This window comes from Pseudonocardia ailaonensis, assembly GCF_039531635.1.
Taxonomy (GTDB): Bacteria; Actinomycetota; Actinomycetes; order Mycobacteriales; family Pseudonocardiaceae; genus Pseudonocardia; species Pseudonocardia ailaonensis.
This window is the reverse complement of sequence record NZ_BAAAQK010000009.1, coordinates 1-114952: the sequence shown is the minus strand read 5'-3', so window position 1 is coordinate 114952 and position 114952 is coordinate 1. Positions and strand designations below refer to the sequence as shown.

104 protein-coding genes, 1 pseudogene and 1 riboswitch (1 of these 106 cut by a window edge) are annotated in these 114952 nt (G+C 73.8%); of the genes and pseudogenes, 55 read left to right on the top strand and 50 right to left on the bottom strand.

From position 1 onward, the window contains the following. Both ABD324_RS16440 and ABD324_RS16435 read left to right on the top strand, forming a co-directional pair. On the top strand, positions 1-382 hold the end of the coding sequence (locus tag ABD324_RS16440) for a 4-hydroxybenzoate 3-monooxygenase (protein WP_344417504.1). The gene continues 779 nt to the left of window position 1, outside the view; the window shows 382 of its 1161 coding nt (coding positions 780-1161); its start codon lies beyond the left edge, outside the window; it ends in the stop codon at positions 380-382. A 115-nt stretch (positions 383-497) separates the two neighbouring features. After that, complete coding sequence (locus ABD324_RS16435; RefSeq protein WP_344417502.1) at positions 498-1250, top strand: IclR family transcriptional regulator; 753 nt, start codon at positions 498-500, stop codon at positions 1248-1250. Positions 1251-1301: 51 nt separating this feature from the next. On the opposite strand, the gene ABD324_RS16430 is transcribed toward ABD324_RS16435, so the two are convergent. From ABD324_RS16430 to ABD324_RS16410, 5 genes are all read right to left on the bottom strand, one after another. Continuing rightward, a complete protein-coding gene (locus ABD324_RS16430; protein WP_344417500.1) occupies positions 1302-2060 on the bottom strand; it encodes a 2-keto-4-pentenoate hydratase in 759 nt (252 codons plus the stop codon). After that, the gene (locus ABD324_RS16425; RefSeq protein WP_344417498.1) at positions 2057-2869 is read right to left on the bottom strand and encodes a 2-keto-4-pentenoate hydratase; all 813 of its coding nucleotides are present in this window, start codon (positions 2867-2869) and stop codon (positions 2057-2059) included. The genes ABD324_RS16430 and ABD324_RS16425 overlap by 4 nt, the downstream gene beginning before the upstream one ends. Beyond that, positions 2866-3906 carry a 4-hydroxy-2-oxovalerate aldolase gene (gene dmpG / locus ABD324_RS16420; protein ID WP_344417496.1) on the bottom strand — a complete coding sequence of 347 codons (1041 nt, stop codon included), beginning with the start codon at positions 3904-3906 and terminating at the stop codon, positions 2866-2868. Before dmpG ends, ABD324_RS16425 begins: the two co-directional genes overlap by 4 nt. Then, on the bottom strand, positions 3903-4808 hold the full coding sequence (locus tag ABD324_RS16415; RefSeq protein ID WP_344417494.1) for an acetaldehyde dehydrogenase (acetylating): 906 nt from the start codon (positions 4806-4808) through the stop codon (positions 3903-3905). Before ABD324_RS16415 ends, dmpG begins: the two co-directional genes overlap by 4 nt. 98 nt (positions 4809-4906) lie before the next feature. Continuing rightward, positions 4907-6286, bottom strand: coding sequence for an amidohydrolase family protein (locus tag ABD324_RS16410; RefSeq protein WP_344417492.1), 1380 nt, complete (start codon positions 6284-6286; stop codon positions 4907-4909). A gap of 183 nt (positions 6287-6469) precedes the next feature. Between ABD324_RS16410 and ABD324_RS16405 the strand changes: the two genes are divergently transcribed. The 20 genes from ABD324_RS16405 to ABD324_RS16310 all read left to right on the top strand — a co-directional run bounded on the left by ABD324_RS16405 (position 6470) and on the right by ABD324_RS16310 (position 28858). After that, the gene (locus tag ABD324_RS16405) at positions 6470-7573 is read left to right on the top strand and encodes an ABC transporter substrate-binding protein (protein ID WP_344417490.1); all 1104 of its coding nucleotides are present in this window, start codon (positions 6470-6472) and stop codon (positions 7571-7573) included. Between the two features lie 94 nt (positions 7574-7667). Then, the gene (locus ABD324_RS16400; RefSeq protein WP_344417488.1) at positions 7668-8402 is read left to right on the top strand and encodes a FadR/GntR family transcriptional regulator; all 735 of its coding nucleotides are present in this window, start codon (positions 7668-7670) and stop codon (positions 8400-8402) included. A 120-nt stretch (positions 8403-8522) separates the two neighbouring features. Beyond that, positions 8523-9491 (top strand): cyclase family protein, encoded by a 969-nt coding sequence (locus ABD324_RS16395; protein ID WP_344417486.1) that lies wholly within the window; start codon positions 8523-8525, stop codon positions 9489-9491. Positions 9492-9526: 35 nt separating this feature from the next. Next, a complete protein-coding gene (locus tag ABD324_RS16390; protein WP_344417484.1) occupies positions 9527-10648 on the top strand; it encodes an alpha/beta hydrolase in 1122 nt (373 codons plus the stop codon). Beyond that, the gene (locus tag ABD324_RS16385) at positions 10645-11601 is read left to right on the top strand and encodes an aldo/keto reductase (RefSeq protein ID WP_344417482.1); all 957 of its coding nucleotides are present in this window, start codon (positions 10645-10647) and stop codon (positions 11599-11601) included. The genes ABD324_RS16390 and ABD324_RS16385 overlap by 4 nt, the downstream gene beginning before the upstream one ends. After that, complete coding sequence (locus ABD324_RS16380; RefSeq protein ID WP_344417480.1) at positions 11598-12032, top strand: Zn-ribbon domain-containing OB-fold protein; 435 nt, start codon at positions 11598-11600, stop codon at positions 12030-12032. The genes ABD324_RS16385 and ABD324_RS16380 overlap by 4 nt, the downstream gene beginning before the upstream one ends. Continuing rightward, entirely contained in the window at positions 12029-13174 is a 1146-nt protein-coding gene (locus ABD324_RS16375) for an acetyl-CoA acetyltransferase (RefSeq protein ID WP_344417478.1), read from the top strand. The genes ABD324_RS16380 and ABD324_RS16375 overlap by 4 nt, the downstream gene beginning before the upstream one ends. A gap of 19 nt (positions 13175-13193) precedes the next feature. Continuing rightward, entirely contained in the window at positions 13194-14543 is a 1350-nt protein-coding gene (locus ABD324_RS16370; RefSeq protein ID WP_344417476.1) for a phenylacetate--CoA ligase family protein, read from the top strand. Continuing rightward, positions 14540-15880: an MmgE/PrpD family protein gene (locus ABD324_RS16365; RefSeq protein ID WP_344417474.1), complete on the top strand. Its 1341-nt coding sequence runs from the start codon at positions 14540-14542 to the stop codon at positions 15878-15880. The genes ABD324_RS16370 and ABD324_RS16365 overlap by 4 nt, the downstream gene beginning before the upstream one ends. Next, on the top strand, positions 15880-17424 hold the full coding sequence (locus ABD324_RS16360) for a class I adenylate-forming enzyme family protein (RefSeq protein WP_344417472.1): 1545 nt from the start codon (positions 15880-15882) through the stop codon (positions 17422-17424). The genes ABD324_RS16365 and ABD324_RS16360 overlap by 1 nt, the downstream gene beginning before the upstream one ends. A gap of 73 nt (positions 17425-17497) precedes the next feature. After that, positions 17498-18685 (top strand): acyl-CoA dehydrogenase family protein, encoded by a 1188-nt coding sequence (locus ABD324_RS16355; RefSeq protein WP_344417470.1) that lies wholly within the window; start codon positions 17498-17500, stop codon positions 18683-18685. 16 nt (positions 18686-18701) lie between these two features. Further along, complete coding sequence (locus tag ABD324_RS16350; protein WP_344417468.1) at positions 18702-19847, top strand: acyl-CoA dehydrogenase family protein; 1146 nt, start codon at positions 18702-18704, stop codon at positions 19845-19847. Continuing rightward, positions 19847-21010, top strand: coding sequence for a CaiB/BaiF CoA transferase family protein (locus ABD324_RS16345; protein ID WP_344417466.1), 1164 nt, complete (start codon positions 19847-19849; stop codon positions 21008-21010). The genes ABD324_RS16350 and ABD324_RS16345 overlap by 1 nt, the downstream gene beginning before the upstream one ends. After that, positions 21007-21906, top strand: a complete 900-nt coding sequence (locus ABD324_RS16340; protein WP_344417464.1) for an SDR family NAD(P)-dependent oxidoreductase — start codon at positions 21007-21009, stop codon at positions 21904-21906. The genes ABD324_RS16345 and ABD324_RS16340 overlap by 4 nt, the downstream gene beginning before the upstream one ends. Positions 21907-21910: 4 nt before the next feature. Continuing rightward, positions 21911-23524 (top strand): class I adenylate-forming enzyme family protein, encoded by a 1614-nt coding sequence (locus tag ABD324_RS16335; protein WP_344417462.1) that lies wholly within the window; start codon positions 21911-21913, stop codon positions 23522-23524. 103 nt (positions 23525-23627) lie between these two features. Next, the gene (locus tag ABD324_RS16330; RefSeq protein WP_344417460.1) at positions 23628-24449 is read left to right on the top strand and encodes an aspartate/glutamate racemase family protein; all 822 of its coding nucleotides are present in this window, start codon (positions 23628-23630) and stop codon (positions 24447-24449) included. A gap of 230 nt (positions 24450-24679) precedes the next feature. Beyond that, positions 24680-25564 (top strand): ABC transporter permease, encoded by an 885-nt coding sequence (locus tag ABD324_RS16325; protein ID WP_344417458.1) that lies wholly within the window; start codon positions 24680-24682, stop codon positions 25562-25564. Continuing rightward, on the top strand, positions 25561-26433 hold the full coding sequence (locus ABD324_RS16320) for an ABC transporter ATP-binding protein (protein WP_344417456.1): 873 nt from the start codon (positions 25561-25563) through the stop codon (positions 26431-26433). The genes ABD324_RS16325 and ABD324_RS16320 overlap by 4 nt, the downstream gene beginning before the upstream one ends. A gap of 117 nt (positions 26434-26550) precedes the next feature. Next, positions 26551-27657, top strand: a complete 1107-nt coding sequence (locus tag ABD324_RS16315) for an ABC transporter substrate-binding protein (RefSeq protein WP_344417454.1) — start codon at positions 26551-26553, stop codon at positions 27655-27657. A gap of 10 nt (positions 27658-27667) precedes the next feature. Then, complete coding sequence (locus tag ABD324_RS16310) at positions 27668-28858, top strand: alpha-hydroxy acid oxidase (RefSeq protein ID WP_344417452.1); 1191 nt, start codon at positions 27668-27670, stop codon at positions 28856-28858. Between the two features lie 28 nt (positions 28859-28886). On the opposite strand, the gene ABD324_RS16305 is transcribed toward ABD324_RS16310, so the two are convergent. The 3 genes from ABD324_RS16305 to ABD324_RS16295 are packed head-to-tail and all read right to left on the bottom strand — an operon-like array spanning position 28887 to position 31713. Continuing rightward, positions 28887-29639: an SDR family NAD(P)-dependent oxidoreductase gene (locus ABD324_RS16305; protein WP_344417450.1), complete on the bottom strand. Its 753-nt coding sequence runs from the start codon at positions 29637-29639 to the stop codon at positions 28887-28889. Further along, entirely contained in the window at positions 29636-31102 is a 1467-nt protein-coding gene (locus tag ABD324_RS16300) for a flavin-containing monooxygenase (RefSeq protein WP_344417448.1), read from the bottom strand. Before ABD324_RS16300 ends, ABD324_RS16305 begins: the two co-directional genes overlap by 4 nt. Positions 31103-31110: 8 nt before the next feature. Next, positions 31111-31713: a carboxymuconolactone decarboxylase family protein gene (locus ABD324_RS16295; RefSeq protein ID WP_344417446.1), complete on the bottom strand. Its 603-nt coding sequence runs from the start codon at positions 31711-31713 to the stop codon at positions 31111-31113. Between the two features lie 115 nt (positions 31714-31828). Between ABD324_RS16295 and ABD324_RS16290 the strand changes: the two genes are divergently transcribed. Then, the gene (locus tag ABD324_RS16290; RefSeq protein WP_344417444.1) at positions 31829-32812 is read left to right on the top strand and encodes an aldo/keto reductase; all 984 of its coding nucleotides are present in this window, start codon (positions 31829-31831) and stop codon (positions 32810-32812) included. Here ABD324_RS16290 and ABD324_RS16285 read toward each other — a convergent pair. From ABD324_RS16285 to ABD324_RS16245, 10 genes and pseudogenes are all read right to left on the bottom strand, one after another. Next, positions 32784-33296 (bottom strand): 2-oxo-4-hydroxy-4-carboxy-5-ureidoimidazoline decarboxylase, encoded by a 513-nt coding sequence (locus ABD324_RS16285; protein WP_344417442.1) that lies wholly within the window; start codon positions 33294-33296, stop codon positions 32784-32786. The genes ABD324_RS16290 and ABD324_RS16285 overlap by 29 nt on opposite strands. Beyond that, entirely contained in the window at positions 33293-34576 is a 1284-nt protein-coding gene (locus ABD324_RS16280) for a hypothetical protein (RefSeq protein WP_344417440.1), read from the bottom strand. The genes ABD324_RS16285 and ABD324_RS16280 overlap by 4 nt, the downstream gene beginning before the upstream one ends. Positions 34577-34587: 11 nt before the next feature. Beyond that, positions 34588-35793, bottom strand: a complete 1206-nt coding sequence (locus ABD324_RS16275) for a M24 family metallopeptidase (protein ID WP_344417438.1) — start codon at positions 35791-35793, stop codon at positions 34588-34590. Then, positions 35790-36842, bottom strand: a complete 1053-nt coding sequence (locus ABD324_RS16270) for a sugar phosphate isomerase/epimerase family protein (RefSeq protein ID WP_344417436.1) — start codon at positions 36840-36842, stop codon at positions 35790-35792. Before ABD324_RS16270 ends, ABD324_RS16275 begins: the two co-directional genes overlap by 4 nt. Further along, positions 36839-37624, bottom strand: a complete 786-nt coding sequence (locus ABD324_RS16265) for an ABC transporter ATP-binding protein (protein ID WP_344417434.1) — start codon at positions 37622-37624, stop codon at positions 36839-36841. Before ABD324_RS16265 ends, ABD324_RS16270 begins: the two co-directional genes overlap by 4 nt. Beyond that, positions 37621-37911 (bottom strand): oligopeptide/dipeptide ABC transporter ATP-binding protein, encoded by a 291-nt coding sequence (locus ABD324_RS37285; protein WP_425565864.1) that lies wholly within the window; start codon positions 37909-37911, stop codon positions 37621-37623. The genes ABD324_RS16265 and ABD324_RS37285 overlap by 4 nt, the downstream gene beginning before the upstream one ends. 123 nt (positions 37912-38034) lie before the next feature. Further along, positions 38035-38514, bottom strand: a pseudogene (locus tag ABD324_RS37280) (ATP-binding cassette domain-containing protein); the annotation flags it as partial. A 53-nt stretch (positions 38515-38567) separates the two neighbouring features. Beyond that, entirely contained in the window at positions 38568-39437 is an 870-nt protein-coding gene (locus tag ABD324_RS16255; RefSeq protein ID WP_344417430.1) for an ABC transporter permease, read from the bottom strand. After that, on the bottom strand, positions 39434-40501 hold the full coding sequence (locus ABD324_RS16250; protein WP_344417428.1) for an ABC transporter permease: 1068 nt from the start codon (positions 40499-40501) through the stop codon (positions 39434-39436). Before ABD324_RS16250 ends, ABD324_RS16255 begins: the two co-directional genes overlap by 4 nt. Continuing rightward, positions 40498-42054 (bottom strand): ABC transporter substrate-binding protein, encoded by a 1557-nt coding sequence (locus ABD324_RS16245; RefSeq protein WP_344417426.1) that lies wholly within the window; start codon positions 42052-42054, stop codon positions 40498-40500. Before ABD324_RS16245 ends, ABD324_RS16250 begins: the two co-directional genes overlap by 4 nt. A gap of 216 nt (positions 42055-42270) precedes the next feature. Here ABD324_RS16245 and ABD324_RS16240 point away from each other — a divergent pair, with 216 nt between their 5' ends. The 4 genes from ABD324_RS16240 to ABD324_RS16225 all read left to right on the top strand — a co-directional run bounded on the left by ABD324_RS16240 (position 42271) and on the right by ABD324_RS16225 (position 46476). Then, positions 42271-42948, top strand: a complete 678-nt coding sequence (locus tag ABD324_RS16240) for a GntR family transcriptional regulator (RefSeq protein ID WP_344417424.1) — start codon at positions 42271-42273, stop codon at positions 42946-42948. A gap of 122 nt (positions 42949-43070) precedes the next feature. Beyond that, positions 43071-44351: an amidase gene (locus ABD324_RS16235; protein ID WP_344417422.1), complete on the top strand. Its 1281-nt coding sequence runs from the start codon at positions 43071-43073 to the stop codon at positions 44349-44351. After that, positions 44348-45727 (top strand): amidase, encoded by a 1380-nt coding sequence (locus ABD324_RS16230; protein ID WP_344417420.1) that lies wholly within the window; start codon positions 44348-44350, stop codon positions 45725-45727. The genes ABD324_RS16235 and ABD324_RS16230 overlap by 4 nt, the downstream gene beginning before the upstream one ends. A 59-nt stretch (positions 45728-45786) precedes the next feature. Continuing rightward, positions 45787-46476 (top strand): GntR family transcriptional regulator, encoded by a 690-nt coding sequence (locus ABD324_RS16225; protein ID WP_344417418.1) that lies wholly within the window; start codon positions 45787-45789, stop codon positions 46474-46476. Between the two features lie 22 nt (positions 46477-46498). Here the strand turns inward: ABD324_RS16225 and ABD324_RS16220 are convergent, their stop codons facing one another. Beyond that, on the bottom strand, positions 46499-47671 hold the full coding sequence (locus ABD324_RS16220; RefSeq protein ID WP_344417416.1) for an alpha/beta hydrolase family protein: 1173 nt from the start codon (positions 47669-47671) through the stop codon (positions 46499-46501). Between the two features lie 260 nt (positions 47672-47931). Between ABD324_RS16220 and ABD324_RS16215 the strand changes: the two genes are divergently transcribed. From ABD324_RS16215 to ABD324_RS16205, 3 genes are all read left to right on the top strand, one after another. Beyond that, a complete protein-coding gene (locus ABD324_RS16215) occupies positions 47932-48807 on the top strand; it encodes a beta-keto acid cleavage family enzyme (protein ID WP_344417414.1) in 876 nt (291 codons plus the stop codon). A 5-nt stretch (positions 48808-48812) separates the two neighbouring features. Continuing rightward, a complete protein-coding gene (locus ABD324_RS16210) occupies positions 48813-50489 on the top strand; it encodes a GMC family oxidoreductase (protein WP_344417412.1) in 1677 nt (558 codons plus the stop codon). Between the two features lie 111 nt (positions 50490-50600). Next, on the top strand, positions 50601-53609 hold the full coding sequence (locus tag ABD324_RS16205; RefSeq protein WP_344417410.1) for an AfsR/SARP family transcriptional regulator: 3009 nt from the start codon (positions 50601-50603) through the stop codon (positions 53607-53609). Here ABD324_RS16205 and ABD324_RS16200 read toward each other — a convergent pair. Further along, complete coding sequence (locus ABD324_RS16200; RefSeq protein ID WP_344417407.1) at positions 53595-54785, bottom strand: alpha/beta hydrolase family protein; 1191 nt, start codon at positions 54783-54785, stop codon at positions 53595-53597. The genes ABD324_RS16205 and ABD324_RS16200 overlap by 15 nt on opposite strands. A 137-nt stretch (positions 54786-54922) precedes the next feature. On the opposite strand from ABD324_RS16200, the gene ABD324_RS16195 reads away from it, so the two are divergent. After that, positions 54923-55777 carry a fumarylacetoacetate hydrolase family protein gene (locus ABD324_RS16195; RefSeq protein WP_344417405.1) on the top strand — a complete coding sequence of 285 codons (855 nt, stop codon included), beginning with the start codon at positions 54923-54925 and terminating at the stop codon, positions 55775-55777. Here the strand turns inward: ABD324_RS16195 and ABD324_RS16190 are convergent. Continuing rightward, positions 55774-56586 carry an alpha/beta fold hydrolase gene (locus tag ABD324_RS16190; protein WP_344417403.1) on the bottom strand — a complete coding sequence of 271 codons (813 nt, stop codon included), beginning with the start codon at positions 56584-56586 and terminating at the stop codon, positions 55774-55776. The genes ABD324_RS16195 and ABD324_RS16190 overlap by 4 nt on opposite strands. Positions 56587-56698: 112 nt before the next feature. Here ABD324_RS16190 and ABD324_RS16185 point away from each other — a divergent pair, with 112 nt between their 5' ends. From ABD324_RS16185 to ABD324_RS16165, 5 genes are all read left to right on the top strand, one after another. Further along, positions 56699-57649, top strand: coding sequence for a thiamine pyrophosphate-dependent dehydrogenase E1 component subunit alpha (locus ABD324_RS16185; RefSeq protein WP_344417401.1), 951 nt, complete (start codon positions 56699-56701; stop codon positions 57647-57649). Continuing rightward, positions 57642-58619, top strand: a complete 978-nt coding sequence (locus ABD324_RS16180) for an alpha-ketoacid dehydrogenase subunit beta (protein WP_344417399.1) — start codon at positions 57642-57644, stop codon at positions 58617-58619. The genes ABD324_RS16185 and ABD324_RS16180 overlap by 8 nt, the downstream gene beginning before the upstream one ends. Before the next feature lie 516 nt (positions 58620-59135). Then, on the top strand, positions 59136-59759 hold the full coding sequence (locus ABD324_RS16175) for a hypothetical protein (RefSeq protein ID WP_344417397.1): 624 nt from the start codon (positions 59136-59138) through the stop codon (positions 59757-59759). Continuing rightward, positions 59732-60694, top strand: a complete 963-nt coding sequence (locus ABD324_RS16170) for a hypothetical protein (RefSeq protein ID WP_344417395.1) — start codon at positions 59732-59734, stop codon at positions 60692-60694. The genes ABD324_RS16175 and ABD324_RS16170 overlap by 28 nt, the downstream gene beginning before the upstream one ends. 75 nt (positions 60695-60769) lie before the next feature. Next, positions 60770-61600 carry an SCO6745 family protein gene (locus ABD324_RS16165; RefSeq protein ID WP_344417393.1) on the top strand — a complete coding sequence of 277 codons (831 nt, stop codon included), beginning with the start codon at positions 60770-60772 and terminating at the stop codon, positions 61598-61600. A gap of 80 nt (positions 61601-61680) precedes the next feature. On the opposite strand, the gene ABD324_RS16160 is transcribed toward ABD324_RS16165, so the two are convergent. The 5 genes from ABD324_RS16160 to ABD324_RS16140 all read right to left on the bottom strand — a co-directional run bounded on the left by ABD324_RS16160 (position 61681) and on the right by ABD324_RS16140 (position 68452). Beyond that, the gene (locus ABD324_RS16160) at positions 61681-64191 is read right to left on the bottom strand and encodes a phosphoenolpyruvate synthase (protein WP_344418277.1); all 2511 of its coding nucleotides are present in this window, start codon (positions 64189-64191) and stop codon (positions 61681-61683) included. Between the two features lie 119 nt (positions 64192-64310). After that, positions 64311-65363 (bottom strand): class I SAM-dependent methyltransferase, encoded by a 1053-nt coding sequence (locus tag ABD324_RS16155; protein WP_344417391.1) that lies wholly within the window; start codon positions 65361-65363, stop codon positions 64311-64313. 1 nt (position 65364) lies between these two features. Then, positions 65365-65697 (bottom strand): YdhR family protein, encoded by a 333-nt coding sequence (locus ABD324_RS16150; RefSeq protein ID WP_344417389.1) that lies wholly within the window; start codon positions 65695-65697, stop codon positions 65365-65367. A 73-nt stretch (positions 65698-65770) separates the two neighbouring features. Further along, positions 65771-67672, bottom strand: coding sequence for a helix-turn-helix transcriptional regulator (locus ABD324_RS16145; RefSeq protein ID WP_344417387.1), 1902 nt, complete (start codon positions 67670-67672; stop codon positions 65771-65773). 192 nt (positions 67673-67864) lie between these two features. Beyond that, positions 67865-68452, bottom strand: coding sequence for a TetR/AcrR family transcriptional regulator (locus ABD324_RS16140; protein WP_344417385.1), 588 nt, complete (start codon positions 68450-68452; stop codon positions 67865-67867). A 134-nt stretch (positions 68453-68586) separates the two neighbouring features. On the opposite strand from ABD324_RS16140, the gene ABD324_RS16135 reads away from it, so the two are divergent. Genes ABD324_RS16135 through ABD324_RS16120 form a run of 4 tightly spaced genes read left to right on the top strand, consistent with a single transcriptional unit; the run spans position 68587 to position 71854 of the window. Further along, positions 68587-69783: an acyl-CoA dehydrogenase family protein gene (locus ABD324_RS16135; protein WP_344417383.1), complete on the top strand. Its 1197-nt coding sequence runs from the start codon at positions 68587-68589 to the stop codon at positions 69781-69783. Next, positions 69780-70787, top strand: coding sequence for a phosphotransferase family protein (locus ABD324_RS16130; protein ID WP_344417381.1), 1008 nt, complete (start codon positions 69780-69782; stop codon positions 70785-70787). The genes ABD324_RS16135 and ABD324_RS16130 overlap by 4 nt, the downstream gene beginning before the upstream one ends. Continuing rightward, positions 70784-71551 carry an SDR family NAD(P)-dependent oxidoreductase gene (locus tag ABD324_RS16125; protein WP_344417379.1) on the top strand — a complete coding sequence of 256 codons (768 nt, stop codon included), beginning with the start codon at positions 70784-70786 and terminating at the stop codon, positions 71549-71551. The genes ABD324_RS16130 and ABD324_RS16125 overlap by 4 nt, the downstream gene beginning before the upstream one ends. A gap of 18 nt (positions 71552-71569) precedes the next feature. Continuing rightward, positions 71570-71854 carry a DUF6899 family protein gene (locus ABD324_RS16120; protein ID WP_344417377.1) on the top strand — a complete coding sequence of 95 codons (285 nt, stop codon included), beginning with the start codon at positions 71570-71572 and terminating at the stop codon, positions 71852-71854. Here ABD324_RS16120 and ABD324_RS16115 read toward each other — a convergent pair. Then, positions 71848-72258 (bottom strand): VOC family protein, encoded by a 411-nt coding sequence (locus ABD324_RS16115; RefSeq protein ID WP_344417375.1) that lies wholly within the window; start codon positions 72256-72258, stop codon positions 71848-71850. The two genes, ABD324_RS16120 and ABD324_RS16115, sit on opposite strands and share 7 nt — an antisense overlap. Before the next feature lie 31 nt (positions 72259-72289). Then, positions 72290-72982, bottom strand: coding sequence for a siderophore-interacting protein (locus ABD324_RS16110; protein WP_344417373.1), 693 nt, complete (start codon positions 72980-72982; stop codon positions 72290-72292). 86 nt (positions 72983-73068) lie between these two features. Here ABD324_RS16110 and ABD324_RS16105 point away from each other — a divergent pair, with 86 nt between their 5' ends. The 3 genes from ABD324_RS16105 to ABD324_RS16095 all read left to right on the top strand — a co-directional run bounded on the left by ABD324_RS16105 (position 73069) and on the right by ABD324_RS16095 (position 76031). After that, positions 73069-73542 carry an acyl-CoA thioesterase gene (locus tag ABD324_RS16105; RefSeq protein WP_344417371.1) on the top strand — a complete coding sequence of 158 codons (474 nt, stop codon included), beginning with the start codon at positions 73069-73071 and terminating at the stop codon, positions 73540-73542. A 40-nt stretch (positions 73543-73582) separates the two neighbouring features. Beyond that, complete coding sequence (locus tag ABD324_RS16100) at positions 73583-75001, top strand: carboxylesterase/lipase family protein (RefSeq protein ID WP_344417369.1); 1419 nt, start codon at positions 73583-73585, stop codon at positions 74999-75001. A gap of 82 nt (positions 75002-75083) precedes the next feature. Then, on the top strand, positions 75084-76031 hold the full coding sequence (locus tag ABD324_RS16095; protein WP_344417367.1) for an aldo/keto reductase: 948 nt from the start codon (positions 75084-75086) through the stop codon (positions 76029-76031). On the opposite strand, the gene ABD324_RS16090 is transcribed toward ABD324_RS16095, so the two are convergent. The 3 genes from ABD324_RS16090 to ABD324_RS16080 form a co-directional block, all read right to left on the bottom strand. Further along, entirely contained in the window at positions 76021-77400 is a 1380-nt protein-coding gene (locus tag ABD324_RS16090; RefSeq protein ID WP_344417365.1) for an MFS transporter, read from the bottom strand. The genes ABD324_RS16095 and ABD324_RS16090 overlap by 11 nt on opposite strands. Continuing rightward, positions 77397-78524 (bottom strand): MBL fold metallo-hydrolase, encoded by a 1128-nt coding sequence (locus ABD324_RS16085; RefSeq protein WP_344417363.1) that lies wholly within the window; start codon positions 78522-78524, stop codon positions 77397-77399. Before ABD324_RS16085 ends, ABD324_RS16090 begins: the two co-directional genes overlap by 4 nt. A gap of 106 nt (positions 78525-78630) precedes the next feature. Then, the gene (locus tag ABD324_RS16080; protein ID WP_344417361.1) at positions 78631-79110 is read right to left on the bottom strand and encodes a hypothetical protein; all 480 of its coding nucleotides are present in this window, start codon (positions 79108-79110) and stop codon (positions 78631-78633) included. A gap of 76 nt (positions 79111-79186) precedes the next feature. Between ABD324_RS16080 and ABD324_RS16075 the strand changes: the two genes are divergently transcribed. Then, positions 79187-80032 (top strand): sugar phosphate isomerase/epimerase family protein, encoded by an 846-nt coding sequence (locus ABD324_RS16075; protein ID WP_344417359.1) that lies wholly within the window; start codon positions 79187-79189, stop codon positions 80030-80032. On the opposite strand, the gene ABD324_RS16070 is transcribed toward ABD324_RS16075, so the two are convergent. The 5 genes from ABD324_RS16070 to ABD324_RS16050 form a co-directional block, all read right to left on the bottom strand. After that, positions 80033-82225, bottom strand: a complete 2193-nt coding sequence (locus ABD324_RS16070) for a DEAD/DEAH box helicase (protein ID WP_344417357.1) — start codon at positions 82223-82225, stop codon at positions 80033-80035. Positions 82226-82509: 284 nt separating this feature from the next. Continuing rightward, entirely contained in the window at positions 82510-83934 is a 1425-nt protein-coding gene (locus ABD324_RS16065; RefSeq protein ID WP_344417355.1) for an ABC transporter ATP-binding protein, read from the bottom strand. Further along, entirely contained in the window at positions 83931-84806 is an 876-nt protein-coding gene (locus ABD324_RS16060) for an ABC transporter permease (RefSeq protein WP_344417353.1), read from the bottom strand. The genes ABD324_RS16065 and ABD324_RS16060 overlap by 4 nt, the downstream gene beginning before the upstream one ends. Beyond that, positions 84803-85738 carry an ABC transporter permease gene (locus tag ABD324_RS16055; RefSeq protein WP_344417351.1) on the bottom strand — a complete coding sequence of 312 codons (936 nt, stop codon included), beginning with the start codon at positions 85736-85738 and terminating at the stop codon, positions 84803-84805. The genes ABD324_RS16060 and ABD324_RS16055 overlap by 4 nt, the downstream gene beginning before the upstream one ends. A 1-nt stretch (position 85739) precedes the next feature. After that, positions 85740-87311 carry an ABC transporter substrate-binding protein gene (locus ABD324_RS16050; RefSeq protein ID WP_344417348.1) on the bottom strand — a complete coding sequence of 524 codons (1572 nt, stop codon included), beginning with the start codon at positions 87309-87311 and terminating at the stop codon, positions 85740-85742. Between the two features lie 161 nt (positions 87312-87472). On the opposite strand from ABD324_RS16050, the gene ABD324_RS16045 reads away from it, so the two are divergent. From ABD324_RS16045 to ABD324_RS16035, 3 genes are all read left to right on the top strand, one after another. Next, complete coding sequence (locus ABD324_RS16045; protein WP_344417346.1) at positions 87473-88165, top strand: (2Fe-2S) ferredoxin domain-containing protein; 693 nt, start codon at positions 87473-87475, stop codon at positions 88163-88165. 275 nt (positions 88166-88440) lie between these two features. Continuing rightward, positions 88441-88533, top strand: a riboswitch (SAM riboswitch). A gap of 218 nt (positions 88534-88751) precedes the next feature. Further along, the gene (locus ABD324_RS16040) at positions 88752-90365 is read left to right on the top strand and encodes an ABC transporter substrate-binding protein (RefSeq protein ID WP_344417344.1); all 1614 of its coding nucleotides are present in this window, start codon (positions 88752-88754) and stop codon (positions 90363-90365) included. Between the two features lie 3 nt (positions 90366-90368). Then, positions 90369-91532, top strand: a complete 1164-nt coding sequence (locus ABD324_RS16035; RefSeq protein ID WP_344417342.1) for an LLM class flavin-dependent oxidoreductase — start codon at positions 90369-90371, stop codon at positions 91530-91532. 13 nt (positions 91533-91545) lie between these two features. Here ABD324_RS16035 and ABD324_RS16030 read toward each other — a convergent pair whose 3' ends face one another. Continuing rightward, entirely contained in the window at positions 91546-92208 is a 663-nt protein-coding gene (locus tag ABD324_RS16030; protein WP_344417340.1) for a nitroreductase family protein, read from the bottom strand. Between the two features lie 110 nt (positions 92209-92318). Between ABD324_RS16030 and ABD324_RS16025 the strand changes: the two genes are divergently transcribed. The 4 genes from ABD324_RS16025 to ABD324_RS16010 all read left to right on the top strand — a co-directional run bounded on the left by ABD324_RS16025 (position 92319) and on the right by ABD324_RS16010 (position 97447). After that, positions 92319-93344: an LLM class flavin-dependent oxidoreductase gene (locus ABD324_RS16025; protein WP_344417338.1), complete on the top strand. Its 1026-nt coding sequence runs from the start codon at positions 92319-92321 to the stop codon at positions 93342-93344. Positions 93345-93353: 9 nt separating this feature from the next. After that, positions 93354-94724, top strand: coding sequence for an NtaA/DmoA family FMN-dependent monooxygenase (locus ABD324_RS16020; protein ID WP_344417336.1), 1371 nt, complete (start codon positions 93354-93356; stop codon positions 94722-94724). Between the two features lie 318 nt (positions 94725-95042). Further along, on the top strand, positions 95043-96113 hold the full coding sequence (locus ABD324_RS16015) for an LLM class flavin-dependent oxidoreductase (RefSeq protein WP_344417334.1): 1071 nt from the start codon (positions 95043-95045) through the stop codon (positions 96111-96113). Further along, positions 96110-97447, top strand: a complete 1338-nt coding sequence (locus ABD324_RS16010; protein ID WP_344417332.1) for an NtaA/DmoA family FMN-dependent monooxygenase — start codon at positions 96110-96112, stop codon at positions 97445-97447. The genes ABD324_RS16015 and ABD324_RS16010 overlap by 4 nt, the downstream gene beginning before the upstream one ends. A 70-nt stretch (positions 97448-97517) precedes the next feature. Here ABD324_RS16010 and catA read toward each other — a convergent pair whose 3' ends face one another. From catA to ABD324_RS15995, 3 genes are read right to left on the bottom strand one after another with little or no spacing between them, the layout of a single operon-like run. Next, positions 97518-98375 (bottom strand): catechol 1,2-dioxygenase, encoded by an 858-nt coding sequence (gene catA, locus ABD324_RS16005; protein ID WP_344417330.1) that lies wholly within the window; start codon positions 98373-98375, stop codon positions 97518-97520. 51 nt (positions 98376-98426) lie between these two features. Further along, positions 98427-99527: a mandelate racemase/muconate lactonizing enzyme family protein gene (locus ABD324_RS16000; protein ID WP_344417328.1), complete on the bottom strand. Its 1101-nt coding sequence runs from the start codon at positions 99525-99527 to the stop codon at positions 98427-98429. Further along, complete coding sequence (locus tag ABD324_RS15995; RefSeq protein WP_344417326.1) at positions 99524-100468, bottom strand: LysR substrate-binding domain-containing protein; 945 nt, start codon at positions 100466-100468, stop codon at positions 99524-99526. The genes ABD324_RS16000 and ABD324_RS15995 overlap by 4 nt, the downstream gene beginning before the upstream one ends. A gap of 130 nt (positions 100469-100598) precedes the next feature. Here ABD324_RS15995 and ABD324_RS15990 point away from each other — a divergent pair, with 130 nt between their 5' ends. Continuing rightward, the gene (locus ABD324_RS15990) at positions 100599-101708 is read left to right on the top strand and encodes a mandelate racemase/muconate lactonizing enzyme family protein (RefSeq protein ID WP_344417324.1); all 1110 of its coding nucleotides are present in this window, start codon (positions 100599-100601) and stop codon (positions 101706-101708) included. A gap of 65 nt (positions 101709-101773) precedes the next feature. Here the strand turns inward: ABD324_RS15990 and ABD324_RS15985 are convergent, their stop codons facing one another. Both ABD324_RS15985 and ABD324_RS15980 read right to left on the bottom strand, forming a co-directional pair. Continuing rightward, positions 101774-102412: an ATP-binding protein gene (locus tag ABD324_RS15985; protein ID WP_344417322.1), complete on the bottom strand. Its 639-nt coding sequence runs from the start codon at positions 102410-102412 to the stop codon at positions 101774-101776. Between the two features lie 147 nt (positions 102413-102559). Further along, entirely contained in the window at positions 102560-102928 is a 369-nt protein-coding gene (locus ABD324_RS15980) for a hypothetical protein (RefSeq protein ID WP_344417320.1), read from the bottom strand. Between the two features lie 247 nt (positions 102929-103175). On the opposite strand from ABD324_RS15980, the gene ABD324_RS15975 reads away from it, so the two are divergent. After that, positions 103176-103490 (top strand): Dabb family protein, encoded by a 315-nt coding sequence (locus ABD324_RS15975; protein ID WP_344417318.1) that lies wholly within the window; start codon positions 103176-103178, stop codon positions 103488-103490. Between the two features lie 168 nt (positions 103491-103658). Here ABD324_RS15975 and ABD324_RS15970 read toward each other — a convergent pair whose 3' ends face one another. Beyond that, the gene (locus tag ABD324_RS15970) at positions 103659-105248 is read right to left on the bottom strand and encodes a carboxylesterase/lipase family protein (protein ID WP_344417316.1); all 1590 of its coding nucleotides are present in this window, start codon (positions 105246-105248) and stop codon (positions 103659-103661) included. Positions 105249-105351: 103 nt separating this feature from the next. Next, a complete protein-coding gene (locus tag ABD324_RS15965) occupies positions 105352-106776 on the bottom strand; it encodes an alkaline phosphatase PhoX (protein WP_344417314.1) in 1425 nt (474 codons plus the stop codon). 243 nt (positions 106777-107019) lie between these two features. On the opposite strand from ABD324_RS15965, the gene ABD324_RS15960 reads away from it, so the two are divergent. Beyond that, entirely contained in the window at positions 107020-108312 is a 1293-nt protein-coding gene (locus ABD324_RS15960; protein WP_344417312.1) for a S1C family serine protease, read from the top strand. 64 nt (positions 108313-108376) lie between these two features. Here ABD324_RS15960 and bioD read toward each other — a convergent pair whose 3' ends face one another. Genes bioD through bioB form a run of 4 tightly spaced genes read right to left on the bottom strand, consistent with a single transcriptional unit; the run spans position 108377 to position 112663 of the window. Further along, a complete protein-coding gene (gene bioD, locus ABD324_RS15955; RefSeq protein ID WP_344417310.1) occupies positions 108377-109156 on the bottom strand; it encodes a dethiobiotin synthase in 780 nt (259 codons plus the stop codon). Next, a complete protein-coding gene (locus tag ABD324_RS15950) occupies positions 109153-110304 on the bottom strand; it encodes an 8-amino-7-oxononanoate synthase (RefSeq protein WP_344417308.1) in 1152 nt (383 codons plus the stop codon). Before ABD324_RS15950 ends, bioD begins: the two co-directional genes overlap by 4 nt. Then, entirely contained in the window at positions 110301-111608 is a 1308-nt protein-coding gene (gene bioA, locus ABD324_RS15945; protein ID WP_344417306.1) for an adenosylmethionine--8-amino-7-oxononanoate transaminase, read from the bottom strand. Before bioA ends, ABD324_RS15950 begins: the two co-directional genes overlap by 4 nt. Further along, positions 111605-112663, bottom strand: coding sequence for a biotin synthase BioB (bioB, locus tag ABD324_RS15940; protein ID WP_425565862.1), 1059 nt, complete (start codon positions 112661-112663; stop codon positions 111605-111607). Before bioB ends, bioA begins: the two co-directional genes overlap by 4 nt. Positions 112664-112723: 60 nt before the next feature. Between bioB and ABD324_RS15935 the strand changes: the two genes are divergently transcribed. Beyond that, positions 112724-113263 carry a TetR family transcriptional regulator gene (locus tag ABD324_RS15935; protein WP_344417304.1) on the top strand — a complete coding sequence of 180 codons (540 nt, stop codon included), beginning with the start codon at positions 112724-112726 and terminating at the stop codon, positions 113261-113263. A gap of 678 nt (positions 113264-113941) precedes the next feature. On the opposite strand, the gene ABD324_RS15930 is transcribed toward ABD324_RS15935, so the two are convergent. Together ABD324_RS15930 and ABD324_RS15925 are read right to left on the bottom strand one after the other, a co-directional pair. Then, positions 113942-114403 (bottom strand): VOC family protein, encoded by a 462-nt coding sequence (locus ABD324_RS15930; RefSeq protein ID WP_344417302.1) that lies wholly within the window; start codon positions 114401-114403, stop codon positions 113942-113944. A gap of 82 nt (positions 114404-114485) precedes the next feature. Continuing rightward, a partial coding sequence (locus tag ABD324_RS15925; protein WP_344417299.1) for a CoA-transferase occupies positions 114486-114952 on the bottom strand: 467 nt, incomplete at its 5' end.

Below are 114952 nucleotides of genomic sequence, written 5' to 3'. Positions count from 1 at the left end.
CGTGCTGCCCATGCGGTCCTTCGTGCAGCAGCCGATGCGCCACGGCCGGCTCTTCCTGGCCGGCGACGCCGCCCACATCGTGCCGCCCACCGGCGCGAAGGGCCTGAACCTCGCGGTCGCGGACGTCGCGCTGCTCGCCCCCGCGCTCGCGGCGCTGCTGCGCCACAAGGACTCCGGACCTGCCGACGCCTACTCCGACGTCGCGCTGCGCCGGGTCTGGCGCTGTACCCACTTCTCCTGGTGGATGACCACCATGCTGCACGCCACGGGCGACCAGTTCGACGCCCAGCTGCAGCGTTCGCAGCTGCAGTGGGTCGCGTCGAGCACCGCGGGGGCCACGGGGCTCGCCGAGAACTACGCGGGCCTGCCCATCGGCTTCTGAACGGGGGCCGGCTGCGACGCGGCGGACCGTGACCGCTCCCGCCTGCCGGAGCGGCCTGCCACAATGCCGTGTGGTGCAGGCGCGGCAGGACGTCCCGGTGTCGATGATCGGGCGCGTGTCCCGTGTGTTCGAGGCCTTCGCCCCGGAGGACTCGGAGCTGCGGATCGCCGAGATCGCGCGGCGCACCGGGCTGGCCAAGGCCACCGTCTCGCGGCTCGTGGCCGAGCTCGTCGAGCACGGGTTCCTGGAGCGGTCCGGGATGTCGGTCCGGGTGGGGCTGCGGTTCTTCGAGCTCGGCGAGCGGGCGGCCCGGCCCCGGGAGCTGCGGGACCTCGCGCTCGCGAACATGGCGGACCTGCGCAACGCGACCCGCCAGACCGTGCACCTCGCGGTGCTCGACGGGGCCGAGGTCGTCTACGTCGCCAAGCTGCGCAGCCGCACCGCACCGCCGATGGCGTCCCGGGTGGGTGGCCGGCTGCCCGCCCACGCCACCGGCGTCGGGAAGGCCATGCTGGCCTGGGCCGAACCGACGGTGGTCGACGCCGTCGTGGCGGCGGGGCTGCCCGCCGTCGGTCCGGGGACGATCACCGGCGAGGCCGCCTTCCGCCGCGAGCTGGCCGCGGTCCGGGAGCACGGCGTGGCCTACGAGCGCGAGGAGTCCGGGCCGGGGGTGTGGTGCGCGGCGGCGCCGATCCGGCGACCCGCGGGGGCCGTGATCGCGGCGCTCTCCGTGACCGCACGGGTGGGCGACGTCGATCCGGTACAGCTCGGCATGGCGGTCCAGACCTCGGCGAGCGCGTTGAGCCGCGAGGCCGGCCGCAACCCGGCCTTCGCCCGCTCCGCCTGGAGCGACCTGGGCGAGCGATAGGGAGCGTCTGACGGACCACCGCCGGCCCGACGGCGATCCGTCAGACACTCCCTAACGGCAGCCCAGCTCGACGGTCCCCAACCGGGCGATCGACGCGGTGACGACGTCACCGGGAGCGACCGGGACGGCGGCGGTCAGCCCGCCGGACAGCACGATCTGCCCGGCCGCGAGCCCCTCGCCCTCGGTGGCGAGCTGCCGCACGAGCCAGGCGACGGCCGCGGCCGGATGGCCCAGCGACGCCGCGCCGGCCGCGGTCCCGGCGACCACGCCGTTCTTCTCGAGCACCACGCCGACCAGGCGCAGGTCGATCCCCACCGGTGCCACCGGCGTGCCGACGACGTACCGGCTCGCCGAGGTGTTGTCCGCGACGACGTCCGCCGTGGTGAAGTCGTAGTCGACGAACCGGGAGTCGAGGACCTCGATGCCCACGGCGACACCGGAGGACGCGGCCACGACGTCCGCCGCCGTCACGTGGGCGCCCTCGAGGTCCCGGCCGAGGGTGAACACGATCTCCGGCTCGCAGCGCGGCTGGATCAGCGCCGACGTGTCGAGCGGCTCGCCCAGGTCCACGGCCCCGGCCGCCGCGAGGAAGCCGTGGATCGGGTTCGTGACGCCGACCTGGGCCTGCTTGGCACGGGACGTGAGTCCGAGCTTCCAGCCCGCCAGGTCGCCCGCCGCCGAGCGCAGCTCGCGCTGCACCCGGTACGCGGCCGCGAGGTCGAGCTCGGGGAACTCGTCCGTCAGCCTGGTGATCGCGGTACGGTCCGCGACCGCCTTCGACAGGCGGACCGCCAGCTCGTAGACGTTCACGAGACCTTCACGGTCACCGGGCCCAGCCGGTCGAACTCGGCCCGGAAGACGTCGCCCGGGCTCATCGGGACGGCCACGTGCAGGGCGCCCGTCATGATCAGGTGTCCGGGTTCGAGGGCGACACCGTGCTCGCCGAGGGTGTTGGCGAGCCAGGCGACGACGGCCACGGGATCGCCGAGGGCCGCCGCGCCCGCTCCGGTGTCGACCAGCTCGCCGTTGCGGGTCAGCACCATGCCGATGAGCCGGGGATCCCAGGAGTCGGCACCGTCGGCCAGCGGCACGACCCGGCTCGAGGTCGCCATGGCCCCGTTGGACGCCAGGTCGGCGACGGTGTCCGCGAGCTTGATCCGCCAGTCGGCGATGCGCGAGTCGATGATCTCCATCCCCGCGACCGCGCCGGAGATCGCCCGGCGGGCCTGGGTGACGGTGACCCCGGGGCCCTCGAGCCGCTCCCCGAGCACGAAGACGATCTCGGCCTCGATCTTGGGGGAGATGAACCGCTCCGTCGGGACGGTGTCGCCGTCCTGGTAGACGGTGGAGGCGAGCACCGGACCGTAGTCCGGGCTGTCGATGCCCAGGGCCTTCTGCATCGGCGCCGCGGTGAGCCCGACCTTGTGGCCGACGATCCGGTCCCCGTCGGCGAGCAGGAGCTGCACGAGCTCCTGCTGGATCGCGTAGCCGTCCGCCATCCCGAGGCCCGGCTCGGCGTCGGTGAACGGGGCGATCGGGACCCGGGTCCGCCGCGCCTCGTGGAGCGCGCGCGCCTTCTCCTGCACGGTGCGGATCCGCACCTCCGGCTCGGTGCTCACGCGGCCTGCTCCTCGGCCAGGGCGAGCGCGACGTCGATGATCATGTCCTCCTGGCCGCCGACGTAGCCGAGCTCGCCGCACCGCCGCAGGATCGCGTGGGCCGGGACCTTGTAGCGCTCGGCGGCCCGCTCGGCGTGGAGCAGGAAGCTCGAGTAGACCCCGGACCAGCCCTGCACGATCGCGTTGCGGTCCATCTTGGGCCAGCGCGGCAGGTACGGCCGCACGACCTCCTCGGCCGCGTCGAGCAGCAGGCCGGCGTCCAGCCCGGTGTCGATGCCGAGCCGGGAGAACACCGCGGCGAGGACCTCGGTGGGGGAGTTGCCCGCGCCGGCCCCGAGGGCGCACAGCGAGCCGTCGATGTACTTGACCCCGACCTCCTGCGCGATCACGGAGTTGGCCACGCCGAACGCCAGGTTCTGGTGGCCGTGGTAGCCGACGTACGCCTCGTCCCCGACCTCGGCCACGAGGGCCTCGAAGCGGGCCTTCGCCTCGTGCATGAGCAGCGCGCCCGCGGAGTCCGTGACGTACGGGGCGTGGCAGCCGGCGTCGACCATGATCCGGGCCTGCTTCGCCAGGTACTCCGGATCGGTCTTGTGCGCCATCATCAGGAACCCGGCGGTCTCCATGCCGAGCTCACGGGCCGCGGCGAAGTGCTGCGGGGACACGTCGGCCTCGGTGCAGTGGGTTGCCACCCGCACCATCTCCGCGCCGGCGTCGTGCGCCCGCTTGAGATCGTCGACGGTCCCGATTCCCGGCACCAGCAGGACCGCGATCCGCGCCTGCCGGGCCTCCTCACGGGCGGCGGCGACGAGGGTCGTCTCGTCGGTGCCCGAGAAGCCGTAGTTGAACGACGAGCCGCCGACGCCGTCCCCGTGGCTGACCTCGATCCACTCGATCCCGGCCGCGTCGAGCGCGCGCACGGTCTCGCGGACCTGGGTCTCGGTGAACCGGTGCGCCATGGCGTGGCTGCCGTCGCGCAGGGTGGTGTCGATGATGCGGACGTCGTGGGGCAGAACGGGTCTGGTGCTGTTGCTCATGCTGCGGCCTCCAGCTTCGCGCGCGCCATCAGCTCGCCGATCCGGGCGGCCGCTGCGGTCATGATGTCCAGGTTGCCGGCGTAGGGCGGCAGGTAGTCGCCGTTGCCCTTGACCTCGAGGAACACCGCGACGCGGGCGTTGCCGCCCCAGACGTCGGCGGGCTCGTCGAACTGCGGCTCGGCGCGCAGGGTGTAGCCGGGCACGTACTCCTGCACGGCCGCGACCATGTCGTGGACCGACGCCGTGATCGCGGCGCGGTCGGCGTCGGCGCCGATCATGCAGTACACGGTGTCGCGCATGATCATCGGCGGCTCGACCGGGTTCAGGATGATGATCGCCTTGCCGCGGGCGGCGCCGCCGACCTCGGCCACGGCCTGCCCGGTGGTGTGGGTGAACTCGTCGATGTTCGCCCGGGTGCCGGCCCCGGCCGAGCGGGACGCGATGGACGCGACGATCTCGGCGTAGGGCACCGGCGTGATCCGCGAGACGGCCTTGACGATCGGGATCGTCGCCTGGCCGCCACAGGTGATCATGGAGACGTTGGGCGAGCCGATGTGGTCGGCGCCGTTGACCGCGGGCGAGACCATCGGGCCCAGGTGCGCCGGCGTCAGGTCGACGGCCTGGATGCCGGCCTCGGCGTAGCGCGGGGCGTTGGCCGCGTGGGCCTTCGCCGAGGTCGCCTCGAACACGATCTGCGGCAGGGGATCCTGCCGCAGCAGCCAGTCCACCCCCTCGGCGCTGGCCTCGATCCCGCGGGCGCGGGCGCGGGCGAGCCCGTCCGACTCGACGACGCCGACGACCTGGCGGACGTCGAGCACCGGGCTGCCGGCGAGCTTCGCCAGCAGGTCCGTCCCGATGTTCCCGGGCCCGACGATCGCCGCCGGGATCTTCTGCTGCTGCATGGCGCCACTGTCGCACCCCCGGCCCGCGACGGGCGAGGGAGCGGCTCACTCAGTGGAACGCCGGACCGCCGAACGACCACGGCGCCGGCGGGCCCGGCTCAGGTGAAGTTCGCCTGCTCCCGGAAGGCCCAGCTCCGCCCGGCCGGGATCTCGCCCGGGTCGACGGGCTCCCGCAGGTCCTCGGGGCGCGGCCCGATCCGGTCCGCGATCGCGCGGAGCTTCGCGCGGTCGAGGTGGTACACGTCGACGGCGTTCTCCCCGAGGATCTGCCGCGTGTCGTCCTCCGGGATCGGCCCGAAGGTGTTGCGCAGCGCGACGTCCGTGTCCGGCCAGGTGCCCTCGCAGTGCGGGTAGTCCGCGCCCCACAGCAGGTTGTCCAGCCCGATGTCGTGGCGCTGCGCGACCTCGAAGGGCGCCAGGAAGCTGCCGGAGAGGTAGCAGTTCTCCCGCCAGTACTCGCCGGGGGAGCGCAGCGTGGCCAGCGGCTGCTCGTCGTCGGACAGGTCGGTGACCGACGGCCAGTCCGGGGCGATGATCCCGCCGTCGGCCGCGGGGCTCAGCTGCACCTTGCGGTTGTGGTAGAGCGAGTCCAGGTGGCGGATCATGCCCGGCGCGAAGTCCACCCGCTGCTCGGTCATCACCAGCTTCAGGCGCGGGAACCGCTCGAACACCCCGCCCAGGATCAGCTGGGTGAGCCCCCGGTTGCCGTACCAGTGGAACTCCGAGAGGTAGAGCAGGTTCATGCCGCGCGTGTCCCGCGCGTACGGGGCGCTCGCGCCGGCATGGGTGGCCAGGGTGGCGCCCACCTCCTCGCACGCCGCCCAGAAGGGGTCGTAGCAGAGGTTGGTGTAGGGCTCGTAGTCCTCGCGGGGCGCGTGCAGGTTCACCACGTGCAGCCCGCGCTCGGCGCCCCAGTGGAGCTCGCGGATCGCCGCGTCGACGTCCCAGATCGGGATCTGCATGACGCCGAGCAGCCGCTCCGGCGCCGGGCTGATGTAGTCCGAGAGCCAGTGGTTCCACATCCGGTAGGACACCTCGCGCAGGTGTCGGTTCTTCTTGGGGCCGGCGTTCCAGCCGAACCCGACCCAGGGCAGCTCGGTGTCGTTCTGGCCGCCGGCGAAGATCACCTGCGCGGTGATGCCGTCGGCGTCCATGTCCCGCAGGCGCACGTTCACGTCGTGGTGCCCGGCGCACTCGCGGGTCTTGCCGAGCTGGTCGAGCGAGAGGTCGGCGACCGTGCCCGTGCCCTCGGCGATCCGCCGGCGCGACGTGGCGACCTCGTCGTCGTGCTTGCGCGCCAACGCATCCTGCTCGAGACAGGCCGCGTCGAACACGTCGAGGTAGTCGGCGGGGCAGTACTCGCGCAGGTAGGTCGACGGCTTCGGGCCGGCATGGTCGTCCGTGGAGACGATCATGTACGGCAGACCCGCCGCGCCCCTGGCGCGCGCCGCAGGGCTGGTGTCGACGACCTCGGACATCGGCTCACTCTCCTTCGAGTCGGAGCTGTTCCGTACCGCGAATGCTTGACAACGCTAAACGTCCAAAGCAGGATACATCAGTCTTATTGATGTGACCTACGTCTCCATCTGTCGCAGCCCCCTGAAGTGCCCTTCGAGGGCCTGCTCCGCATGTGCGCAACGGTGCCCACACCTGGAGGAAGCATGAGAACCACGAGGGTCGCAGCCGGCGTCATCGCCGCTGTCCTCCTCTTCGTCGCGGCGTGCGGCGGAGGCTCGGGATCGGGCTCGACGACCCCCTCCGCGGCGAGCGGCGCGGTCGAGACCGTGAAGCTCGGCGGGGTCTCGAAGGCCAACGCGGGCAACTGGTTCTACCTCATCGCCCTCAACGAGGGGATGTTCGACAAGTACAAGATCAAGCTCGACCGGATCCTCGCGCCGACCTCGGCGGCCGCCATCACCGCGCTCCTGGCCGGCGAAGTCGACCTGACCGGTCCGACCTTCGACGCGGGGATGCAGGCGCAGGCCAACGCCCCGGCGGTGAAGTGGATCGCGATGGGCTACGACAAGCTGCCCTACACCCTGATCTCGCCGAAGAGCGTGAACAGCGTCCAGGACCTGCGCGGCAAGACCTGCGGCGCCCAGGTGCCCAACGCGGTCGACGGGCTCTACATCAAGATGATGATCACCGGCCTCTCGAACGGGACGATGAAGGCGGGCACCGACTACGAGGTGACGGCGTTCGGTTCCGCCGGTCTGGCCCCGAAGGTCGCCGCGCTCAACACGGGCCAGGTCGCCTGCGTCGCCACGGTGCCGCCGGAGGTCGGGCAGCTCGAGGCCATGGGCTACAAGGTCCTCGCCCGCTCCTCCCAGGTCCCGGGCATGACCGACTTCCCCTTCTTCGGCATCGTGTCGACGGAGAAGTTCTACGGGCAGCGCCCGGAGGTCGCCGCGCGGATGCTGGCGGCGGTCATGGAGGCCGAGGTCTTCCTCTACGACCCGGCGAACAAGGACCGGGTGATCGACATCCTCGCCAAGGAGGCCGAGGTCGACCGCTCGGCCGCCGCCCAGGCCTACGAGTACGTGACGACCGGTGGTTTCCGGCCGGACCTGAAGGTGAAGCCGAGCGACCTGCTCACCGCGTCGCGGGTGCTGCAGGCGAGCGGGCAGAACGCGCCCATCCCGGGTCTCGACGAGGCCAAGGCGGCACAGCTCATCGCCAACGGTCCGGCGGACGCGGCGTTCAAGCTCCTGGACCCGGCGATGCAGAAGAAGGTCACGGACCTCACGGCCGGTCGTGGAAAGTGAGCAAAAAGTCTGGGGTATGACGTGATGTAGTCTCCGAGCAAAGGTCGAGGGTCGGCCGGATCGTTCGTCCGGCCGGCCCGTGAGATGGGGGCCGATGGCTGCGAACGGTGTCGTCAACGGGCTGTCCATCGACCCGGTCCGCCCCGCGTACGAGCAGGTCTCGGTCAAGTTGCGGACCCTCATCGGGTCCGGTCAGCTCAAGGTCGGCGATCGGCTGCCCACCGAGGCGGACCTCGCGAAGATGCTCAAGGTCTCGCGCACCACGGTGCGCGAGGCCCTGCGGGTACTCACCTCCGAGGGCCTGGTCGAGACGTCGCGGGGCACGACCGGCGGCACGTTCGTCCGCCGGCCGGACCCGGCGCTCGTCAGCGAGGCCCTGCGCAGCCGGCTCTCGGTGCTCGTCACCTCGGACGTCCTCGAGGTCGCCGAGGTCATCGAGGCCCGGATCCTGCTGGAGGTACCCGCCGCGCGGCTCGCCGCCGAGCGGCGGACCGAGGAACAGCTGGCCCGGATCGTGCGGACGTCGAAGGCGAAGCGGACGGCCGCCGGGCCGGAGGAGCGGGTCGTCGACCACACGGACTTCCACCTCGCCGTGCTGGAGGCCTCCCAGAACCGGCTGATCTCGGCCCTGGCCAAGCCGGTGTACGACGTGCTGATGGAGACCGTGCGCAAGCACGAGCCGGGCGCGATCCACACGGACGACGACCACGCGCGGATCGTCGACGCCATCACGCGCCGGGACGGCGCGGCGGCGGCCGAGGCGATGGAGTCCCACCTCGCGGCGATCAGCGACATCTGGCGGGTCCACCTCGGCCTGCGGGTCGAGTAGGAGCCTCGGTCTCCGGGCCGAACAAGGAGCGCGCACCGGCCTGTTGACTCGACCGGTCCGCGCTGGCTATAACTCTGATGTATTCCCTAATACCTCTCGATCGGACCAATGGGGGTCAGCGTGGTCGAGCCGTGCATCGACGATGTCCGCAGGATCGGCGAGTCGTGTTCGAACTGGGGCCGCTGGGGCACCGACGACGAGCTGGGAACGCTCAACCTGATCACACCCGAGTCGGTTCGGGCCGGCGCCGCCACCGTGGAGCTCGGCGAGGTGATCTCGCTCGGGCTGCCGTACAACTCGGCCGGTCCGCAGACCGGTGGCTTCGGCCGGTTCAACCCGATCCACATGATGATCCGCGACGGCAACGACGCGCTCGCGGGCACCACGCCGCGCGACTTCTACAAGGGCCGGGACGCCTACATCCGGTCCGCCGACGACATCATCATCATGCCGTTGCAGTGTGGGACGCAGTGGGACGCGTTGAGCCACATCATGTACGACGGCACGATGTACAACGGCATCCCGGCGTCGGAGATCTCCAGCCTCGGGGCGCGCAAGAGCGACATCACCGTGGCCCAGGACAAGATGACGGGCCGCGGCGTCCTGCTCGACATCGCGCGCTGGCGCGGGGTGGACTCCCTCGAACCCGGGTTCGTGATCGGCCGGGCCGAGCTCGAGGGCTGTGCCGCCGCGCAGGGCACCGAGGTGCGGGCCGGGGACTTCGTGCTGGTCCGTACGGGGCAGGTCGGCGAGGTCCGTCGCCGGGGCGCCTGGGAGGACTACGCCGGCGGCGACGCCCCCGGCCTGGGGCTCTCCGCGCCGGAGTGGCTGCACGAGCACGACGTCGCCGGGGTGGCCACCGACACCTGGGGGATGGAGGTCCTCCCGAACGAGACGAAGGACGTCTTCCAGCCCCTGCACATCATCCTGATCGTCTACATGGGTCTGTGGGTCGGCGAGATCTTCGACCTCGAGGGTCTCGGCACCCGGTGTGCGGAGATCGGGCGCCGGGAGTTCCTGTTCAGCGCGCCGCCGCTGCCGATCACGTACGCGGTCGGCTCGCCGGTCAATCCCCAGGTCGTCCTCTGATCCGCTCGCCCTCCCAGAACCGAGGAGTGTCCATCGTGTACGAGTACTTCCCCGGCAACTACCGCTGGTCGTTCGCGGTCCACAACACGCTCCGCTGCGGCGGTCAGATGGGCGAGATCGACCGCGCCCTGCGTCCGCTCCTGGAGGCGGACTCGCCCTCGGCGGCCGACTGGGGCGAGGCCTGGGCCGGCGCCGGGGACGAGCAGTCGCGCCTGGGCGAGGCGGACCTGGCCCGCGGGTTCGAGATCAGCGCCGGCGAGCGGTTCCTGCGCTCCTCGGTCTACTACATCGCCGCCGAGCGGCAGATGCCCCACGGCGACCGCCGTTCCGAGATCTACCAGCTGTCCCTCGAGACGTTCCAGCGCGGCGTGAAGCTGGCCGGCCTGCCCTGGGAGCGGGTGGAGATCGACTCCCCGGACGGGATCCTGCCGGCGATGTTCCTGCCCGCGGACGGTCCCGGGCCGCACCCGACGATGATCTTCTTCGACGGGTTCGACATCACCAAGGAGATCATGAGCCTCACGGTTCGGGACTCCCTGAAGCGCCGCGGGATCTCCTGCCTGGTCGTGGACAGTCCCGGGGTCGGGGAGCCGCTGCGGCTGCGGAACGTGCCGTCGCGGCCGGACTACGAGGTGCCGGCCGGGGCCTTCATCGACTACCTGGAGACGCGCGACGACGTGGACCCCGACCGCATCGGCGTCATGGGCATCTCGCTGGGGGGCTACTACGCGCCGCGGGCGGCGGCGTTCGAGCCCCGCATCAAGTGCGTGGTCGCGTGGGGGGCCATCCTCGACTGGGGCGCGACCTGGCAGAAGCGCTGGGCCACCCGCTCGACCGAGGTGTCCGTGCCGCTCGACCAGCTGATGTGGGTCCTGCAGAAGGACACCATGGAGGAGGCGCTCGAGCGGGTCAAGGAGTGGACGCTGGTCGACGTGCTGCCGAGGATCACCCAGCCCGCGCTGGTGATGCACGGCGAGAACGACCGGCAGATCCCGCTCGACGACGCCTACAAGGCCTTCGAGCTGATCAGCTCCACGGACAAGGAGCTCAAGATCTTCACCTTGGCGGACGGCGGCGCCGAGCACTGCCACAGCGACGAGCCGGCCGGGGCGATCAACTACGTGTCCGACTGGGCGGCGGAGAAGCTCCGGTCATGAGCGCCTTCGGGCTGGGCTGTGCCTCCTTCGTCTCCGAGGCGCGGGGCGTGGCCGTGGAGGAAGCACGCCAGATCCTGCGGACGGCGCTGGACGAGGGCATCGACTTCCTCGACACCGCCAACATGTACGCGGGCGGGGACTCGGAGCGGCTGATCGGGGAGGTGGTCGCGGACCGCCGCTCCGAGTACACGTTGTGCACCAAGGTCGGCGTCCGCCTCTCCGATCCCACCGACACCCGCACCATGACGACGGACTCGACGACGGACGCGCTGCTGCGCCAGGTCGAGGAGTCCCTGGGGCGCCTGCGCACCGACCACGTCGACTACCTGCTGCTGCACCAGTTCGATCCGGCGCGCTCGCCGCAGGAGCAGATGGAGTCGCTCGCCGCGGTGCGGGAGCGGGGACTGACCCGCAAGGTCGGGTTCTCCAACTTCCCGGTGGACGCGGCCGAGGCGGCCCTGTCGACCGGGATCGCGGAGGCGGTGGAGTACAGCCTCAACCTGATCGACGACCGCAACGTCCCCCAGCTGCGGGCGGCGGGGGAGCACGGGTGCCTGCGGATCTCGTTCGGCACCTTCGCCCACGGGCTCCTCGCCGAGGACCTGTCCGCGACCACCGAGTTCGGGCCGCTCGACTGGCGCCGGCGCAGCCGGGAGTCCGGCGACGCGCGGACCTCGGGGAACGTGTTCTACGCGGGCGACGCCTACGCCGCGAACCTCGCCGTCGCGGACGCGCTGCGCGGCATCGGCCGGGAACACGGGTTCACCCTGGGCGAGCTCGCCGTGGCGGCGCTCGCGAATCTCGGCCTGTCGGATGTCGTGCTGCTGGGCTGCCGGTCTGTGGCCGAGCTACGGTCCAACCTGGACGGCGGGGGCAAGCCGTTGCCCGAGGAGGCGGCCAGGGCGGTCCGCGAGGTGCTGGCCGCCTGCCCCACCGCGCCGGTGGCGGCATGAGCGCGCCCGAGCTGATCGAGGTGGAGGGCCTGCTCGCGCCGGATCCCCGGGGCGAGGAGGCGGAGTGGTACGCCGCGGCGGAGCAGGGGCGGCTGGGCTACACCCGGTGTGCCGCATGCGCCACCGCGCACCTGCCGCTGCGCGCGCTCTGCCCGGCCTGCGGGTCCACGGACGTCGCCACGGCGGCCTCGGCGGGCCGGGGGTCGATCTACAGCTACACGGTGCAGCGCCGCCGGCCGGCCGCCGGGGTCCCGGTCCCCAACATCGTCGCGCTCGTCGACCTCGACGAGGGGTTCCGGATGCTGAGCAGGATCGTGGGCCGGATCGAGGGCCCGGGCGAGCCGGCGATCGGTGCGCGGGTCGAGGTCCGGTTCGCGCGCTGCCACGAGACAGTCACCCCGGTCTTCGTCCTCTCCGGGGAGGGCGCGTGAAGCCGATCCTCGCGATCGTCGGTGCGGCGGAGGCGCCGTCGGCCGACCTGGGCACCCTCACCCCGGCCGGGCTCATGGCGGAGGCGACCGGGGTCGCCCTGGGCCAGACGACCCTGGCGCGCACCGACATCGACGGCCTGTTGTCGGCCTCGGCGTACCACTACATGCCGACCATGACCCTGGGCGAGTACCTCGGGATCGTGCCGACCTACTCGGACTCCACGACCGTCGGCGGGGCCTCGTTCGTGTCCCACCTCGGGCACGCCGCGGCCGCGATCCGCGCCGGGATGTGCACCACCGCCCTGATCGGCTACGGCAGCACGCAGCGCACCGACGGCGCGCGCATGGTGCGGAGCATGAGCGAGCCGTCGGCGTACGAGGCGCCGCACGGCGGGCTCTGGCCGATCGCCGGCTACGCCCTGATGGCGCAGCGGCACATGCACGAGTACGGGACGACGTCCGAGCAGCTCGCCGAGGTCGCCGTCGCCGCACGGGAATGGGCGCTGCTCAATCCTGCCTCGCCGGCGAAGGACCCCCTCACGGTCGCCGACGTGGTCGGCTCGCCGCTGGTCAGCGACCCGCTGCACCGCCTCGACTGCTGCCTGGTCACGAACGGCGGCGGCGCGGTGATCGTCACCTCGCCCGAGCGCGCGGCGGACGTCTGCGAGAACCCGGTGTACGTGCTGAGCTGCGCCGAGTCGCACACCGCCCGGTACGTCACGGGGATGGCGGACCTCACGACCAGCCCGGCGGCGCTCACCGGGCCGCGGGCGCTGCAGCAGGCCGGCGTCGGGCTCTCCGACATCGACGTGTTCGAGGTCTACGACTCCTTCACCATCGCGGTGCTGATCACCCTGGAAGGGCTCGGGCTCTGTCCGAAGGGGACGGCCGGGGAGTTCGTGGCGGACGGCCGGCTGCGGCCCGGCGGCGCGCTGCCGCTGAACACCTGGGGCGGCGGCCTGTCGACCCGGCACCCCGGGATGCTCGGCATCTTCCTGATCATCGAGGCGGTGGCCCAGCTGCGGGGGCTGGGCGGCGCGCGGCAGGTCCCGGGGGCCGGCACCGCGCTCGTCCACGGGCTGGGCGGGGTGCACATGAGTGGCGTGACGGCCGTCCTCGCGAACGGCGCGACGATCCGATGACGAGCGCAGGAGGTACGCAGTGACCAGAACCGAGGCGGAACGCCTTCCGGGAAGGCTCGCCGGGGACCCGTGCGACACCTGGATCCTCGATCCGGACGTCGAGTGCGCCGATCCGGCCACCGTGAGGGCGCTGGCCGACGAGGCCTGGGCGGTCCAGGCCGCCGGCCTGGAGGAGCGGGCCCCGTTCTACCGGGACCGCTTCGGCGGTGGGCTCGCGAAGGTCACCCTCGACGACCTGCCCTCCCTTCCGCTGCTCGCCAAGAGCGAGCTCAAGGAGTCCCAGCTGGCGGACCTGCCGTACGGGCGGCACCTGGGCGTCCCGGCGGGCGACGTCAAGAAGGTGTTCCAGACCAGCGGCACCACGGGATCACCGAGCATCCTGGCCCTGACCACACCCGACGTCCAGGACGTGTGGCGGCGGATCGCGGCGCGCTCGTACTTCGCCACCGGGATCCACGCCCACAGCCGGGTGCTCAACACCTTCGGCGCCGGGCCGTTCGTCGCGGGGGCGACCCACGGCGTGCTCGAACACCTCGGCGCCTGCTCGATCCCGGTGGCGCCGGGCGACACCGCCCGGGTGCTGAACTCGCTGACCATCGGCCTGGCGGACACGCTGCTCGGCACCGCCACGTTCGCGACCTACCTCGCCACGATCATCGAGGACCGCGGCCTCGACGGGCACGCGTTCGGGATCCGGCACATCATCACCGGCGGCGAGCCGGGCGGCGGCATCCCCGCCGTGCGGGACCGCATCGTGGCGGCGTTCGGGGCCCGCGTCACGGAGATGATGGGGCTGGGCGACGTGTCGCCGTCGCTGTTCGGGGAGTGCCCCGAGGGCGGCGGCATGCACTTCTCGGGTCAGGGCCTGGTGTGGCCGGAGCTGATCGACCCCGACGGGAACCCGGTCGAGATCCGGCCCGGCGCGGTGGGGGAGCCGGTGTACACGAGCCTGGTGCGGTCGGCGATGCCCGTGGTCCGCTTCCGCAGCGGGGACATCGTGGAGATCCAGCCGGACGGATGTGCCTGCGGCAGAACGAGTTTCCGCATCCGCTGCATCGGGCGGGCGGACGACATGTTCATCGTCCGCGGCGTGAACGTGTACCCGTCGGCGGTGCAGGAGGTCGCGGCGGAGTTCACGCCGTGGGTGTCCGGGCGCTCGCGGGTGGTCCTGACCGGCGACGCGGTCACGGTCGAGCCGCCCGTGCTCGTCGAGGTCGGGCTGGCCGGGGAGGGTGCCCCGGAGGACCTGGCCGCCCGGATCGAGGCGGAGATCCGCAGCCGGCTCACCTTCCGGGCCCGGGTCGAGCTCGTCGACGACGCCTCCTTCGGCGAGGCCGGCTACAAGACCAGGGCCCTGATCAGGCGATGAGCACCAGTCCGACGACCACCACGGGCCTGCCCCGGTCCTCCGCGGCCAACGCGCAGGGGCGGCTGCAGGGGGCGCTCGCCTCGATCGTCGAGGACGACCGGCCGATCGGGCCGGACGTGCGCGCGGGCGTGGTCCGGCAGGTCCGGGACACCCTCGGCGTCGCGCTGGCCGCGGTCCCCGCCCCAGGTGTGCAGGCGGTGCTGCGGGCGGTGGAGCCCGAGCGCGGCGACAGCCCCGCCTGGGGACACGGGATCCGGCTGAGCCGGCCCGCGGCCGCCCTGGTCAACGGCACCGCGGTGCAGGCGCTGGAGTTCGACGACATCGTCCACGACAGCACCGCGCACCTGAGCTCGGTCCTCGTCCCGGTGGCGAGCACGTTCGGCGCCGGTGTCCCCGCCGACGAGGCGTTCGCCGGGTTCGTCGCGGGTCTGCGCGCGGCGCGTACGGTCGGGCCGCTGCTCGGCCGGCCCGCCCACAAGCGGGGCGTGCAGCCGACCCACACCATCGGTGCCGTCGCGGGCGCGGTCGCCGCGGCCCGCCTGCTCGGCATGACGGCCGAGCAGTGCTCCGACGTGCTGGCGCTCGCGGTCACCGGGGTCGTGGGCACCCGGGCGCACACCGGGACGCCGGCCAAGGCGATGCAGTCCGGGATCGCCGCGGCGGCGACGGTGCGGGCGGTCGAGCTGGTGCGGGCCGGCGTCCGGGCGGGGGGCGGCGTGGTGGACACGGTGATCTCCACGCTGGGCGAGCGGCTGCCCGACGGCGCGTTCGACACCGGGGAGATCACGTTCCCGTCGATCAAGCCGTACCCGAGCTGCGGGGTCGTGCACTCGGCCGTCGAGGCGATCCTGCGGCTGCGGGAGCAGACCGACGTGACCGAGCCGGAGCTCCTCGAGGTCCGGATGCCGCCCCGGGCGCGGCCCGCCATGCCGTTCGAGAACCCGGCGACCGGCGACGAGGCACGCTGGAGCGCCGTGTTCGTCCTCGCCCAGGCCTGGCGCCACGGCCGGCTCACGCTCGACCAGTACTCCCCGCAGGAGATCGCGACGCACGGGAGCGCGGGGCCGCCGGCCTGGCTGCGGATCGTGCCGGACGAGAGCTTCGACCCGGACGGCGAGGAGACGGTCGTGCGCGCCGTGCTCGGCGGCGGGGTGGAGGGCCGGACCCTGGAGGCCGCGATCGACCAGCGGCTGGACTACCCGGGCCGCCCGCTGGCGGAGGCGCAGCTGATGGACAAGTACCTGCACTGCGTCACCCGGGGCCTCGACGTCTCCGCGGCCCTGGCCTTGTGGACGGGCGTCGACGACCATCCGCTCGCGGTCTTCGGGAGGATCTAGTGCCGAACCTCTCCGGGATCGTCGTCGCCGACTGGGTGACGATGGGGGCGCGGCAGCACCCCGGCCGCCCGTGCATCGTGATGGGCGACGGCAGCAGCCGCTCCTACGCCGAGATCGAGGAGCGCATCACCCGGCTCGGCAGCGCCATGACCGCCCACGGCGTGACCCGCGGCGCGCGGATCGCCCTGCTGGCCACGGACTCCGCCGAGTACCTCGAGACGATGTTCGTGTGCGCCAAGCTCGGCGCCGCGGCGATCCCGCTGAACTACCGGCAGACCGTGCCGGAGCTCGCCGTGCTGCTCGACGCGGGCCGGGCCACCTGGCTGTTCGTGACGCGCCGGTACCTCGACATGGCGGTCGCGTTGCGCGACAGGGTCTCCACCCTGGAGACGATCGTCCTGATCGACGGTGAGGCCGACGGGGTGCTCGGCTACGAGGCGTTGGTTGCCGAGGGATCGCCCGAGCCCTGGCGGATCGCCGTCGACGACGAGGAGATCCTGCTCATCGCCTTCACCAGCGGGACCACGGGGAACCCCAAGGGGGTCATGCAGTCCCACCGGATGTACAAGCGCAAGTCCGTGGCCGGTGCGGTGGAGTACCGGGTGCGGCAGGGGGCCTTCCGCTACTCGGCCGCGCCGCTGCACCACGTCGGCGGCTCGGGCATGGTGTTCCAGGGTCTGTCGCGCGGCGCGAGCACGCTGATCCTGCCGCAGTTCGGGCCCGAGGACGTCGTCGAGTGGCTGGGCAAGGGCCTGAACTCGGTGTTCCTGGTCCCCACCATGATCAGCCGGATCCTGGCGCTGCCGGGTATCCGCGACGCGCGTTTCCCGGCTCTGGAGTCCATCGTGTACGGCGCGGCACCGATGCCGCCCTCGCTGCTGGCCGCGGCGATGGAGGTGTTCGACTGCGACTTCTACAACGGGTTCGGAGCGGGCACCGAGGCCGGCATGCAGGCGGTGCTGGGGCCGGAGGAGCACCGCCGCGCCCTCGCGGGCGAGACCCATCTGCTGCAGTCGATCGGCAAGCCCGGGGTCGGCGTGGACCTCCGACTGGTCGACGACGACTGGCAGGACGTGGAGCCGGGGGAGACCGGCGAGATCGCCAGCCGCAGCGAGCACGTGATGAGCGGGTACCTGGACCAGCCCGAACGCACGGCACAGGTCTTCCACGAGGGCTGGTTCCGCGGCGGCGACCTCGCCCATTTCGACGCGGAGGGCTATCTCTACTTCGACGGCCGCAAGGACGACATGATCCTGCGCGGCGGCGAGAACATCTATCCGATCGAGATCGAGGACGTCCTGTCGTCGCATCCGTCGGTGCGCGAGGTGGCCGTCGTCGGGATACCGGACGAGCACTGGGGCCAGATCGTCCGTGCCTGCCTGGTGCCCGGCGAGGGCTACGACGAGGACGCCCTCCGGAGCTACTGCCGCGAACGGCTGGCGGGCTACAAGGTCCCGGCGGAGTTCCGCGTCCACGCCGAGCTGCCCCGCAACCCCAACGGCAAGATCCTCAAGCGCCGCCTGCGGCAGGAGGTCACCTCGTGAGCGAGCGTCAGCGAGCGAACCATCGGCACAGTGCCCGCGCGAAGCGCCGCCCGAGCGTCAGCGAGGGCGAGCGTTGAGCGACCTGGACGACTTCCGGGCCCGGGTGCGGGAGTTCCTCGACGCCCACGCCGAGCGGCGCCCCCACGGCACCGCGCCGAAGTGGGGGGAGGGCGAGGACCGGCTGTCCGGCTTCACCACCCACACCGACGAGGAGGAGAAGGCCGAGACCGCCGCGGCCCGCGCGTGGCGCCGCGAGCTCTTCGACGCCGGGTTCGGCTGGCTCACCGGGCCGGTAGAGTACGGCGGCGCCGGGCTGGGGCCGGAGTACCAGGAGGCCTACGACGAGCTCGCGGCCGACTACCGGATCCCGGGCCAGCGCTGTTTCGTGGTGGGCCTCGGGATCGTCGGCCCGACCATCGCCGGGCACGCCGACCACGCGATCAAGGAGCGCTACCTCGCCCCGCTGCACCGCGCGGATCTCATGGCGTGCCAGCTGTTCTCCGAGCCCGAGGCAGGCTCGGACCTCGCGGGCGTGCGCACCCGGGCCGTGCGCGAGGAGGGCGGCTGGCGGGTCACCGGGCAGAAGGTCTGGACCTCCGGCGCGCACTACAGCGACATCGGCGAGCTGCTGGTCCGCACCGATCCGGAGGCCCCCAAGCACCGCGGCCTGACGATCATGATCGTGGACATGCACGACCCGGCGATCGAGGTCCGGCCGCTGCGCCAGATCACCGGGAACGCGGACTTCAACGAGGTCTTCATCGACGGCCTGTTCGTACCCGACTCCCACGTGGTCGGGGAGCCGGGCACCGGCTGGCGGGTAGCGACCTCGACGCTCTCCACCGAGCGGCGGACCATGTCGCGCGGCGGGAACACCCGCGACTACGACCCGCTCCCGCGGCTGCAGGCCGCGGCCCGGGCCCTGGGTCGCACGGACGCGGCCACCCGCCTCCAGCTCGCCGAGCTCACGGTGCTGAGCCGCGTCGTCGCCGCCACGACCCGGGCGCTCGCCGCCGACGAGGAGCGCGCGGCCTACGCCCCGGCACTCGGCAAGCTGCTCATGACGGACTACCTCCTGCGCCTGCGGTCCGTCGCGGACCACGTCATCGGGCCGGGGATCGTCGCGGACACCGGCGAGTGGGGGACCTGGGCCTGGCACGAGCTGACCGTGCGGGTGATGTCCCAGCGGATCGCGGGCGGGACCGACGAGATCCTCAAGAACATCGTGTCCGAGCGGATGCTCGGGCTGCCGCGCGGATGAAGGGGCGGGCCGCGACATGACCGACGAGCGGGAGCAGGACCTCGCGAACCTGCGCGAGATGGTGCGGGACTTCCTGGGCGACCGGTGGAGCGAGCAGCAGATCCGCGACGTGATGGCGGACGGCACCGGCGGCGACGCGGCGGTGTGGGGCCGGTTCGCCGGCGACCTCGGGCTGGCGAGCCTGCCGTTCCCGGAGGAGTACGGCGGGGCGGGTGCCGGCTGGACCGAGGTCGGGATCGTGCTCGAGGAGGCGGGCCGGGCGCTGTTCTGCTCGCCCTACTTCGCCTCCGTCGTCCTGGGCGGCGCGGCGCTGCTGGCATCCGGGGACGAGCGGGCGTGCGCCCGCTACCTGCCGGGGATCGCCGACGGGTCGCGGCGCGCCACGCTGGCCGCCCCGGAGGTCGCCGGCTACCGGCCGGGTGACCAGCCCCGGGTCACGGCGACCCGTATGGACGGTGCCTGGACGCTCGACGGCCACGTCGCGCAGGTCGTCGACGGGGCCACGGCGGAGCTCGTGCTCGTCGTCGCCGAGACGGGCGCCGGCACGGCGCTCTTCGCGGTCACCGGGGAACCGGCCCGGACCCCGTTGACCACCCTGGACCTCACCCGCCCACTCGCCCGTCTCGACTTCCGGGACACGCCCGCCGAGCTCGTCGGCGCCGAGGGGGCCGGGGCGGAGATCCTCGCCCGGGTCCTCGACGTCGCCGCGATCGCCCTGGCCGCCGAGCAGGCCGGCGGGGCGGCCCGCGTGGTCGAGATGGCCGTGGAGTACGCCAAGGTGCGCCGGCAGTTCGGCGCCCTGATCGGCTCCTTCCAGGCCGTGAAGCACAAGTGCGCCGAGATGCTGATGCTGGCCGAGGGCGCCCGCGCCACGGCCCGCACCGCGCTCGACGCTCTCGACCGCGACGATCCCGAGGTGCCGCTGCTCGCCCGGATCACCGGCGTGTACTGCTCCGACGCGTTCGTCCGCTGCGCCACCGAGAACATCCACGTCCACGGCGGCATCGGCTACACGTGGGAGCACCCGGCCCACCTCTGGTTCAAGCGGGCACAGGGCAGCAGGCTCCTGCTCGGGGACCCGGCGTCGCACCTGGAACGGATCGCCGAGCTGACGGAGCCCTCCGGGCTCGACGAGCTCACCACCGAGGCGGCGACCGCCTGATGGCGGCCGCCGATCCGCAGGCCCCGCCGCTGACCGGGATCACGGTCGTCGCGCTCGAACACGAGGTCGCCCTCCCGCTGGCGACCCGGCACCTCGCCGAGCAGGGCGCCCGGGTGATCAAGGTCGAGAGCCCCGGCACCGGGGACCCGGCCCGGTCCCGCGACCGCCGGGCCCGCGGGCTGTCGAGTGCCTTCGTGTGGGCGAACCGGGGCAAGGAGTCCGTCGAGCTCGACCTGGGGGCGGCCGAGGACGTCGCGCTGCTGCGGCGGATGGTCGCGCGGGCGGACGTGTTCGTGCACGACCTGGCCCCCGGAGCCGCCGAGGAGCTGGGGCTCGGCGCCGAGAAGTGCCGGGCGGACGACCCGCGACTGGTCCACTGTGGTCTCTCCGGATTCGGTGAGCGCGGCCCGTACACCGACCGCAGACCGTACGACCTGCTCGTGCAGGCCGAGGCCGGCGTGCTCGACGTGACCGGGACCGACGAGGAGCGGGCGAGGGCCGGGATCCCGGTCGCCGACATCGCCGGGGCCATGTACGTCTACTCCGGAATCCTGACTGCACTCCTGCAGCGCGGGCGGACCGGGACCGGCTCGACGCTCACGGTGAGCCTGTTCGACGCGCTCGTGGAGTGGATGGGCCAGCCGCTCGCGTCCACGCTGGAGGACGGGCTGGGGCCGGCCCGGACGGGGGCCGGGGACGCCGAGGCCTATCCGTACGGCCCGTTCGAGACCGGCGACGGCGAGCACATCTGCGTCGCCGTGCGGGACGAGGCCGAGTGGAAGGCCTTCTGCGCCTTCGTCCTCGACCGGCCCGAGCTCGCCGCCGATCCCCGGTTCGGCAGCGGGACCGAACGCCTGGCGCACCGCGAGGAGCTGGACCGGCTGATCCTCACCTCCTTCAGCCGGCTGTCGGTGGGCGAGGCGGCGGACCGGCTGGACGACGCGGAGATCGGCTTCGCGCGGGTGCGCTCGGCGGGCGAGGTCGCTCACCATCCGCTGCTCACCGTGCGCCGGCGGTGGCGCGAGGTGGGCTCGGCGGCCGGGCCGGTCCCGGTCCTGCCGCCGCCCGTCGACACCGATGCCTACGACTCGGTCGTCGGGGACGTCCCGGCGCTGGGCGACGCCAACGAGCGGCTACGCGCCGAGTTCGGAGACACGGAATGACCGATCAGCTGAGGTTCGACGGACTGGTCGCGGTGGTGACCGGGGGCGGCGGCGGCCTCGGCCGGGCGCACGCGCTGGAGCTCGGCCGCCGCGGCGCGCACGTCGTCGTCAACGACATGGGCGTGGAGCTCGCCGGCGACGGGTCCGACGTCGGGCGCGCGGCGACCGTCGCCAAGGAGATCGAGGCCGCGGGCGGGTCCGCCGCCCCGGACACGAACTCGGTGGCGACGGCGGAGGGCGGCGCGGCGATCGTCGAGACCGCGATCCGGGAGTTCGGCCGGATCGACGTCGTCGTCAACAACGCCGGCATCCTGCGGGACAGGACCTTCGTGAAGACCTCGCCGGACGACGTCGGCCCGGTGCTGGACGTGCATCTCGCGGGCGCCTTCAACGTGACCCGGCCGGCCTGGGCGCACTTCCGCGAGCAGGGCTTCGGCCGGGTGGTCATGACGTCGTCGTCCGCGGGCTTCTTCGGCAACTTCGGCCAGGCCTCCTACGCGTCGGCGAAGCTCGGGCTCGTCGGGCTGATCAAGGTGATGGCGATCGAGGGCGCGAAGTACGACATCAAGGCCAACGCGATCGGGCCCGTGGCGCGGACCCGGATGACCGAGAAGTTCGACAACCCCCTCGCGGACGTGCTGGGCGTGGAGCGGGTGTCGCCGGCGGTCGCCTTCCTGTCCCATCCGAGCTGCGCGCTGTCCGGGGAGGTCCTCAGCGTCGGCGGCGGCCGCGTGGCCCGGGTCTTCGTCGGGGTCACCCGCGGCTACCTGGGCGGGGAGCTCACCGCCGAGGACATCCGCGACAACCTGGAGACGATCTTCGACGACGAGGGCTACCAGGTGCCCGGCGACAGCAAGGCCGAGATGCGGTTGCTGGCCGAGATGCTGGGGCGGTAACGCCGTGACCGAGTCGGTGACCGACACCGCCGACACCGCCGCCGCGGACTATCCGCGCCCGGAACGGCTGACCGGGCGCCGCTGGTCCCAGACGCAGGTCAGCGGCTGGATCGACGTGGCGGCCCGCCGGTGCCCCGACCGGGCCTGCCTGGTCACCCCGGAGCGCTCGCTGACCTTCGCCGAGGTCCTCGGGCACGTGCGGGCCCTCGCCTCCGCGCTGCAGCGGCGCGGCCTGCGCGCCGGGGAGCGGGTCGCGATCCTCGACACGGACTCCCCGGAGTACATCGAGACGATCCTCGCGGTGCTCAAGCTCGGGGCGGTGATCGTCCCGCTCAACTACCGGCTCGCGCCGGGGGAGATCGAGACCCTGCTGCGGGCCGCGGAGGCGACCTGGATCGTCGTCGGCGAGCGGTACGTGCCCGCCGTCCTGGAGATGGCGCCGCGGCTCGACTACCTCCACGGGGTGGTCGGGTTCGACGGTACGCCGGGGACGCTCGCCTACACCGATCTCCTGTCCGAGGGCGCCGGCGGTGAGCTCGTCGAGGCGCGCGTCGAGGAGGAGGACATCCTCGCGCTGGCGTTCACCAGCGGCACGACGGGCCTGCCCAAGGGCGTCATGCAGTCCCAGCGGATGTGGAAGCACATCACGTCGAACTCGATGCTGGAGTACCGGTTCACGTGGGACGAGTTCCGTTACTCGGGCTCCCCGCTGTTCCACGTCGCCGGGATGAACCAGGTGCTCAAGGCGATCTGCCGCGGCTCCACGTCGCTCCTCCTCCGGCAGTGGGACCCGGCCGCCCTGCTGCCGTGGTTCCGCCGCGGGCTCACCGGGGTGTTCCTCGTCCCCACCATGCTGTCCGCGCTCCTCGACCAGCCCGGGGTCTCGAGGGAGGACTTCGCTGCGCTGCGCTCGATGTACTACGGCGCCGCGCCGATGTCGCCCGCCCTGCTGCGCCGCGCGATGGACCTCATGGACGTGGACTTCTTCAACGGCTTCGGCGCGGGGACCGAGGCCGGGATGCAGTCCGTGCTCACCCCGGAGGACCACCGCCGCGCCCTCGCCGGACAGACCCACCTCCTGGGCTCCGTGGGGCGCCCCGGGCACGACATCGACCTGCGGATCGTCGACGACGACGGCAGCGAGCTCCCACCCGGGGAGGTCGGCGAGATCGTCACCCGCTCCGACATGACGATGAGCGGCTACGCCGGTCAGCCGGAGAAGACGGCCGGCACCTTCTCCGACGGCTGGTTCTCCGGGGGCGACCTCGGACACCTCGACGAGGAGGGCTACCTGTACCTCGACGGCCGCAAGAGCGACATGATCATCCGCGGTGGGGAGAACGTGTACCCGCCGGAGATCGAGGAGGTCCTCGGGGTCCATCCCGGTGTCGCCGAGTGCGCGGTGGTGGGCCGGCCCGACGACTACTGGGGCGAGATCGTGGAGGCCCATCTCGTCCCGGCCCCGGGTGCCGTGCTCGACCCGGAGGAGCTCGCGGGGTTCTGCCGGGCCCGGCTGGCCCGCTACAAGGTGCCCGAGCGGTACCGCCTCCACGACGACCCGCTCCCGAAGAACGCGGCGGGCAAGGTGCTGCGCCGCGTCCTGCGCGAGCTCCCGTAACGGGCCTGCCAACGCCCTGTCGACGCCCGGGCCAACGCCCGGGTCAACGCCCCCCATGTTCCTGTCCCACATCCGTCCGTCCCTTCCAGACAGGTGGTCACGCATGCCGAAAGACGTCGATCAGCGCATCCTGCTCGTCCCGCCCTACCGCGGCGCGGGCTACAACTTCGAGCCGGACAAGGAGCCGTACTACCGCAAGGTCCTCGAGCGGATGCGGGAGTCCGGGCAGCTCAACGGGGTCGAGGTCACCATCGACCCGGGCGTGGAGACCAGCCACCGCCCCGCCAGCCGCGACGACGACCTGTTCGACCACATCGGCGTCGCGACGCTGGACCGCGTCAAGGAGATCGCGGCCACCGGCGAGCACGACGCGATCGTCATCCTGGGCGCCATCGACGTCGAGTTCCACGCGATGCGGGCGGTGCTGCCCGTCCCCGTGGTGCACACCGTGCACTCCTCCCTGCACCTGGCGTCGCTGATCTCCGAACGCTTCTCGGTGATCGACGTGAGCGACCCGCAGGCCGCCCGCCTGCGCCGCCTCGCCAAGGGCTACGGATTCGGCGACAAGCTCGCCGCGGTGCGGCCGATCGGGTCGAGCTCGACGGGCGCCAGCCCGCTGCTGCGCCTCGACGACCCCATGGCCGAGCCCGAGGTGCAGGCCATGGTCGACCGCGTCGTCGAGTGCTGCCGCGAGGCGATCGAGACGGACCGCGCGGACTCGATCATCATCACGTTCACCCCGCTCCAGGTGCTCGAGCCGGTCATCCGGCAACGGCTCGACGAGGCGGGCTACGAGGAGATCCCGCTGATCTGGATCCTGTCGGCCAGTGTGGCGATGGCCCGCGCCCTGGCCGACACCGGGCTCATGCCCGCCCGCCGCAGCTACCCGCTCGACACGCTGCGGGCCAAGCCGGCGTGGCGCTGACACCCGGCAGCGCCGAGGGGGACCGGGCAGCCGCCCGGTCCCCCTTGTCGTCCACCGGCTTCCCGGCCGCCGTGCAACGTTCCGGCATCGCCCGGACCGCAGTAACGGTGCGCGTAACAGGCGGCTGGGCAGCCTGTGCCCCACGTCACTGAACGAGACGCAGTACTCGACGAGACCACACCCCCCGAGCGCCGACGCCGAGGTCGGCGCCCGAAGAGAGCGAGCACGCGATGACACAGCCGAAAGGGGCCTTGGCGGACGTGCCCGACACCGACGAGGTCGCGGCGAAGAGCAGCGAGACGAGCTTCGACGACTACGACCGGTACGAGACGGCCACGTTCACCCAGCGGGTGCGCGCCGCCATCCCCAGCTCACTGGCCCGCACGCTCGTCAGCGTCCTGGTCCTGCTGATCCTCTGGGAGATCGTCGCCCGGTTCATCATCGACAACCAGCTGGTGCTGGTCGGTCCCATCGAGGTGTGGGAGTCCCTGTCGAAGAAGTGGGAGGCCGGGACCCTCCAGGTCGACATGGGCGTGAGCGCCCGCGAGTTCCTCCAGGGCTTCGTCGTCGGGGTCGGGGTCGGCATCCCGCTCGGCCTGCTCCTGGGCAGCTCCCGGCGTCTGCGGGAGTACATCGACCCGGTCATCAACGCGGCCTACGCGACGCCGATCATCGCGCTGGCCCCCCTGTTCATCCTCTGGTTCGGCATCGGCGAGCGGAAGACCGTCGTCCTGGTCTTCCTGCTCGTGGTGCTCCCCGTGATCGTCGCCACCGACCTGGGCATCCGTTCGACCGAGCCGGTGCTCATCGAGGCGGGCAAGGCGTTCGGGACCAGCAAGTGGCAGCGCTTCACGATGGTCCAGCTGCCGTGGTCGCTCAGCTTCATCGTCAGCGGCCTGCGCCTCGCGATCGGTCGCGGCCTGATCGGCGTCGTGGCGGGCGAGCTCTTCGGCTCGTCCAAGGGCCTCGGCTACATGATCTACAACGCATCGCAGGTCTTCGACACCGGAGCCGTCCTCGGCGGGGTCGCCATCTTCGCCTTCGTCGGGGTGGTTCTCGTGATGGTCATGGAATGGGTCGAGCGCCGTATCGCCCCCTGGAGGGAAGACCGATGACCCCGAACACCCGCCAGCTCTCGGCCGAGCGGCCCGCTCCGGCCACGCCGTCCGGCACCCCTGTCGAGCCACCCCGGCTGCAGCTCAAGGGCCTGCAGCTGACCTACCGGATGCCCCCGGTCAAGGGCCGGATCCGGACCATCAACGCGGTGCGCAACGTCGATCTCGAGGTCGAGCGCGGGAAGTTCGTCTGCGTCGTCGGCCCCAGCGGCTGCGGCAAGACCTCGCTGCTGCGGGCCATCGCCGGGCTGCTCAAGCCCACCGGCGGCGAGGTCCTCATCGACGGGCACCCGGTGCGGCCGGGATCCAAGGACATGGCGGTCGTCTTCCAGCAGGACTCGCTGATGCCGTGGCGGACGGTGCGCGGCAACGTGCGCTTCGGCCTCGACGTCCGCCGGCAGAAGAAGGCCGCGGTCGCGGACAACGTCCAGCGCTGCATCGACCTGGTGAACCTGCACGGGTCGGAGTCGCTCTACCCGCACCAGCTCTCGGGCGGGATGCGCCAGCGCGTCAACCTCGCGCGGGCGCTGGCCATGGACCCGCAGGTCCTGCTGATGGACGAGCCGTTCGCCGCACTCGACGCGCAGACCCGCGAGGTCATGCAGAGCGAGCTGCTGCAGGTCTGGCAGCGCGACCGCAAGACCGTGTTCTTCGTGACCCACCAGCTCGACGAGGCCGTGTTCCTCGCCGACGAGGTCGTGGTCATGGGGGCCAAGCCCGGTCGCATCCTGCGCCGCATGACCGTCCCGTTCGAGCGGCCCCGGTCGCTCTCGGTGAAGCGCACCCCGGAGTTCCTCGCGATGGTCGAGGAGATCTGGGAGCTCATCGAGGACGGCGTACGCACCGCCGCCGCGGGCGGCGAGGAGTAGGAGCCGGCCGGCGCACCCGCCGGTTCCCGCACGTCACAAGTCGTACGCAGCAGCCCGCACGGCGCCGCGTCGGTCGGGGGTCCTGCAGTCCCGCATCGCTCACGAGGGAGAACAACGATGTTCAAGAGGAAAGCGCTGGCCGCTGCCGCGGCAGCGGTGGCGCTGACGCTGCTGGCCGCCTGTGGAGGCGGCTCCGGCAGCGGGGCCGCCACCGGCTCCGGCACGGGTGCCGCGAGCGGCCCCGACACCGTCCGCCTGGGTGGTGTCGTCAAGGCGAACGCCGGGAACTGGTTCTACTCGGTCGCCATCCGCAAGGGGATCTTCGACAAGTACAACATCAAGCTGGAGCGGGTCCTCGCGCCCACCTCCGCCGCGGCGATCACCGCACTGGTGGCGGGCGACGTCGACCTCACGGGGCCGACCTTCGACGCCGGCATCCAGGCGCAGGCCAACGCACCGGTGATCAAGTGGGTCGGGATGGGGTACTCGAAGTTCCCGTACGACCTCATCGTGCAGCCGAACATCAACTCGGTCGAGGACCTCAAGGGCAAGGTCTGCGGCGGCGGCGTGGTCAAGTCGGCCGACGGCATGGGTGCCCAGGTGCTGATCGCCGCGGCGTCGAACGGCACGATGAAGCTCGACCGCGACTACCAGCTGATCTCCCTGGGTGCGAGCGACCTCGCCACCCAGACGGCGGCGCTCTCGTCGAAGCAGATCCAGTGCATCGCCCAGATCCCCCCGACCCCGAGCATCCTCTCCGCGCAGGGCTACAAGGTCCTGGTGAAGGCCGACAGCGTCGGTGACTACGGCTGGCCGCTGTACGGCCTGATCTCCAGCCCGAAGTTCTACGACCAGCGCCCCGACGTCTCCGCCCGGTTCTTCGCGGCCGTGATGGAGTCCATCGCGTGGATGTACGACCCGGCCAACAAGCAGGAGGCCATCGACATCCTCGCGGCGGAGGCCGAGATCAAGCCGGAGATCGCGGCGTTCTCGTACGACCTGATCACCCTCGGCGGGTTCGCCCCCGACCTGAAGGTGACGGCGAAGGACCTGCTCTCGGTGAAGAACGGCCTCGCCAAGCAGGGCGTCGACCTCGCCGCGATCACCGAGGCCAACGCCAACAGCCTGATCGAGCCGAAGGTCGCCCAGGCGGCGTTCCAGAAGCTCAGCCCGGAGCTGCAGGCGAAGGTCACCCAGCTGTCCGCCCAGAAGCAGGCGGGCTGACGGCAGACCGATGTCCGACCGGCTGTTGTCCCGGCGAGAGCCGGTCAACGTCGAGGACGTCCGGGGCAGGGCCCGACGGGTCCTGCCCCGGATCCTCTTCGACTTCATCGACGGCGGTGCGGGGGACGAGCTGACGCAGTCGGCCAACCGCACCGCCTTCGCCCGTGTCCCGCTGGACGTGCGCAGTGCCGTCGCGGTCGGCACCCCGGACCTGCGGACCACGGTCCTCGGTCAGGAGGTCTCGTTGCCGGTGCTGCTCGCGCCGTGCGGCGGGGTGGCGCTCTACCATCCCGACGCCGGCCGCGGCGTCACCCGCGCGGCCACCGCGGCCGGGACGATCGCCGGGATCAGCACGCTGTCCGGCGAGCTGCTCGAGGACGGGCTGGCGCCGGGCGACACCGGCCGGCACTGGTTCCAGCTCTACAAGCTCGGGGGCGCCCAGGGTGCCCGCGCGCTCGTGGACCGCGCCGCCGCAGCCGGCTACCGGGCGCTCGTCGTCACCGTCGACACCCCGCTGGTCGGGGTGAAGGAGCGGGACGTCCGCAACGGCGGGGTGACCCCGGGCGGCTCCGCGGTCAGCCGCATCGACCTCCCCACGGTGCTGCGCATGGGGCCCAAGGTGGTGGGCAGGCCGGCCTGGCTGCGCCGCTTCGTGCGAGCGGGCATGCCGCTGGGCCAGCCCAACGTCGAGGCGCTCTACCCGGGTGGCGGCCCGGCCGCGGTCGACCGGGGGATGGCCGCGTGGCGCGCCGAGCCCTTCGTGTGGGCGGACCTGGCGTGGCTGCGCGAGCGCTGGCCCGGGCCGATCGTGGTCAAGGGAGTGCTCGGGGCGCGGGACGCGCGGCGCTGCGTGGAGGAGGGGGCCGACGCGGTCCTCGTCTCCAACCACGGCGGCCGCCAGCTCGACGGCGTGCCCGCCACCCTCGACGTGCTGCCCGGGATCGTCGACGAGGTGGGCGGCGAGATCGAGGTCTACCTCGACGGCGGCGTGCGCCGCGGCGCGGACGTCGTGCGTGCGCTGGCCCTCGGTGCCCGCGCGGTGTTCGTCGGCCGGCCCTACCTCTATGGCCTGGCCTGCGAGGGGGAACGCGGGGTGGCCCGGGTGCTGGAGATGTTCCGCGCCGAGCTCACCCACGCGATGATCCTGCTGGGCTGCACGGACGTGCGGGAGCTGGACCGGACCTGGCTGGTCCGGTCCTGAGCCCGGCTACTCGGCCGCTACTCGGCCGCTACTCGTCCAAGGGGATCGGCCGCAGCCCGCCGTCCACGGCGAGCGTGCTCCCGGTGACGGAGCACGCCTCGTCGGAGGCCAGGTAGGCGAAGGCGGCCGCCACGGTCGCGGGATCCACCAACCCCAGCGGCATGTGCCGGTCGTAGACGGCGAGCTTCTCCTCCGGCACCCCCGCGGCGGCGAAGATGCCGGTCCGGGTAGGGCCGGGCCGCACCTCGTTGACGCGGATCCCCTCCGCCCCGTACCCCATCGACAGCGAGCGGGTCAGGTGCGCGACCGCCGCCTTCGCCAGCCCGTAGGCGGGGGCCTTGGGGTTCGGCATGACCGCCGCGGCGGAGCTGGTGTTGAGGATGACCCCGCTGCCCTGCGGGCGCATCCGGTGAAGGGCCGAGCGGCAGCAGTTCCACACGCCGCGGACCAGGACGTCGAGCATCCGGTCCAGGTACACGTCCGCGTCGTCCTCGTGGATCCAGCCGCCGCCCATCACGCCGGCGTTGTTCACCGCGATGTCCACCCGGCCGAACCGGGCGACCGCGGCCTCGTAGGCGGCCTCGACCTGGTCCGGGTCGACGACGTCCGCGGCCACGGCGAGGGTGCGGTCCGGCCGGCCGAGCTCCGCCGCGGCGTCCTCGGGCGCCTTCAGGTCGACCATGACGACGAGCGCGCCCTCCGCCAGGAAGCGGCGGCTCACCTCCAGGCCGATCCCGGAGCCCGCCCCGGTGACGACGGCGACCCTGTCCTGCAACCTCATCCGGACTCCTCGGGGTGGGCGGCACGGATGCCGATCTTCGGGAGCAGCCACGTGACCAGCCGGAACTGCAGGTGCGAGCCCGGCCACTGCGTCACGTTCCGCCCGGTGGCGGAGTAGTAGTAGTTGTGGCAGTGCCGCTGCACCGTCAGGCGCTTGGCGCTGAAGCGGTCGAGCCAGAGGTTGTAGAGCTCGTAGGCCTCGCGGCTGACCTCGAGCGGCCCGGAGCCGCGGGCGAGCCGGCGCACCATCCGCACGACGAGGTCCACGCCCTGCTCGATCTGGAAGATCGCCGAGCCGCCGCCGTTGGTGTTGGGGCCGTAGACGATGAAGAGGTTCGGGAAGTTCGGCACGGCCGCGCCGGCGAACGCCTTCGGCTCGTCGTCCCAGAACGCCTGCAGGTCCATCCCCCGGCGGCCGGTGACGGTGACCGTCGCGAGGTAGCGGTCGGCCTGGAAGCCGGTCCCGAGGATGACGGTGTCGACCTCGTACTTCTCGCCGTTGGCGGCGACCAGGCCGCGGGGCCCGGCGCTCTCCACGGCGTGCGGGACGAGCTCCACGTTGTCCCGGGCGAGCGCGGGGTAGAAGCCCGACGCCTGCACGGTCCGCTTGCACCCGAACGGATAGTCCGGGGTGACGGCGGCCCGCAGCACCGGATCGGGGACGGCCTCGGCGATGTAGGTCTCGGCGATCGCGCGCAGCTCCGCGTTGAGCTTCGTGTCCTCGCGCCACACGCCCGCGACGAGCCTGCCCGCGGCGCGGTAGCGGCGGAAGCGCTCGATCCTGCGGGCGACCCGTGAGCGGCGGAACCGGCCGCGCTCCGCGTCGGTGTAGTCGCGGTCGGCCTTGGGCAGGACCCAGCCGGGCTCGCGCTGGAACAGGTAGAGCTGCTCGACCTGCGGCGCGATCGCCGGGACCGCCTGTGCCGCAGTCGATCCCGTGCCGACGAACGCGACCCGGCGGCCCGTCAGGTCGAGGTCGTGGTCCCAGCGCGACGTGTGGAAGACCGCGCCCGAGAACGACTCCAGGCCGGGCCACTCCGGGTAGCGGGGATTGTTGAGGAACCCCAGGCAGGACACGACGACGTCGAAGTCGCGGGTCGTGCCGTCGGCGAGCGTCACCGTCCACCGGGAGGTCTCGTCGGACCAGGCCGCCGACTCCACCCGGGAGCGGAGCCGGATCTTCGGGAGCAGCCCGAAGGTCTCCGCGGTGTGCTGCAGGTAGGCCTGGATCTCCGGCTGCGCCGCGTGGGTGCGCGACCAGTCCCAGTCCACGAAGGAGTACGAGTAGAAGTGCGAGTGGATGTCCACCTCGCAGCCGGGATAGGTGTTGTCCCACCAGGTCCCGCCGATGCCGTCCGACTGCTCGTAGATCACGAGATCGTCGAACCCGGCCCGGACGAGCTTGGCGCCGGGCGCGATCCCGGCGGCGCCCGCCCCGATGATCGCGGCCGACGGCCCGCTCACCGCGGTGCTCACACCCCGGTCGGGCCGACGCCGTCCGGCGCCCACGCCTCGTAGCCGGGCTCGAGCGGGGTCTCGAGGGACTTCATGATGCTGGACAGGCCGTTCCAGACGGCGATCACCCAGACCAGCTCGACGAGCTCGCCGTCGGACTCGAGGTGGGAGCGCAGCTTCGTCACCGTGTCGGCCGAGACGCGGCCCTGCTTGACCATCTCGTCGACCGCGGTCATGACGGTCTTCTCGCCCTCGTCGAAGCCCGCGTAGGAGGCCCCCTCGCGCACGCCCATCACGTTGTCCGGACGGTGTCCGGGGAGCTCCTTGTCGACCGTCGGCGCGTAGTGGTGCGCCCACATGTACTCGCAGCCGCTGACCCAGCCGACCCGCATGATGGCCAGCTCGCGGTAGCGGTTCGCCTCGGGCCGCTTGGCCAGCAGCCCCTTCCAGAGGATCTCGTCGTTGATGTGGTTCTCGACGAGCCCGACGTGCGGGGAGTTGAGCAGCACGCGGTAGAAGTGGATGTTCGCCATCTCGGGGCGCATGCCGATCGCGCCGCCGACCCGGGCGCCCTCCTCGACCGAGAGCATCGGGACCAGACCGGGTGTCACCGCTGACATGAGTCCTCCTCGCGTGGGGTCCCCCCATCCCAGCGAGGACGTCGTTACGGCCGCCATTAACGCCCGGCCGGGTGGTGGGCGGCTCCGCACACTGCGCTCCATGACTCACGGCGCCATGCGGACTCGGCCCCTCGGCACCACCGGCCTGCGGGTCTCCCCGGTCGCCTTCGGCACCTTCGGGCTCGGCGGCGGCTGGGGCACCGTCTCCGACGGCGCGGTCGCGGCCCTGCGGCGGGCGTGGGAGCGCGGGATCACCCTGATCGACACCGCGCACGCCTACGGCTTCGGCGCCGCGGAGCAGGTCGTCGGCCGGGTGCTGGCGACGGAGCTGCGGACCCGGCGGGACGATGTCGTGCTCCTGACGAAGGGCGGCGTGCAGGCCGCGCCCGGCGGGGTGGTGCGCAACTCGGACCCGGGGTTCCTCGACGACGCCCTGACGGCGAGCCTGCGCGCCCTGGGCACCGACCACGTCGACATCCACCTGATCCACTGGCCCGACCCGACCGTGCCGATCGAGCGCGCCGCCGAGGCCACCGCCGGTTTCGTCGAGCGCGGGCTGACCCGCTTCACCGGCGTGTCCAACTTCTCCGTCGCGCAGATGGAGCGGTTCGCCTCGGCCGGGCGGATCGACGTCGTCCAGCTGCCGTACAACCTGCTCCGCCGGGAGATCGAGGCCGAGCAGCTGCCCTGGTGCCGGGAGCGCGGCATCCCGGTGCTGGGGTACCAGCCCTACGCGGGCGGCCTGCTCACCGGTGCGCTGACGCGGGACACCGTGTTCGCGCCGGGCGACTGGCGCAGCCGGGCGGCGGAGTTCCGGGGCGAGAGCTACGCGGCGCTCATGGACGCGGTGGACACGGTGCGCGACATCGCCTCCGAGCTCGGCTGCACGGTGCCGCAGCTCGCGCTGGCCTGGGTGGTGGCGCAGAGATCGATACTGCCGGACGGGATCCTCCCCGTGACCGGAGCGGACCGCCCCGAGCAGGTCGACTCCACCCTCGACGCCCTGGAGCTCCCGCTCGACGCCGGCCGGCTCGCCCGGATCGAGGAGGCCATGCGGGGCGCGCGGGCGGTCAGCGCGGCCGAGCCGCCCCTGCGCTAGCCGGCCCGGCGATCCCGCGCAGGCGGATCGCGCACTTGCGGAGCAGCTCGGCGCGGCCGGCCTCCAGCTCCTCCGCGGCGCCGTGCCCGAGCCGCCGGCGGAGGTCGGCCAGCAGGTCCTCGCCGCTGCGGCCGGACGCCGCGACCAGGTAGGTGTAGCCGAACCGGGCGCGGTACCGCTCCGCGAGGGCCCGCACCTGCGCCACGGTGTCCGGCCCGGACCGGTGCAGCCCCGCCTCCTCGCCCTCCGACAGGACACCCGCGGCGGGATGGTCCCCGGGCGGGCTGCCCAGCGGCGGGTAGAGCGCCAGGACGGTCCGCAGCTCGTCGTCCGCCAGGGCGGTGAGCAGGTCCGCGGCCGCGGTGACCAGCGCGTCGACGTCGGTGAAGGGGCCGAGCGCCGCGAGCCGCGTGCCGAACGCTGGCCAGCGACAGCACCGGGCGAGCGCGGCGGGATCCGGGTCGAGCAGCGCGCCGGGCCTCACGACGCGACGGTGGTGAGGACCGACCGGCAGATCGCCTCCGCCTCGTGCGGCGCCAGCCACCGCGGGTAGCGCTCGATCGCGGCCACGGCGTCGTCGAGGGCGGACCGGACCCGGGTGACCTGCAGGTCGTCCGGGGTGTGGCCGAGGTTGACGGCGAGCTGCCGGGCCATCGCGTCGGTGCTGAGGCTGTCCCACACCCACCGGACGTCCGCGCCGACCGTGTCCGCGTGCAGGCAGCCGGACACCGGCGGGAAGGAGCGCTCCCCGTCGCGCAGACAGCCCAGCACGTCCCCGGGGGTGCTCTTGAGGTAGGCGTACTCGCCGGTCACGGCCTTGAAGCGGGGCCGCGGCACACCCATCTCGCGCATCACGGTGTCCGCCAGCGACTGCAGCTGCTCGGTGCGGATCCCGGTGTCCACCCCGTACAGCACGTCGAGCGCGGTGACGACCTCCTCGAGCGCGGCGAACCCGCAGCGGTAGGACACCCCGTCGACCGAGACGTCCGGGTGCGCGCCGGCGGTGGCGGCGGCGAGCGCGTCCGCCGTGGCCAGCCCGAAGTCGTCGTGGGCGTGCATGGTCAGCGGGACGGGGCGGGGCAGCGCCGCCCGCACCCGCCGGACGAAGACCTTCATGGCCTCCGGGTGCAGGCTCGACGTCGAGTCCATGAGGTCGATCCGCACCGCACCGAGCTCCGCGGCGAGCACCGCCGCGCGCTGCAGCTGGGCGAAGTCGCGCCGCCCGCACTGCGCGAGGATCAGCGTGAACTCCATCCCGGCCGCGGCGGCCCGCTCCACCACCCGCTCGAGCCGCGAGAACTGGATCACCTCGGCCTCGGGCGTCGGCGCGGGCACGATCCCGGGCGAGATCAGGGTGGCGCCTAGCCCGGCGAGCAGGTCCACGACGCCGTCCGGGTCCACGGTGGGCTTCGACGCGCCGTTGTTCACCAGGGTGTCCGCGTACACCGAGGTCCGGAACCCGAACCCGGCTGCGAGCACCTCCCGGACGAGCTCCAGCTCGCGCGGGTTCGGCGCGGAGTCGCCCCACCAGTCCAGGTTGAGGCTCTCCTGCCGGATGCCGACCGCCTCCAGGGCCGCACCGATCCGCAGGAACCCGTCGAGCGAGGTCGTGGCCCCGGCCGTGTACCGGACCTTGCGCAGCGTGCTGTCCAGGAGCACGACCGGATCGGGGAAGTCGAGCCCCTCGGTCGCCGCGGGATCGAAGTTCGTGGGGCTGACCCAGTGGCTGCCGTCGACGAGCGCGCGCCGTTCGGAATTGATCATGATGGCGCCTCTCAGAGCTGGTACAGGCCGCGCGGGAAGGTGGTGAGCCACTCCGCCCCGGTCGCGGTGACCAGGGCCATGTCCCCGGCGCACACGTGGCCGAGCTCGGGGACGGTGAAGTTCGGGTGCACCTCGACGACCATGCCCTCGGCCATCGCGACGCCCGCCGGATCGAGCGTCCTGTCCCTGCGCGCGTTCAGGTCCCGGGCCATGCCGGGCTCCACGTAGTTCAGCCCCAGGCCGTGGCAGGACTGGAAACGGAAGGGATCGGTGTCGCGGGTGAACGGGCAGTGCGCGTCGATCGCGTTCTCGATGGCGTCGCTGACCTCGTGGAGCTTGGCGCCGGGTCGCATCACCGACAGCGCGGCGTCCTGGATGTCGATCAGGATGTCGGCGTACTCGCGCAGCCGGGCCGACGGGGTGCCGCGCACGCCGATCCGCAGGCTCTGCGCGAAGTAGCCCTGGTAGGTCAGGCTGGTCCCGAGCTGGACGCGGTCCTGCGGGCCGATCGCCGGGGCCGTCTCCATCATCTCCATGTAGGTGGTGACGGGCCGCTCGCCGATCGCGAGCCAGGTCGTCGGGGTGCCCGCGCCCCGCTCCCGGCCCGCGTGCTCGACCTCGGCCATCAGCCGGGCGCCGGTCATCCCCGTCGCGACGGACTGCTCCATCGCGGCGGCGACCATCGCGTCGGAGATCTGCGCGCCGATGCGGTGCATCGCGATCTCCGCGGGATCGCGGCGCAGCCGCAGCTCGTCGAGCGCGGGCTCGCCGTCGAGCACGGGACGGCCCTCGACGGCCTCAAGCGCGGCGGCGTACAGCGGGCCCGCCATCTCGCCCCATCCCACGGTGGCGACGGTGCCGGCGCCGGTGATCGCGGCCCGCAGCTCCTCGGGATAGCGGGCCACCTGGCCGGCCCGGACGACGTCGCCGAACCAGCCGGCGCGGGTCTCGAACGCCCGGGTGTCGTGCGGGCCCATGGTGAGCACCCGCGGCCGGCCGTCGAGCGGGACGACCACCATCGCCGGGATCCCGCTGGTCATCCAGCCGGTGAGGTAGCGGACGTACCCCGCGGTCGTGGTGCGGGAGCCGAGGTTCGCCGGGCCGCCGTAGACGGCGAGGACGTCGACGCCGGCGTCGGCCATCCAGCCGCGGACGCGGGCCAGCCGGGCCTCCAGTACGTCCCGGCCGATCTCGGTGGGCAGTTCGAGGGTGGTCATGACACTCCTGCGGGGACGAGCCCGCGCAGGTGCGCGGCGCTCTCGTGGATGTAGGCGTGCGCCTCGGGCACGCCGAAAGGTGTTGCGGCCCAGGCCTCGACGGACGGGATCTCCCCGGCCGCGATCCGCGCCTCGGCGCCGGCGACCAGTGCCGCGTGGGCCTGCCGCTCGTCGGCGGTGACGTCCGGGTGCGCGGCGACGAACGCCGGGTCCGCGGACTCGACGAGCATGTCCAGCGGGGCGCCGGTCCGCGGTTGGTCCGTCTCCATCGAGAGGTTCAGGGCGGGGTTCGCGGCGGCGAGCACCGGCAGGATCGCCGCGAAGTCCACGACCCCGGTGCCGCACGGCCGCATCTGGTACCGCAGCCCGCCCGGTGCGCTGACCAGCACGGCGTCCTTGAGATGGGTCTGCCGCACGTACGGTGCCACCCGCCGCGCCGCGGCGGCCGGGTCCTCCAGGCGCTGCAGCACGTTGGCGGTGTCGAACACGATCCCGGTGACGTCCGGCCCGGTCCCCTCCACGAGCCGCACGACCTCGAACGAGGTGATCTCCTCGTGGGTCTCCAGGTTGAGGTGGAGGCCGTGCCCGCGCGCGATCGGGGCCAGGACCTGCAGGAACGCGCCGATCGCCCGGAGCTGCTCGGCCCAGCTCACGTCCGTGCGGAAGCGGTCGTAAGCGAACCGCCCACGGAACTCGGACTTGTAGTTCGCCGTGCCGATCCACAGCTCGCGGCAGTCGATGGCCGCGGCCGCCTCCATCATCCGGCGGAAGCCCGCCACGATGTCGCCGTTCCCGATCCGGCGCAGCTCCGGGGTCTCGGGCGAGGCGTACGGGTTGACCTTGCCGAGCCCGCACTCCAGGTAGAGGCCCAGCTCGTCGGCCAGCGCGCGGGTCGCGGCCAGCACGCCGGCGTCGAGAGTGGGGCTGATGTCCAGGACGGTCCGGAAGAACACGCCGTCGAGTCCCAGCTCGTGGGCGTGGCGCAGCACCGGCAGGGGCCCGCCCGGGACGGCCCCCGGGATCTTGCGCCCGTCGATCCCCAGCTTCATGCGGCCCTCCCCGGGTCCGGAACCGGCACCGCGTCGAGCAGCGCCCGCGTGTACTCCTCCCGCGGCGCGACCAGCACCTGGTCCGCGGGGCCCTCCTCGACGATCCGGCCGCGGTGCAGGACCGCGACCCGTGCACAGATCTGCCTGACGACGGCCAGGTCGTGCGCCACGAACAGGATCGTCAGCCCGAGACTCTCCTGCATGTCCTGCAACAGGTTCAGGATCTGCGCCTGCACGGAGACGTCCAGTGAGGACACCGGCTCGTCGCACACCAGCAGCCGCGGCTCGACGGCCAGCGCCCGCGCGATCGCGATCCGCTGGCGCTGCCCGCCGGAGAAGGAACGCGGGTAGCGGTCCAGGTCGCGGGCGTCGAGCCCGACGGCCTCCAGCAGCTCGGCCACCCGGTCCCGGCGGCCGCCGCGGTACAGGCCGTGCACGGCCATCCCCTCGGACACGATCTGCTGCACCGTCATCCGGGGGTCCAGGCTCGCCGTCGGGTCCTGGTACACGAGCTGGATCTCCCGGCGCAGCCGGCGGCGGGCGGCCCCCCGGGGCCGGACGACGTCGATGCCGTCGTAGGTCACGAACCCGTCGTCGGGGCGTTGCAGGCCGACGCAGCAGCGCAGCGCGGTGGACTTCCCCGAGCCGGACTCGCCGACCAGCCCGGTGATCTCGCCCTCGGGAACCCGCAGGTACACGTCGTCGAGCGCGGTGACGGGCGGGCGCGCGAAGGACCGGAAGGTCACGTCGACGCCCTTGAGCTCCAGCAACGGATTCGTCACGCGCTCTCCCGGTAGACGTGGCAGGCGACCGAGCCGCCCGTGGCGGTGGGCCGGGGGAGCGGGATCTCCGCCTCGCACACCTCGACGCGGCGGGCGCAGCGCGGCGCGAAGGCGCAGGCCGCCGGGCGGTGCGCCGGATGCGGGGGCGCGCCCGGGACGGTGGTGAGCCGGCGCGGGTGCCGGTCGATCCGCGGCACCGCGGCGAGCAGCCCGGCGGTGTAGGGGTGCGCGGGGGACGCGTAGGTGGCGCCCACCGGGTCCTCGTGCACCTTGCGGCCCGCGTACATCACGGCGACGCGATCGGCGAAGCCCGCGACGATGCCGAGGTCGTGGGTGATCAGCAGGACGGTGAGCCCCCGCTCCCGGGACACGCCGTCGAGCAGGGCGAGGACCTGCTCCTGCACGCGGACGTCGAGGGCGGTGGTGGGCTCGTCGGCGATCAGCAGCTCCGGCTCGGCGGCCAGGGCGATGCCGATGACCACGCGCTGGCGCATGCCGCCGGAGAACTCGTGCGGGTAGGCGCGGATGCGCCTGCGGGCATCGGCGACGCCCAGATCGTCGAGCACCTCCGCGGCCCGGGCCAGCGCCGCGCGACGCGACATCCCCCTCAGGCGCAACGGTTCCGCGACCTGCTCACCGATCGTCATGAGCGGATCGAGCGAGCCCATCGGGTCCTGGAAGACCATGCCGACCAGGTCCCGGCGCACCCGGCGCATGTCCTGTTCGGACTTCTCCAGGAGCTCCTCGCCGGCGAACCGGACCGAGCCGGAGAGCCGTAGACCGGGGTCCAGCCGCAGCAGGGCCCGGGCCGTCACGGACTTGCCGGAGCCGGACTCGCCGACCAGCGCGAGCCGCTCGCCGCGGCGCACGGTCAGGTCGAGGTCCTCCACGAGCCGGGTCTCCCCGGCCGTGATCGAGAGCCGGGAGACCTCCACGAGGGGAGTCACGGGCGTCCCTCCAGATCGGGGCGGAAACGGGTGCGCAGGACGTCGCCGAGCAGGCCGAACGCGATGGCGGTGATCGCGATGGCGAGGCCGGGCGCGAGCGCGGGCCACCAGGCGGTGGAGATGTCGCCCTTGGCCGCGGTCACCGCGGCGCCCCACTCCGCGCTGGGCGGCTGGGCCGCGACGCCGACGAACGACAGCGCGCCGAGGACGAGGATGGTGTTGCCGACGTCGCCCGCCCACTTGACCACCAGCACGTCGAGCGAGTTGGGCAGCACGTGCCGGGTCATCAGCCGGATCCGGGAGACCCCGAGCAGCTCGGCGCTCTCCACGAAGGGCCGGGCGGCGGTCTCCTTCATGATCCCGCGCAGCAGCCGGGCGGTGTAGGGCCAGCCGGTGGCGATCATGGCGATGATCGCGGACGGCAGGCTGGGGCCCAGCGCCGCGGCCACCCCGAGGGCGAAGATGATCGGCGGGATGGCCAGCCCGGCGTCGACGACCCGCATGACGATCTCGTCGACCCAGCGCCCGCCGAGCGTGGCCAGGGTGGCCACCAGGGTGCCGATCACCGAGAAGCCGACGACGATCAGGACGGACGACAGCACCGAGGCCCGGGCGCCGGCGATCACCCGCCACAGCACGTCCCGGCCCTGCTGGTCGGTGCCGAGCCAGTGCGCCGCGCTCGGCGGCTGCAGCGCCGCGAGGATGGTCGAGTCGTTGATCGAGGCGGGCGCGAGCACGGGCCCGAACACGGCCACCAGCACGACCAGTGCCACCAGCGCGTACACGCACCTGTCCATGCCGGGGACCCGCGCGATCCGCCGTCGACCGCGCACGACCCGGCGGCCGAGCGTCACCACGGCGGTCATCGGGCCAGCTCCGCGCTGCGCAGCCGGGGATCTCGGGCCAGCTGGACGAGGTCGACGGCGAAGTTCACCAGGACGACCACGACACCGACCACCAGCACGCCGCTGAGCACGGCGAACGTGTCCTTCTGCTGCACCGCCGTCGTGAGGTAGGAGCCGAGGCCGTTGAGCCCGAACACACCCTCCACCAGCACGGCGGTGGCGACCATCGTGCCGAACTCGATGCCCAGCACCGTCAGCGCCGGGCCGGCCGCGTTGGGCAGGGCGTGGCGGCGCAGCAGCATCCCGGTGGGCATGCCGGTGGCCCGGGCGACGGTGATGTGGTCGCGGCCGAGCACGTCGAGCAGCTCGGCGCGCAGGGCCCGGAACAGCTGACCGGCGAACGGCAGCATGAGCACCAGGGCCGGGAGCAGCAGGTGCTGGAAGGCGTTCCAGGCCGCCGGCACGTTCCCGGCGAGCAGCGAGTCGAGGATCGTCGAGCCGGTGCGGGTGGGCACCGTGATCCCGCGGGAGAGCCGCCCGGAGATCGGCAGGATCCGCCACTGCGTGCCGAGCAGGTACTGCAGCTCCAGCGCGATCCAGAAGGTCGGCAGGGAGCCGGCGGCCAGCCACGCGAGCCGGGTGCCGACGTCGCGGGGCCGGTTCCGGTGCAGGGCCGCGGCGATCGCCGCCGGGACCACGGCGAGCACCATGAGCACCGTCGAGAGCACGACGAGCTCCAGGGTCTGCGGCAGCACGGCGAGGATGTCCGCGCCGACCGAGCGGCCGGTGGCGATGGAGGTGCCGAGATCGCCGTGCAGCAGGGTGCGCAGGTAGTGCCCGAGCTGGACCGGCAGTGGCTGGTCCAGCCCGAGCCGCTCGCGCACCGCGGCGACCTGGTCCGGGGTGGCGGACTCCCCGGCGGCGACGTGGGCCTCGTCGCCGGGGATCGCCTTCGTCATCAGGAAGACGATGACCGCCAGGAAGAACAGCGTGACGACGACGGTGCCGGTCCGGCGGAGCACGAACGTCAGGCCGCCACGGACGGACGCGGCGGACGCGGTGGCGGTCATCATCCCGGCGGTCATGCCACCCGCACCCCCTTGAGCGACAGCGGGTACACGGTCTGGCTGGCGGTGATGCCGGTCAGGCCGGTGCGGTAGCCGACGGGTGCGGTCAGCGTGTACATGCTGACCGAGGGCGCGTCGGCGTTGATCAGGTTCTGGGCCTGCTGGTACATCCCGCAGCGCGCGGCGGTGTCCGTGCTCGTCGCGGCCTGGTCCAGCAGGGCGTCGACCTGCGGGTTCTTGTAGGCCGCCCGGTTGGTCCCGGTGGACTTCGAGTCGTACGCCCTGGTCAGGTACACGCCCGGGTCCGGCAGCGCGGCGGTGTCCTGCAACAGCATCAGCTGCGGGATGGTGGCCGGGTTGCCCAGGGTGGTCAGGTAGTCCGCGAAGGCGATGGGCTGCAGGTCCAGCGTGACGCCGATCTTGCGCAGGTCGGACTGGAAGAGCGTGGCCTCGCGGGCCTGGTCGGTGATCGCCGGCTGGAACCGCATCGTCAGGTGCAGGTCGGTGAGGCCGGCCTGGGCCAGGATCTGCTTGGCCTGGTCCAGGTTCTGGCTGAACGCCGGGGCCGTGGTCAGGCAGGGCATGGTCTGGGGCAGCGGGCCGTTCTCCACGGTGCCCTTGCCGCCGCGGATCTGGTCCAGGCCGCCGGAGTAGTCGTAGGCGAGCTGCAGCGCCTTGCGCACCGCGACGTTCGCCGTCGGGCCGCTGGAGGTGTTCATGAACATGTACGCGCCGTTGGGCACCTTGAGATCCGCCACGGACACGCCGTTCACGCCGTTCAGCGCGGCGGCGTCGGGGGACTGCAGCGCCAGGGCGATGTCGAGGTTGCCGGCCTTGAGCTCGTCGCGCTTCGTGGGGCTCTCGTCGATGCGGCGGAACGTGTACTTGCTGGGGCGCTTCGCGTCGAACGCCCAGTAGCCGGCGAACCGCTGGGCGACGACGTCGCCGGTGCCGGTGGTGATCGCGTAGGGGCCGGAGCCGGCGTCGTGGCTCTGCAGCCAGGTCTGCCCGTTGTCGGTGCCGGCGTTCTTCTCGACCAGCGCCTTCTCGAGGATGTAGAGCTTCGACAGGGTCGCGGGGAACAGGCCGTCCTCGCGGGTCAGGGTGATGGTCAGGTGCGTCGGGTCGGTGACCGTGGTCGAGGCGTAGTCGCTGAGGTAGGAGGCGATCCCGACCCCGACCTTCTTGTACCGGTCGAACGTGTAGGCGACGTCGTCGGCGGTCAGCGTGGACCCGTCGTGGAACGTCACGCCGTCCCGCAGCGTGACCGCGACCGACCTCGCGTCGGGCGCGAGGGTGAACTGCGTGGCGAGGCTGCCGGTGAGCTGGTTGTTCGCGTCGTAGGTGACCAGCGTGTCGTAGGTGGCGTCGACGATCGTGTTGGTCTGGTTGTAGTCGGTGTGGATCGGGTCGAGGGTGTTGAGCGGGTTCGAGTAGGCGACGACGAGCGGGGTGTCGCTCGAGCCGGAGGGACCCGGGCCCTGGGCGTCCTGGGCGGCCGCGCAGCCGGCCAGGGCGACGGCCGCGACGGCCGCGAGGGGGACGAGCCGTGCGAGTGCACGGGTGCGCATCGGAGCTCCTTGAGGGGGCGGTGGAACGGCGACGGGACGAGCGAAGTGCCTAATGTCTACAGACGGCACCGCGTTTCGTGGGTGTCCCGGACGTAACAACCGTGCAAGCCAACCGGTCGAAACCTGCATATCAGAGGGCAAATCGGGCGTTAGTGGTATGCCACTAAGTGTGGCAGGGGCTGGCTTCGGCGAATGTGTAGACAGTAGTCTCGCGTCGTGATCGAGCAGCCGAGCCTCGTCGAGATGGCGACCGCGGAGATCAAGAAGCTCATCGTCGCGGGCAGCCTCGGCCCCGGCGAGCGCATCTACGAGCCCCGCCTCGCGGAGCAGCTGGGGATCAGCCGCCCGCCGCTGCGCGAGGCGCTGCGCGCCCTCGCGGCTCAGGACATCCTCCGCCAGACCCCGCGCCGCGGGTACCACGTCGTCGAGCTGTCCGACGTGGACGTGGACGAGATCTACTCGTTCCGGTCGGTGCTCGAACGGATGGCGCTCGACCTGCTGGTGCCGCGGCTCGCGGAGCTGTCGCTCTCGGACCTGGAGGGGACGGTCAAGGCGATGTGGGCGGCCGCCGACGTCGGCGACGAGGCCGGGGTGGTGATCGCCAACCGGGCCTTCCACGAGGAGCTGGTCGCGCTCGCCGGCCATCGCCGGCTGCTGCGCAGCTACCGCTCGCTGATGGACCAGATGCAGTTCTGCATGTCCCGCAACCTCCGCACCGAGGCGCAGACCGTCGGGGACCTCGCCGCGGGCTGCCGCCGCCACGACCTGCTGGTGGAGGCCCTGCACTCGGGCGACCGGGAGCGGATCGACGCCGCGGTGAAGGCGCACGGGGAGCGGACCTACCTGCCCGCGGACGGGGCCGCCGGATCCGCCGGGGCCGGGGAGGAGCGCTGAGCTCCCGCGCCGGGGCCGGGCTCGCCGCGCCGGCCGCGGGACCGGGGGAGCCCTCGGCCGGGCTGCCGCCCGCGCACCGGATCGCTGAGGCCGTCGCCCGCGGGGAGCTCTCCGCCCGCGCGGTGCTGGACCGCCATCGCGCCGCCGCCGAGGCGCACCCCGGACTGAACTCCCTGGTCGCCGAAGACTGGGAGGGCGCCGCCCGCACGGCGGAGGCGATCGACGCGCGCCGCGCGCGGGGTGAGCCGCTCGGTCCGCTCGCGGGGGTCCCGCTCACCGTGAAGGATGTCGTCGCGGTCGCCGGCCTGCGGCTGACCGCGGGCAGTCGGGCGTTCGCAGGGAACATCGCGACCAGCACCGCACCCGCGGTCGCGCGGCTGCTCGCGGCGGACGCGGTGCTCGTCGGCAAGACCAACTGCCCGGAGTTCGCGTTCGGCGGGACCTGCGCGAACGACCTGTTCGGCACCACCGGCAATCCCCGGTTCCCGGACCGGTCCCCGGGCGGGTCGAGCGGGGGTGAGGCCGCGGCGCTGGCGGCGGGGATCTCGTCGCTCGGGCTGGGGACGGACTTCGGCGGATCGGTGCGCTGGCCCGCCCAGTGCACGGGGATCGTCGCGCTGCGGCCGTCGGTGGGCCGGGTCCCCGCGGCCGGTCAGGTGCCGGGTCTCGGTGGGTCGGTCGCGGCCGAGGGGACCGCGTGGCCGTCCCCGACCTCGATGCAGGGCCGGTTCCAGGTCGTCGGGCCGCTGGCCCGGACGGTGGCGGATCTCGTTCTGGCACTGGACGTCCTCGCCCCCGGTCGGCCGGCCGGCGACGGGCCGCTGCGGGTCGGCTGGTCCGACGGTGCCCTGCTCGGGCCGGTCCGCGCGGAGGTGGCCGCGGCCGTGCGGGCGGCGGCCGAGCGGCTCGCCGGGGGACCCCGCGCGATGCCGGCGGCGTTCGCGGACTGCCTGGGCCCCTACAACGCCCTGCGGGACATCGACCCGATGCACGACCACCTGCTCGCGGTCGCCGGCCGGGAGGACCTCGTGTCCCCGGACTGCCTGCGCACCTTCGCCGCCTCCCTCGGTGCGGACGCCGCGACGCACACCGCCGCCTGGCGCCGCGCGCTCGAGGCGCAGGCGGCGGCCCTCGCCGTCTTCGACGAGGTAGACGTGGTGCTGCTCCCCGTGGCCGGTGGCCCCGCCTGCCTCCCGGACGGCACCGTCGACGTCGACGGCACCCCGGTCGGCGGCTGGGCGCTGATGGCGCACTGCCGGGCCGTCACCCTCCTCGGTGCCCCGGCGGTGTCGGTCCCGGTCGCGACGTCGGCGGAGGGTCTGCCGATCTCCGTCCAGGTGGTCGCGGCCCCGGGTCGTGACGAGGTGGCCCTGCGGGCGGCGGCGCTCCTGGAGCGCGCATGACCCGCTCCGCCGCGGAGATCGCGGCCTCCGTCCGCGGCGGGGCGCTGTCCGCCGTCGAGGTGCTGGCCGCGAGCCGCGCCCGGATCGAGGAGCTCGACGGTGGCCTGCACGCCTTCTGCACCACGGCGTTCGACCGGGCGGCGACGCGCGCGGCCGAGATCGACGCCGACGTGCGGGCCGGGCGCCCGGTGGGTCCGTTGGCGGGTGTCCCCGTGGCCGTCAAGGACCTGATCCCGGTCCGGGGTGTCCGGACCACGTCCGGGTCGCTCGCCTACCGGGATCTCGTGCCGGACGGCGACGACGTGGCGGTCGAGCGGCTCCGGGCGGCGGGCGCCCTCGTCGTCGGGACGACGAACGCGTCCGAGTTCGGGTACGGGCCCCGCGGGGACAATCCGGTGTTCCCGCCGACCGTCCACCCCCGCGACCCCCGCCTCACCCCGGGCGGATCGAGCGCCGGATCCGCGGTCGCCGTCGCGACCGGGATGGTGCCGGTGGCGCTCGGCAGCGACGGCGGCGGTTCGATCCGGATCCCCGCCGCGCTGTGCGGGGTCTACGGGATCAAGCCTGCGATGGGCCGGGTGCCGCTGTACCCCGGCTGCCGCGACGAACGCTTCCCCGGCATGTCGAGCTGGGAGGCCCTCGAGCACATCGGCCCGCTCACCCGCACCGTCGCGGACGCGGCCCTCGTGCTGTCGGTGATCACCGGCCCGGACCCGCGCGACCGGCACTCGATCCCGTGCGGTGACGTCGACTGGTTCGACGACACCCTGCCCGCCGGCCTGCGGATCGGGTACAGCCCCGACCTCGGGCACGCCCGGGTGGACCCGGACGTCCGGACGGTGGTGGACGCGGCGGTGGCGGGTCTCGGGCTCCCGGTCCGGCACGTGGAGCCGGCCTGGCCGGACCTGCGCGCGACGTTCGACGCCCTCGTCGCGCTGGAGACCGACCTCACCGGGATGCGGGCCCTCGGCGAGCGGGTGGCGCTGTCGGCGCCGGTCCGGGCGGTGCTCGACCGGCCGTGGACGGCGGAGGACCTCACCGACGCGGTGCGCGAGCGCAAGGCCGCGGTGAACCGGATGGCCCGGCTGATGACCGAGATCGACGTCCTGCTCACACCCGCGGCGTCGGTCACCGCGTTCGACCGGACCCTGCCCGGGCCGGCGTTGCTCGACGGCCTGCCCGCCGAGCCGGACGAGTGGACGCCGTTCTCCGCGATCGCGAACCTGACCGGGCAGCCCGCCGCGTCCGTCCCGGTGGGGGAGACGCCCGCCGGGCTGCCGGTCGGCCTGCAGGTGATCGGCCCGCATCTCGGGGACCGGGTGGTGCTCGCGCTGTCGCGGTGGATCGAGCGGGCCCGCGGGCGGGACGCCCGATGAGCCCGCCGCCCGCCGCTACCCTTCGCCGGGAGCGGTCGGCACGAGACGAGGAGGGGCCCTTGCCCGGGCACGGTTCGTTGCGCGACGCGGCCTACGCCGAGCTGCGGCGCCGGATCGTGGATCTCGACCTGCGGCCGGGACAGCGGATCGTCGAGCGGGACCTCGCCGCGGAGCTCGCGGTCTCCCGGATCCCGCTGCGCGAGGCGCTGCAGCTCCTGCAGTCCGAGGGGCTGGTCGTCCTCGTGCCCCGCCGGGGTGCGGTCGTGTCGCCCTTCACCGCCGACGACGTCCGTGACCTGTTCGACGTCCGGGAGAGCCTGGAGGTCCTGGCGGCCCGGCTCGCCGCCGAGCGGCACACCGCGGTCGGTCTGACCCGCCTGCGCCGGCACATGGCCGACGCCGAGCGGGCGCTGACCGCGGGCGACGATCCCGCGACCGCCGGGGCCAACGCCGCCTTCCACCGCACGCTGGTGGACATCGCGGCGAACCCGTTGCTCAGCAGCATGATGCGGCCGCTCGAGGCGCGCACCCAGTGGCTGTTCCACCTCACCCGCCAGCGCGACCTCGTGCAGCAGCACGACGAGCACCAGGCCCTCTACGACGCCCTCGCGGCCCGGGACGCGGACGGCGCCGCGGACATCGCCCTCGCCCACGTCGCGTCCGGTCGCGAGATCAGCATCGCGCTGGCGGGGCAGTGGTCGGAGGGGGCGGTCGACCCGGTCGCCGCGACCCGCACCCGCCGCCGGTGAAGGCGCCGCGGCGCGCGTCGTCCTAGTCAGTGGCCGGGGGGCCGTCCGCGGTGGTCCCCACCAGCTGCGCGGCCGGGGCGAGGACCCGCGCCACCCACTCGCCGATCGCCGTCCGGGCGGGCCGGGGATCGTCGGACTGGATGTGGTGCGAACCGCCCTCGTCCGCGGCGAACACGCGCAGCTGCTTGTCCGCGCTGCCGGCCGCCGCGAACGCCCGGTAGGCGTCGCGGACCGGGATCTGCCGGTCCTCCGCCCCGTGGAGCACGAGCAGTGGCTGCCGCAGCCGAGGCCACACGTCGGTCAGGCTCCAGGCGCGGATCCGCTCCAGCGCCTGGTCCACGCCCTCGACACCGAGCACCCACGGCAGCTGGAACCACGGCAGCGACAGCGAGTCGCTGCGGGTGCGCCACCGCTCGGCCCAGATCTCGCCGTAGTCCCACACCGCGCCCCAGGAGACGCAGGCACCGACCCGGGGCTCGAAGGCCGCGGCCCGCACCGCGTGGTAGCCGCCCATGCTGATCCCGAGCACGGCGACCCGGGAGGCGTCCACATCGGACCGGGTCTCGAGGTGGTCCACGATCGCGGACATCACCACCTCGGAGTCCGGCCGCGACGGCACGCCGCGCAGGCGCAGCAGCTCGCCGGTGCCGGGGGTGTCGATGACCAGGCAGGCGATGCCGCGCGCGGCGAACATGTCCCGGACGATCGCGAAGGCGAGCTCCTTGGTCATGTCGATGCCGCCGAACACCACCACGACCGGCGGCGGCTCGGCCGCCCCCGGCACCCGGATCAGGTAGCCGGGCAGCAACCCGTCCGGGGAGTCGACGTGGACGACGTCCAGGGGCAGCGCCCCGACCTCGCGGGCGTCGGCGAAGGCCTGCAGCGCCGCCGCGTAGGCCTCGGACTTGGTGGGCCCGGGAGGCTCGTTGCGCTGGCCGTTGGAGTGGTAGATCGAGGCCCGCAGGTAGCGTTCCGCGGCGCAGGCCGTCCGGCCCGCGAGCACGTCGTCCTCGGCGCGCGACTCCTGCTCGTGGGCCATCGCCGACCAGGCGCGCGCCCAGCTCGCGCGGTCGACGCGGGCCCGGCTCCCGAGCGGGCCGAGCACGCGGTGGATGTCCGCGGGCGATCCGCCGGCCATCACGGCGACGTCGACGGCGGAGGACCACGCGTACTCGCCCGGGAAGTACTCGACCACGCCGCCACCTCGTTCCGCCGCGCCTCGGACCCGTCCGGGCTCGGACCCACCCCGGCGCGCCACCTGCGCGGACGTCGGTACCGGGGCCAGTGCATCCGCCTCGTCGTTACCTTCCGCATTACCCAGGGCCGCCCGGGCGCCGGGACCGCCCGCCACCGGGCACGCGCCCCGGTAATGCAGCCGATAACGCGGGCTCGCGGACGATTTCGGCAGGCCTCGATCCCGACTGGCCTCGATCCGCCCGGCGAAGGAGCCCCTCGATGGACGACCTGGTCATCACCGTCACGTGCGACTCCTCGATGTCCTACCCGACCAACCCGAACATGCCGCCGATCGAGGACACCGAGGCGGTGGGGCAGCAGTACGTCGACGCGGTGAACGCCGGCGCGACGATCTGCCACCACCACGGCGTGCACTACCTCGAGACGGAGATGGCCGAGGACGGCAAGAAGCTCTCGAAGATCGACCTCGACGGCTGGCAGGCCGTGACGGACAAGATCCGCTCGGTCGGCACGAACCCGATCATCCAGTACGGCATCGCGAGCGCCCGGCTGCCCGAGAAGATCGCCCTGATGAAGCAGGGCCCGGACATGATGTCGTACGCGTTCAACGTGCACGACGAGTTCTTCCAGCCCGACCCCAGCGTCCCGCCCAACGAGATGTACTCGCTGCACCCGCGCGACGAGCTCGAGGAGGCCAGCACCGCGGCGCTGGAGCACGGCGTGAAGCTGGAGATCGAGTGCTTCTACTCCGGCGCCTTCTGGAACATGGAGTTCATCCGGGACAAGGCGCTGCTGGAGAACCCGGTGTGGGCCACCCTGTTCTTCGGCTGGCAGGGCGGTGCCTGGACGCCCCCGACCGCCAAGTCGATGATCTACCTGGTCGACCACCTGCCGCCGAACGTCAACTGGAACGTGTCGATCATGGACCCGAAGACCCAGTGGCAGCTGGCTGCCATGGCGATCGGGCTCGGCGGGCACGTGCGCGTGGGCTGGGAGGACAACCCCTACCTGCCCAACGGCGAGCTCTCGAAGCACAACGCCCAGCTCGTCGAGGTGATCGTGAAGATGGCCGAGACGATGGGCCGCCCGATCGCCACGCCCGAGACCGCCCGCAAGATCGTCTTCGGTTCGTAGCGGTCGTGGAGCACTGGGACGTCGTCGTCGTCGGGGCCGGGTCGGCGGGATGCGTGATGGCCAACCGGCTCTCGGCGGGCGGCGCCCGGGTGCTGCTGCTGGAGGCGGGGGAGGACACCCCGCCCGACCGGGTCCCCGCCGACATCGCGGACCTCTATCCGCGCTCGTACTACAACTCGCGGTACATGTGGTCCGGCCTGCGGGCCGACCAGGCCGGTGACGGGACGGGGGCCCGGTCGGGCTTCCCGCAGGCCAGGGTCATGGGCGGCGGCTCCAGCCTGATGGGCATGATCGCCCTGCGCGGGCTGCCCGCCGACTACGACGGCTGGGCGGCCCGCGGCCTGCCGGGCTGGGGCTGGGACGACGTGCTGCCCAGCTTCACGGCGCTGGAGCACGACCGGGACTTCGGCGGCCCGATGCACGGCGACGCGGGCCCCGTCAGCATCCGCCGGCACCTGCCGGAGGACTGGCCGCCCTTCTGCCGCGCCGTCGGGATCGCGGCCGGCACCGCCGGCTTCAAGGAGATCGACGACTTCAACGCCGACGGGGGCGACGGCTACGGCGCGCTGCCGATGAGCAGCACGCTGTCGGGCCGGGTCTCCTCGGCGAGCGCGTTCCTCGATGCCGGCGTGCGGAGCAGACCCGGTCTCGAGGTCCGCTGCCGGACCGAGGTGCTGCGCCTGCACTTCGAGGGCACCCGCTGCGCGGGCGTGGTGGTCGCCGGCGAGCACGGCGAGGAGGTGATCTCCGCGGACACCACCGTGGTGTCCGGGGGCGCGATCTTCTCGCCCACGCTGCTGCTGCGCTCCGGGCTGGGACCGGCGGACGAGCTGCGCCCCTTGGGGATCGACGTCGTCGCGGACCTGCCTGGGGTGGGCGCGAACCTGCAGAACCATCCCGTCGCGTACCTGGCCTGCTTCCTGCGGCCCGAGGGGCGGCAGTCGCCCTCGCTGCGCCCGGGGTTCAACACCGGGCTGCGGTTCACCTCCGGGAAGGTCCCCGGGGTGACGGGCGACCTGCAGATGCTGGTGCTCAACAAGTCCTCGTGGCACGGGCTCGGCAACGCGGTGGCCGGGCTCGGGGTCTGCCTGGTCGCGCCGCAGTCGCGGGGCCGGGTGCGGCTGGTGGACCGCACCGGGATGCCCGAGGTCGACTTCCGGTTCCTCACCGAGGCCGTCGACCGGGAGCGCATGGAGCACGGGTTCGGGGTCGCCGCCGAGCTGATGCGCTCGCCGGAGGTCGGCGCGGTGCGGCACGAGGTCTTCGCCGCGGGCTACTCCCGGGTGGTGCGGAAGCTCAACGAGCCCGGCCGGGCCAACGTCGCCGTCACGAAGGTGCTGGCCGGGCTGCTCGACGGCCCGCGCCCGCTGCGCCGCTCCATGCTGCGCTGGGGGATCGCGTCGGGGTCCCTGCGGGAGTCCCGGCTCACGGACGGGGCCTGGCTGACGTCCACGGCCCGCGCCCGGTCGTTCGGCACCTACCACCCGGCGGGGACGTGCGCGATGGGCCCCGAGAGCGATCCGGCCGCGGTGGTCGACGGCGACGGCCGGGTCCGCGGGGTCGAGGGGCTCCGCGTCGTCGACGCCTCGGTGATGCCCACGGTCCCGCGCGCGAACACCAACCTGCCGGTGCAGATGGTGGCCGAACACCTGGCGCGGCGGATGGTCACCGCCGGACGGTAACGACGCTCGTAACGGGCGTCCCCGACGATCTCGGGGCGATGGCGCCGTCGCCCCCGGGTGGCCGCGCAGCACCGCACTCGCCGGACACCAGGGAAGAGGAGCCGGGGCCCCGTGATTCTGCGGCACAAGGTCCGACCGCCGGGGCTGCCCCGCGGGGCGATCACGCGCAGCCGGCTCGACGACCAGCTCGAACAGCTCCTGGAGCAGCACGAGGTCGTCGCCCTGGTCGCGGCCGCCGGCTCCGGCAAGACGGCCCAGACCTCCCTGTTCGCCGCCTCGTGCGGACGGCCGGTCGCCTGGCTCACCCTCGACGCCCGCGACCGCGGCAGCCGCCGGCTGCTCACCTACCTCGCCGAGACCCTGTCCGGGGTGGCGCCGCAGGCCCGCGCGATCGGCGCCCGGCTGGACTCCGAGGACTCGGTCGAGGAGATCGCCGCCACGCTCGCCGAAGCCATCCCGGACCAGCAGCTGCTCCTCGTCCTCGACGACGGCGAGCACCTGGCCGGCGCCGACGAGGCCCTGGAGGCGCTCGGGGTGTTCCTGGACTACCTGCCCAGCAGCGTCCGGACGATCGTGATGAGCCGCCAGGACCTCGGCGGACCCCTGACCCGGATGACGCTGCACGGCCGGCTCGCCCGCATCGGCGACGACGATCTCGCCCTGCGCGAGAACGAGGCCCGCGCGCTGCTTGCCGCCCACGGCCACGAGATCGACGATCCCGCGCAGCTCGCGGAGCTGATGGCCGCCACCGGGGGCTGGATCGCCGCCGTAGCGTTCGACCTGGCGCCGGGGATGGCGCACGCCGACGCCGAGGAGTCCCTCGCGCACTACCTCAGCCGCGAGGTGCTCGCCCGGCTGCCGGAGGAGGAGCAGGAGTTCCTCATGCGGACCTCGATCGCGGCGGCGGTCGGGGCCCGGATGGCCACCGCGCTCGGCGGCGAGCGCGGCTACCAGCTCTGGCACGCCGTGACCGCCCGCCACCTGCCGGCCAGCAAGGTGGACCGGACGCTCGTGTACCACCCGCGGTTCCGGGAGTTCCTGCGCGCCGAGCTCGACGCGCGGCTGCCCGGCGAGGTCCCCGGTCTCACCGAGGCCTACGCGCGCATGCTCGACGAGCTGGGCGCGCACGAGGAGGCGGTCGACGCCTACCTCGAGGTCGGCCTGACCGATCTCGCGGCCGCGGCCGCGGAGCAGGCCATCGGCGCGGTGTACGGGCGCGCCGACTGGGCGGTGCTGGAGCGCTGGCTGGAGCGGCTAGGGCTCGAGCAGATCGCGCGCCGGCCGGCCCTGCAGGGCGCGTCCATCCGGGCCCTCTACGGCTCCCGGAAGATCCCCGAGTGCCTCGACCTGATCCGCCGGCTGCACGTCGAGGGCCGGTTGAGCGAGGTGGCGAAGGAGGACCCCGGCAGCGTCGCGTTCGTCGGGTACACCATGCAGTGGTACCCCCGGGAGGCCCTGGAGCTGATCCGGCACTACGAGGGCGACTACCGCGCCGAGACCGTCCGCTTCGAGCTGGAGGCCGCGTCCGGTCGCGATCCCGTGTCGCCGCCGCCCGGCGTCGAGTGGACCGACAGCGAGCGGATGTTCACCTGGGGCCTGCTCGTGCAGGGCCGCCTGCACCAGATGCTGCAGCTGCTGCCCGCCGCCCTCGAATGGCCGCCGCGGTCGACGCTGCGGACCCCGCACCCGTTGATGGCCCTGGTGTGGCGCGGCGAGCTGGACCGGGTCCGGCGGCTGTTCGACGAGGTGCCCGAGGCCGTGCGGCGGGGATCGCACCGCGACCTCTGGTACTTCTACGAGTCCTGGCTGCTCTGGGGCGAGGGCGATCTGGAACGCGCGCTGTGGGCCGCCGAGGCCGCCGTCGACATCAGCCGCAAGACCCGCTTCGGCTGGGAGCCCTGCTTCGAGGTGGCCGTCGGGTACATGCAGCTGGGTCTGCAGCGCCACGACGACGCCCGCGTCACCCTGGCCGACGCGCTCAGCCGCTCCGCCGCCAGCGGGAACCGGTGCTACGTCGAGTGGGCGCAGGCCTTCCAGGGCCTCGCGTTCCTGTCGATCGACCGCACCGAGGACGCCGCGCGCGTGCTGCGCAGCGCGGTGACCGGCATGAGCCGGGCGCGGCGGCTGCTCATGCTGCCCTTCGCGGCGGCCTACCTCGCCGAGGCCGAGGCGCGGCTGGGCAACATGACCGCGGCCGACGAGGCGGCGCAGGCCGCGCTCGGCAGCTCGGCCGATCTCGGCACCACCTTCGTCCTGCAGCGGGCCCTGCAGGACGTGCCCGGCGTGCTGGCCCGCCAGCTGGACACGGCCGCGGACACCACTCCCTGGCGTCGCCTGCTGGGCCACGACCGGGGCACGGAGCCGCGCGGTGCGGGTACGCGACGCCGCTCGGACTCGGCGGTGGTGCCCGTCGACGTCCAGACGTTCGGGTCCAACGGCGACATCCTGATCGACGGGGCGCCGTGCGGGGTGCGGCGCACCAAGCTGCTGGAGCTGGCGGCCTACGTGACCCTGCACCCCGAGGGTGTCGACCGGCAGCGGCTGCAGGACCGGATCTTCCCCGAGACCGACCCGCGCCGCGGCGGGAACTACTTCCGCCAGGTCGTGCACAAGCTGCGCCGGGCGACCGGGTTCAGCCTGGCGCGCACTGCCGACGGCCTGGTCCGCTGGCCCGACGAGGTCCGGGTGGACAGCACCGACCTGCGGTTCCAGCGCCTGCTCGGCGAGGCCGGCCGGCTGCCCGACGACGAGCGCCTCGACAAGCTCGAGGACCTCCTCGCCCTGGCCATCGGCCCGTACCTGGTGGACAGCGACCTGGAGTGGGCCGAGCAGCGGCGCCACGAGCTGGAGATCCGCGTGGTCGAGGCGGCGGTGGACGCGGCCGGGCTGGGCCTGCGGATCGGCCGTCCAGAGCGTGCCCGCGCGGCAGCCACCCTCGCGATCGCCCGCGATCCCTACTGCGAGGAGGCCTACCGCGTGCGCATGCAGGTGGAGGCGCAGCTGAACTCGCCCCACGCCGTGCTGGGCGAGTTCCAGCGCCTCGTCGCCGCGCTGGGGGAGATCGGGGTCGAACCGGCCCCGACCACCCGCCGGCTGCTGGCCGAGCTACGCGCGACCTGAGACGCTGCCGCCCAACTTGGACGCCAGCCAGTCCGTGATGAACGGGACCGCGATCGACAGGTTGTCGATGTGGCAGTGCTGCGCGCCGCCCTCCTCGTTCGAGAAGACCCGGATGGTCTTGTCCTCCGAGCCGCAGGCCTCGAACATCGCGTGCGCGTCCGCGACCGGGACCTGCTGGTCGTCCTCGCCGTGGACCAGGAGGAACGGGCAGCGCATCTGCTGGATCACGCCGTCGAGCCGGAAGCCCTCCAGCACGCCCAGCGCCTCGTCGGTGGACGTGGTGCCCGTGGACCACACCAGGTGCGCGCCGGGGACCGGGAGCTGCTTGGCGAAGGCCGCCTCGATCCGCTCGCGCCAGATCCGGTGGTAGTCCCAGATCGCGCCCCAGGACACGCAGGCCTTGAGCCGGTGCTCCATGCTCGCCGAGCGGGCGGCGTAGTAGCCGCCGAGGCTCAGCGCCATCACGCCGATCCGGTCGGAGTCCACATCGGACCGGCTCTCCAGCCAGTCCAGCGCGGCGGAGGCGGCGACCTCGTAGTCGTGGCGAAGGGGGATGTCCCGGAACCGGATCGCCTCACCGACGCCCGGGCTGTCGAGTGCGAGCACCGAGATCCCGCGCGCCAGCAGCTCCTCGGTCGCGAGGTACCAGTTCATCTCCTTGTTGCCGTCGAACCCGTTCATGAAGATCACGACGGGTGCGGGGTGCTCGGCCGCGCCCGGCGCGGGCACGAAGAAGGCCGGGAGGGACGAGCCCTCGTAGGCGATGTCGACGTGCTCGACCCGGACCCGCGGGTCCAGGTCGGTGGCCCGCCGGAAGCACTCGACGACCTGGCGGTAGGTCGCGCTCGACTCCTCGTCCTTCGGGAAGTAGAAGCGCTCCGCGGCGAAGTAGTAGTTGCTGGCCCGCTTGTACGCGGCGGACGCGGACAGCGCGCGCCCCTCGGACTCGGCCTTGCCGGCGATGGCGAGGACCTGGTCGCCCATCGCCTTCCACTCGGCGTACCAGCGCATGTTGTCACCGGTGTCGCCCTCCAGGGCGCGGATCACCCGGTCGACCTCGCCGGGGTCGCTGCCGCCCGCCCGCGCGAGCGACATCTCCATCGCGGCGTTGAAGGACCAGAGGTAGTTGTCGGGGAAGAACGTGAGCCAGGGGGCGTTCCTGATCGCGTCGACCATCTGCTCCTCCAAGGAGATCCGGGGGATCCAGGCTGGCCGCCGCGCAGTTACGGCGGACCCGCCCCGACCAGCGGTAATGACCCTCGTAACGAGGAGCGGGGCGAATGGGCGGGAGGTCGAAACCGAAGGAGTCCCCCATGCGCGTGGCCACTGTGGCCGGTCGGCTGTCCCTCGTCCGCGACGGCCGGGTGACCGACGTCGAGAAGGCGAGCGACGGCCTGTTCGGCCACGATCCCCAGGCGGTGTACGAGCGGTGGTCCGAGTTCCGGGCGTGGGCCGCCACCGCCACGCTCACACCCGACGCTGATCTCGACGCCCCGGTGCTCGACGTCTCCCTGCTCGGGCCGCCCACACCGGCACCGCGGCAGGTGTTCGCGGTCGGGCTGAACTACGCCGACCACGCCGCGGAGACCGGGTTCGCCCTGGCCGAGACGGAGCCGCCGATCTTCACCAAGTTCCCGTCGTGCGTCACCGGGCCGTACGGCACGGTCGCGCTCCCGCCCGGCGGGCACACGGACTGGGAGGTGGAGCTCGTCGTCGTCATCGGGAAGGCGGCGCACCACATCTCGCCCGAGGACGCGCTCGACCACGTCGCCGGCTACACCGTGGGCCAGGACCTCTCGGAACGGACGCTCCAGCTGGCGTCGGCGCCGCCGCAGTTCAGCCTCGGCAAGTCCTTCCCCGGGTTCGCCCCGATGGGGCCGTGGCTGGTCACCCTCGACGAGCTCGCCGATCCGCTCGATCTCGGCCTCGAGTGCCTGGTCAACGGCGAGACCGTCCAGAGCGCCCGCACCAGCGCGCAGATCTTCCCGGTGCGGGAGCTGCTCGCGCGGCTGTCGCGGACGGTCACCCTGCTCCCGGGCGACGTGGTGTTCACCGGGACCCCGGCCGGCGTGGCACTGGGCCGGGACCCGCAGTGCTGGCTCCGGCCGGGGGACCGGCTGACCAGCCGGATCGAGGGGATCGGGGAGATGGAGCAGGTGTTCGCCTAGGTCAGGATGGCGTGGGTCCGGAGGAACGCGAGCAGGTGCTCGGTGTACGCCTCCGGATCCCGCAGCATGAGGTGCGAGCCGCTGCCCTCGATCATGTCGAGGGTGGCGTTCTCGTTCCACTCCACTGCGTCGTAGTCGACGCCGGAGAAGCAGTCCTCGGGGGTGTTGAGCAGCAGGATCGGGTTCGGGAAGGACTCGAACACCGAGCGCAGCTCGTACCCCTCCTCCGACGGACCGGGCCAGGGCAGCCGGTTGGGCACCATCTTGTCCATCGAGGACGTCAGGTAGATGTGCTGCAGCCAGGCGTTCTTCTCGGTCGGCGGGTTCTGGCTGGGGAACAGGTGGTAGTAGCGGGCCCGCGCCTTGTCCCACTCCGAGCCGTCGGCGTCCGGTTCGAGCAGCAGGTGCGGGGCGTTGAGCGAGGTCGCGATGGCCGGCGTGACCGGACCCATCCCCGAGAGCACGAGCGCCGGGAAGGCGTCCGCGCCGCGCTGGCGGGACATCTCCAGGGCCAGCCGGGCACCGGTGTGCAGCCCGCCCAGCGTCGGCTGCGTGATGTCCAGCGCGTCGAGCGCCTCCAGCAGCCAGCCGGCCAGCTGGACGTGCGAGGGCAGCGTCGGCCCGTCGGACTGGCCGACCCCCGGCGCGTCGAACGCCCAGGCCTGCACGTGTCGCCCGAGCAGCGGCAGCGCGTCCATGTAGAGGTTGGACGAGAAGTTGGCGCAGTGCAGGAGCACCACGTGCGGCCCGGAGTCCCCCTCCCGCCGGTAGTGGACCTGGCCGATGCTCGTGTCCACGTAGCCCCTCATACCCGCTCCTTCGCGTCGCCGGACTCTCTCCCGGGACCGTCCTAGTCCTCGCCCGTTTCCCCGCCGCGCGGGTAACGCGTCGGATAACTGCGCCGTTCCTAGCGTCAGGAGCGTGTCCGAACTCGGTCTGTACCGCACCATGCTGGTGAGCCGCGCCCTGGACGACGAGTGCATGGACATGCTGGCCCGGGGGCTCCCGGTGCCGCACTTCCACTCCGGCGCGGGGCAGGAGGCGCTGTCCGTCGGCGGGGCCGCCGGGCTGCGCGACTCCGACGTCGTGATCTACAGCCATCGCGGCTACGCACAGCTGCTGGCCAAGGGCGTGCCGCTCGAGGTGATCGCCCGCGACATGTTCTACAAGGCCGGCGGCTCCAACGCCGCGCGCGGCGGCGTGATGCACGTCAGCGCGCCCGAGATCGGCGTCCCCGGCCGCGAAGGTGTGTTCGGCGCCCGGTTCGGGATGGCGGCCGGATTCGGCCTGGCCCAACGGCTCCGGGACACCGACGACGTGACGGTGTGCTTCTACGGCGAGGCGGCCGGCGCCCGCGGCCCGCTCTACGAGGCCCTGAACATGGCGGTGCTCTGGGACCTGCCCGTGGTGCTGATCGCGGAGAACAACGGCTGGTCGGTGAACTCCCGGACCGAGTGGCTCTACCCGAACGCCCGGATGAGCGCGGTCTGGCGCGGCTTCGACATCCCGGTGACGGTCGTCGACGGCAACGACCTCGGCGAGGTGCGGGCCGCGGTCGGCGAGGCGGTCCGGCGCGCGCGGGCGGGGGAGGGGCCGTCGGTGGTCGAGGGCCTGACCTACCGGCTGCACCCGCACATCTGGTGGGACGACGCCGCGTACGTGCCGGCGGAGGAGCTGGCGGAGGCGCAGGAGCGCGATCCGCTGACGCTGACGCGGGCCGCCCTCGTGGCGGCCGGGACGGCGCCCGAGCAGCTCGACGCGCTCGAGGCCGAGGTCGCGGAGGAGGTCCGGGCGGTGCTGGCCGAGGTGCTGGCCGGCCCGGACGCGCAGTGGGACGTGGAACCGCGGATCGTGGGAGTGGCCGGTGTCTAGTGTCGCGACGGAGACCAGGGTGCTGACCGGGCGCGAGGCGTTCCGGGCGGGGATCCGCGAGGAGATGCTCCGCGACGAGCGGGTGCTCGTCCTGGGCGAGACGGTGCGCTCCGGCGGGGCGGCCGGGGTGGTCGCCGGCCTGTTCGACGAGTTCGGGCCGCGGCGGGTGATCGAGTGCCCGGTCTCGGAGAACGGGATCTTCGGCGCCGCGCTGGGCCTGGCGCTGGCGGGGTTCCGGCCCGTCGTCGAGATCTACAGTGCGGACTTCCTGCTCGCCGTGGCCAACGAGGTCATGAACGACATGGCGAAGTGGCAGGTGCAGCACGGCCGGCCCGACGAGCCGCTCCCGATCGTGATCCGGGGGTGCATGGCGGCCACCGAGGGCCTCGGCCCGGAGCACTCCCAGAGCATGGAGCCGTTCTTCCTGCACGCCCCCGGCCTGGAGCTGCTCACGCCGAGCACCCCGGCGACCGCCTACGCCGCCATGCGGGCGGCGCTGGCCGCGACCGTGCCGACGCTGGTGTTCGAACACCGCAAGGTCTACGAGCTCAGCGGCCCCGTCGAGGGCGGGGTGATCGGGGAGCGGGTCACGAGCGGCGCCGACGTGACCGTCGTGGCCTGGGGCTGGATGCGCCACGAGGCCGCCCATGCCGCCGAGCGCCTCGCCGCGGACGGCGTGGGTGTGGACCTCCTCGATCCCGTCCGGATCCGCCCGCTCGACCTGGATCCGGTGATCGCGTCCGTGCAGCGCACCGGTGCGCTGATCGTCGTCGAGGAGGCGTTCGTGACCGGCAACGTCGGCGCCGAGATCCTCGCCCGGGTCGCCGAGGCCCTGCCGGGACATCCGTTGCGGCTGCGGCGGATCGCCATGCCGGACGTCATCCACCCGTACGACGCCCGGCTGGAACGGGCGATCCTGCCGACCGCCGACCACGTCGTCGCGGGGATCCGGACCCTGCTCGGGGACTGACGCCGAGGCGAGCTCCACCGCGGTACGCACAAGTGCGTACACCCGTGCGCGGCCCGATCCCGGAGCATGTGACGGGACCGGCGCGAGGGGGGCACGATGGGTGGACGTGTGCTGACGGCCGTCCTCGCGTGCGCTTGTCTGGGCCTCGGGGCCTGCGGCGGGGGATCGCCCGCGACGCCGATCGACACCACGAGCGCGGCGCGGGTGAGTACGAGCGGCGCTCCCGTGTCACCCGGTCCCGTGCCGGGCACCACCGAGAGCAGGACGGCGCGCAGCGGGTCCGACATCCCGCCCGCTCCGTCCGCGGGCCCCGGCGTCGGGAGCCCCACGGATGCCGCGTCCGCGAGTGTCGCGGCATCGGCACCCGGCGGTGGGGTGGACACCGAGAAGCCCGCTGTGAACGGCTCCGGTGGCGCCCCGGCCGGTGGCGCCACCGCGGATGGGCCCGGCGGAACGGACCAGCAGGGTGCCCGTCAGCCCGACCCGTCGACGCCGCCGCGGGAAGGTGGCGTCACCGTGCCGTCCCAGGAGGCCAGCAGGAAGCCCGACCCACCGTCGTCGAGCCCGCCGCCCGCGACGCGCACCCTCACCGTCAGCGGCCCGACCTTGGAGAGTCTCTACCAGCAGACCTGGGGAAGCTTCGTCGCGCTCGACCAGCACCAGTGCGGCTACCTGGTCAACAACGCCGACATTGCCGACATCCCGGTGACCGTCCTGTCCGTGACGATCGTCGGCCAGAAGCCGTCGGCGCCCGCCGTGTTCGACCTCTACGACGCGAACACCGACCGGTCGGCGTGCCTGCCGCGCGACTACCTGACCACCCACGGCCGGTGCGTGGCGGGATCGGTACTCCGGCAGGGTGGCAACGACGCCTGCTACGTCGGGATCAGGACGACGGCGAAGCAGGGGACGGACTGGACGGCCGGCCTCGTCTATCGGTTCGGCGCGACGTGCACGGCTCCGACCGGCAGGCTGTGCGCGGCGAAGGCCGTCGCCGACCTGGCCCCCACCACCACGAGCCCGGTCGTCCTGCGCTGGACCCAGACGACTCCCCTCCTGGCGTGCTTCACGGAGCTGGACGGCGAGGACCACGTCGATCCGACGGGTGCGGGATGCGCGCACGGTTCGGGCGCGAACTGACCCGCCGGGCCGACGGCGGGGCAGCCGGTCGGCGCGACCACGCGCCGACCGAGGGCGCCCACATCGTGACGAGGACGGACGAGACGCCTGCGCCGTCGTCGATCTCCGAGAGGATCAGGACGGCAGCGGGTCTCCTGGCCCCGACGACGGTCGTGGCCGCGCTCCTCTACTACTTCGGCTATGTCACCACGCTCGCGCGGTACTCGTACTTCGGTCTCGACCTCGCCCAGCTGCGGTTCACCACGCAAGAGCTGGCCCTGCAGAGCGTGGCGGCCGTCTACGTCCCGGTGGCGATCCTGCTCGGTGCCGGACTGCTCGCCTACCTGGCCAGACGGTGGGTGAAGGCGATGACCCTGGGCCGCCCGCGACGGTCCGTCGTCCTCGGCGCGGTCGGGCTGGTGCTCGGGACCCTCCTCGTGGCGCGTGCGATCACCGGGATCCTCGTGCCGGCGATCGCCGAGACGGAGCCGATCGCCACCACGCCGGCATGCCTCGGAGCCGGAGCCGTCCTCGCGGCCTTCGGGGCGGATCTCGTGGTCGAGCGCCGCCCGACCGGGTCGGAGGACGCGCGTCGCCGCAGGGTGGTGTGGACCTTCGTCGCCGGCGCCGTCGTGCTCAGCCTCTTCTGGGCCGCCAACTCCTTCGCGGCGGCCTACGGGGCCGGGCAGGCGGAGATCGTGGCGGAGCGGATGGGGACGCGGCCGCGGCTGGTCCTCGACACCAAGGAGCGGCTGTACCTCGACTACGGAGGGATCGAGGAGACCAGCCTCCCCGCGGGCGCCGACCAGACCTTCCGGTACCGGTACCGGGGGCTGCGGCTGCTCGTGGAGTCGGGCGAGCGGATGTTCCTCGTGCCGGCCGTCTGGGTGCCCGGCACCTCACGTGTCCTGGTCCTCCCGGACGACGGCTCGGTGCGGGTCCAGCTCGGCACCTGACCGTGGCCCGGCCACCGGCGACGCCCCCCTGGGGCCCACCGATGAGTCCGCGGCCCCCGCACGGTCGACAAGGACATGACCACCGCGAGCACCGCCCGCCGGATGTTCGAGCTCCTCGAGCCGATCTGCCTGGTGACCTTCTTCGCCGACGAGTGCAACGAGGAGCTGGCCGCCCTCGGCCACCGCACCTACTGGGACGGCTACTTCGCCAGCCGGGCGGCGCCGCTGGGCCGGGTGCCGGCCGAGGTCGTGCACGCGGCGTTCTACAACTTCGGCGAGGGCGAGGCGGCCCGGCACATCCCGAGCGCCTGGGACACCGCGCCGCCGGAGGCGTCCCTCGCCGCGCGGGAGCGGGGCAGCGCGGCGTCGGTCCGGCGGATCCTCGGCGTGCTCGCCGACTCCCCGGGCCTGGTCCGCGCCGCCGACCTGACCACGAAGGCCGCGACGAGCGCCCCGACGGTGGGACGCGTGATGTACGCCGGGATGCGCACCGTCCCGGTGCCGTCCGAGCCGGTCGCCCGGCTGTGGCACTCCGCGACCATGCTGCGCGAGCATCGCGGCGACGGGCACATCGCCGCGCTGGTCGGCGCGGGCATCGGCGGCGCGGAGGCGCACGTGCTCTCCGCGATCGAGTACGGCATCCACCCGCCGGAGTCGTTCGGGCGCATCCACCACCTCCCGAAGTCGCGGCTCGCCGCGGTCATGGCGGGCCTGCGGGAGCACGGGCTGGTCGACGCGGACGGCCGGTTCACCGACGCGGGCCGGGAGACCAAGGAGCGCATCGAGGCCCTGACCGACGAGCTCGCCGTCCCGCCGTACGACGCGCTGACGCCGGCCGAGCTCGACGAGCTGATCACGGTCCTCGAACCGCTCACGGCGAGGCTGGTGGCCGCGGGATCGCGATGAGGAACGCCCCGAGCCGTCGCTCCCCGGCGAGCGGCCCCCGGCGCCGCGCGACACTCCGCGACGCCGGGCGGCCCCCACCGTCAGGACAGGATCTCCACGTAGCCCTCGGTCCCGTGCACCCGGATCCGGGCCCCGTCCGGGATGAGGCGGGTGGCACCCTCCACCCCGACGACGGCGGGCAGGCCGTACTCGCGCGCGATCACCGCGCCGTGCGTCATGAGCCCGCCGACCTCGGTGACCAGCCCCGTGATCCCGACGAACAGCGGCGTCCAGCTGGGGTCGGTGTAGGCGGTGACCAGGATGTCGCCCGCGTCGAGGTCGGCGTCGGCCATGTCGAGGACCACGCGGGCCCGGCCCTCCACGGTCCCCACCGACACGGCGAGGCCGGCCAGGGCGCCCTCCGGGACGTCGTCGCGGCGGTAGCCGCCGCTCATGATCTCGCCGTCGGAGGTGAACACCCGGGGCGGGGTGAGCCGGCGGGCGTCCTCGAACTCCTGCCGCCGGCGCGCGATCAGCTCCGGGTCCGCGACCCCGCTCCCGACCGCCGCCCGGAACTCCTCGAACCGCAGGTAGAAGATGTCGTCGACGCGGGCCAGGACGCCGGCGTCGACCTGGCGCGCGGCCTCCCGCAGCAGCGCCTGCTTGTACACGAAGTAGCGGCGGATCATCCCGTACTTCGGGTACTCCCGGTACCCGGCGAAGACCCGGACGCGGTCGATCATCGCCTTCGTCTCGGTGGCCTTCGCCTCGCCGTCCGGCAGCGCGCGGAGCCGGCGCAGCACGTCCGCCTCCTTCTCCTGCGCCTGCCGCAGGCCGCGCTCGAAGAGCCGGGCGCCCGCCCCGGCCTCGTTCCGGATGTTGCCCAGGAGCGCCGAGACGAGCAGCGTCGGGTCCTCGCTCCACCGAGTGCGGGTGATGTCGATCTCGCCGGCGCAGCGCATGCCGTACCGGTCGAGGAACGCCCGCAGCGCGCCGGCGGACGGCGGGTGGACGGCGTCGAGCGCGGCCAGGAGGTCGTCGGACCCCTTCTGCTCCACCTCCCGCAGCACGGCCACGACGGAGGGCTCCGGCCGCATCACGTCCGCGACGTCGAGCAGCGCGATCCCCATCTCCGAGGTCACGTTGTGCGGCACGGACTGTGACAGCGTGTCGGCCACGTTGCGCTCGCCCAGCCACTCCTCGACGTGCCGGTTGAGCCACTGGGCGGCCTCCATCCCGGACATGATCGCCGGGAGGCTGCGCGGCTCGAACAGCAGGCGCCGCAGCTCCTCGATGTCGGTGAGGAGGAAGTCGAACAGCGCCGGGCCGGAGAGCGGCGCGATGTCCCGCGTGACGGCGTCGAGGGAGGCCCGGCTCTCCGCGATCAGGTCCTCGACCAGCGCCGGATCGGCCTCGATCGGCGCCACCGGGGCGGGCGCGGGCGCGGGCGCCGCGCCCGAGAGATCGCCGAGGAACCCGCTGTCGACGGCGGCGCGCAGCGCGTACCCCGTCAACGGATCGGCCATCTCGAAACCGCCCACGAGCGCCTCGCGGGAGGCGGGATCGACCAGCCTGCCGGCGACGTCGACGAACAGCCGGCAGCCCGCCTCCGCCATCGGACGCGGCGTGGTCCGCTGCCAGAACGACAGGCCCAGCGGCGTCATCGCGTCCGTCATCATCTGCTGGTGCCCGACGGACACGTAGACGTGCTTCTGCCCGTCCCCGGCCTCGGGAACCGGGAACAGCGTGGTGATCGGCCTGCTCTGCACCACCGACAGCGCGCCGCCCGCCAGGCACCACTCGATGTCCTGCGGCCGGCCGAAGTGCGCCTCGATCAGGCGGCCGAGCCGCACCAGGCGCAGGACCTCCTCGTCGGCGAGGATCGGTTGTCCCGCACCAGCCGTCCGGCTCACGACACCCTCGCGCACGGCGTATCCGTCGCCGTTCACGGTCCCCGAGACCAGCGCCTCGCCGAGCCCGCGCACGGCGTCCACAGTGGCCACCGTGCGGTTCCCGCTCACCGGGTCGGCGGTGAACAGGATCCCCGCCGCGTCCGCGGCCACCATCTCCTGCACGACGACGGCCATGTGCACCCGGCGGTGGTCGAAGCCGTTGTGGATCCGGTAGCTCACCGCCCGCTCGGTGAACAGCGACGCCCAGCACCGCCGGACGTGGTCGAGCACCGCCTCGACGCCGACCACGTCCAGGTACGAGTCCTGCTGTCCCGCGAAGGACGCGGTGGGCAGGTCCTCCGCGGTCGCGCTGGAGCGGACCGCGTAGGCGGTGCCGGGCCGGAAACGCGAGCCGACGTGCGCCGCGACCTCGGCGGCCAGGTCCGCCGGCAGCGGGATCGCCTCGATCGCCGCCCGCACCTCGGCGCTCCCCGTCGCGATCCCCGCCCGGTCCTCCGGCCGCAGACCGCTCAACCGGCCGAGCACCCCGTCGAGCACCGGCACCACGACACGCCGGAACGCGCCCGCCGTCACCACGAAGCCCGGCGGGACCCGGACCCCCTCGACCCGGGTCAGCTCGCCCAGGTTCGCCGCCTTCCCCCCGACCTCTCCCACCTGCGTGTTCCCGATCCCGGTCGTGATCTCCCCGAGCCCCACCACGTCACGCAATTCGCCCTGCTCCATCCCCGTCGGCGGTTGTGCGTCGGCGAGTATGGACCGTTTCCCGGGCCCTCATGAGAGGCCGATTTCGTGTATACAGTGAGAGTGGGAAGGGGTCCTCAGGGCCGCACGGCGTAGACGTCGTTGAACGGTGTCCCGCTCACCTTCTCGATCCGCCGGAACCCCGCCTCGGTCACCACCTTCGTGAGCGCGGCCGGGCCGGCCTGGGCCCCGAGCACCGCGGTGCCGCCCTGGGACTCGGCGTTGGGCACGCACAGCAGCGTCGAGAAGCCGTAGTACATGCGCCCCACGGGATTCAGGTTGTCCCGCGGATCGTCCGCGGCCGCGGGTTCGACGAGCATCCAGCAGCCGTCCGGGGCGATCGCCTCGCGGACGTGCCGGGCGGCGGCCACCGGATCGCCCATGTCGTGCAGGCAGTCGAAGCTGGTCACCAGGTCGTAGCCCCGGCCGGAGAACGTCGTGGCGCTCGCGGTCTCGAACGAGACGCGGTCCGAGACCGCCGCGGCCTCGGCCCGCTCGCGCGCCTGCGCGATCGACCCGTCGTGGTAGTCCGACCCGACCACGGCGGCCGCGGGGTACGCCTGCGCCATGATGATCGACGAGGCACCGAGGCCGCAGCCCACGTCGGCGATCCGCCCGCCCCCACGTAGGCGCTCCTCGACGTCGCCGAGCGCCGGGATCCACGTCGTCGTCACGTTCGCGACGTACCCGGGCCGGAAGAAGGCCTCGCAGCCGAGGAAGACGTCCTCGTCGTGCTCGTGCCAGCCCAGCCCGGTGCCGGTGCGGAAGGACTCCGTGACGCGGGGCTCGGCCCGCAGCGCGCCGAGCGCGAGCTGGAACGCGCCCGGCAGGTACACGGCGCCGTCGGGATCGGCCAGGCAGAAGGCCTGCTGCGGGTCGAGGGTGAAGCCGCCGTCCGTGGCCGTGACGTAGCCGCCCGCGGCCTGCCCGAGCAGCCACTCCCGGACCGGACGCGCGTGGGTGCCGGTCCGGTCCGCGAGCTCCTCGGGGGTGAGCGGGCCGTCGGCGAGTGCCCGGTAGAGGCCGAGCCGGTGGCCGATGACCACCGACGCCGCGGCGGTCGTCGCACCGAGGTCGGCGACGAACCGCCCGAGCAGGGCGTCGAGCGCCCCGGTGTCGAGGGTGGTCACCTCACACCTGCGCGGGGGCGCCGACGACGGTGAGCACCGGCTGGGTCCGCGCCGTCGTCTCCTCGTCGACCTCGAACCGGCGGACGGTCAGGTCGCCGAAGTGCGGGTTGGTCGCCACCCCGCGGGCCAGCGCCGAGCCGAGGAAGTCGTCCCCGGCGGCAGCGTCGCCGAAGAGGTAGATGCCGCCGCGGCGGCCGTCCGCCGGGGTCGTGAGCCAGATCTTGGTGAGCAGCCCGGGGACGGCGGCGAACGCGGGCGCGAGCTCGCTGCAGACGTCCCGGTACTGCTCGGGGGTCATGTCGACGAGCTCGAAGGTGATGACGACGGTGTGCACGGATGCCTCCTGCGGCCGGTGTTCCTGACGTCGTCGACGCTAGGAGCGCGGGCCCCTGCCCGGCATCGGGCGATCACCCCGTCCCGGTGACCCGATCGCTGTAGGGCGCCCCCGTGAGGCCCTGTTCGGCGGCGATCCGGGCCGCCTCCGCCCGGGTGTGCACCCCGAGCTTGGTGAAGATGTTCGACAGGTGCCGCCCGGCCGTCTTCTCGCTGATGAACAGCAGCTCGCCGATCTCGCGGTTGCTCCGCCCGTCGGCCACCAGCCGCACGACCTCGAGCTCGCGGCTGGACAGGCCGACCAGCGAGACGGTCACCGGGGCGGCGGTGGCCGGCGGCGGGGTCGCCTCGGTCCCGATGAGCCCGGCGAGCCAGCCGTCGACGCTGCCGGGGCCGAAGTCCAGCCAGACCGGCTGGTGCACCGCGCCGTCGAGCTCCACCGGCGGGCCGGCCGGGGCGAAGCCGAGCGGCAGGAAGATCGGCCCGAGCGACGGCAGGTCCGACACCACCGAGTAGATGCGCCGCAGCCGGGGCCGGAGCTGCATGTACACGCGCTTGACGTCGAGCCAGCACGCCGACACGGCGGGGGAGCGCAGCTCGCCGGACTCCCGACCCAGCCAGCGGCGCATCACGAGCACGCGATCGTCGGCGGCGGGCGGGTTCGCCCGCAGGTGCGCCCGCCAGACCTCCGCGACCGGGTCGCCGGCCAGGAGCGCGGGATCGAGCCGGTCGAGCTCGGCGATCTGGACGAAGGCCGCGACCTCGCCGTCCGGGCCGCGCGCGACCGAGAACGTCTCCGGATGCCGCTCCCACCAGCGGTCGACCAGCGCGGCGGCGGCCGGCGACTCGTGCCGTGCGGCGATCCGCGTGACGACGGCCCCGTCGTGCGGTGCGGCGGGCTCCACCCAGTGGGCGGGCCGGGCGCTCGGGAAGCAGGCGTCCCGCAGCACGGGGTTCTCGATGAGGAACATCAGGTCGGCGGTGTGGCCCCACGGGTCCGCCCCCGGCCGGGCGCCGAGATGGTCGACCGCGCGGCGGCGGTAGGCGCTGCGCCGCACCGGGTCCCGCATCGCCAGGTCGTGCCCGACGGTGTCGCGCACGACGTCGTGGAGCAGCAGCCCCTCGGGGCTCGGCGCGGTGATCGGCAGCTCCCGCAGCGTCTCGAACGCCTCGCGGCCCGACTCCCGGTCGAGCAGGGCGGCGAGCACCGGCTCGGTGAGGCGGCGGACGGTCGAGGCGGCCTCGACCAGGGTCACGGTCTCCGGCGGGAGCTGTCCGAGGAAGGCCTCCAGCAGCCCGGACGGGGCCACCGCCCCGATCCGCACGCAGCGGGGATCGGCCCGGACGGCCGCGGCGGCGAGCTCCAGGGCCAGCGGATGGCCGTGGGCGAACCCGGCGGCCCAGCCGGCCTGCCGCTCGTCCAGGCCCCGCAGGCGGAGCAGCTCGCCGGTCTCGTCGTCGGACAGGGGGCCGAGCGGGAACTCGGCGACGAGACCCTGCCAGCCGGCGCCGGTGTGCCAGGCCGTGGCCGGCCGGTCGCGCCCGGCCAGCACCGTGAGCGTGGTGGCCGGCAGCGTGGGCAGGAACCGGGTGCGCAGCCACGAGTCGAGCAGGCCGAGCACCTCGTAGGTGTCGATCACCAGGACGGTCGGGCGGCGGGCCAGCGCGCGCACCAGGGCGCTGGGCCCGGGGTCGTCCAGCCCGAGCGCGTGCCCGAGCGCGCGGCGCAGCCCCTCCGGGGTCGGTTCGACGTCCCGCCCGTCGAGGTGGACGGCCTGCGCGGACTCCGGCAGGCCGTCGAGGAGCCGCCGCACCAGGTGGCTCTTCCCGATCCCGCCGGGCCCGTGCACGAACCCGACCAGGAACGGTGGTTCCTCGGCGCCGGCGGCGGCGAGCAGCGTGGTGAGCTCGCGCTCGCGCCCCACGCAGCCCCGTCCGGCGGACTCCACCATCCGGTCGGCGACGGTCCGGGTCATCCGGCCACCCCTCTCGCTCGGGCTCGCGGTCGGGCTCGGAACGACGGTAGGGGTGGCGCGGGCCCGGGGGCACCGGCAGACGGTGGATTCCCGGTCCGTCGCGCCGCGGCGGGGTTCGCTCCGGCACGCGTTCGTGCCCGGTGCCGCCGCCCCGGTGGGACCTCGGGCCCGTCCGGCCGGCGGGGCCGGCCCCTACCGCCCGGCCTGCACGATCCGCAGGGCGATCTCGGTGTGGTGCCACGCGACGTCGTTCTCCGTGGGCTCGGAGTCCTCCCGGAACCACACCGCGACGCCCATGCCGAGGTCGAGGATCGAGTAGGCGGCGAGCCGGGCGGAGCGGACCTCGAACGCGCCCGCCTCGATGCCGGCGGCCACCAGGTTCTCGAAGGCGCCCGCGTACTCGGCGCGGCGGGCGAGGATCGGCGAGCGGTGCGGCTCGACGAGGCTGCGCAGCTCCCGGTTGCCCACGAAGGCCTCACGGCGGTGCCGGGCGTGGTAGCGGACGTGCGAGTCGACCGCGCGGCGGAGCTGCTCGGTGTGGTCCGCCGTGCCCGCCACCGCGGCGTGGTGCGCGGCGAGCAGGTCGTCCATGGTGTGCGCGATGATCGCCGCGAGCAGCTCCTGCTTCGAGGCCACGTGCTTGTAGAGGCTCGGGCCGCGGATGCCGACGGCCGCGGCGATGTCCGCCATCGACGTGGCCTCGTAGCCGCGCGCGGCGAACAGCTCGAGCGCTGCGGCCCAGATCTGGGCGCGGCGGTCGTGGTGCGCGGGCATCGCCATCCGCTCCTCCTGTCCGGGCGGGCTCTCTGGGCGAGGAGATGATAGCCGGATCGGCCTGTGACGAAGATGCGCTTGCATCACAGCACGTCGTCCGGTCGAATCCTGGCTACAGGTCATTAGCCGGAGGTGGGATCGTGGGCCAGGAGCTCGCAGCAGGGCCGGAGGTGGTCGCGCTCGCCGAGCGGACCGCTGCGTTCATCCGTGAGGTGGTCGTCCCGATCGAGGAGGCCAACGGCGGGGTCGTCCCGTCGGACGCGGTGTACCGCGAGCTCCAGCAGGCCGCCAAGGCCGCCGGGGTCTTCGCCCCGCACGTCTCCAAGGAGTACGGCGGCCACGGGCTCGACATGCGCGGGCGCGCGGTCGTGTTCGAGGAGGCGGGCTACTCGTTGTTCGGCCCGCTCGCGCTGAACATCGCCGCCCCGGACGAGGGCAACATGCACATGCTCGAGCTGATCGCGACGGAGGAGCAGAAGCAGCGCTACCTGGCGCCGCTCGCGGCCGGCGACATCCGTTCCTGCTTCGCCATGACCGAGCCGGCCCCGGGCGCGGGCTCGGACCCCGACGCGCTCCGCACCCGCGCGACCCGGGTCGACGGCGGCTGGCGGATCGACGGCGAGAAGTGGTTCATCACCGGCGCGGACGGCGCCGCATTCGCGATCGTCATGGCGCGCACCGCCGGTGAGCCCGGCGACCGCGGCGGCGCGACGATGTTCCTGGTCGACGCGGGCACCCCCGGCATGACGATCGGCCGCCACATCCCGACGCTCGACGAGTCGCTCTACGGCGGGCACCTCGAGGTCTCCTTCGACACCTGCGTCGTCCCGGACTCCGCGGTGCTCGGCGAGGTCGACCAGGGCTACCGCTACGCCCAGGTGCGCCTCGGGCCCGCCCGGATGACGCACTGCATGCGCTGGCTGGGCATCGCCCGCCGCGCCCAGGACATCGCCGTGGCCCGCACCGCCGAGCGGCGGCTGTTCGGCTCGCGCCTGGCGGACCTCGGCATGGCCCAGCAGATGCTGGCGGACAACGAGATCGACATCGCCGCGACCCGCGGGCTGATCCTGCAGGCCTGCTGGGAGCTCGACCAGGGCGGGCACGCCGGCCAGGCCGTCTCGATCGCCAAGGTCTTCTCCGCCGAGGCGATCTACCGGGTCGTCGACCGCTCGCTGCAGCTCTGCGGCGCGCTCGGCGTGTCCGGCGACATCCTGCTCGGCCGTTTCCTGCGCGAGGTCCGGCCGTTCCGCATCTACGACGGCTCCTCGGAGACCCACCGCTGGTCGATCGCGAAGCGGGTCGTGGGGCGTCACGTCAAGAACCAGGCGCAGTCGTGACGGTCGAGGGGCTCGATCTCGCCGCGCTCGAGAAGCACCTCGCGGACCGGCTCCAGGGCCCGCTGTCGGCCGAGCTCGTCTCGGGCGGGCGGTCGAACCTGACCTACAAGCTCACCGACGGGCACTCCACCTGGATCGCGCGCCGCCCGCCGCTGGGCACGCTCACGCCGTCGGCGCACGACATGCAGCGCGAGTACCGGGTCGTCGCGGGCCTGCACGGCAGCGCGGTGCCCGTCGCCGCCCCGGTCGCGCTGCTCGGGCCCGAGGTCCTCGGCGTGCAGTGCGCGATCGTCGAGTACGTCCCCGGCCTGGTGCTGCGCAGCGAGGCCGATCTCGCCCCGCTGTCCGACGCCGAGGTCGAGCGCTGCGCGTTCGGCCTGGTCGACACCCTCGCCGCCCTGCACTCCGTGGTGCCGGAGGAGGTCGGGCTGGGCGACCTCGGCCGGCCGCAGGGCTACCTCGCTCGGCAGATCAAGCGCTGGTACGGCCAGTGGGAGCAGGTGCAGACGCGCCCGCTGGCGGACGTCGAGACCCTGCACGAGCGGCTCGCCGCGACCTGCCCGGCCGAGAGCGGCGCGGCGATCGTCCACGGCGACTACCGGGTGGACAACGCCATCGTCGACCCCGACGACGTCGGCACGGTCCGCGCGCTCGTCGACTGGGAGATGGCCACGCTGGGCGACCCGCTGGCCGACCTGGCCCTGCACCTCGCCTACGCCGATCCGTCCTTCGCGCCCGTGCTCGGTGGTTCCGCCGCCTCGACCAGCCCGCGCATGCCCGGGCGGGACGCGCTCGTCGCGCGGTACGCCGCGGCGGTCGACCACGAGCTCGTCGACCTCGGGTTCCATCTCGGGCTGGCCTACTTCAAGATGACGGTGATCGCCGAGGGCATCCACCAGCGCCATCTCCGCGGGGACACCCGCGGGGAGGGCTTCGACTCGGTCGGGCAGGCCCCGGCCCCGCTGGCCGCCGCCGGCCTCACCGCACTCGGAGGTAGCTCGTGAACCCCGTCCTGGACCGCTTCCGTCTCGACGGCCGCGTCGCGATCGTCACCGGCGCGAGCTCCGGCCTGGGCGCCGGGTTCGCCGTGGCACTGGCCCACGCCGGTGCGGACGTCGTGCTCGGCGCGCGCCGGGTCGACCGGCTCGAGAAGACCGCCGCCGCGGTCCGCGACATCGGCCGCCGGGCGCTCTGCGTGGCCACGGACGTGGCCGACCCGGAGAGCTGCACCGCGCTCGTCACCGCGGCGGTGGAGGAGTTCGGCAGCGTCGACGTCCTCGTCAACAACGCCGGCCTCGGCACCGCCGTCCCCGCGACGCGGGAGAAGCCGGAGGAGTTCAGCGGCGTGCTCGCCGTGAACCTCGAGGGCGCGTACTGGATGGCGCAGGCCTGCGCGCGGGTGATGAAGCCCGGATCGAGCATCGTCAACATCGCCAGCACGCTGGGGCTGATCTCGTCGTACCTGCCGCAGGCGGCCTACGCGGCGTCCAAGTCCGGCCTGATCGGCCTGACCCGGGACCTGTCGCAGCAGTGGGCGGGGCGGCGCGGCATCCGCGTCAACGCCATCGCCCCCGGCTACGTGGCCACGGAGATGACCGAGGAGACCCAGGGCGACAAGCTCGACGCCTTCATCGCCTCCCGCAGCCCGCTCGCCCGCCTCGGCGAGCAGGCCGAGATGGACTCCGCGGTGATCTTCCTGGCGTCGGAGGCCTCGAGCTACATCACCGGCAGCACCCTCGCCGTCGACGGCGGGATGTCCGGGCACTAGCCCCTTAGGCTCCGGGGCATGCCCTACATCGCCCCGGAGCTCCGCACCGCTCTCGATCCCCACATCGACGCCCTCGCCGCCGCGCTCACCGCGGCGGCGGGGGACATCGAGGGGGACGCGGCCTTCGCGGGCCTGCTCAACTACGCCTGCACCCGGCTCGCGCTCGGGACCCTGCCGGACCGCCGGTACTGGGCGATCGCCACGACCTCGGGCGTGTTCGCCAACATCGCGGACGAGTTCTACCGCCGCTACGCGACCCCGTACGAGGACGAGCAGATCGCGAAGAACGGCGACGTCTACTGATCCTTCGCCACCAGGACCTCGCCCTCCAGGCCGTCCGGATCGCGGAAGAACATGCTGTGCACGGAGCCGAAGTCGTTCACGGTGCCGTCGCTCGCCCCCGCCGCGACGAGGCGCCCGCGGATCTCGGCGAAGGCCTCGGCCGAGGCGGCCTGGAGCCCGACGTGGTCGATCCGGCCGCGGCCCCACATCGGGGTCTGGCGGTCGGCCTCGGCGTTGTCCGGGATCACGAAGATGTTCAGCTCGGTGTGCGGGCCGATGCGGATCATCGTCATCGTCTCGCGGCCGTCCTCGCCGTGCGGACGCGTCGGCCCCACCTCGGCGTCGAACACGTCGGAGTAGAAGCGGCCCAGGCGGGCCACGTCCTTCGAGATCCACGCGATGTGGTTGACCCCGTCGAGCAACATCGTCGAGCTCCTCCCCGTCTCGGTCCCGGTCTCAGTCGAGACCGGTCCGCCCTTGTGCCCAGTAGGCCTTGCCGCTGATCTTCCGGGGGGCCCGCTCCCAGCCGCGGACGTCCCGGCGCAGGGCGTGCACGGTCGCGGCGTCGCCGCTCGCGACGAGGTCGAACGGCCCCTCGGGGACCGCCTTGCGCACCGACTTCAGGACCTCGGCCCCCTTCGGGACGACGTCGCCGGCCAGGCCGAGGGCGCCCAGCACGGCCTCGAGCGCGGCGGGGTCCGTCGCCTCGAACACGTGCCGCACGTCCTGGGTGACGTGTCGCAACGCGCAGGCCAGCGCCACGCTCGACTCGTCGCCGAGGAACAGCACCGGGCCGGTGAGGGCGGGGAGGTCGAGGGAGCGGCGGGGGCCGAACACCCTGGCGACGGCGCCCGGCTCGACGGCGCCGAACCAGACCGACGCCGGGCCGTCGCCGTGGGTGTAGCCGATCAGCTCGGTCTCACCGGCCTCGACGTCCCAGCGCACCGGGGTGAAGGTGCGGGGGCTGAACGCGCCCGCCTTCGGGAGCATCTGCAGCTTCGCCCCCGGGACCCATTTCGCCTTGCGGAACGCGGGCGCACGCAGCACCACCCGGACGAACCGCGGGACGGAACGGTCGACCCCCGTGACCTCCGCCGCCGTCGACAACAGGGATCCGGCGGCGTCGGCCAGCCGCTCCGTGGTGCGCACAGGAACTCCTCCCGGATGTCCGATCCCGGGCATCCCTGCCCCGTATGCTGCCCGATGATCACGGCCGGTGCGAGAGGGCGAGGGCGATGACCGAGACAACCGAGGTGGACGGCCGCCACCGGCAGTCCATGACGGTCCTGATGACGCCCGAGATGTCCAACTTCGCCGGGAACGTCCACGGTGGCACCGTGCTCAAGTTCCTCGACCAGGTCGCCTACACGTGCGCCAGCCGCTACGCGCGCGCCTATGTCGTCACCCTCTCGGTGGACCGCGTGGTGTTCCGCGAGCCGATCCACATCGGCGAGCTGGTCACCTTCGCGGCGTCGGTGAACTACACGGGCCGGACGTCCATGGAGGTCGGCATCCGCGTGACCACCGAGAACCTCATCGAGCAGACGGTGCGGCACACCAACAGCTGCTACTTCACGATGGTCGCGGTCGACGAGCACACCCGCCCCGTCCCGCTCCCACCGCTCACCCCCACCACGCCGGACGAGATCCGGCGCTGGGGCGAGGCGGAGCTGCGGCGGGCGGAGCGCAAGCGCGAGAGCACGGCGTAGCCGCCGCTGCTGTGACACGATCCGGCCGGAGGTGGTCGGCGTGGCGGAGGTCCCGACGGTCCTGACGGCGGCGGGCCGGGTGGCCGGGCTCGAGCGCGACGGGGTGGTGCGGTACCTCGGGGTTCCCTACGCCGCCCCGCCCGTGCGGTTCGCGCCGCCGCAGCCGGTGGAGCCCTGGTCGGGGGTGCGGGAGTGCACCGCGCCCGGGCCGACCGCGCCGCAGCTGCCCCGGGCCTTCGGGGCCCTGGACCTCACCCCGCTGCTGGGCGGGTACCGGCCCGGTGACGACTACCTGACGGTCGACGTGTGGGCACCCGCCGAGCGGCGGGGCGGGCCGGACCTGCCGGTGATGGTGTTCGTCCATGGTGGGGCGTTCATGTCGGGCGAGCCCGGCGCGGCCGCCTACGACGGGACGGCGCTCGCCCGGGCGGGCGTCGTGCTCGTGTCCGTGACCTACCGGCTGGGCGTCGAGGGCTTCCTGCCGCTCGAGGGCGGGGCGAGCAACACCGGCCTGCGGGACCAGCTCGCGGCCCTGAGGTGGGTGCAGGACAACGCGGCCGCGTTCGGGGGCGATCCCGGGAACGTCACGGTGTTCGGGGAGTCCGCGGGCGGGATGAGCATCGGGAGCCTGCTCGGCTCCCCGCTGTCCGCGGGGCTGTTCCGGCGGGCGATCGTGCAGAGCGGCGGCGCGGAGATGGAGCGGTCGCTGCCGGTGATGCAGGCGTTCGCCGGCCGGGTCGCCGCCGAGCTGGGCGTGCCGGCCACCGCCGACGGGTTCCGCTCGCGTTCCGTCGCCGACGCGCTCGAGGTCCAGGGCCGGCTGCTCGGCCCCGCGGCCGGGGACCTGCGGGAGCCGGACGGCGTCGATCCCGGCTTCGGCCTGGGCGTCTACTGCCCGGTGGTGGGGGACGACGTCCTCCCCGGCCGGCCGATCGAGAACCTGTCCGATGTGGACGTGATGCTCGGCTGGAACAGCGAGGAGATCCGGCTCTACACCGTCCCCACCGGGGCGATCGACGCGCTGACCGAGGAGCAGGCCGCCGCCGCGCTGGGGGCGCTGCACCCGCGCGCGGCCGAGCTGCTCGCCGCCGGGACCGGCTCGCCGGGGGAGCGGTACACGGAGGCGCTGACCGAGCTCGTGTTCGCGGGGCCGGCCCGGCGGCTGGCGGCGGCGCTGCCCGGCACCACCCACGTCTACGAGTTCGGGTACCGCTCCTCGGCCTTCGGCGGCCGGCTCGGGGCCTGCCACGGGGTGGAGCTGCCCTTCGTGTTCGGCACGCTGGAGCGCTGCAGCGGCCCGACGGCGCTGGCGGGCGAGGACCCGCCGGAGGCCCTGGCGCGGGAGGCGACGGCGGCCTGGGTCGCGTTCGCCCGCACCGGGGACCCGGGCTGGGCGCCGTGGACGGCGGACGATCCCGTCCGGCGCCGGTTCGGGAGCCCGTCCGTCGACGTCCGCTGAGCCCGTTACCCGCCCGGGGGAAACGGTCGCGTGGCTACCCTCCCCGCGATCATGGTTCGACGACCCCTCCCAGGGAGTGCGCATGCCGCGGCTCGGTTCCAGCTCGATCGACGTCTTCCCGCTCGCCCTCGGGGGCAACACGTTCGGCTGGACCAGCGACGCCGCCGGGTCGGAGGCGGTGCTCGACGCCTACGTCGAGGCCGGCGGGAACCTCGTCGACACGGCGGACAGCTACTCCGCCTGGGCGCCCGGCAACAGCGGCGGCGAGTCGGAGACCATCCTGGGGGAGTGGATGCGGCGCCGCGGCAATCGCGCCGACATCGTCGTCGTCACCAAGGTGGCGGCGCATCCCGACTTCCCGGGCCTCTCCGCGGCGAACGTCGCCGCGGCCGCGGACGCCTCGCTGAAGCGCCTGCAGGCCGATCACGTCGACCTCTACTTCGCCCACCACGACACCGACCCGGACCTGCCGATCGAGGAGCCGGCCGCGGCCTTCGACGCCCTGGTGCGGGCCGGCAAGATCCGCACGATCGGCCTGTCGAACCTCGCGCCGGAGCGCATCCGCGCCTGGATCGCGTTCGCGCGCGCCGAGGGGCTGACCCTGCCGGTCGCCCTGCAGCCGCACTACAACCTCGTGACCCGCGGCTTCTACGAGCGCGAGCTCGCCCCGGTCGCCGAGGCCGAGAACCTCGCCGTGCTGCCCTACTTCGCGCTGGCCAGCGGCTTCCTCGTGGGCAAGTACCGCACCGCGCAGGACCTGGCCGCGGGCCGCGGGCGGATCGTGAAGGGCTACCTCTCGGACTCCGGGCTCGCGGTGGTCGACACCGTCCTGGCGATCGCGGCGGAGCGCGGCGTGGAGGCGGCGACGGTCGCGCTGTCGTGGCTGCGCGGCCGGCCGACGGTCACCGCGCCGATCGCGAGCGCCCGCACGCCCGCGCAGCTCCCGGCCCTGATGGCGTCCGCGACACTGGACCTGAGCGCGGAGGAGCGGGACCGGCTCGACGACGTGTCCGGGCGCGTCAGCGAGTGACCCGGGTCCGGTCCAGGAGCACCAGACCGGCGAGGACCGCGACGGCGAAGGCCCCGGCCGCCACGGTGAACCCGGCGGCGATGGCGTCCGCCGTGCCGGTGCGGGTCGGGGTGCTCGTGCCGTGCCCGAGGACGACCGCGCCGATGACCGCGACGCCGAGGGTCCCGCCGAGCTGCCGGACGGTCTGGACCACGCCGGAGGCCTGGCTGCGCTCGGCGTCGGACACCCGGCCGAGCGCGTCGGTGTTGGTGGGGGACAGGGAGAGCCCCAGACCGACGCCGACGAGCACCATGCCGGGGATCTGCCACGGGTAGCTCAGGGCGGGCAGCGCGAGCAGCCACGCGACGGCGCCGACCGTGCACACCGCCATCCCGGTGAGCACCGGCGCCCGGACCCCGGCCCGGTCGAACCAGCGCCCGCCGATCTGCGCGGCGGCGGTGAGCGGCAGGATCAGCGGGATCACGGCCAGACCGGCGGCCATCGGGCCGAAGCCGAGCAGCTCCTGCAGGGAGATCGAGCTGTAGAGGACGATGCCGAGCAGCCCGAACTGGACCAGCCCCATCACCACGGCGTCCCCGGTGAAGCCCCGGTCGCGGAAGAGGCGCAGGTGGATCAGGGGATCGGCGATGCGCAGCTGCCGCACCGTGAAGAGCCCGAGCAGCACCAGCCCGCCGCCGAGCAGGACCAGCGACCGGGGCCCCCAGGCGGTGAGCTGCTGGATCCCGAGCGTGGTCAGCGCCAGGCCGGGGACGACGAGCACGGCGTCGAGCACCCCGATCCGGGCCCCGCGGACCGGCTCGTTCGGCACCCGGGCGACGGCGACGAGGACCAGGGTCGCGATCCCCACCGGCACGTTGAGCAGGAAGACGGCCCGCCACGTCACGTACTCGGTGAGCAGGCCGCCGAGCAGCGGGCCCAGCGCGAGGAACACCTGGCTGAGGCCGGCGTAGATCGCCATGACCCGGCCGCGCTCGCTCTCGCCGAACGCGGCCAGCACGATCGTCGCGGACACCGGCATCATCAGCGCGGCGCCCGCCCCCTGCAGCGCCCGGAAGGCGAGGATCGAGCTCCCGTCCCAGGCGAACGCGCAGCCGGCGGAGGCGAGGAAGAACAGCGTGACGCCGGCCTGGAAGGTCCGCGGCCGGCCGAGCACGTCCGCGGCCTTGCCGCCCAGCGCGACCAGGGCGGCGATGGCCAGGACGTAGGCGCCCGCCACCCACTGCTGGCCCTGCGGGGTCAGCGGCAGCTCGCGGGCCATGGACGGCAGGGCCACCGAGACGACGGTCTGGTCGAGCATGATCATCGAGAGCGACCCGGTCATCGCGACCAGGACGAGCCACCGCCGGGGGTTCACCTGTCCCACGCTCATTTGTCCCTGCCCCGGATCTTCCACCGCAGCATCGAGATCGCCGCCGGGACCAGGGCGAGCCCGGTGGGCATGCCGGCCACCGGGGCCGGGTTGGTCAGCGCGGGACGCGACCACGGCGCGTCCACACCATGCGACGTGGGCCGCAGGCCGATCTCGCCGAGCTGGTTGGCGGCCATCATGCCGGTGAACATCGCGTTGGGGTTGGCGCCGCCCACGCCCAGCTCGGCGACGGTCCGGGCGTAGCCCGCGGCGAACTCGCTCGGCCGGACCGGGGCGTCGCCCTTGGTGAGCCCCAGCGCCGCCTCGTGCAGGGCGGTCACCTGGTCGAGCATCCCGTCGAGATAGCCGACGACCTCGCCGCCGCGCCGCACCGTGAACGTGTGCCCGTCGGTCAGGACCGCGGCCTCGCCCTCGTCGAACAGGGTGGCGACGGCGCCGAGCGCGGACTGGATCTTGAGCTGGTCCGCGTCCGCCATCACGCCGCACGGCCCGTTGCCCTCGTCGGAGAGGTGGACGACGCCCGCGTCCCGCAGGTGGACGATCACGTGCCCGGCGCAGTGGCCCTGCGTGCGCAGGACACGCACGGCGCCGTCGGCGAAGCTCCAGCCGGTGAACCGGACCGAGCCGATCCGGATCCGCTCCAGCGGGAGCTCCTCGAAGGGCCGGGTCGTGGCGCCGAAGGGCCGCAGCGGCGCGAACAGCGAGACGACCTTGTGCCCGGCCAGCGACGGCGGCGCGGGGAGCGGGACGACACCGGCCAGACGGCGGAACGACCGCACCCAGTAGGGGCCGGGATCGCGCATCTGGTCCAGGTCGCGGGCCGGCACGAAGTGCTCGACGGGCACGCCCAGCTCGTCCGCCAGGTCGTTGTTGCCGACGTGGTCGGGATGGCCGTGGGTGGTCAGGACGAGCGCCCGGTTCCAGTCCCCGACCCGGCGGGTCGCGGCCCGGATCGCCTCGCGGAACGCGGGTGTCGCGCCGGTGTCGACGATCACCAGCGTGTCCCCGGCGCGGTGGACCAGGGCGTTCGCGACGTCCGGCTGGTCGTGCGCGACGTCGAGCTCCTGGCCGAGGACCAGCACGGTCCGGTCGTCGATCTCGACGATGTCCCCGAGCGCGGTCACGGTGTCCTCCTGGGCGTCTGCTCCACCGGCACTCTCCGGTACCGGCCTCATACGGGGAAGCCTGCCGCCGGGGGACGCGGCAGTCCCTAGGGAAACTCCCTAGCAGTCAGCGCAGGATCTCCACGAGCAGCACCCAGGTCCCGATCAGCGCCCCGGCGAACCCGCCGAGGACCAGGACCGGCAGGGCGTAGAAGCCGGCCGGGTTCCCGGCGGCCAGCAGGGCACCGCCGGTCAATGTGGTCAGGACGACGAGGACGGCGGGCCCGGCCGTCCCGGCGAGCCAGGCCGCCCGGGGCTGCTCGGGGGAGCGGGAGCTCGGCCGGACCAGCCAGCCGATCCAGCCACCGAGCAGGACCCCCGCGACCAGCAGCTCGACGCCGTAGGCGACGCCGGTCTGCGGGACCAGCAGCAGGAGCGCCGCGATCAGGGGGACCACGAGCAGCAGCAGCGCGAGCACGGCCCGCCCCGGCAGCTCCGCGGACCGGACGATCTGGCCGAGGTTGATCGACAGCGCCACCACCAGCAGCCCGATCAGCGCCGCTCCCGCGCCGGTCACCGCCACCGCGAAGTTCGCCCAGTCGGCCACGGTGGCCCTCCCCTCACCCCCGAGCATCCTGGACCAGGTGGCCGGGCCGGCGACAGCCCGCGGCACACTGCACCCCGTGACCGACGACGCTCTCCTCGCCACCTGCTGGACCACCGCCGGGGACGCCGCCCCGATGCGGGGGGACGCCCGCAGCCCGATCCCGCTGCGCACCCGCATCGAGACGGCGGCCGCGGCGGGCTTCCGGGGCTTCGGGGTGACCCACGTCGATCTCGTGGCGGCCCTGGAGGAGCTGAGCCTGGCGGACCTCGGGTCGATCCTGGCGGACAACGGGATGGACCACCGGGAGGTCGAGCTGCTCGCCGACTGGTGGGGGACCGGCCCGGTACGCGAGGCGTCCGACGTGATGCGCCGGGACCTGCTCGCGGCGGCCGAGGCCCTCGGCGCGCAGCGGATCAAGATCGGGCCGGACTTCCCCGACGCGCCGGCGGACCCGGGAGCGCAGGTCGAGGCGCTCGCGGAGCTGGGCGCGCAGGCGGCCGAGCACGGCACGAGGGTCGCGCTGGAGTTCCTGCCCTGGTCCAACGTCGCCGACCTGCACCAGGGCCTCGCCCTGGTCGAGGCGGCTGGGCACCCGGCCGTCGGCCTGCTCGTCGACGCATGGCACGTCGGCCGGGCCGGCACCCCGGTCGGGGACATCGCCGCGATCCCGCCGGAACGGCTCTTCGGCGTGGAGCTCGACGACTTCGACGCCGAGCCCCGCGGCACCCTGTTCGAGGACACCCGAGACCGCCGCCGCTACTGCGGCGAGGGCGCCTTCGACCTCCCCGGGATGGTCAGCGCCCTGCGCGGGCTCGGCTGGCAGGGACCGTGGGGCGTCGAGATCCTGTCCGAGGAGCACCGCCGCGCGGACCTGTCGACGGGCCTGGCGAAGGCCTTCGACACGGCGGCGGCGCTCCTGTAGTCAGCGGGCCCCGGCGAGCTCGTCCGTGAGCAGCCCGACCAGCGCCTCGAGCTGGACGTCCGCGGAGGAGCCCACCTCCTCGTCCGACCCGTCGAGCGCCTGGGCGGCCAGGCCCGCCTTGCTGTCGATCAGCTCGGCGATCCGGGCGTCGACGGTCTGGGCGGCGATGATCCGCCAGGCCGTCACGGGCTCGGTCTGGCCGATCCGGTGGCTGCGGTCGATGGCCTGGGTCTGCTCCGCCGCCGTCCACGACAGCTCGGCGAGCACGACGTTCGAGGCGACCTGGAGGTTGAGGCCGACACCGGCCGCCGTCAGCGAACAGACGACCACGGCGACCTCGGGGTCGTTCACGAACTCGTCGATGTTGCGCTGCCGGACCTTCGGCGTCTGGTCGCCGCGGATCGAGGTGTACCGCACGCCCTGCTTGTCGAACAGCTCCTCGGCGGCGTCCATGACGTCGACGTGCTTGGCGAAGAACACGACCTTGCCGGCGCTGCGGGCGAGCTGGGCGGCGTAGTCCGCGGTGAGCGTCGCCTTGGCCTGGCCGATCTTCCGCATCATGGTGAACACGTTGTCGCCGGTCTTGGCCTCCGCCGCGTCCTTCTGCTCCCAGCGCGCCACCTGGCGGACGAGGTCGTGGTCGATCCCGTCCACTCCTCGGACCGCGGGGCCCGACGAGCGGGTGGCCAGGGCGTCGAAGTACCGCTTCATCAGGCGGCGGGCGAGGTCGCGCTCGGCGGCGCGGATGGAGCGGCCCGCGGCCCCGTCGAGCTCGACGGGCAGGTCGGCGATCCGGCGGGCCGGGATGTCCGCGGCCACGTCGATCTTGCGGCGCCGGACGATGCCCTGGTCGATGACGGCCGAGCGCGCGGCCGGGTAGAAGCCCGGGTCCGCGGGGGTGAGCCCCGTGGCGGTGAGGGCGTCCAGCAGCTGGGCGCGGGGCTTGGCACCGTCGATCCAGCCGAGGAACTGCCAGATGGCGAGGAAGTCCTCGATGTCGTTGATCAGCGGGGTGCCGGTCAGCGCCATCATCAGCGGCTGCGGGGTGAAGGCCCGGATGCGGTCGGCCAGCTCCAGGACGTGCTGCGAGCGCTGCGACGTCTTGTTCTTGATGAAGTGCGCCTCGTCGACCACCATGCCGCGGAAGCCGAACCCGCCGAGCCAGCCGGCGTGCCGGTCGAGCACCTCGTAGTTGACGACGACGATGTCCGCGAACCCGTCGACGCTGTCCCCGTTGCCCTGGATCAGCGTGGCGGGACGGCGCGGGGTCCAGATCTCCGCCTCGCGGACCCAGTTCGTCTTGACGACGTTGGGCACCACCACGAGCAGCGGATAGGCGTTGGCGGCCTGCGCGGCCAGCAGCGCCTGGGCGGTCTTGCCGAGGCCCGGCTCGTCCGCCAGCAGGAAGCTGCGGTGCCCCTGCTCCGCCGAGGCCACGACCTGGGCCTGGTGGGGCATCAGCTCCCGGCCGGCGACCGTGCGCAGGGTGGGGGCGGGGAGGTCCATGCAGGCCGGGGCGCCGCCGGCGCGCTCGAAGGAGCGCAGCAGCGGGCCGAGCAGCTCCCACCCGGCTAGCGGGGTGGGCTTGGCGGCCGTGGGGCGGGCGGCGGAGAAGTCCGGGGCGAGGAAGGGGTTCGCGAGCTGCCGGGAGATCACGGACTGCGGTACCACCCGGGGCTTGACCGGCGCGGCCGGCAGCTCCTCCACGGGCTCCTCGACGATCTCCTCGATCACCGGCTCGATCCCGGCGTCCCGCAGCACGGTGCGGCTCAGGGCGCGGGCCTCGTCGGACACGACGGCGTTCTCGTCGAGCAGGGCGAGCAGCGTGGGCTCCCGGACGGCGCTCATGGCCAGCGCCTTCGCGATCCCGTCGAGCCGCTTGATCTGCTCGGTCCGGTGCCGCTCGGTCCCCTCGCTCGCGCGGACCCGGGCCCGCTCCTCGCGCAGCACCAGGGCGATGGCCTGGAACTTCGTCCGGACGGACGGGGTCACGCGACCGCGCCGCAGCGCCGTCTCGATCTCACCGACCGACCGGGCGAGCACGGCCAGGATGTCGCCCTTCTCGGCCGGCCTGATGCGGCCGCCGCGGCCGCCGCCCTGACCACCCTGACCGCCGCCGCGACCGCCGCGCCGGCGATCGGGCGCCGTGCCACCACGGCTGGTCCCGCTCTGGGGCCGGCCTCGTCGAGCCACTGCCACGCTCCTCCTTCGCACCGCCCTCGGGCGGTAGTGCTGGGGGACGGCCGCCGGGGCGACCGTCCGATGTGGGCCACCGCACGCGGCGACCCGGTTCCGCGACTCCCAGGGACGATCACCGAAGGGGACCGCCGCCGTGCCGAGCGGCCTGCAGGAGAGCAGGACCACGAACGATGAGGGCAGGGTGAGCCGCGCGTTCGGTCCATCGTACCGCTCCCGTGTCGAAGAGCGAGGTGAGCGCGCCGGTGGGGCGCGTCGCGCCCGATCGGGCGACCGGCGGTTCAGCCGTCGAGGCGTCCGCCGGACATGACGAGGACGCGGTCGGCGTAGCCGGCGAGGCGCGGCCGGTCGTGGCTGACCACCAGGACGGCGGTGCCCGCGTCCGCCAGGCCCCGCAGCAGCGCGGTGATCGCGGCCGCCGCGGCCACGTCGAGGCTGGCGGTGGGCTCGTCCGCGATGAGCAGGGCGGGCCGGGCGAGAAGGGCGCGGGCGATCGCGACCCGCTGGGCCTGGCCGACGGACAGGCTGCCGGGCCGGCGGGCGACGTCGATCCCCGTGAGCCCGACCCCGTCGAGCGCCTCCACGGCCAGCGTGCGGGCGCGGGTCCGGTCGAGGCGCTCGCCGCGGGCCCGGCGCGGTTCGGCGAGCGTGCGCCACAGCGGCCAGCGCCGGTCGAGGCTCGCGACGGGGTCCTGGAAGATCGGCATGACGTGCCCCGGCCGCCGCGCGGCGGCCTCGCGGAGTGAGCTCGCGCCCGTGTCCGGCGCCTCCAGCCCGGCGACGATCCGGGCGAGTGTGGACTTGCCCGAGCCCGACCGCCCGACGATCCCGACGACCTCCCCGGCGGACACGGTCAGCGAGACGCCGTCGACCGCCGTCACCGTCCCGTAGCGGCGCGACACCTCCCGGACCTCCGCGACGACCGGGCCCTCCCGCCGCGAGGTGCGGGTCCGGGCCGGGGGAGGGGCGGCGGCCGCGACCAGCTCCGCCGTCTCCGGGGCCGCCGGTGCGGCGAGCAGGCGGGCCGCCGGGCCCTGCTCGACGGCCCGGCCCCCGGCGAGGACGAGCACGTGCTCGGTGTGCCGCGCGACCAGGGCGAGATCGTGGCTGATCAGCAGCAGCGCCCCGCCGCGGCGGCGCAGCGCGTGCAGCATGTCGTCCGCGAGCTCGGCGTCCAGCGCGCTCGTGGGCTCGTCGGCCAGGGTCAGCCGTGGCGCGTGCGCGGTCGCGGCGACCAGGGTGGCGCGCTGCAGCATCCCGCCCGACCACTGGTGGGGGCGGTGGCCGGCCCGGCGCGCGGCGTCGTCGATCTCGACGGCGGCCAGCCCCTCGGCGACGGCCCCGGCGGGCGGGCGGCGGCGGTGCGCCCGCCAGGCCTCGCCGACGTGGTGGCCGACCGTGCGCAGCGGGTCCGTCGCGGCGAACGGGTCCTGGGGGACGTAGCCGATCACCGGCCCGCGCAGCCTCCGCAGGGTGGCCTCGTCCGCCCCGACGAGCTCGTGGCCGTCGACCAGGATGCTGCCGGTGACCCGGGTCCCGGGCGGCAGCAGGCCGAGGATCGCGAGCACGAGCGTGCTCTTCCCGCTCCCGGAGCGGCCGACCACCGCCCGCCGCTCACCGGCCTCGACCGAGAACGACAGATCGTCCAGACCTCGGTGACCGTTCGGATAGGTCACGGTGAGATGCGCGACGCGCAGGACGGTCACGGGCGGCGGCCCGGGTCGGTGACGTCGCGCAGCGCGTCGCCCAGCAGGGTCGCGGCGGCGACCGAGAGCACGAGCCCCAGGCCGGGCCCGATCAGCTGCCAGGGTGCGTAGGCGAAGGTCTCCCTGCCGGTGGCCAGCATCGTGCCCCATTCCGCGGTCGGGGGCTGGGCGCCCAGCCCCAGGAAGGACAGCCCGCCCAGGGTCAGCACGGCCTCGCCGAGCGCGAGGGTGGCGGCGACCGCGACCTGCGCGGCGACCCCCGGGACGACGTGCCCGAGGACGACCCGGACCGGCCCGACGCCGGCCATCCGGGCGGCGACGACGTCCGGACGCGTGCCGGCGCCGCGGGAGATCGCGCGGGCGAGCCGGGCAGTGCCGGCCCACCCTGTGGCCGCCATCGCCAGCACCAGATTGAGATAGCCGGGCCCGAGAACGCCGACGACGGCGAGTGTGAGGACCAATGACGGTAGTCCCAGCATGATGTCCGTGAGACGGGTGAGGACCGTGTCGACGATCCCGCCCAGCGCCCCGGCGAGGGTGCCCACCACGAGCCCGACCATCGCCGCGAGCGCCGTGACCAGCACCGCGGCCCCGAGGGAGCTGCGCGCCCCGGCCAGCGTGCGGGCCAGCAGGTCGCGGCCCGACTGGTCGGTGCCCAGCCAGTGCTCCACGCTCGGCGCGGCGAGCTGGTCCCCGTAGTCCGGGAGATCGGGATCGGGCAGGAACCAGGGCCCGACGACGGCGGCGAGCGCCAGCAGGGCGATCATCCCGAGGGCGACCCGGGCCGCCGGCCGGTCGAGCAGGGCCCGCCAGACGGGCCGGTCGACGTCCCGGACCACGGGCGCGGCCGCCCGCACGAGCAGGAGACTCACCGCTGGCCCCGCAGCCGCGGGTCGATCGCGGCGCACACCAGGTCGACCACCAGGCCGGCCAGCACGTACGTCAGCACCGCGACCAGCGTGAACCCGACGATCACCGGCATGTCCCGGCCGTTGATCGCCTCGACCGTGTAGCGCCCGATCCCGGGCCAGGTGAACACGCTCTCGACGATCGGGGCGCCGCCGATCAGCGCGGCGGTGCCGAGCCCGACCATCGTGAGGAAAGGCGCGGCCGCGTTGGGCAGCTGGTGCACGAGCAGCCGGCGGACCCGCCCCGCGCCCCGGGCCGTGCTCACCCGCAGGTAGGTGGCCGAGCCGGCCTCCAGCAGGCTGGTGCGCAGCACCCGGGACCAGGTCGCGACCGAGCCGAGCGCCAGCACCAGCGCCGGCAGGAACACCGTCGCCCAGGTGCCGTCGGCGATCACCCGCCCGAGCCCGGCCCGCACGACCAGCACGTCGAGCACCACGACCCCGAGGACGAAGCTCGGCACCACGAGCACCGCCAGCGCGATCCCGCGGGAGAGCGCGTCCGGCCAGCGCCCTGCCCCGAGTGCCGCCGTGACGCCGAGCAGCAGCGCGGCCGCGACGGCGAGGAGCAGGGACACGCCCGTCAGCCGCAGCGTGGCCGGCAGACGGGCGGCGAACTCCGCCGACACGGGATTCCCGGTCCGCCAGGACAGCCCGAGATCCCCGGTCGCGGCGTGCGCCGCCCACCGCCCGAACCTTACGACCAGCGGATCGTCGAGCCGGAGCTGGTCGCGCATCGCGGCGACCGCCTCCGGGCTCGGCTCCCGCACACCCCGGGCCTCGAGGACCCGGCGTGCCGGGTCCCCGGGCGTGACCGCGAGCATGCCGAACACGAGCAGCCCCGCCCCGGCCAGCGTGACCAGGGCCTGGCCGATCCGCCGGCCGAGGAGGAGCAGCACGTCAGGCCCTGGGGGCGGTCTGGTGTGTGACCCACAGGTTCGAGATCGGCACCGCGTACCCGCGCCATGCCGGCCCGGTGACCACTGCGGGGCGGCGCATGCCCAGGTAGCCGAGATAGCCGTTGTCGGCGACCCGGGCCTGGATCGCGCGCAGCTGGGTGTCCCGCGCGGCCGGGTCGAGCTCGACGCCGAGCCTGTCGATCATCGCGTCGAGCTCGGGATCGGCGGTGCCGGTGTTGTTGCGCGGCCCGGTGCTGCGCAGGTAACGGCCCAGCGGGCTGAGGTAGTCCCCGCCGAACGAGATGAACCCGTTGCCGCTGACGGCGGCCTGCCAGCCGGTCCGGTCCTTCTGGGCGGCCTGGGTGTCCGGTACCTGCCGGATGTCGACGCCGACGCCGAGCCGCGTGAGCTGGGCCTGCACGGCCAGGGCGAGCGCGTCGGAGTCCGGCTGCTGCGGGTAGGTGAGCACCGAGAACCGCAGCGCGGTGCCGGCCTTGGTCCGCGGCCCGTCACCGGTGCGGGTCCAGCCCGCCTGGTCGAGCAGCGCGGCGGCCCGGGCGGTGTCGGTGACCTGGGTCTTCTCCGCCCATGGCCGCGACGGGGCGTACAGCCCGGTCGAGGGGGAGTAGAGGCGGTTCATGACCTTGTCGGCGATCTCGGTGTAGTCGATCCCGGCGTACACGGCCCGGCGCACGAGCGGATCGTCGAAGGGCGCGACCCGCTGGTTGAGCTCGAACATGAAGGTCCCGCCGACCGGCTCGCCGGTGACGAAGAAGGAGTCCGTCCGCCCGGCGAGGGTCGGCGCGGTGGCGGTCGGCGGGTAGAGCGCGATGTCCGCCTCACCGGCCTGCACGGCCTGGATGCGCGCGCTCGCCTCGGGTACGAACTTCACGGTCAGGTCGTCGAGCGCGGGCTTGCCGGCCCAGTGGTCCGCCCGCGGGGAGAGCTGCATCGACTGTGCGTCGAGGGAGTCCACGATGTACGGTCCGGTGTAGAGCCCGGCCTTGACGAGGTCCGCGACGGGCGCCCCGGAAGCCTTGTGCCGCTTGTACGCCGCGACGTCGTACACCGGGACCATCGACTCGTCCGCCAACAGCGCGGGCACGTTCGGCGCCGGCCTGGCGGTGGTGAGCGTGACCTCCTTCGGCCCGGTCGCGGCGGCGCTCGCGCCGGGTAGCGCGGCGGCGAGGTCGTCGTTCTCGGTCAGCTGGTAGGTCAGCAGCTCGGCGAGCGCGGCGGGGGTCAGCGGCGCCTTGTCGACGAACGTGACGTTGTCCCGCAGGGTGAGCCGCCACACGAGGGGCTGGGGGTTGTCGAGCCCCGCGAGCACCCAGGGCGTGGGCGCGCCGCCGCGCTCGGGGCGCATCAGCAGCTCGACGTAGCCGAACTCGGGGCCCCAGAAGGCGTTCTCCAGGGGATCCAGGTCGTCGATCGTGAAGCCGGTCGCGAGGGTGAGGGTGGGTGGGCCGGCGGCGGCGGACGGCTGTCCCGTCGTGGCGCACCCCGCCGTCACCAGCACGAACAGCAGGGCGGCGAGCGCTCGGCGCCAGACCGCGGGGGATGGCCGGCTCACGGGCCTCGCCTCCGGATAGTCGAGTGACAGGAATCGGGTGACACGGGATCGGGCGACGGACCGGACGGTCCGCCTCGACGACGCGACGAAGTTAACAAGCGAACACATGAACAACTAGTCATACTTCTTGTGAGCTTCGTCCATCTCCCCGGAAGGCACCGATGCGCCACCTCGTCCTCGTCGCCCGCCCCACACCGTCCGGTGTGGACGAACGGTCCCTGGCCGCGCTGGCCGGCCGGGTCGCCGAGCGCGCGGGCCGGCCCGTCCGCGTCGCGTACCTCGACCAGGCCGATCCGTCCGTCGCCGCGGTGCTCGACGAGATCGCCGCCCGGGCCACCGGGATCGGCGGGGCCCACGACGTCGAGGGGGCCGACGAGGTCGTTCTCGTGCCGCTCGCCCTGCCGGTCGATCCCTACCTGCGCACCTGGACCGCCCGCGCCGCGGCGCACTGGCGGGAGTCCCGGGGGGCGACCCTGCGGGTGCTGCTGAGTCCGCCGCCGGCCACCGCCCCCGGCATGGCCGCGCTGCTCGCCGACCTGGCCCTCGGCGACGCGGCGCCGGTCACGACCAGCCCGGGTGCGTTCCGCAGCCCGGCCTGGTCGGTGCGCGACGACCCCGCCCGTCACCTGCTGGTCTGTCGCGGGCCGCGCTGCACCGTCTACGGCGCGGGGGACACCCATCGCGCCCTGGCCGCCGCGGCGCGGGGGCGCGACGTGCTCGTGACCCCGATCGGCTGCCTCGGCCCGTGCAACCTCGGCCCGCTCGTGATCGACAACCCGGCGGGCGACTGGCACGAGGCGGTCGACGCCGAGCGGGCCCGCGCCCTGGTCGGCGACCCGGACGCGCCGGCGTAGCCCTCGGCCGTCCGCGACGTGGTCCTGTGTGGACGCCTCCCGGGCGGGACGACGACGCGTGAGGCTCCGTCCCGGTCCGGCACGAGCGGCGGACGGGGCGCGCCGACGCGTGCAATGTCCGTTCGACCGGATCCCGCATCTTGCCTGGTGGGAGGGTGTCCGGCGAGTGTCCGGACACGTCCCGGCCGATCGGGCGGGCCTGGGTCACAGTCCGCGCCGCGGCATTGACGGGACGGCCCGGATGCGACGTACAGTGCAGGAGGCCCACCCGGGCCACACCATCCAGAGCGGCTGAGAGACCTGGCTCGACGACGCCGCAGCAACCCCCCGTCCGCGGGTGCGGGTGCTCATGCCGGGAACGATGGAGGATCCGTGTTCCTCGGTGTGCGCAGGCGCCACGTCGACCTGCTGCGGACGGCCAGCGCGGCCTGTCGGGCCTGACCCGGCGCTCCTCGCCCGATCCACCGCCTGCCGCGCCCGCGGCGTGGCACCTGCCCGTCCGGAATCCCGCCCGTCGCCGACCTGCGCCGGGTGTCCGCTCCGCCCTGCCCCCGGCAGGGTCCCCTGTGAAGGACCACCTCCCGCCATGACCGCACGATCGCGCCGGGCGTTGCTGCTCCCGGCCCTCCTCGCCGCAGCCTCCCTGGCCCTGGCCGCCTGCGGCGGGGGTTCGAGCGCCGGTACCGACGCCGACGCCGGACCGCCGCAGACCGGAGGGACCCTGCGGTTCGCGGTCGGCAGCGACGCGGGCTGCGTCGATCCCCAGCAGGTCGGCAGCAACGACACGATCTACTCGGTCCGTCAGCTGGTCGACTCGCTGACCGACCAGGACCCGAAGACCGGAGAGATCAAGCCGTACCTGGCCACGGCCTGGCAGGCCTCGCCCGACGCGAAGAGCTTCACCTTCACGCTCCGTTCCGGCGTGACGTTCTCCGACGGCACCGCACTCGACGCGAACGCGGTGAAGGCGAACTTCGACAGGATCGGCCAGCTCGGGGCCCGGGCGACCCTCGCCAAGGGCTACCTGGCGGGCTACACCGGCACGACCGTGGCGAGCCCCACCCAGTTCACCGTGAACTTCGGCCAGCCGAGCGCCCAGTTCCTGCAGGCCACCGCCACCCACAGCCTCGGCATCCTGTCCCCGGCCACGGTCGCCAAGTCGGACGACGAGCGCTGCGCCGGCGTGATCGGCTCCGGCCCGTTCACGCTGCAGAACTACACCAAGAACGCCTCGATCACCCTGGCGAAGCGCACCGGCTACAACTGGGGCTCCTCCCTGTTCTCGCACCCGGGAGACGCCTACCTCGACACGCTGGAGTTCCGGATCGTCCCGGAGTCCGGGGTGCGCACCGGCTCGCTGCAGTCCGGTGAGATCGACGCGATCGGGAGCATCGGCCAGCAGGACGAGGCGCCGCTGACCGGCGCCGGCGCGCAGCTGCTCGCCCGCTCCAACCCGGGTGTGGTGTTCGGCATCGCCTTCAACAACAGCAAGCCGATCGTGACCGACCCGGCGGTGCGGCAGGCCCTGACCGTGGCGCTCAACCGCCAGGAGATCGTGAGCGCGGTCTTCCCGTCGCAGACCAAGCCCGCCACCAGCGTGCTGGCCTCCACCACACCGTCCTACTCGGACGACTCCGCGCAGCTCGGGTTCGACGCCGCCAAGGCGAAGTCGACACTCGACGCGGCCGGCTGGGCCCCGGGCCCGGACGGCATCCGCGCCAAGGACGGCCAGAAGCTGACCATCCCGGTGACCTACTCGCCGGTGGCGGCCACCAACAAGCCGGCCCTGGAGCTCATCCAGCAGCAGGCCAAGGCCGTCGGCATCGACATCGCACTGCAGGAGGTCCCGATCGCGCAGGCCGCGGCCGTGCAGTCCGCCGGCGACTTCTCGGCGCTGTGGTTCAACGTGACCCGGGCGGACCCGGACATCCTGCGCGGCCAGTTCTCCACGGCGGGCGCGAACTTCTTCCGCGTGCCGCAGGGCCCGCTGCAGTCGCTGCTGGTCGCCCAGGCCGGCGAGCCGGACGCGACCAAGCGGACCGGAATCGTCGACCAGGCGCAGCAGCAGGTCCTCCAGGACGGCTACTTCGTCCCGGTCACCGAGCTGACCACGGTGCTCGCCGCGGCCGCGAACACCCACGGCATCACCTTCGACGCCTCGTCCCGGATCCAGCTGCACGACGCCTGGAAGTCGAAGTAGCGCATGGCCGGCCCGCTCTCACTGCACTGGTTCCTGCCCACCAACGGCGACTCCCGCCAGCTCGTCGGCGGTGGGCACGGGGTGGGGACGGGCTCGGCCGGCGCGATCCGGCCCGCGTCGATCCGGTACCTCACCCAGGTCGCGAAGGCGGCCGAGGAGGTCGGCTTCGAGGCCGCGCTCACCCCCACCGGGATCTGGTGCGAGGACGCGTGGCTGACGACGGCGATGCTGGTCGCGCACACCGAGCGGCTCAAGTTCCTCGTCGCGTTCCGCCCGGGGTCGATCTCGCCGACGCTCGCCGCCCAGCAGGCGGCGACCTTCCAGCGCCACTCCGGTGGCCGGTTGCTGCTCAACATCGTCACCGGCGGCGAGTCCGCCGAGCAGCGCGCCTACGGGGACTTCCTGGACAAGCAGGGGCGCTACACCCGCACCCGGGAGTTCCTGCAGGTCGTGCGGGCGTTGTGGCGCGGTGAGACGGTCGACCTCGCCGGTGAGCACGTCCGCGTGGAGGGCGCCTTCCTCGACCGGCTGCCGGACCCGGTGCCGCCGGTGTACTTCGGCGGGTCGTCGCCGGTGGCCGGGGAGGTGGCGGCCGAGCACTCGGACGTCTACCTCACCTGGGGCGAGCCGCCGGAGCAGGTGCGCGAGAAGGTCGCGTGGGTCCGGCGCCTCGCCGCCGAACGGGGACGCACGGTGCGCTTCGGCCTGCGGATCCACGTGATCACCCGGGACACGGCCGAGGCGGCCTGGGCCCAGGCGCACTCGCTGCTCGCCGCGATCGACCCGGCCGCGATCGCGGCGGTGCAACAGGGCCTGGCGGAGTCGGAGTCGGAGGGTCAGCGCCGGATGCGGGCCCTGCACGGGGGCTCCGCCGCGAACCTGGAGATCGCCCCCAACCTCTGGGCCGGGGTGGGCCTGATCCGCGGCGGCGCCGGCACGGCCCTGGTCGGCAGCCACGCCGAGGTCGCGGACCGGATCACCGAGTACCACGAGGCCGGGATCGACGAGTTCGTGCTCTCCGGTTACCCGCACCTGGAGGAGGCCTGGTGGATGGGGGAGGGTGTGCTGCCGGTCCTGCGGGCGCGCGGGCTCTGGGAGCCCGCCGCGCCCCTGCCCGACGGCCCGGCCGCCCGCACCGCGGCCTTCGCGGCGCTGGACGGCCGGTAGCGTGGCGGCCCCGTCAGGGACGGGTGCGCCGCGCGCCCCACTGTCCCCAGTGCACGACCTCGCCCACCGGCTGCCGGCGCGGCTGCGCCCAGCGTCCGCGGGCGGGGTAGCCCAGGGGCACCAGCCCCATCGTGGCGGCGTCGGCGGGGAGCCCGAGCAGGGCGTCGACCTCCGCCTCGTGGGTCAGGTGGAACGAGGTGAGCACCCCGCCGATCCCGTAGGCGCGGGCGGCCAGCAGGAGGTTCTGCACCGCGCCGTAGATCGAGGCACCGAGCCGTGTGTCCCGGGAGCCGGCGGCACCCTGCAGCACCGGGACGATCCACACCGGAGCCTCCGCGAGGTGGTCGGCGAGGTGTTCGGTCGCGCGGTACGAGGAGGCGGAGAGCCCGGTGTCGATCCGCGGATCGCGGGCGGGATCGAGCAGCTCGGCGCGCCGCACCCCGTACGCGGCCTCCCAGCCCTCGCGGTAGAAGGTGGCGATGCGCGCCTTGACGTCCGGATCGGTGACCACGATCCAGCCCCACGGTTGGCGGTTCCCGCCGGACGGTCCGCGGACCGCCGCGTCGAGCAGCTCCCAGAGCACCTCGTCGGGGATCGGGGTGTCGGCGAGATAGCGGCGGGCGGGGGTGCTGTGCAGGCCCTCGAGCAGGCCGACGGGAGCGGGGGAGTCGGACACGGTGCCTCCTGGCGGGAACGGGTGGACCGGGGAACGGGTCCCGCCACCGTAACCGCGCGGCGCGGCGGCGGGCCCGCGGTCCCGATGGGTGGACGAGGAGGTGGTCCTGTATGGACGAACGATCGGTGATCGGGATCGAGATCGACGGCGACGGCGCGCATCCCGCGGCGTGGCGGGCGGCGGCGCACGCACCGAACACCCTGCTGACCGCGGGGCGGCTCCGGGAGGTCGGCGATCGTGCGGAGCGGGCCGGGTTCGGTTTCGTCACGCTCGCGGACGTGACCGCGACGGCGCCCGGCACCGGGGTGGCCGGCCGGTTCGACCCGTTGACGGCGGCGGCGTTCCTCTCCGCGACCACCTCGGCGCTGGGCCTGGTCCCGGTGGTGCACCCCGCGCACGCCGAGCCCTTCCACGTGTCCAACCAGCTCTCGAGCCTCGACCACGGCTCCCGCGGCCGGGCCGGCTGGCTCGTGGGCACCGAGGCGACGCCCGCCCGGGCCGCGGCCCACGGTGTCCGGCACCAGACGGACCCGCAGCTGCTCGCGGCCGAGGCTGAGGACGTCGTCGACGCCACCCGCAGGCTCTGGGACTCCTGGCAGGACGACGCGATCGTCGCCGACGAGTCCACCTGCCGGTTCCTCGACGCCGACCGGGTGCACCACATCGACTTCCGGGGCCGCACCTTCGGTATCCGGGGCCCCGCCCTCATGCCCCGCCCGCCGCAGGGGCAGGTCCCGGTCCTCGCGCCGCCGGGCGTCCTGCCCGACCGGCTCGTGGACGTCGAGATCGTGGCGGCCCCGACCGAGGAGGGCCTCCGCGCCGCGGCCGCCCGCGCCCGCGCGCCGAAGGTGCTGGCGGAGGTCGAGGTGGCGCTCGGTCCCGATCCGGCCGGGGTGCCCTGGCCGGTGGGGGAGCGGTTGCGCCACACCGGATCCACCGCGGACCTGGTGGCGCTGCTCGGCCGGCTCGCCACCGTCGTCGATGCGGTGCGGCTCGTCCCCGCGGTGCTCGACCGTGACCTCCCGCTGCTCGCCGAGCAGGTTCTGCCCGCCCTGGACCTGCGTCGCCCCGCGCCGGGCGGCACCCTGCGCGAGCTCTTCGACCTGCCCCGTCCCGCCGGCCGCTACGCCTCCTGAGGAGCTCCCATGGCCGCCCCCGAGGTCGCCCGCCCGCACGCCCGGCTCCACCTCGCCGGCTTCTTCCCCTTCGGCCCCGCCTACGTCTGGTCCGAGGCCGAGCGGGACGACGTGTACTACGACTTCGCCGCCTGGCGACAGCTCGCGCGGAGCGCCGAGCGAGGCCTGTTCAGCACGCTGTTCCTCGGCGACAGCCAGCGCCTGCGCGAGCACCTCGGCCGGATCACCGACCACTCCGTCACCGGCCGCCCGGACCAGCTCGTGCTGTTCGCGCACCTGGCCGCGGTCACCGAGCGGATCGGCCTCGTCGCCACGCTGAACACCACCTTCACCGACCCCGTGGACCTGGCGCGGCGGCTCGCCTCGGTCGACGTGCTGAGCGGCGGCCGGGCGGGCTGGAACGTCGTGACCACCGACAACGACTGGACCGGCGAGAACTTCCGGCGTGGCGGCGAGGTGGGCCACGCGGACCGCTACCGGGCCGCGGAGGAGCACCTGGCCACGGTCGAGGCCCTCTGGGCGGCGTGGTCCCGGGGCGCCGAGGCCGGGTCCGCGCAGGCCCCGTCCTGGTCCGCCCCCGGCGCGATCGGGCAGGTCGTGCGCAGCGCGCGGCGGGCCTGGCCGAGCCTGCCACCCAGCCCACAGGGCCAACCCGTGCTGTTCCAGGCCGGCGAGTCCGGCGAGGGCCGGGACTTCGCCGCCCGGCACGCCGAGGGGATCTTCTCCCGGTACCTGCAGTTCGACGCGGCGCTGGAGTTCGCCACCGACCTGCGCCGGCGCCTGGTCCGGGCCGGCCGCCCCGAGGACGACCTGCGCATTTTCCCCGCCACCCGGATCATCCTGGGGGACACGGAGTCCGAGGCGCAGGAGCGGGCGCGCTGGTTCCGGGACCGCACCTGGAGCGACCGCCGGGTCCGCGCGGTGGTCGAGGCGGTCTGGGGCCACGACCTGTCCGACCACCCGGTCGACGGCCCGCTGCCCGCCACCGATCCCGTCGTCGCCACCCAGACGCTGACCCACGGCGTCGTCAACACCAGCGACCGGCCGCTGCGCACGGCCGCCGCATGGCGCGGGATCGCGGCCGGCCGGGGCTACACGATGCGGCAGCTGGTGCTGCACCTCAACGAGTCCGTGGAGTTCGTCGGCACCCCGGCCGCGGTCGCCGACGAGCTCGCCCGGTACGTGCGTGCCGGCGCGATCGACGGGCTCAACCTGCAGCCCAACGCGATGCCCGGCGGGTTCGACGAGGTCGTGGACCGGCTGGTCCCGGCACTGCAGGACCGCGGCGTGTACCGCACGGAGTACGAGGGCACGACGCTGCGCGAGAACCTGGGCCTGGGCCCGGCCGTCGCACACCGCGACCACGTGGAGTCCGCGTGACCGCCCCGCTCGAGCTCCGCAGCGTCGACCACACCGGGGGACGAGTGCGGCGCACCGCCGCCGGGTCCTCGACGGCCGGGTCCTCGACGGCCTGGAGGCGGAGATCGCCGCCCGCGGCTATGGGCGGATCCACCTGACCACCGGCCCGAGGCCACGGCCCTCTCGCTGGCCACGGGCTACACGCCGCCGTACGACCGGTCCCTCGATCCCGAGTGACCGGGTCCCATTCCTTCGAGAAGCACCTGCACGGGAGCACTCCATGACCGCCGACCGGCGCACACCCGTCGCGCACCGCCGCGAGCCGAGGGGACGAGCCGCATGAGCCCCACACCGCCCCTTCATCTCGCCGTCGAGCTCGACGGCGAGGGCGCCCATCCCGCGGCCTGGCGCCGCGCGACCCACGCGCCCGCCGCGCTGCTCACCCCGGCGCGGGTCCGGGCGCTCGCCCAGGTCGCGGAGAACGCCGGCCTCACGCTGGCCACGTTCGACGACTCGCCGCTCCCACCCGGCGGGGTGGGCCCGGTCGGCCGGATCGGCGCGGTGGAGCGCGCGGCCTTCGCCGCCGTGCACACCAGCGTCCTGGGCCTGGTGCCGGTGGTCCCCACGACCTACTCCGAGCCCTTCCACGTGTCGTCGCAGCTGGCGTCGCTGGACTTCGCGGCCACCGGCCGCGCGGGCTGGCTCGTGGCGGTGACGGACGACGCGGCGGCGGCCCGTGCCCTCGGCAGGCCCGTCGTCGAGGGGCCTGCGGGGCTGGCGCGCGAGGCGCGGGACGGGGTCCGCGTGGCCCGCGAGCTGTGGGACTCCTGGGAGGACGACGCCGCGGTGCGCGACGTCGACACCGGCCGCTACCTGGACCGGGACAAGCTGCACTACATCGACTTCGTCGGCGAGACCTACTCGGTGAAGGGTCCGGCGATCGTGCCGCGCCCGCCGCAGGGACAGCTCGTGGTGCTCGCCCCGGCGGGCCTGCTGCCCGCGGGCCTCGCCGACGTCGAGCTCGTCGAGGCGCCGACCGTCGCGGCCCACGGGGGAGCGGGGCTGCGGTTCGCCGAGCTCGAGTTCGCCCTGGACACCCCCGCCGCGTCGGCGGCGGAGCGGCTCGCCGATCTCGACCGCCACGCCTCCTGGTCCGCCGGCCCGCGGCTGCGGTTCACGGGCGCACCGGCCGGTCTGGTCGGCCTGCTGGAGGAGCTGGCCGGGGTGGTCGACGGAGTGCGCCTGCACCCGGCCGTCCTCGACGAGGACCTCCCGGAGCTCTCCGCCCGCGTGCTCCCCGCGCTGTTCCGCTCCGGCACCGCGGCCCGCCCGCAGCCGGGCGCCTCGCTGCGCACCACCCTCGGGCTGGAGCGGCCCGCGAGTCGCCACACCCACCTGGAGATCGTATGAGCGACAACGGTTATCCCCGCCCGGACGCCCGGCTCCACCTGGGCGTCTTCTTCCAGGGCGTGAACCACTGGACGATCTGGTCGCTGCCGGAGAGCGGCTCCCAGATCGACTTCTCGTCGTTCCGGCGCATGATCACCACCGCCGAGCGGGGGCTGTTCGACGCCTTCTTCCTCGGCGAGGGGCTGCGGCTGCGCGAGTCCGGCGGCAAGATCCACGACCTCGACGTCGCGGGCCGGCCGGACGCGATCACCCAGCTGGCCGCGCTCGCCGGCGTCACCAGCCGGATCGGCCTCGTGGCCACCCAGAACACCACCTACAACGAGCCGGCGGACCTCGCCCGCCGGCTCTCCGGGCTGGACCTGCTCTCCGCGGGCCGCGCGGGCTGGAACGTCGTGACCACGGACAACGCGTGGACCGGCGAGAACTTCCGGCGCGGCGGCTACCTCGACCACGCGGACCGCTACGTCCGCGCCGAGCAGTTCCTCGCGATCGCGCGGCAGATCTGGGACTCGTGGGAGGACGACTGGGCCGGGACCGACGGGGAGTGGGCCGCTCCCAAGGCCGTCGGCACGGTGTCCGCGCGGACGAGCCAGTTCGACGTCGAGATCTCCCCGACCCTGCCGCGCAGCGCCCAGCGCCATCCGGTGATCTTCCAGGCCGGCGACTCGGCGGAGGGCCGGGACTTCGCGGCCCGCAACGCGGACGTGATCTTCTCCGCGCACGGCTCCGACTTCGACGACGCCCTGGCCTTCGCCACGGACATCCGCACCCGGCTGCGGGCCGCGGGCCGGGCGGAGGACTCGCTGCGCATCCTCCCCGGCACCGAGATCATCATCGGCGACACCGAGGCGGAGGCCGTGGAGAAGGCGCACTTCCTGCGCCTGCACCAGGTCACCCCCGCCACCGCACTCGCGATCGCCGGACAGGTGTGGGGCTTCGACCTGACCGGCCGGGACGCCGACGGCCCGCTGCCGGCGGAGGATCCCGTCGTCGCCCCGCCGACGGGGGAGATGGGCAGCCGGCGCTGGAAGGACCCGCGCGAGATCGTCCGGACCTGGCGCGAGACGGCCGAGGCGCGGGGGTTGAGCCTGCGCGAGACCGTGATCGCGCTGGGCCCGCAGCGCGGCCACGTCGGCACGCCCTCGGGGCTGGCGGACAGGTTCGCCCACTTCGTGCGGTCCGGTGCGGTCGACGGCTTCAACGTCTCCCCGTACCTCACCCCGGACGGCCTGGACGACATCGTCGACCGGCTCGTCCCCGAGCTGCAGGAACGCGGGGTCTACCGGGAGCGCTACGAGGGCACGACCCTGCGCGAGCACCTCGGGCTGGCCTGAGGGCCGCCTGGGGGTCGGCCCACGCCCCGGCGGACCTGCCGACGGCCGGGCGACGACTCCGGCGCCCGGCCTACGCGGGGTCGAGGCGGAAGTCGTAGGTGACCTCCACGCCGTCCGGGCCCGCGGTCGGGTGCAGGATCAGCTCCGGCTTCACGGCCCGGGCCACGTCGTCGTCGACGTACTCGCCGCCCGTGAAGTACAGCTGGCTGGTCACGGGCGCCCTGCCGGGCGCGGTGACCTTGAGGTGCAGGTGGGCGGGCCGCCACGGGTGCCAGCCCGCGGCGGAGATCATCGCGCCCACCGCCCCGTCCGTCGGGACCTGGTAGGGCGCGGGCGCGATGGTGCGGAAGAGGAAGTGCCCGTCAGTGCCGGTGCGGATCTGCGCCCGCAGGTTCCACTCGGGGATGCCGGGGGCGAACTGCGAGTAGTAGCCCGCGTCGTCGGCGTGCCAGAGCTCGACCAGCGCGCCGTCGAGCGCGGCGCCGTCGAGGTCGGTCACGGTGCCCTGGAACAGCAGCGGGGTGCCCTGCTCGTCCGCGCGCCGCGGCACGTCGGCCTCGGAGGCGGACTCCGGGGCGCCCGGGATGTAGTACGGGCCCTCGATGGTGCCCACGGCGCCCTTGCGGTCCGCGTTGGCGACCTGTTCGACCACGTGCTCCACGAACACGTCCAGGAAGAGCGGCCACTCGCCGGTCTCCCCGACGGTGATCAGCCAGGACTTCAGCGCGTCGTACTCCGCGTAGGTGACCTGGTGGCGCCGCACGACCTCGTGGATCGCGGCGAGGGTGTCGCCGATCAGCAGCGCCGCGCGCCCGTGGTCGACGGGGCCTGCGGCGCGTTCCTTCCTCGCGAAGGTGGCCGTGGCGTTCTGCCCGGATCCGGCGGCGGTCGGGTTGGTCCCCGGGTCGACGTCTGCGGTGGTGGTCATCGGGTGCTCCTTTTGCGCGTCGGTGCGTCAGTCGGTGCGTCAGTCGGTGCGTCAGTCGGTGCGGTAGTGCGCGAGCTTGTCCGGGTCGATCTCGATCCCGATCCCGGGGCCGGGCCGGACGGCGAGCTCGCCTCCGTGGATCTCCAGCGGTTCGGTGAGCAGGTCGTCGCTCATGTCGAGGAAGTTGGAGAGCTCCCCGGCGCGGCGGGAGCTGTGGCGGTGCGCGGCACCGAAGGCGACCGAGCAGGCGGTGCCGATCTGACCGTCGATCTGGTTGCCCATCACGATCTCGGCGCCCATGCCCTCGCACTGGTGCAGGATGCGTTGCGAGGTGGAGAACCCGGTGCGGGCGGTCTTGATGCTGATCATGGTGGCGGCGCCGTCGAGCAGCTCGCGGGTCACCTGCCCCGGGGTCACGGCGCTCTCGTCCGCGACCGTCGGGACGGGGGTCTGCGCGGTGAGCCAACGGCGTCCCACCACGTCGTCGGCGGGGCAGAGCTCCTCGGACAGCGTGAGGTCGAGGTCGGCCATGGCGGCCAGCGCGCGGGCGGCCTCCGAGGGCGTCCAGCCGCGGTTGCCGTCGACGTAGAGCTCGACGTCCGGGCCCAGCGCGGTGCGCAGTGCCCGGCAGGCACCGACGTCGAGGGAGATCGGCCGGCGGCCCACCTTCACCTTGAACGTGGTGATGCCGTAGGTGTCCCGCACGTGCTCGGCCTCGGCGACCATCGCCTCGTCGGTCGCGAAGCCGACCATGTGCGACACCCGCATGCGGTCGGTGAACCCGCCCAGCAGCTGGGTGACGGGCAGGTCGAGGGACCTGCCGAGGGCGTCCCAGCAGGCCATGTCGAGCGCGGCCTTGGCGGTGGGGTTGCCGATGGTGCGGTCCATGCGGGCGCGGGCGACCTCGCGCTCGAGCAGCGAGAGCCCGGTGACCTCGGGCGCGAACACCGTGCCGACGACGGCGAGGATCGACTCCTGCGTCTCCCCGTAGGTGTAGGGGCGGGGCGGGGCCTCGGCCACACCGACGATCCCGTCGTCGGTGTGCACCCTGACCAGCACGTGGTCCGCGGTGTGCACCTCGCCCGAGGCGAACCGCAGCGGCTTGCGGTACGGGATCGCGAACGGGATCGCCTCGACGGCGACGATCTTCACCGGGAACCTCCGGGAACGGCGGGAGCGGGGGCCGGGGCCGCGGGGGCGATGTAGCCGTGGGCCTCCAGCGCGGCGAGCAGCGTGGCGAGGCCGGGATCGTCGTCGGCCGCGCGCCAGGCCAGGGCGAGGTCGACGGCCGCGGTGTCGGTCACGGCGGTGTCCGCGAGATCGACGTACCGGACCCCGTCGACGCGCAACGCCAGGACGGACTCGGGCAACAGTGCGACGCCGAGCCCCGCCGCGACCAGGGTCAGCATGATCGAGGTCTCGGCGACCTCGTGGGTGCGACGGGGCAGGAAACCGGCGGAGAGGCAGGCGTGCGCGACGGCGGCGTCGACCACGGAGTCCTTGGTGCCGTAGAGGACGAAGTCCTCGTCGCGCAGCTCGTGGAGGGAGACCGCGCCGTTCCCGGCGAGCCGGTGCCGCTCGGGGACGACGGCCACGAGCCGCTCGCGCGCGACCAGGCGCGACACGAGCCCGGAGCTCTGCATCGGCGGCCGCAGCAGGGCGACGTCGATGCGGTTCTCCGTGAGCGCGGCCTCGGCGGCCGGCGTCAGCAGGTTCGGGACGTACCGCAGCACCAGGCCGGGCACCTCGCGCGCGGCGAGCCGGGCGAGCCGGGGGAGCTGCGTGTACGCGGCGAGCGCGGTGCTGCCCACGCGCAGCAGGCCGGTGCGCCCGTCGCCGATCTGCCGGACCCGCTCCTGCGCCGTGTCCACCGAGTCGAGGATCCGCAGGGCGTCCCGCAGGAAGGCCTCGCCGGCCGGGGTGAGGTCGACCCGGCGGGTGGTCCGGGTGAAGAGCGTGACCCCGACCTGGGACTCGAGCTGGCGGATCGCCTGGGACAGCGGCGACTGGTTCATGTGCAGCTGCTCGGCGGCCTGCCCGAAGTGCCGGGTCCGCGCGACGGCGACGAAGTAGCGGAGCTGGCGGATCTCCATCCCGCCCCCTTCCCGTCGTCGCGTGCGGTGGCTCCACGGTAGGACCGACTTTGCCCGGACACAAAGACTGAGTTGGTCTCGATTGAGAGGCTCTGCATCTGAATGCGACCGGGGCTAGCGTGGGTCGCCGATGAGGATCACGGACATCACGCTGGACCGCCTGCGGCTCGATCTGGACCCGCCGCTGCCCGTCGCGTGGGATCCCGAGCCCCGCCGGGTGTTCGACGCGACGATCGTCCGGGTGCACACCGACGCCGGGATCACCGGGATCGGCTCCGGCGACACGATGACCGGCTTCGAGGCCCACCGGCACCTGTTCGTGGGCGAGGACCCGCTCGCGATCCACCGCCACGTGCGCGCCATCGAGACCTGCAACTTCCACGGCGGCGCGTACTGGCCCCTCGAGGCGGCCCTGTGGGATGTCGTCGGGAAGGCTGCCGCGCTGCCCGTCGCCACCTTGTTCGGCGGCGCCACCGACCGGATCCCCGCCTACGCGTCCTGCTGCGTGCTCCGGCCCGCCGAGGAACGCGCCGAGCAGGCGCGCCGGGCCGCGGCGGAGGGCTTCCGCGCCCTGAAGATCCGCATCGACCGGGACCACGTCGACGACGGCGTGGCCGCGGTCGCCGCGGTCCGCGAGGCGCTCGGCGACGGGTTCGCGATCATGGTGGACCTCAACCAGTCCTGGCGGACGGCCGGGGACACCGACCCGGCCACCGACCTCGTCCGCACCCGGCGGCTCGTGCGCCGCCTCGCCGAGCTCGACGTGTTCTGGGTCGAGGAACCCCTGCCCTACACCGATCCCGACGGCTTCCGGACCCTGCGCGCGGAGAACCCCGGCGTGCGGATCGCCGCCGGGGAGATGCACCACTCGCCCGCGGAGCTGCTGCGCTACCTCGAACAGGACGTCCTCGACGTCTACCAGCCGGACGTCGTGCTGGCGGTCGGGATGTCCCGGGCCCGCACGCTGGCCGAGGTCGCCGCGCTCAAGCATCGCGCGTTCACCCCGCACAGCTGGACCAACGGCATCGGGGTGCTGGCGAACCTGCACGTCGCAGCGGGGGTCGGCGGGGGACCGTTCTTCGAGTTCCCCTACGACCCGCCGGACTGGACGCCGCGGCGGCGGGACTTCATGCTCGCCGAGCCGATCGGGGTCGACGCGGACGGGTGCGTGGTCGTGCCGGACGCCCCGGGGCTCGGGGTGCGGCTCGACGAGGAGGCGGTCGAGCGGTGGCGGATCTGAGCTCCGTCCCGACCGCGGCCGGTGCGCGCCGAACGATCACCCGCGAGGCGCTCCCGCCCCGCGGCCTACCGAGGGACGGGCGGGCTGAGCAGCACGATCTCGGTCCCGGTGGGCGGGGCGACACCTCCACCGGCCTTGACCACGGCCTCGACGACGGCCTCGACGACCTCGGCGGCGATCCCGGGCTGCTCGTCCCCGGCGTCGGCCGGTGTGCCGCCGGGGACGACGAGCACGTCCTCCATCAGCATCGTCATCAGCGGGAGCCCGCGGCGCCGGTTCGTCGGCTCCTCGTCGGCCGGCCGCATCGTCCAGGCGCCGTGGTCCCGGATCCGGACGCGGACCCGGCGCCCCTCGTCCGACTCCTCGACGACGGCATCGACCTCGACCCCCTGGTCCGCGGGCCCGACCTGGGGATAGGCGTGCTCGACCGCGTTGGACACGGCCTCGCTGACGGCGAGCACGATCTCGTCCGCCGGGTCCTGCGGCCAGGACACCCCGGCGAGCCACTGCCGCAGCCCGGCCCGGACGATCCGCGGCGCCTCGAGCACCGCCGGTACCCGCAACGCGCAGGACGCGTCGTCCGCCGCGACCGCGGCCGGCACCGGCTCGGCGGCCGGGCCCGATGCGGGCAGCGCGGAACCGGCGAGCGCGGCGGGCGCGTCACCGGGTGGGCCCGGCTCGGGGGCGGGAGGCTGGTTCGACACCGCTCGCCAGCCTCCCAGGCGTCCGCCCGGACCACCAGACGGCCGAATGGGACGAACCGCACAGAACACCCCGAACTCTGCGATGTTCCGCGGTGCCGGCAGCACCACCCCGGGACGAGCCCGACGGTGCGGGCCCGCCACGCTCGCTCAGGCGGCAGGATCGAAGAGGTGGCGCAGCGTGTCGCCGGTCCGGCCGAGCCAGGCGGTCGTCTCCGCCTCGGCCGTCCGGGTGGCCTCGATCTCGGACGCGCAGGACGGCCCGAGGGCGCGGGCCAGGTCGTCCAGGCAGATCAGGTGGTTGCGCCCGAGACAGAGCCCCACGGTGAGCTCGTCGACCAGGGCCAGCCGGTTGTCCTCGGTCGGCCGCGCCCGCCAGCGCTCCTCGGCGATCCGGACGTCCAGGGTGGCGTCGAGGTAGCGGCGCTTCTCCTGGCCGAGCCGTTCCCGCAGGACGCCGACGAGGTCGGCCCGCGTCCGGTCCGCGTCGGTCTTCCTCGGTGTCGCGTCTGCGGTCACGGTGCACCCCCGGTGCCGTCGGCGCCGTCCTGGCGGCGGATAACGGTCTGTACCCGTTCTGCGAGGTTCCTCACTCGTCCGGGTGGGTGAAAGTGCTTGGCGGGCAGGGACTCGACCCACTGCCGGGGTGGACTCCGTGCGGCCCGCACCGACGATCGACGACGTGTTCTTCTCGCCCACCGCGCCTTCTGGCACCATCACGAGGACGGCCGGCTCCTGATCGTGCTGTCCGACGAAGGAGATCCGCGTGCTGTCCCACACCGTTCTGTTCCGGCTCAGGCGCCCGCTCGGCGAGGGCGACAAGGAGAAGCTCGTCGCCGCGCTGGAGGAGTTCGCGGCCGAGGCCCCGTTGGCAGCCGGCCCCGCGATCGTCGGCGCGGACCTCGGCCTGCGCGACGCGGCCAACCCCAAGGTCGCGGACGCGTCCCTCTCGACGACCTTCGCCGACGCCGACACCTTCGCGCGCTATCTCGCGCACCCGAGGCACGTCGCGCTGGTCAAGGAGGTCCTGGAGCCCTCGTGCGAGGGCTGGCTCTCCGTCCAGGCGGACGTCTCGGCCTGAATCCCGGCGCTGGGAGTGTGCGCCGGGAGGTTTAGGCCTCCGTCGCACGTGCAATCCCCGGTACTCGGAACGTGAACTGTCCGGCAGCTGGGGAGCGGACGGGCAGTTCTCCCGGCCGGGGTCCCCGTCTCGGGGGCGGGGCCCCGGCTTTTTTCGTGCCCGGCCTCGTCAGGCCCGGCCCCAGAAGCCGCACCGGTGCTCGGCTGCCAGGTCGGTCGTGCCGATCGTGGGCGCCAGCTGCAGGTTCGGGCCGTCCTGCCCCGTGAGCGGCGGCCAGGCCGGTGAGCCCTCGGCGGTGGGGGTGCCGGTGCGGGCGAAGCTCGTCCAGTAGCCGATCATCGCGTCCGACAGCCGCTGCTGCTCGGGCGTGGTGAGCACGTTCTTGCCGGTCAGGTCGAACAGGTACGGCAGGTCCGTCGCGTGCGCCGCCCCCGGGGCGAAGTCCGCTGAGGCGGCCTGGTTGACGTCCGGTGCGGACGGGTCGGCGAACTCGTAGCCGTGCACGGGGGAGCCGTGGGCGGCGAAGGCCGCGTTGCCGGCCAGGGTCGGGCAGGCCCACGAGGAGTCCGTGATCACGGTGGCCCAGGCCGTCGGGGCGTTCGGGTACGCGCTCAGCGGATACTGCGCCGCGACCGCGTCCGCCCTTGCGCCGAAGGCGGCGCGCAGCAGCACCGGATAGCTCTCGGGGGTGACGAAGGGCTGCACCTTCTGCACCCCGCCGACGAACGCGCTCTCCTCGGCCTGGTTCCCGCCGGACAGCACCGGGATCCGCGGGGTCTTCCCGTCGCGCTGCGCCCGTGCCGGATCGGTGGGCAGCAGCGGCGTGCCGTAGGCGAGGACGTTCGAGAAGGTCGGGAAGATCGTCAGCAGGTCGGCCACGGGCTTGCCCCGCAGGCAGGCGGCGGTGTCCGGCCCGATGCAGCCCAGGGTCTGTGCCTGCGCGGTGCCGAACTGCTCGGCGTCCGGCAGACCGACGTACGGGGTCCCGGGCGGGACGCCGGGCAGCAGGCCGTCCTGCGGCCAGCTCAGCTGGCACGAGCCCGAGGACAGCGCCACCTTGTCCGCGAGCCCTGACGCGGCGGGGGAGGTGAGCGCCGCGCAGGCGCTCATGGCGCCCGCAGACTCGCCGAAGACCGTCAGGTTCTGCGGGTCCCCGCCGAACGCCGCCGCGTTGTCCCGGGCCCAGCGGGTGGCGAGCATCTGGTCGGCCAGGCCGAAGTCCCCGCTCCCGGCCAGCCCCGGTAGCGACAGGTAGCCGAAGACGCCGAGCCGGTAGTTGAGCGTCACCACCATCACGCGGCCGCGGGAGGCCAGCCGCTGGGCGTCGTACGCGGAGCCGGATCCGCTGGTGTAGCCGCCGCCGTGCCACCAGACCATCACCGGCAGCTTCTCGCCGGGGTGCAGGTCCTTCGGGGTGGTCACGGTGAGGAACAGGCAGTCCTCCGAGGTCGACGCCGTGGCGTCCGCACCGGGGGCGGTGCCGGCCTGGGCGCAGCTCGGCCCGGCCTTCGTCGCGTCCACCGTGCCCGCGGGCTTCGGCGGGGCGACCGGGTCCGTCCAGCGCCGGTCTCCGGTGGGCGCCTCGGCGTACCGGACGCCGAGGAACTGGCGGGCGGTGTCCGTGGCGAGCCCCTGCAGGTTCCCGCTGGTGGTGTCGACGGTCAGCGGTGCGGCGTCGCTCGCCTGCCCGCCGGTGGGGCCCGCGCACCCGGCGAGCACCAGCAGGGCGGCGAGGACGAGTCCGGCTCGTCGGATCACGGGAGCTCCTCGGGACGGCGTTCTCCCCGGCTTCCCCGTCCACCGGAGATCGACACCTCGTGAGTGGCGATGGTCGCCATGGCGACCATCGCCACTCACGGGGTCAGCGCTGGGTCCGCCAGGGTCCGGTGATCGCGAACATGTAGCCGGGCTCCTGGATGTTGGCGAAGAGGATCCTCCCGTCGGGGGAGTACACGGGGCCGGTGAACTCGACGTTCTTCGTGGCGTCGGCGAAGTCGTTGCGGGCCAGGGGGAAGGTCTGCCCGCGGTCCGTGGCGCCGACGAGGTGCTGGACGCCCTCGCCGTCCTCCGCGAGGATCACGCCGCCGTGGGGCGAGACGCTGATGTTGTCCGGGCCGTCGAAGGCGCCGTCGGCCTCGGGGTTCGGGTTCCTCCCGAAGATCAGCCGCAGGGTGAGCGTGGAGCGGGCCGGGTCGTAGAACCAGATCTGGCCGTCGTGGACCTTCGCGACGCCCGGGTTGTCCGTCTCGCGCGAGAAGCTCGCCACGACATAGGTGCCCCGACCGCTCCACCAGGCGCCCTCGAGCTTCTTGGAGCGGGTGATGTCGCCGGCGGTGAACTGCTTGCGGATCGGGGTGGTGCGGGCGTCGCGGTCCGGCACCGGCACCCACTCGACCTTCAGCGCGGTGCCCGGCGCCGTGACCAGCGAGAGGTCGGGAACGTGCTTCCCGGCGCCGTCGAACGCCTTCATCGCCGACAGGACGCCGTCGGTCGGGCCGAGGCGGCGCAGCGCGCCCCGGCGGCCGTGGTAGCCCTTCGGCGGCTGCCAGCGGTAGAGCAGGCCGGTCGGGGTGGAGGCGTCCTCGGTGAGGTAGATGTCGCCGCGCTGCGGGTCGACGGCCGCGGCCTCGTGCTCGAAGCGGCCGAGCGCTTTGATCGGCTGGGGATCGCGGTTCGCCCGGGCGTCGACGGGATCGACCTCGAAGACGTACCCGTGGTCGCGCTGGAAGCCGTCCGCGCCGGCGAGCGAGTCGACCTCCTCGCAGGTCAGCCAGGTGTCCCAGGGGGTCACGCCGCCGGCGCAGTTGGTGCGGGTGCCCGCGACGCCCACGTGCTCGCCGAGCCGGTTGCCGTCGCGGTCGACCTCGATCACGGTGCAGCCGCCGGCCGCGCCCGGGTCGTAGACGAGGCCGTCGAGGTGCGGGACCGGGAGCTCGGTGCCGAAGGGCTCGCGGATCTCGTGGTTGTTCACCAGGACGGTCCGGCCGCCGCGCCCGCGGAAGGCACCCGTCCCGTCGTGGTTGCGCGGGGTCGGCTCGCCGGAGTCCAGACGGGTCTTCCCGGCCTGGGTCACGATCCGGTAGGCGAAGCCCTTCGGCAGGGCGAGCCGGCCGGCCGGGTCCGCGACGAGCGGGCCGTACCCGGCGGCGCTCCCGGTCGTCGCTGACGCTTCGGGGGAGGTCAGGAGCATCTCGGTGCTGCCGATCAGCACGACCCCCGCGCCGACGACGGCGCTGCGCTGCAGCAGGGCCCGTCGCGAGAGGGTCGCTTCCTCGTGCTCGGTCATGTCGTCTCCGTTCGGGCATGCCGGACCGGACGTCCCCCGGTCGGGCAGTGGTGGTGGATCGACCGTGTCGGACGGAGGTGGCCGAAGGGTGAAGCGCGACCGAAGGGGAGGAATCGGTCTTCTGCGGACTCGTCGGGCGCAGGCCGCCGCTTCTCAGGTCGCGGCCATCGATTTCACAGGGAAACATTCGTTTCGGGCCGTACCCAGGACTCCGAGGGCCGCCGGCCCACCCGAGGTGCAGCGATGAACGAGCAGGACCCGACACAGCCCCCTGCGCCCCGCCGACACCGGCGGGGGCGCGTCCTCGCGGCGGCCGCCGCGGCCGTCACCCTCGCGGGCGGGATCGGCGTGGTCGCGCTGGGCTCCGCGTCCGCCGCGACGGTGACGGGCTCGGCGGTCGCGGTGACCGGCGAGATCCCGGCGCGGTACGGCTCCGGATACGGCGGCGGGTTCGGCAGCGGCTCCGGGTTCGGGGGTGGCGCCGGGTTCGGGGGTGGCTCCGCGTCGGCCGGCTCCGGGGCGGACGGCGGTGTCACCTCGGGGAGCAGCGCCGCGCGGCAGGCGACGGCGCAGGAGTCGGTCGGCGTCGTCGACGTCACGACCGTCCTGGACTACGGCGAGGGCCGCGCCGCGGGCACCGGGATCGTCCTGACCGGCGACGGCGAGATCCTGACCAACAACCACGTGGTCCAGGACTCGACGTCGATCACCGTCACCCTGGTCTCCACCGGGGCGAGCTACACCGCGACCGTCGTGGGCACGGACGCGACGGACGACGTCGCCGTCCTGCAGCTGAAGGACGCCTCCGGGCTCACCCCCGCGGTACTGGCCTCGCCGTCCGCGCAGGCCGGGGTCACGGCCGGGACCGCGGTCACGGCCGTCGGCAACGCGGGCGGCACGGGCGGGACGCCGTCGGCGGCGGACGGCACGGTCCTCGCCCTCGGGCAGACCATCACCGCGGGCGACGAGACCGGCGGCAACTCCGAGCGGCTCGACGGGATGATCGAGGTCGCCGCGGACATCGAGGCCGGCGACTCCGGCGGTCCGCTCTACGCGGGCGGCGCGGTCGTCGGGATCGACACCGCGGCCTCGGCCTCCTCGACCCCGACCTTCCACACCGCCTCGACCTCGGCGAACACCGGCACGACGGGGTACGCCATCCCGATCGGCACCGCGCTCGACATCGCGCAGCGGATCGTGGCGGGGGAGCGGAGCGACACGATCCAGCAGGGCTACCCGGCCTTCCTGGGCGTCGAGCTCTCGTCGAGCGGGACATCCGGCGGCGCCGGCGCGGGCATCCCGGCCGCGGGCGCCACGATCTCGGGTGTGGTGGACGGCTCCCCGGCGGCCTCCGCGGGCCTGGCCGCGGGCGACGTCGTCACGGCGGTGGACGGCACGACCGTGGGGAACGCCGACGACCTCGGCGCTGCCCTGACCTCGCACTCCCCGGGTGACCAGGTCCGGATCACCTGGACCGACCAGGCCGGCGCCACCCACTCCGCCACCGTCACCCTCGCCGCGGGCCCGGCCGCGTAGACACCGCGGGATCGGGCCGGGGAACGGTCGGAAGCCGACAGGTCCCCTGCCCGATCGGGGCGAGTCAGGTGATCGTCGGGAACCACGCGGGGGCCAGCGAGCGGAAGGTGCCGGCCGGAATGGTGCCGGCCCCCTCGGGGATCGCGCCGAGCAGGGGCCCGAGCCGGCGGCGGTTGTCCTCCTCGATCGGGCCCGGGGACTCCGGCCAGGCACCGATGGCCAGGCCCAGGACCGGCACCCCGCGGCGTTCGAGGGCCTCGCGGGTCAGCGCCGTGTGGTTCAGGGTGCCCAGCCCGCTCCGGCAGACGACGACCGCCGGCGCCCCGAGCGCCACCGCGAGATCGGCGAGGGTGCCGGCCTCGCCGTCGAGCTCCACGAGGATCCCGCCTGCCCCCTCGACCAGCACGTGATCGTGCCGGTCGGCCAGCTCGCGGATCGCCGAGGCGTGCGACCGCACCGGGGGCAGGACGACGCGGGCCCGCTCCGCGGCGGCCACCGGCGCCATCGGATCGGGCAGGCGGATCCCCTCGCGCACGGTGGCCGGGGTGGCGAGGCGCGCGACCACGTCGGCGTCGCCGGCCCCGTCCTCGGTGCCGGCCTGCACCGGTTTGACGACGGCGACGGTCCGGCCGAGCGCGGCCAGCGCGGCGGCGAGCGCCGCGGTGGTGATCGTCTTGCCCACCCCGGTGTCCGTCCCGGTCACGACCACGACCGGCGGGACCGACACCGGCGGGATGGACATCTGGGGGATCGACACCGCAGTCCGCGGCGCCGGCGAGACCGCCCCGGTATGCCGCGTCGCCGGCGGGACCACGTCGGCCTCGCGCTCCGCCGGCGAGGTCACGCGGGCACCTCGCTCGTCCGCCGGGCCGCGGTACCGTACGCGGCGGCCCGCGCCGCGGCCGCCGCGGCGGCGCACGGGTCCACCGTGGACCGTGCGGTCAGGCGCAGCCGCGAGATCCCGTCCGGCACGCTCGGCGGCCGGAAACAGCCCACCAGCACCCCGTCCGCGTGCAGGCGGGCGGCCGCCTCGACGGCGTGCGCGGGTGAGGGCATCGGCAGCGACTGGACCGCGCCCGGCGCCTGCGGAACCCCTGCGGCGGAGGCGATCCGCTCGGCGACGGCGTGCAGGGCGGCCACCCGCTCCGGCTCCGCCCCGATGATCCGGCAGGCCCGCGCCGCGGCCGCGGCGGCCGCCGGGGCGAGCCCGGTGTCGAACACGAACGTGCGGGCGGTGTTCACGAGGTGCTCCCGCAGCAGCGGTGGCCCCAGCACCGCACCGCCCTGCGCCCCGAGGGACTTCGACAGGGTGGCCGTGACGACGACGTGCCCGGCCCCGGCCAGACCGGCGGCGTGCACGGCGCCGCGCCCGCCGCCGGCGACCCCGATGCCGTGGGCCTCGTCGACCACGAGCAGCGCGTCGTGGCGTGCGCAGAGCGCGGCGATCGCCGGCAGATCGGCCGCGTCCCCCAGCACGGAGTAGATCGACTCGACCACCACGACCGCCCGCGGCAGGGTCCGGTCCCGCAGCAGCGCCTCGAGCCGGCCGAGGTCGGCGTGCGGGCACACCGCGACGGGGGAGCGGGACAGGCGCGCGCCGTCGATCAGGGAGGCGTGGACGTGGGCGTCGGACACGATCAGCGTGCCTGGATCGCCGAGCGCGGTGAGGATCCCGATGTTCGCCGCGTACCCGCTGGAGAACGCCAGGCAGGCGGGCTGCCCGGTGAGCGCGGCGAGCTCACCCTCCAGCTCCTCGTGCGCCGCCGTCGTCCCGGTGACGACCCGGGAGGCGCCCGCGCCGGTGCCGAACCGCCGGATCGCGCCGACCGCGGCCTCCCGCAGCCGGGGATCGGTGCCCAGGCCCAGGTAGTCGTTCGACGCCAGGTCCAGCATCGGCCGTGTGTGCGGGCTGCGCCCGGGGTCCGTGGTGCGCACCAGGTCCCGGGCCGCCCGCTGCGCCGCGGCCTCCGCGAGCCACTCGAGCACGCTCATCCGTGCACCTCCGCCACCGCCCCGGCGATCCCCGCCCCGATCGCCGCGATCTCGTCCGGCCCGCAGACATACGGCGGCATCGTGTAGACGAGGTCGCGGAACGGCCGCACCCAGATCCCGCGTTCCAGCGCGGCCCGGGTCACCGCCTGGACGTCCACCGGCCCGTCGAGCTGCACGACCCCGACCGCTCCCAGCACCCGCACGTCCTTCACCGAGGCCAGCCCGGCGGCGGGGGCCAGCGCGGCCTCCAGCTCCGTCCCGATCCCGCGCACCCGCTCCTCCAGCGCGGGGGTGAGCAGCGACAGCGACGCCACGGCGGCGCTGCAGGCCAGCGGATTGCCCATGAACGTCGGGCCGTGCAGCAGCGCCCGCTGCGGGGAGCGGGTGATCGCCTCGGCGACCCGGGTCCTGCACACCACCGCGGCCAGCGTGGCATAGCCGCCGGTCAGCGCCTTGCCGACGCACATGACGTCCGGCTCCACGCCGGCGTGGTCCACCCCGAACCGGGCGCCGGTGCGCCCGAAGCCGGTGGCGATCTCGTCCGCGACCAGGAGCAGGCCGTGGCGGTCGGCGAGCTCCCGCAGCGCGGTGAGGCAGCGCGGGGAGTACGCGAACATCCCGCCGGCGCCCTGCAGCACCGGCTCGACGACGATCGCGGCCACCTCGTCCGCGAACGTCGCGATCGTCCGTTCCGCCAGCGTGATCCAGTCGTCCACACCGGACCCGTCGGCCACCGTGCCGTCGGCGAGGACGGCGGCCGGCGGGCGGGGAAGGAAGACCTGGTCGGACACGAGCCCCGGGAACAGGGAGTGCATGCCGTCGACCGGGTCGCACACGCTCATGGCCCCGGTGGTGTCGCCGTGGTAGCCGCCCCGCAGCGCGACGAACCGCCGCCGCCCCGGCCGGCCCGTCGCCGCCTGGTACTGCACGGCGAGCTTGAGCGCGACCTCCACGGACACCGATCCCGAGTCCGCCAGGAACACGTGCCGCAGCCCCTCGGGCGTGAGCCGCACGAGTTCCTCGGCCAGCCGCACGGCGGGCTCGTGGGTCAGGCCGCCGAACATGACGTGCGAGAACCGGTCCACCTGGGCGTGCACCGCCGCGTCGAGCACCGGGTGGCGGTAGCCGTGGATCGCGCACCACCAGGAGCTCATGGCGTCGATCGCGGTGAACCGCCGCCCGTCGCCCGCCTCCAGGTCCAGCTGCACCCCGTCGGCGGCCCGCACCGCGTACGGGGCCGGCCCGTCGAGCGCGGCGTACGGGTGCCAGACCAGCCCGCGGTCGCGCTCGAGCAGCCGGCTCATGCGTTCGGGGCCACGGCGGTGCCCGCGCCGCGCCGGCGGATCGCGACGGCCTCCCGGCCCGGTGCGGCGGTCCCGGCCGCCGCCACCTCGAATCCGGCGTCGGCGATCATCGCCAGGTCCGCGTTCGCCTCCTGCCCCTCGCTGGTCAGGTAGTCCCCGAGGAACAGCGAGTTGACCACGTGCAGCGCGAGCGGCTGCAGCGAGCGCAGGTGCATCTCGCGACCGCCGGCCATCCTGATCTCCGCTGCGGGACAGGCGAACCGCGCCATCGCGAGGATCCGCAGCGACTGCAGCGGGGTGAGCAGCCAGGTGCCCTCCAGCGGGGTCCCGTCGAAGGGCATCAGGAAGTTGACCGGGATCGAGTCGCTGTCCAGATCGCGCAGGGCGAACACGGCGTCGATCAGTTCCTCGTCCGACTCTCCCATGCCCACGATCAGCCCGGAGCACGGCGACAACCCGGCCGCGCGGGCCTTGCCGACGGTGTCGACCCGGTCGGAGTACCCGTGGGTCGTGCAGATCTCGGCGTAGCGGGACTCGCTGGTGTTGAGGTTGTGGTTGTAGGCGTCGACCCCGGCGTCGCGCAGGCGTTCGGCCTGCCCGTCCTTCAGGATCCCCAGGCAGGCGCACACCTCGAGTTCCGGATGGTCGCCCTTGAGCCTGCCGACCACCGCGGCGACCTTGTCGAGGTCGCGTTCGCCCGGCCCGCGCCCGCTCGCCACCAGGCAGACGCGCGAGGCGCCGGCGGCGATCCCGGCCGCGGCCTGCTCGGCCACGGCGTCCTCGGAGAGCCAGGAGTACCGGAGGATCTCGGCGCCGGACCCGAGCCGCTGCGAGCAGTAGCCGCAGTCCTCGGGACACAGGCCGGACTTGAGGTTCACCAGGTAGTTGACCTTGACCCGATTGCCGAAGTGCGCGCGGCGCAGCCGGCCGGCCGCGGCGACCAGGTGCAGCACCTCGTCGTCCGGCGTGGAGAGCAGGGTGCGGGCGTCCTCGCGGCCGAGTGCCTCGCCGTCGAGCACCCGGGAGGCGAGGTCGTCGAAGTAAGGTTTGAACACCGTTCAAACGGTAACCGGGCCCGCGTGGCCGGAGCAAGGGGGAGGGGTGAGGATGGTCCGGTGTCACTGAGCCGCGCGCAGGTCGTCGACGCCGCGTACGCGGTGCTGGGCGAGCAGGGACTCGCCGGAACCTCGATGCGCCGCGTCGCCACGGAGCTCGGCGTGCAGCCGGGGGCGCTGTACTACCACGTGCCCAGCAAGCAGGACCTGCTCACGGAGGTGGCCGTCCGCATCCTCGCCGCCGGCCCGGTCTCCGGGGTGGACCCCCGGCAGGCCGCCCACGACCTGCGCGCGGCCCTGCTGCGCGTGCGCGACGGCGCCGAGGTCGTCTCGTTCGTCCGGGCCTTCCGGCCCGAGGCCCTCGAACCCCTGCACGCCCTGCCCGGCCTCTTCGGGGGGCTCCCGCCCGGACGGGCACAGTGGGCCGCCCGCACACTCGTCCACTACGTCCTCGGCTTCGTGGCGGAGGAGCAGAACCGGGACGAGCTGGTGCGGTCGACCATCGTCGCGGACGAGCCGATGCGCGCCACCGAGTCGGAGGAGGCCTTCCGGTTCGGTGTGGACGCCATCGTGGAGGGCCTGACGGTCCTCGGCGCCTGACCGGCCGCCTCACCTCTGAGCACTCGCACACCACGCCGGGTGCCCGCACACCCGTCCGAACGGGTGTGCGGGCACGGTCAGCGGTGTGCGAGCAGCTCGATCGCGGAGTGCTCGCCGTCCTGCGCGGGTGGTGCGGTGCCGGTACGGCACGACCAGCGCCGCGACGATCGCGAGGACGAAGATCGCCCCCGACACCCAGAAGGCCGTGGTGTACGCGTTCAGCGCCGATAGCGGGGTCCCAGCGATCGTGACGGCGGCGAGGATCGCGCATGCCACCGCGGTGCCGATCGACCCGCCCCACCGACCGCAGCGTCTGGTTCGCGCTGATAGCGATGCTCGTCTGCTCCGGGCGGACCGCGGAGTCGAGCAGCGTCGGCACGGCGCCCATGCCCATGCCCAGCCCGGGGTCGAGGATCCCCGTCGCCACGACGAACTGCCGGCGCTCAGCGGCGCGAACGACGGCACCGTCCGGGCGGATCCTGCGGGCCCGGATCGACGAGGCCTTCGGCGAGGTGCCGGCCGCGCGGCTCGGCGGCCCGGACGCGGCCCTGCGCGGAGCTCTTCGCCGCCCTGCTGGCCGGGGTGAGCGTGCAAGGTGGGCACGCGGGCGCTCACGGCGGCGGACCGCGAGCAGCTCGACCGCCTCGCCGCGGTGCTGTTCACCCCCGGTCCGCCCACCTAGTCCAGGCAGAACTCGTTCCCCTCCGGATCGCTCATCACGATGTGGCCGAACGCGAAGGGCGGCTCCGGATCGTGGCGCTCCAGACGGGTCGCGCCGAGTCCGACGAGCCGCTCGCACTCCGCCTCGAGGGCGGCCATCCGCTCGTCACCCTGCAGGCCCGGTGCCGCCCGGACGTCGAGATGCACCCGGTTCTTCGCGGTCTTGCCCTCGGGGACCTGCTGGAAGAACAGCCGCGGCCCCGCCCCGTCCGGCTCCTCGATCGCCGACCGCGAGGTGCGCTCGCTCTCCGGCGCCCCGACCCGTTCGAGGAACTCGTCCCAGGCGGCGAACGCGTCCGCCCCCTCCGGGAGCTCCACACCGGGCGGGCCGGGCACCACGTACCCGAGCACCTCCGCCCAGAACAGGGAGAGGGCCCGCGGATCGTGGGCGTCGAACGTGACCTGGACCTGTCGGCTCATGGGGCCACCCTGGCACGCGCCACCGACAGAAACGGGACGGACCGGCCGGGGTTCGCCCGACCGGTTCGCCCGTTCCGGCTGCTCAGAGGGCCGCGGGCGTCCCGAGCGGGGCGTCGGTGGCGGCGCGGACCTGGTCCTCGGTGACACCGGGTGCGGTCTCGACGAGGACGAGGCCGTCGGGGGTGACGTCGATGACGGCGAGGTCGGTGATGATGCGGTTGACCACCCGCAGGCCCGTGTAGGGCAGGGTGTTCTCGCGCAGGATCTTCGGCGAGCCGTCGCGGGCGGTGTGTTCCATCAGCACGATCACCCGCCGGGCGCCGTGGACGAGGTCCATCGCCCCGCCCATGCCCTTGACCATTTTCCCGGGGACCATCCAGTTGGACAGGTCGCCGTGTTCGGACACCTGCATGGCGCCCAGGACGGCGACGTCGAGGTTGCCGCCGCGGATGATCCCGAACGACAACGCGGAGTCGAAGAACGAGGCGCCCGGGCCGACGGTGACGGTCTCCTTCCCGGCGTTGATCAGGTCCGGGTCGACGTGCTCGG

Bases quoted from the DNA above. Each gene is read 5' to 3' on its own strand.
- ABD324_RS15995 (WP_344417326.1), bottom strand. From the start codon at position 100,468: ATGGAGATCCGCCAGCTCCGCTACTTCGTCGCCGTCGCGCGGACCCGG.
- ABD324_RS16410 (WP_344417492.1), bottom strand. From the start codon at position 6,286: ATGTCCGAGGTCGTCGACACCAGCCCTGCGGCGCGCGCCAGGGGCGCG.
- ABD324_RS16090 (WP_344417365.1), bottom strand. From the start codon at position 77,400: ATGAGCGTGGGACAGGTGAACCCCCGGCGGTGGCTCGTCCTGGTCGCG.
- ABD324_RS16345 (WP_344417466.1), top strand. From the start codon at position 19,847: ATGGCGGCCGCCGATCCGCAGGCCCCGCCGCTGACCGGGATCACGGTC.
- ABD324_RS16415 (WP_344417494.1), bottom strand. From the start codon at position 4,808: ATGCAGCAGCAGAAGATCCCGGCGGCGATCGTCGGGCCCGGGAACATC.
- ABD324_RS16245 (WP_344417426.1), bottom strand. From the start codon at position 42,054: ATGCGCACCCGTGCACTCGCACGGCTCGTCCCCCTCGCGGCCGTCGCG.
- ABD324_RS16325 (WP_344417458.1), top strand. From the start codon at position 24,680: ATGACACAGCCGAAAGGGGCCTTGGCGGACGTGCCCGACACCGACGAG.
- ABD324_RS16385 (WP_344417482.1), top strand. From the start codon at position 10,645: ATGAGCGCCTTCGGGCTGGGCTGTGCCTCCTTCGTCTCCGAGGCGCGG.
- ABD324_RS16380 (WP_344417480.1), top strand. From the start codon at position 11,598: ATGAGCGCGCCCGAGCTGATCGAGGTGGAGGGCCTGCTCGCGCCGGAT.
- ABD324_RS16230 (WP_344417420.1), top strand. From the start codon at position 44,348: ATGACCCGCTCCGCCGCGGAGATCGCGGCCTCCGTCCGCGGCGGGGCG.
- ABD324_RS16025 (WP_344417338.1), top strand. From the start codon at position 92,319: ATGGACGAACGATCGGTGATCGGGATCGAGATCGACGGCGACGGCGCG.
- ABD324_RS16105 (WP_344417371.1), top strand. From the start codon at position 73,069: ATGACCGAGACAACCGAGGTGGACGGCCGCCACCGGCAGTCCATGACG.
- ABD324_RS16290 (WP_344417444.1), top strand. From the start codon at position 31,829: ATGCGGACTCGGCCCCTCGGCACCACCGGCCTGCGGGTCTCCCCGGTC.
- ABD324_RS16305 (WP_344417450.1), bottom strand. From the start codon at position 29,639: ATGAGGTTGCAGGACAGGGTCGCCGTCGTCACCGGGGCGGGCTCCGGG.
- ABD324_RS16255 (WP_344417430.1), bottom strand. From the start codon at position 39,437: ATGACCGCCGTGGTGACGCTCGGCCGCCGGGTCGTGCGCGGTCGACGG.
- ABD324_RS15950 (WP_344417308.1), bottom strand. From the start codon at position 110,304: ATGAGCGTGCTCGAGTGGCTCGCGGAGGCCGCGGCGCAGCGGGCGGCC.
- ABD324_RS16350 (WP_344417468.1), top strand. From the start codon at position 18,702: ATGACCGACGAGCGGGAGCAGGACCTCGCGAACCTGCGCGAGATGGTG.
- ABD324_RS16215 (WP_344417414.1), top strand. From the start codon at position 47,932: ATGGACGACCTGGTCATCACCGTCACGTGCGACTCCTCGATGTCCTAC.
- ABD324_RS16120 (WP_344417377.1), top strand. From the start codon at position 71,570: ATGCCCTACATCGCCCCGGAGCTCCGCACCGCTCTCGATCCCCACATC.
- ABD324_RS16275 (WP_344417438.1), bottom strand. From the start codon at position 35,793: ATGACCACCCTCGAACTGCCCACCGAGATCGGCCGGGACGTACTGGAG.
- ABD324_RS16140 (WP_344417385.1), bottom strand. From the start codon at position 68,452: ATGGCGATGCCCGCGCACCACGACCGCCGCGCCCAGATCTGGGCCGCA.
- ABD324_RS16365 (WP_344417474.1), top strand. From the start codon at position 14,540: ATGAGCACCAGTCCGACGACCACCACGGGCCTGCCCCGGTCCTCCGCG.
- ABD324_RS16035 (WP_344417342.1), top strand. From the start codon at position 90,369: ATGGCCGGCCCGCTCTCACTGCACTGGTTCCTGCCCACCAACGGCGAC.
- ABD324_RS16015 (WP_344417334.1), top strand. From the start codon at position 95,043: ATGAGCCCCACACCGCCCCTTCATCTCGCCGTCGAGCTCGACGGCGAG.
- ABD324_RS16170 (WP_344417395.1), top strand. From the start codon at position 59,732: ATGCGCGCACGGTTCGGGCGCGAACTGACCCGCCGGGCCGACGGCGGG.
- ABD324_RS16270 (WP_344417436.1), bottom strand. From the start codon at position 36,842: ATGAAGCTGGGGATCGACGGGCGCAAGATCCCGGGGGCCGTCCCGGGC.
- ABD324_RS16020 (WP_344417336.1), top strand. From the start codon at position 93,354: ATGGCCGCCCCCGAGGTCGCCCGCCCGCACGCCCGGCTCCACCTCGCC.
- ABD324_RS16095 (WP_344417367.1), top strand. From the start codon at position 75,084: ATGCCGCGGCTCGGTTCCAGCTCGATCGACGTCTTCCCGCTCGCCCTC.
- catA (WP_344417330.1), bottom strand. From the start codon at position 98,375: ATGACCACCACCGCAGACGTCGACCCGGGGACCAACCCGACCGCCGCC.
- ABD324_RS16320 (WP_344417456.1), top strand. From the start codon at position 25,561: ATGACCCCGAACACCCGCCAGCTCTCGGCCGAGCGGCCCGCTCCGGCC.
- ABD324_RS15990 (WP_344417324.1), top strand. From the start codon at position 100,599: ATGAGGATCACGGACATCACGCTGGACCGCCTGCGGCTCGATCTGGAC.
- ABD324_RS37285 (WP_425565864.1), bottom strand. From the start codon at position 37,911: ATGTACGCGGGCCGCAAGGTGCACGAGGACCCGGTGGGCGCCACCTAC.
- ABD324_RS16045 (WP_344417346.1), top strand. From the start codon at position 87,473: ATGCGCCACCTCGTCCTCGTCGCCCGCCCCACACCGTCCGGTGTGGAC.
- ABD324_RS16330 (WP_344417460.1), top strand. From the start codon at position 23,628: ATGCCGAAAGACGTCGATCAGCGCATCCTGCTCGTCCCGCCCTACCGC.
- ABD324_RS16405 (WP_344417490.1), top strand. From the start codon at position 6,470: ATGAGAACCACGAGGGTCGCAGCCGGCGTCATCGCCGCTGTCCTCCTC.
- ABD324_RS16280 (WP_344417440.1), bottom strand. From the start codon at position 34,576: ATGATCAATTCCGAACGGCGCGCGCTCGTCGACGGCAGCCACTGGGTC.
- ABD324_RS15965 (WP_344417314.1), bottom strand. From the start codon at position 106,776: ATGACCGAGCACGAGGAAGCGACCCTCTCGCGACGGGCCCTGCTGCAG.
- ABD324_RS16010 (WP_344417332.1), top strand. From the start codon at position 96,110: ATGAGCGACAACGGTTATCCCCGCCCGGACGCCCGGCTCCACCTGGGC.
- ABD324_RS16165 (WP_344417393.1), top strand. From the start codon at position 60,770: ATGACCACCGCGAGCACCGCCCGCCGGATGTTCGAGCTCCTCGAGCCG.
- dmpG (WP_344417496.1), bottom strand. From the start codon at position 3,906: ATGAGCAACAGCACCAGACCCGTTCTGCCCCACGACGTCCGCATCATC.
- ABD324_RS16340 (WP_344417464.1), top strand. From the start codon at position 21,007: ATGACCGATCAGCTGAGGTTCGACGGACTGGTCGCGGTGGTGACCGGG.
- ABD324_RS16145 (WP_344417387.1), bottom strand. From the start codon at position 67,672: ATGACCCGGACCGTCGCCGACCGGATGGTGGAGTCCGCCGGACGGGGC.
- ABD324_RS16195 (WP_344417405.1), top strand. From the start codon at position 54,923: ATGCGCGTGGCCACTGTGGCCGGTCGGCTGTCCCTCGTCCGCGACGGC.
- bioA (WP_344417306.1), bottom strand. From the start codon at position 111,608: ATGAGCCGGCTGCTCGAGCGCGACCGCGGGCTGGTCTGGCACCCGTAC.
- ABD324_RS16040 (WP_344417344.1), top strand. From the start codon at position 88,752: ATGACCGCACGATCGCGCCGGGCGTTGCTGCTCCCGGCCCTCCTCGCC.
- ABD324_RS15930 (WP_344417302.1), bottom strand. From the start codon at position 114,403: ATGAGCCGACAGGTCCAGGTCACGTTCGACGCCCACGATCCGCGGGCC.
- ABD324_RS15960 (WP_344417312.1), top strand. From the start codon at position 107,020: ATGAACGAGCAGGACCCGACACAGCCCCCTGCGCCCCGCCGACACCGG.
- ABD324_RS16250 (WP_344417428.1), bottom strand. From the start codon at position 40,501: ATGACCGCCGGGATGATGACCGCCACCGCGTCCGCCGCGTCCGTCCGT.
- ABD324_RS16200 (WP_344417407.1), bottom strand. From the start codon at position 54,785: ATGGTCGACGCGATCAGGAACGCCCCCTGGCTCACGTTCTTCCCCGAC.
- ABD324_RS16190 (WP_344417403.1), bottom strand. From the start codon at position 56,586: ATGAGGGGCTACGTGGACACGAGCATCGGCCAGGTCCACTACCGGCGG.
- ABD324_RS16315 (WP_344417454.1), top strand. From the start codon at position 26,551: ATGTTCAAGAGGAAAGCGCTGGCCGCTGCCGCGGCAGCGGTGGCGCTG.
- ABD324_RS16400 (WP_344417488.1), top strand. From the start codon at position 7,668: ATGGCTGCGAACGGTGTCGTCAACGGGCTGTCCATCGACCCGGTCCGC.
- ABD324_RS16295 (WP_344417446.1), bottom strand. From the start codon at position 31,713: ATGTCAGCGGTGACACCCGGTCTGGTCCCGATGCTCTCGGTCGAGGAG.
- ABD324_RS16310 (WP_344417452.1), top strand. From the start codon at position 27,668: ATGTCCGACCGGCTGTTGTCCCGGCGAGAGCCGGTCAACGTCGAGGAC.
- ABD324_RS16115 (WP_344417375.1), bottom strand. From the start codon at position 72,258: ATGTTGCTCGACGGGGTCAACCACATCGCGTGGATCTCGAAGGACGTG.